This is a genomic window from Enterobacter cloacae complex sp. I2 (assembly GCF_014896205.1).
Lineage (GTDB): Bacteria > Pseudomonadota > Gammaproteobacteria > Enterobacterales > Enterobacteriaceae > Enterobacter > Enterobacter quasihormaechei.
Genome location: NZ_JADBRA010000025.1, coordinates 1 through 84,987, shown reverse-complemented (window position 1 = coordinate 84,987; position 84,987 = coordinate 1). Strand labels below are relative to the sequence as shown.

General features: G+C 55.2%; 88 protein-coding genes, 3 tRNA genes and 1 pseudogene. 52 read left to right on the top strand and 40 right to left on the bottom strand.

What is annotated here, in order from left to right:
* The first annotated feature begins 169 nt into the window (after window positions 1–169).
* The 3 genes from IM300_RS19875 to IM300_RS19865 are packed head-to-tail and all read left to right on the top strand — an operon-like array spanning window position 170 to window position 2,820.
* A complete protein-coding gene (locus IM300_RS19875) occupies window positions 170–871 on the top strand; it encodes a phosphohydrolase (RefSeq protein ID WP_193037981.1) in 702 nt (233 codons plus the stop codon).
* A 43-nt stretch (window positions 872–914) separates the two neighbouring features.
* Window positions 915–2,348, top strand: coding sequence for a DNA cytosine methyltransferase (locus IM300_RS19870; protein WP_131636856.1), 1,434 nt, complete (start codon window positions 915–917; stop codon window positions 2,346–2,348).
* Complete coding sequence (locus tag IM300_RS19865) at window positions 2,329–2,820, top strand: very short patch repair endonuclease (protein WP_193037979.1); 492 nt, start codon at window positions 2,329–2,331, stop codon at window positions 2,818–2,820. The genes IM300_RS19870 and IM300_RS19865 overlap by 20 nt, the downstream gene beginning before the upstream one ends.
* On the opposite strand, the gene yedA is transcribed toward IM300_RS19865, so the two are convergent.
* Window positions 2,792–3,706, bottom strand: coding sequence for a drug/metabolite exporter YedA (yedA, locus tag IM300_RS19860; RefSeq protein WP_107533307.1), 915 nt, complete (start codon window positions 3,704–3,706; stop codon window positions 2,792–2,794). The genes IM300_RS19865 and yedA overlap by 29 nt on opposite strands.
* A 175-nt stretch (window positions 3,707–3,881) precedes the next feature.
* Between yedA and IM300_RS19855 the strand changes: the two genes are divergently transcribed.
* From IM300_RS19855 to dgcQ, 3 genes are all read left to right on the top strand, one after another.
* Window positions 3,882–4,796 carry a DUF808 domain-containing protein gene (locus IM300_RS19855; protein ID WP_353887284.1) on the top strand — a complete coding sequence of 305 codons (915 nt, stop codon included), beginning with the start codon at window positions 3,882–3,884 and terminating at the stop codon, window positions 4,794–4,796.
* A 78-nt stretch (window positions 4,797–4,874) separates the two neighbouring features.
* The gene (locus IM300_RS19850; RefSeq protein WP_063450184.1) at window positions 4,875–5,057 is read left to right on the top strand and encodes a YodC family protein; all 183 of its coding nucleotides are present in this window, start codon (window positions 4,875–4,877) and stop codon (window positions 5,055–5,057) included.
* Between the two features lie 83 nt (window positions 5,058–5,140).
* Complete coding sequence (gene dgcQ / locus IM300_RS19845) at window positions 5,141–6,841, top strand: cellulose biosynthesis regulator diguanylate cyclase DgcQ (RefSeq protein WP_193037977.1); 1,701 nt, start codon at window positions 5,141–5,143, stop codon at window positions 6,839–6,841.
* On the opposite strand, the gene IM300_RS19840 is transcribed toward dgcQ, so the two are convergent.
* Window positions 6,826–7,626, bottom strand: a complete 801-nt coding sequence (locus tag IM300_RS19840) for a mannosyl-3-phosphoglycerate phosphatase-related protein (protein ID WP_193037975.1) — start codon at window positions 7,624–7,626, stop codon at window positions 6,826–6,828. The genes dgcQ and IM300_RS19840 overlap by 16 nt on opposite strands.
* A 297-nt stretch (window positions 7,627–7,923) precedes the next feature.
* Window positions 7,924–8,151 carry a YodD family peroxide/acid resistance protein gene (gene yodD, locus IM300_RS19835; protein WP_017383339.1) on the bottom strand — a complete coding sequence of 76 codons (228 nt, stop codon included), beginning with the start codon at window positions 8,149–8,151 and terminating at the stop codon, window positions 7,924–7,926.
* 128 nt (window positions 8,152–8,279) lie between these two features.
* Between yodD and dsrB the strand changes: the two genes are divergently transcribed.
* Window positions 8,280–8,468 (top strand): protein DsrB, encoded by a 189-nt coding sequence (dsrB, locus tag IM300_RS19830; protein ID WP_003859583.1) that lies wholly within the window; start codon window positions 8,280–8,282, stop codon window positions 8,466–8,468.
* Between the two features lie 99 nt (window positions 8,469–8,567).
* Here the strand turns inward: dsrB and rcsA are convergent, their stop codons facing one another.
* From rcsA to fliF, 14 genes and pseudogenes are all read right to left on the bottom strand, one after another.
* Window positions 8,568–9,191, bottom strand: coding sequence for a transcriptional regulator RcsA (gene rcsA / locus IM300_RS19825; RefSeq protein WP_006811161.1), 624 nt, complete (start codon window positions 9,189–9,191; stop codon window positions 8,568–8,570).
* A 287-nt stretch (window positions 9,192–9,478) separates the two neighbouring features.
* A pseudogene (fliR, locus tag IM300_RS19820) lies at window positions 9,479–10,274 on the bottom strand (flagellar biosynthetic protein FliR).
* Window positions 10,275–10,280: 6 nt separating this feature from the next.
* A complete protein-coding gene (gene fliQ, locus IM300_RS19815; RefSeq protein ID WP_003859587.1) occupies window positions 10,281–10,550 on the bottom strand; it encodes a flagellar biosynthesis protein FliQ in 270 nt (89 codons plus the stop codon).
* Window positions 10,551–10,560: 10 nt separating this feature from the next.
* The gene (gene fliP / locus IM300_RS19810) at window positions 10,561–11,298 is read right to left on the bottom strand and encodes a flagellar type III secretion system pore protein FliP (RefSeq protein WP_193037971.1); all 738 of its coding nucleotides are present in this window, start codon (window positions 11,296–11,298) and stop codon (window positions 10,561–10,563) included.
* Window positions 11,298–11,672, bottom strand: a complete 375-nt coding sequence (fliO, locus tag IM300_RS19805; protein WP_063868410.1) for a flagellar biosynthetic protein FliO — start codon at window positions 11,670–11,672, stop codon at window positions 11,298–11,300. Before fliO ends, fliP begins: the two co-directional genes overlap by 1 nt.
* 2 nt (window positions 11,673–11,674) lie before the next feature.
* Window positions 11,675–12,088, bottom strand: a complete 414-nt coding sequence (fliN, locus tag IM300_RS19800) for a flagellar motor switch protein FliN (RefSeq protein WP_003859592.1) — start codon at window positions 12,086–12,088, stop codon at window positions 11,675–11,677.
* On the bottom strand, window positions 12,085–13,089 hold the full coding sequence (fliM, locus tag IM300_RS19795) for a flagellar motor switch protein FliM (protein ID WP_063450179.1): 1,005 nt from the start codon (window positions 13,087–13,089) through the stop codon (window positions 12,085–12,087). The genes fliN and fliM overlap by 4 nt, the downstream gene beginning before the upstream one ends.
* 4 nt (window positions 13,090–13,093) lie before the next feature.
* On the bottom strand, window positions 13,094–13,564 hold the full coding sequence (gene fliL / locus IM300_RS19790; protein WP_032103821.1) for a flagellar basal body-associated protein FliL: 471 nt from the start codon (window positions 13,562–13,564) through the stop codon (window positions 13,094–13,096).
* 106 nt (window positions 13,565–13,670) lie between these two features.
* Window positions 13,671–14,885 (bottom strand): flagellar hook length control protein FliK, encoded by a 1,215-nt coding sequence (gene fliK / locus IM300_RS19785; RefSeq protein ID WP_193037969.1) that lies wholly within the window; start codon window positions 14,883–14,885, stop codon window positions 13,671–13,673.
* On the bottom strand, window positions 14,882–15,325 hold the full coding sequence (fliJ, locus tag IM300_RS19780) for a flagellar export protein FliJ (protein ID WP_006811155.1): 444 nt from the start codon (window positions 15,323–15,325) through the stop codon (window positions 14,882–14,884). Before fliJ ends, fliK begins: the two co-directional genes overlap by 4 nt.
* 21 nt (window positions 15,326–15,346) lie before the next feature.
* Window positions 15,347–16,717 (bottom strand): flagellar protein export ATPase FliI, encoded by a 1,371-nt coding sequence (gene fliI / locus IM300_RS19775; RefSeq protein WP_063868413.1) that lies wholly within the window; start codon window positions 16,715–16,717, stop codon window positions 15,347–15,349.
* Window positions 16,717–17,424 carry a flagellar assembly protein FliH gene (fliH, locus tag IM300_RS19770; RefSeq protein ID WP_064910403.1) on the bottom strand — a complete coding sequence of 236 codons (708 nt, stop codon included), beginning with the start codon at window positions 17,422–17,424 and terminating at the stop codon, window positions 16,717–16,719. Before fliH ends, fliI begins: the two co-directional genes overlap by 1 nt.
* Window positions 17,417–18,415, bottom strand: coding sequence for a flagellar motor switch protein FliG (gene fliG / locus IM300_RS19765; protein ID WP_003859608.1), 999 nt, complete (start codon window positions 18,413–18,415; stop codon window positions 17,417–17,419). The genes fliH and fliG overlap by 8 nt, the downstream gene beginning before the upstream one ends.
* A complete protein-coding gene (gene fliF, locus IM300_RS19760) occupies window positions 18,408–20,090 on the bottom strand; it encodes a flagellar basal-body MS-ring/collar protein FliF (RefSeq protein WP_063868414.1) in 1,683 nt (560 codons plus the stop codon). Before fliF ends, fliG begins: the two co-directional genes overlap by 8 nt.
* A gap of 228 nt (window positions 20,091–20,318) precedes the next feature.
* Here fliF and fliE point away from each other — a divergent pair, with 228 nt between their 5' ends.
* Together fliE and yedD are read left to right on the top strand one after the other, a co-directional pair.
* Window positions 20,319–20,633 carry a flagellar hook-basal body complex protein FliE gene (gene fliE, locus IM300_RS19755; RefSeq protein WP_064910407.1) on the top strand — a complete coding sequence of 105 codons (315 nt, stop codon included), beginning with the start codon at window positions 20,319–20,321 and terminating at the stop codon, window positions 20,631–20,633.
* A gap of 75 nt (window positions 20,634–20,708) precedes the next feature.
* The gene (yedD, locus tag IM300_RS19750) at window positions 20,709–21,122 is read left to right on the top strand and encodes a lipoprotein YedD (protein ID WP_193037967.1); all 414 of its coding nucleotides are present in this window, start codon (window positions 20,709–20,711) and stop codon (window positions 21,120–21,122) included.
* Window positions 21,123–21,230: 108 nt separating this feature from the next.
* Here the strand turns inward: yedD and amyA are convergent, their stop codons facing one another.
* The 4 genes from amyA to fliD form a co-directional block, all read right to left on the bottom strand.
* A complete protein-coding gene (amyA, locus tag IM300_RS19745) occupies window positions 21,231–22,718 on the bottom strand; it encodes an alpha-amylase (RefSeq protein ID WP_063868417.1) in 1,488 nt (495 codons plus the stop codon).
* A gap of 98 nt (window positions 22,719–22,816) precedes the next feature.
* On the bottom strand, window positions 22,817–23,188 hold the full coding sequence (gene fliT, locus IM300_RS19740; protein ID WP_006811148.1) for a flagella biosynthesis regulatory protein FliT: 372 nt from the start codon (window positions 23,186–23,188) through the stop codon (window positions 22,817–22,819).
* Window positions 23,188–23,598 carry a flagellar export chaperone FliS gene (gene fliS, locus IM300_RS19735; RefSeq protein ID WP_063868419.1) on the bottom strand — a complete coding sequence of 137 codons (411 nt, stop codon included), beginning with the start codon at window positions 23,596–23,598 and terminating at the stop codon, window positions 23,188–23,190. The genes fliT and fliS overlap by 1 nt, the downstream gene beginning before the upstream one ends.
* 30 nt (window positions 23,599–23,628) lie before the next feature.
* Window positions 23,629–25,041: a flagellar filament capping protein FliD gene (fliD, locus tag IM300_RS19730; protein WP_112793143.1), complete on the bottom strand. Its 1,413-nt coding sequence runs from the start codon at window positions 25,039–25,041 to the stop codon at window positions 23,629–23,631.
* Window positions 25,042–25,310: 269 nt separating this feature from the next.
* Here fliD and IM300_RS19725 point away from each other — a divergent pair, with 269 nt between their 5' ends.
* The 8 genes from IM300_RS19725 to sdiA all read left to right on the top strand — a co-directional run bounded on the left by IM300_RS19725 (window position 25,311) and on the right by sdiA (window position 32,421).
* Complete coding sequence (locus IM300_RS19725; protein WP_193037965.1) at window positions 25,311–26,570, top strand: FliC/FljB family flagellin; 1,260 nt, start codon at window positions 25,311–25,313, stop codon at window positions 26,568–26,570.
* Between the two features lie 163 nt (window positions 26,571–26,733).
* A complete protein-coding gene (locus IM300_RS19720) occupies window positions 26,734–27,453 on the top strand; it encodes an RNA polymerase sigma factor FliA (protein ID WP_003859623.1) in 720 nt (239 codons plus the stop codon).
* 54 nt (window positions 27,454–27,507) lie between these two features.
* Complete coding sequence (fliZ, locus tag IM300_RS19715; RefSeq protein ID WP_193037963.1) at window positions 27,508–28,059, top strand: flagella biosynthesis regulatory protein FliZ; 552 nt, start codon at window positions 27,508–27,510, stop codon at window positions 28,057–28,059.
* Between the two features lie 86 nt (window positions 28,060–28,145).
* Window positions 28,146–28,946 (top strand): cystine ABC transporter substrate-binding protein, encoded by an 801-nt coding sequence (gene tcyJ, locus IM300_RS19710; RefSeq protein WP_063450167.1) that lies wholly within the window; start codon window positions 28,146–28,148, stop codon window positions 28,944–28,946.
* A 103-nt stretch (window positions 28,947–29,049) separates the two neighbouring features.
* Window positions 29,050–30,036: a D-cysteine desulfhydrase gene (dcyD, locus tag IM300_RS19705; protein WP_193037954.1), complete on the top strand. Its 987-nt coding sequence runs from the start codon at window positions 29,050–29,052 to the stop codon at window positions 30,034–30,036.
* Between the two features lie 21 nt (window positions 30,037–30,057).
* A complete protein-coding gene (gene tcyL / locus IM300_RS19700) occupies window positions 30,058–30,726 on the top strand; it encodes a cystine ABC transporter permease (protein ID WP_003859632.1) in 669 nt (222 codons plus the stop codon).
* Window positions 30,723–31,475: an L-cystine ABC transporter ATP-binding protein TcyN gene (gene tcyN / locus IM300_RS19695; protein WP_063450165.1), complete on the top strand. Its 753-nt coding sequence runs from the start codon at window positions 30,723–30,725 to the stop codon at window positions 31,473–31,475. The genes tcyL and tcyN overlap by 4 nt, the downstream gene beginning before the upstream one ends.
* A gap of 223 nt (window positions 31,476–31,698) precedes the next feature.
* Window positions 31,699–32,421, top strand: coding sequence for a transcriptional regulator SdiA (gene sdiA, locus IM300_RS19690; protein WP_193037952.1), 723 nt, complete (start codon window positions 31,699–31,701; stop codon window positions 32,419–32,421).
* A 64-nt stretch (window positions 32,422–32,485) separates the two neighbouring features.
* On the opposite strand, the gene IM300_RS19685 is transcribed toward sdiA, so the two are convergent.
* Window positions 32,486–32,710 (bottom strand): DUF2594 family protein, encoded by a 225-nt coding sequence (locus IM300_RS19685; protein ID WP_003859644.1) that lies wholly within the window; start codon window positions 32,708–32,710, stop codon window positions 32,486–32,488.
* Between the two features lie 464 nt (window positions 32,711–33,174).
* Between IM300_RS19685 and uvrY the strand changes: the two genes are divergently transcribed.
* The 7 genes from uvrY (at window position 33,175) to IM300_RS19650 (ending at window position 37,893) form a co-directional block, all read left to right on the top strand.
* Window positions 33,175–33,831, top strand: a complete 657-nt coding sequence (gene uvrY / locus IM300_RS19680; protein ID WP_102751015.1) for a UvrY/SirA/GacA family response regulator transcription factor — start codon at window positions 33,175–33,177, stop codon at window positions 33,829–33,831.
* On the top strand, window positions 33,828–35,660 hold the full coding sequence (gene uvrC, locus IM300_RS19675) for an excinuclease ABC subunit UvrC (RefSeq protein WP_107533295.1): 1,833 nt from the start codon (window positions 33,828–33,830) through the stop codon (window positions 35,658–35,660). Before uvrY ends, uvrC begins: the two co-directional genes overlap by 4 nt.
* 56 nt (window positions 35,661–35,716) lie before the next feature.
* The gene (pgsA, locus tag IM300_RS19670) at window positions 35,717–36,265 is read left to right on the top strand and encodes a CDP-diacylglycerol--glycerol-3-phosphate 3-phosphatidyltransferase (RefSeq protein WP_003859652.1); all 549 of its coding nucleotides are present in this window, start codon (window positions 35,717–35,719) and stop codon (window positions 36,263–36,265) included.
* Between the two features lie 153 nt (window positions 36,266–36,418).
* Window positions 36,419–36,494, top strand: a tRNA-Gly gene (locus IM300_RS19665).
* A 51-nt stretch (window positions 36,495–36,545) separates the two neighbouring features.
* Window positions 36,546–36,619, top strand: a tRNA-Cys gene (locus IM300_RS19660).
* 11 nt (window positions 36,620–36,630) lie between these two features.
* Window positions 36,631–36,717: transfer RNA gene (locus tag IM300_RS19655), tRNA-Leu, on the top strand.
* Window positions 36,718–36,966: 249 nt separating this feature from the next.
* On the top strand, window positions 36,967–37,893 hold the full coding sequence (locus IM300_RS19650) for a LysR substrate-binding domain-containing protein (protein WP_193037950.1): 927 nt from the start codon (window positions 36,967–36,969) through the stop codon (window positions 37,891–37,893).
* A 5-nt stretch (window positions 37,894–37,898) separates the two neighbouring features.
* Here IM300_RS19650 and IM300_RS19645 read toward each other — a convergent pair whose 3' ends face one another.
* From IM300_RS19645 to IM300_RS19620, 6 genes are all read right to left on the bottom strand, one after another.
* A complete protein-coding gene (locus IM300_RS19645) occupies window positions 37,899–38,369 on the bottom strand; it encodes a hypothetical protein (protein ID WP_193037948.1) in 471 nt (156 codons plus the stop codon).
* A 162-nt stretch (window positions 38,370–38,531) separates the two neighbouring features.
* Window positions 38,532–39,248, bottom strand: a complete 717-nt coding sequence (locus IM300_RS19640; RefSeq protein WP_063450159.1) for an ABC transporter ATP-binding protein — start codon at window positions 39,246–39,248, stop codon at window positions 38,532–38,534.
* Complete coding sequence (locus IM300_RS19635; protein ID WP_063868429.1) at window positions 39,245–40,120, bottom strand: ATP-binding cassette domain-containing protein; 876 nt, start codon at window positions 40,118–40,120, stop codon at window positions 39,245–39,247. Before IM300_RS19635 ends, IM300_RS19640 begins: the two co-directional genes overlap by 4 nt.
* On the bottom strand, window positions 40,117–41,391 hold the full coding sequence (gene livM / locus IM300_RS19630; RefSeq protein WP_112793133.1) for a high-affinity branched-chain amino acid ABC transporter permease LivM: 1,275 nt from the start codon (window positions 41,389–41,391) through the stop codon (window positions 40,117–40,119). The genes IM300_RS19635 and livM overlap by 4 nt, the downstream gene beginning before the upstream one ends.
* A gap of 11 nt (window positions 41,392–41,402) precedes the next feature.
* Window positions 41,403–42,317, bottom strand: coding sequence for a branched-chain amino acid ABC transporter permease LivH (locus IM300_RS19625; RefSeq protein ID WP_063450156.1), 915 nt, complete (start codon window positions 42,315–42,317; stop codon window positions 41,403–41,405).
* A 68-nt stretch (window positions 42,318–42,385) separates the two neighbouring features.
* Window positions 42,386–43,507 (bottom strand): branched-chain amino acid ABC transporter substrate-binding protein, encoded by a 1,122-nt coding sequence (locus IM300_RS19620; RefSeq protein WP_063868432.1) that lies wholly within the window; start codon window positions 43,505–43,507, stop codon window positions 42,386–42,388.
* 411 nt (window positions 43,508–43,918) lie between these two features.
* On the opposite strand from IM300_RS19620, the gene IM300_RS19615 reads away from it, so the two are divergent.
* Window positions 43,919–44,587, top strand: a complete 669-nt coding sequence (locus IM300_RS19615) for a YecA family protein (RefSeq protein ID WP_063868433.1) — start codon at window positions 43,919–43,921, stop codon at window positions 44,585–44,587.
* A 28-nt stretch (window positions 44,588–44,615) separates the two neighbouring features.
* Here IM300_RS19615 and tyrP read toward each other — a convergent pair whose 3' ends face one another.
* Window positions 44,616–45,827 carry a tyrosine transporter TyrP gene (gene tyrP / locus IM300_RS19610; RefSeq protein WP_112793132.1) on the bottom strand — a complete coding sequence of 404 codons (1,212 nt, stop codon included), beginning with the start codon at window positions 45,825–45,827 and terminating at the stop codon, window positions 44,616–44,618.
* A gap of 191 nt (window positions 45,828–46,018) precedes the next feature.
* Here tyrP and IM300_RS19605 point away from each other — a divergent pair, with 191 nt between their 5' ends.
* Window positions 46,019–46,255 (top strand): YecH family metal-binding protein, encoded by a 237-nt coding sequence (locus tag IM300_RS19605; RefSeq protein ID WP_107533287.1) that lies wholly within the window; start codon window positions 46,019–46,021, stop codon window positions 46,253–46,255.
* A gap of 37 nt (window positions 46,256–46,292) precedes the next feature.
* Here IM300_RS19605 and ftnA read toward each other — a convergent pair whose 3' ends face one another.
* On the bottom strand, window positions 46,293–46,790 hold the full coding sequence (gene ftnA / locus IM300_RS19600) for a non-heme ferritin (protein WP_003859676.1): 498 nt from the start codon (window positions 46,788–46,790) through the stop codon (window positions 46,293–46,295).
* A 200-nt stretch (window positions 46,791–46,990) separates the two neighbouring features.
* A complete protein-coding gene (gene yecR / locus IM300_RS19595; protein WP_063450150.1) occupies window positions 46,991–47,329 on the bottom strand; it encodes a YecR family lipoprotein in 339 nt (112 codons plus the stop codon).
* Between the two features lie 245 nt (window positions 47,330–47,574).
* Here yecR and IM300_RS19590 point away from each other — a divergent pair, with 245 nt between their 5' ends.
* Entirely contained in the window at window positions 47,575–48,213 is a 639-nt protein-coding gene (locus IM300_RS19590) for an RpiB/LacA/LacB family sugar-phosphate isomerase (protein ID WP_193037946.1), read from the top strand.
* Between the two features lie 43 nt (window positions 48,214–48,256).
* Here the strand turns inward: IM300_RS19590 and IM300_RS19585 are convergent, their stop codons facing one another.
* The gene (locus IM300_RS19585; RefSeq protein ID WP_193037938.1) at window positions 48,257–49,675 is read right to left on the bottom strand and encodes an MFS transporter; all 1,419 of its coding nucleotides are present in this window, start codon (window positions 49,673–49,675) and stop codon (window positions 48,257–48,259) included.
* Between the two features lie 214 nt (window positions 49,676–49,889).
* On the opposite strand from IM300_RS19585, the gene azuC reads away from it, so the two are divergent.
* Both azuC and IM300_RS19575 read left to right on the top strand, forming a co-directional pair.
* Window positions 49,890–49,973 carry a stress response protein AzuC gene (azuC, locus tag IM300_RS19580; RefSeq protein WP_003859682.1) on the top strand — a complete coding sequence of 28 codons (84 nt, stop codon included), beginning with the start codon at window positions 49,890–49,892 and terminating at the stop codon, window positions 49,971–49,973.
* Between the two features lie 106 nt (window positions 49,974–50,079).
* On the top strand, window positions 50,080–50,331 hold the full coding sequence (locus tag IM300_RS19575) for a DUF2766 family protein (protein WP_003859683.1): 252 nt from the start codon (window positions 50,080–50,082) through the stop codon (window positions 50,329–50,331).
* Window positions 50,332–50,411: 80 nt separating this feature from the next.
* Here IM300_RS19575 and IM300_RS19570 read toward each other — a convergent pair whose 3' ends face one another.
* Window positions 50,412–51,755 (bottom strand): anaerobic C4-dicarboxylate transporter, encoded by a 1,344-nt coding sequence (locus tag IM300_RS19570; protein ID WP_112793130.1) that lies wholly within the window; start codon window positions 51,753–51,755, stop codon window positions 50,412–50,414.
* Window positions 51,756–51,896: 141 nt separating this feature from the next.
* On the bottom strand, window positions 51,897–52,400 hold the full coding sequence (locus IM300_RS19565) for a non-heme ferritin-like protein (protein ID WP_063868438.1): 504 nt from the start codon (window positions 52,398–52,400) through the stop codon (window positions 51,897–51,899).
* Between the two features lie 504 nt (window positions 52,401–52,904).
* Here IM300_RS19565 and IM300_RS19560 point away from each other — a divergent pair.
* The 6 genes from IM300_RS19560 to otsA all read left to right on the top strand — a co-directional run bounded on the left by IM300_RS19560 (window position 52,905) and on the right by otsA (window position 59,705).
* Complete coding sequence (locus tag IM300_RS19560) at window positions 52,905–53,462, top strand: DJ-1/PfpI family protein (RefSeq protein WP_193037983.1); 558 nt, start codon at window positions 52,905–52,907, stop codon at window positions 53,460–53,462.
* A 316-nt stretch (window positions 53,463–53,778) separates the two neighbouring features.
* Entirely contained in the window at window positions 53,779–54,768 is a 990-nt protein-coding gene (araF, locus tag IM300_RS19555; protein ID WP_193037936.1) for an arabinose ABC transporter substrate-binding protein AraF, read from the top strand.
* 71 nt (window positions 54,769–54,839) lie between these two features.
* Window positions 54,840–56,354, top strand: coding sequence for an L-arabinose ABC transporter ATP-binding protein AraG (gene araG / locus IM300_RS19550; RefSeq protein ID WP_107533282.1), 1,515 nt, complete (start codon window positions 54,840–54,842; stop codon window positions 56,352–56,354).
* Between the two features lie 14 nt (window positions 56,355–56,368).
* Window positions 56,369–57,349 carry an L-arabinose ABC transporter permease AraH gene (araH, locus tag IM300_RS19545; RefSeq protein WP_063450143.1) on the top strand — a complete coding sequence of 327 codons (981 nt, stop codon included), beginning with the start codon at window positions 56,369–56,371 and terminating at the stop codon, window positions 57,347–57,349.
* A gap of 153 nt (window positions 57,350–57,502) precedes the next feature.
* Window positions 57,503–58,306: a trehalose-phosphatase gene (gene otsB / locus IM300_RS19540; RefSeq protein WP_063868441.1), complete on the top strand. Its 804-nt coding sequence runs from the start codon at window positions 57,503–57,505 to the stop codon at window positions 58,304–58,306.
* Window positions 58,281–59,705, top strand: a complete 1,425-nt coding sequence (otsA, locus tag IM300_RS19535) for an alpha,alpha-trehalose-phosphate synthase (RefSeq protein ID WP_063868442.1) — start codon at window positions 58,281–58,283, stop codon at window positions 59,703–59,705. Before otsB ends, otsA begins: the two co-directional genes overlap by 26 nt.
* 15 nt (window positions 59,706–59,720) lie before the next feature.
* Here the strand turns inward: otsA and uspC are convergent, their stop codons facing one another.
* Window positions 59,721–60,149 (bottom strand): universal stress protein UspC, encoded by a 429-nt coding sequence (gene uspC / locus IM300_RS19530; protein WP_063868443.1) that lies wholly within the window; start codon window positions 60,147–60,149, stop codon window positions 59,721–59,723.
* 797 nt (window positions 60,150–60,946) lie between these two features.
* Here uspC and flhD point away from each other — a divergent pair.
* From flhD to cheW, 6 genes are all read left to right on the top strand, one after another.
* A complete protein-coding gene (gene flhD / locus IM300_RS19525) occupies window positions 60,947–61,297 on the top strand; it encodes a flagellar transcriptional regulator FlhD (protein WP_003859693.1) in 351 nt (116 codons plus the stop codon).
* A gap of 2 nt (window positions 61,298–61,299) precedes the next feature.
* Complete coding sequence (gene flhC, locus IM300_RS19520) at window positions 61,300–61,878, top strand: flagellar transcriptional regulator FlhC (protein WP_003859695.1); 579 nt, start codon at window positions 61,300–61,302, stop codon at window positions 61,876–61,878.
* Window positions 61,879–62,001: 123 nt separating this feature from the next.
* Window positions 62,002–62,889 (top strand): flagellar motor stator protein MotA, encoded by an 888-nt coding sequence (gene motA / locus IM300_RS19515; protein ID WP_003859696.1) that lies wholly within the window; start codon window positions 62,002–62,004, stop codon window positions 62,887–62,889.
* Window positions 62,886–63,815 (top strand): flagellar motor protein MotB, encoded by a 930-nt coding sequence (gene motB, locus IM300_RS19510; protein ID WP_022648511.1) that lies wholly within the window; start codon window positions 62,886–62,888, stop codon window positions 63,813–63,815. Before motA ends, motB begins: the two co-directional genes overlap by 4 nt.
* A 4-nt stretch (window positions 63,816–63,819) precedes the next feature.
* Complete coding sequence (cheA, locus tag IM300_RS19505; RefSeq protein WP_107533278.1) at window positions 63,820–65,829, top strand: chemotaxis protein CheA; 2,010 nt, start codon at window positions 63,820–63,822, stop codon at window positions 65,827–65,829.
* Window positions 65,830–65,848: 19 nt separating this feature from the next.
* Window positions 65,849–66,352, top strand: coding sequence for a chemotaxis protein CheW (gene cheW, locus IM300_RS19500; RefSeq protein WP_003859699.1), 504 nt, complete (start codon window positions 65,849–65,851; stop codon window positions 66,350–66,352).
* A 97-nt stretch (window positions 66,353–66,449) separates the two neighbouring features.
* On the opposite strand, the gene IM300_RS19495 is transcribed toward cheW, so the two are convergent.
* The gene (locus IM300_RS19495) at window positions 66,450–67,709 is read right to left on the bottom strand and encodes a dicarboxylate/amino acid:cation symporter (protein WP_193037934.1); all 1,260 of its coding nucleotides are present in this window, start codon (window positions 67,707–67,709) and stop codon (window positions 66,450–66,452) included.
* 426 nt (window positions 67,710–68,135) lie between these two features.
* Here IM300_RS19495 and IM300_RS19490 point away from each other — a divergent pair, with 426 nt between their 5' ends.
* The 11 genes from IM300_RS19490 to cheZ all read left to right on the top strand — a co-directional run bounded on the left by IM300_RS19490 (window position 68,136) and on the right by cheZ (window position 79,755).
* Complete coding sequence (locus IM300_RS19490) at window positions 68,136–68,708, top strand: spore coat protein U domain-containing protein (RefSeq protein ID WP_063450136.1); 573 nt, start codon at window positions 68,136–68,138, stop codon at window positions 68,706–68,708.
* Between the two features lie 7 nt (window positions 68,709–68,715).
* The gene (locus tag IM300_RS19485) at window positions 68,716–69,264 is read left to right on the top strand and encodes a spore coat U domain-containing protein (RefSeq protein WP_193037932.1); all 549 of its coding nucleotides are present in this window, start codon (window positions 68,716–68,718) and stop codon (window positions 69,262–69,264) included.
* Window positions 69,265–69,280: 16 nt separating this feature from the next.
* Complete coding sequence (locus IM300_RS19480; RefSeq protein ID WP_193037930.1) at window positions 69,281–70,042, top strand: molecular chaperone; 762 nt, start codon at window positions 69,281–69,283, stop codon at window positions 70,040–70,042.
* The gene (locus IM300_RS19475) at window positions 70,018–72,402 is read left to right on the top strand and encodes a fimbria/pilus outer membrane usher protein (protein ID WP_193037928.1); all 2,385 of its coding nucleotides are present in this window, start codon (window positions 70,018–70,020) and stop codon (window positions 72,400–72,402) included. The genes IM300_RS19480 and IM300_RS19475 overlap by 25 nt, the downstream gene beginning before the upstream one ends.
* Complete coding sequence (locus IM300_RS19470; RefSeq protein ID WP_193037925.1) at window positions 72,399–73,361, top strand: spore coat U domain-containing protein; 963 nt, start codon at window positions 72,399–72,401, stop codon at window positions 73,359–73,361. The genes IM300_RS19475 and IM300_RS19470 overlap by 4 nt, the downstream gene beginning before the upstream one ends.
* Before the next feature lie 86 nt (window positions 73,362–73,447).
* Window positions 73,448–75,115 carry a methyl-accepting chemotaxis protein II gene (gene tar / locus IM300_RS19465; protein WP_193037923.1) on the top strand — a complete coding sequence of 556 codons (1,668 nt, stop codon included), beginning with the start codon at window positions 73,448–73,450 and terminating at the stop codon, window positions 75,113–75,115.
* Between the two features lie 44 nt (window positions 75,116–75,159).
* A complete protein-coding gene (gene tap / locus IM300_RS19460) occupies window positions 75,160–76,761 on the top strand; it encodes a methyl-accepting chemotaxis protein IV (RefSeq protein ID WP_193037921.1) in 1,602 nt (533 codons plus the stop codon).
* A 19-nt stretch (window positions 76,762–76,780) separates the two neighbouring features.
* The gene (gene cheR, locus IM300_RS19455; protein WP_063868450.1) at window positions 76,781–77,647 is read left to right on the top strand and encodes a protein-glutamate O-methyltransferase CheR; all 867 of its coding nucleotides are present in this window, start codon (window positions 76,781–76,783) and stop codon (window positions 77,645–77,647) included.
* The gene (locus tag IM300_RS19450) at window positions 77,644–78,693 is read left to right on the top strand and encodes a chemotaxis response regulator protein-glutamate methylesterase (protein ID WP_003859716.1); all 1,050 of its coding nucleotides are present in this window, start codon (window positions 77,644–77,646) and stop codon (window positions 78,691–78,693) included. The genes cheR and IM300_RS19450 overlap by 4 nt, the downstream gene beginning before the upstream one ends.
* Before the next feature lie 17 nt (window positions 78,694–78,710).
* Window positions 78,711–79,100 carry a chemotaxis response regulator CheY gene (gene cheY / locus IM300_RS19445; RefSeq protein WP_000763862.1) on the top strand — a complete coding sequence of 130 codons (390 nt, stop codon included), beginning with the start codon at window positions 78,711–78,713 and terminating at the stop codon, window positions 79,098–79,100.
* Window positions 79,101–79,110: 10 nt separating this feature from the next.
* Entirely contained in the window at window positions 79,111–79,755 is a 645-nt protein-coding gene (gene cheZ, locus IM300_RS19440) for a protein phosphatase CheZ (RefSeq protein WP_063450128.1), read from the top strand.
* 48 nt (window positions 79,756–79,803) lie between these two features.
* Here the strand turns inward: cheZ and IM300_RS19435 are convergent, their stop codons facing one another.
* From IM300_RS19435 to IM300_RS19420, 4 genes are all read right to left on the bottom strand, one after another.
* Entirely contained in the window at window positions 79,804–80,958 is a 1,155-nt protein-coding gene (locus IM300_RS19435) for a fimbrial protein (protein WP_193037919.1), read from the bottom strand.
* Window positions 80,948–83,506, bottom strand: coding sequence for a fimbria/pilus outer membrane usher protein (locus IM300_RS19430; protein ID WP_193037917.1), 2,559 nt, complete (start codon window positions 83,504–83,506; stop codon window positions 80,948–80,950). Before IM300_RS19430 ends, IM300_RS19435 begins: the two co-directional genes overlap by 11 nt.
* Window positions 83,507–83,514: 8 nt before the next feature.
* Window positions 83,515–84,207, bottom strand: coding sequence for a molecular chaperone (locus tag IM300_RS19425; protein ID WP_193037915.1), 693 nt, complete (start codon window positions 84,205–84,207; stop codon window positions 83,515–83,517).
* A gap of 133 nt (window positions 84,208–84,340) precedes the next feature.
* A complete protein-coding gene (locus IM300_RS19420) occupies window positions 84,341–84,916 on the bottom strand; it encodes a fimbrial protein (RefSeq protein WP_063868454.1) in 576 nt (191 codons plus the stop codon).
* Window positions 84,917–84,987 lie beyond the last annotated feature (71 nt).

Here is an 84,987-nt window from a genome sequence, read left to right as displayed (position 1 = left end):
ATAGTAAAGATATTACAAAATATTTCTTTTTATCTCTTTATTTTTCACGTGAATTAATGCTTTGAATATATAGCGGGTAATTATTATTAAGTATTTCGCAATTCTATTTTTTAAAGTCTTTCATTTGGATATATTATAATTTCACGCTTTCGAACTACAGGACGTCATAATGGAACTTGCGCAGTGGCAGCACCGCTTTGAACGCTGGCTCAATGAAAATCATTCTACCGAGGACGCGGCGCATGATATTGCGCATTTTCGCCGCGTCTGGATGACCGCGCAGACCATCATGGCCGGGGAGCGCGCCGATCCGCTGGTCGTGCTGGCCGCCTGCTACTTCCACGACATTGTCAGCCTGCCGAAAAACCATCCCGAGCGGAGTCAGTCCTCGCGGCTGGCGGCGCGTAAAACGCGCGAAATCCTGAGCGGCGCGTTTCCGGACTTTCCGGCAGAGCGCTATGCAGCAGTTGAACACGCTATCGAGGCGCACAGCTTCAGTGCGGGCATTGCGCCGCAGAGTACAGAGGCGAAAGTCGTGCAGGACGCTGACCGGCTGGAGGCGCTGGGCGCCATTGGCCTGGCGCGCGTGTTTGCCGTGTCGGGGGCGCTGGGCGTCGCGCTGTTTGACGCCGACGACCCGTTTGCCGGGGCGCGAGCGCTGGATGATAAAACCTTCGCGCTCGACCACTTTCAGACCAAACTCCTGCGCCTGCCGGACACCATGCAAACCGCACGAGGCCGGGAGCTTGCGCGTCACAATGCTGATTTCCTGATCCAGTTTATGGCGAAGCTGAGTGCCGAATTACAGGGGGATTACCTCGGAACAGATAGCCAGGTGCTGAACCATTTCCGTCGCAGTCTGCGATCCTGAACTGTGGTACTCTGTTTTCTGTCTTTATTGCCCGGTTAAGAGAATGCAGGAAAATCGATCAGTGACTGTGCCCGCGCCCGAGCGGGTTGAGAAATCAACGGCAGCCGTGCAGGCACTCCTGCGTCAGCTGCTGGAAATGTACGATGCTAAAACGCTGGCAAACCAGCTGGAGGCCCATGGCGAGAGCCACTGGAGCCCGGCGATACTCAAACGGCTGCTGATAAGCGACAGGGCAGGACACCGCCTCAGCGACGGCGAGTTCCGCTACCTGCAAAATTTGCTGCCGCGTCCTCCTGCCGCGCATCCGAATTATGCTTTTCGCTTTATCGATCTCTTTGCCGGCATCGGCGGCATTCGCCATGGCTTTGAAGCCATTGGCGGGCAGTGCGTGTTCACCAGCGAATGGAACAAGCATGCCGTGCGCACCTATAAAGCGAACTGGTACTGCGACCCCGACGCGCACCAGTTCAATGCGGATATTCGTGACGTCACCCTGAGCCACAAAACCGGCGTCAGCGACGAAGAGGCCGCCGAACACATCCGTAACACCATTCCGGCGCACGATGTGCTGCTGGCCGGTTTCCCGTGCCAGCCGTTCTCGCTGGCTGGCGTATCGAAGAAGAACGCGCTGGGGCGCGCGCACGGCTTTGCCTGCGATACGCAAGGCACGCTGTTCTTTGATGTTGCCCGGATTATTGATGCCCGTCGCCCGGCGATTTTTGTGCTGGAGAACGTTAAGAATTTAAAGAGCCATGACGGGGGCAAAACCTTCCGCATTATTATGCAAACCCTGGATGAACTGGGCTACGACGTGGCGGATGCAGAGGATATGGGGCCGGACGATCCGAAAATTATCGACGGCAAACACTTCCTGCCACAGCACCGCGAACGCATCGTGCTGGTGGGTTTCCGCCGCGATCTCAATCTGAAAGGCGACTTTACGCTGCGTGATTTGCCCTCGCTCTATCCGGCGCGTCGTCCGACGGTGGCCGAGCTGCTGGAGCCCGCCGTCGATGCAAAATTTATTCTGACCCCGGTGCTGTGGAAATACCTCTATCGTTATGCCAAAAAGCATCAGGCAAAAGGCAACGGCTTTGGGTTTGGCATGGTTAATCCGCTTAATCCCGACAGCGTGACGCGCACGCTGTCGGCGCGCTACTACAAAGATGGCGCGGAAATTCTTATCGATCGCGGCTGGGATAAGGCGCTGGGTGAAAAAGATTTCGACGATCCGCAGAACCAACAACACCGGCCAAGACGCTTAACCCCGCGCGAGTGCGCCCGCTTAATGGGGTTTGAGACGCCGCAGGGCTACCGTTTTCGCATCCCGGTGTCGGACACCCAGGCCTACCGCCAGTTTGGCAACTCGGTGGTGGTGCCGGCTTTTGCCGCTGTCGCAAAACTGCTGGCCTCTCGCATCAGCAAGGCCGTTCAGCTTCGTCAGAGTGAGGCCGTCAATGGCGGACGTTCACAATAAGGCCACGCGCAGCAAGAACATGCGCGCCATCGGCACGCGTGATACCGCGATTGAAAAACGGATCGCTGGCCTCCTGACCGCCGTCGGGTTTGAATTCAGGGTTCAGGATGCCACGCTTGCGGGGCGTCCTGATTTCGTGATCGACGCGTACCAGTGCATCATCTTTACCCACGGCTGTTTCTGGCATCATCACGACTGCTATCTGTTTAAAGTCCCGGCGACGCGCACCGAGTTCTGGCTGGAGAAGATTGGCAGGAACGTCGAGCGGGATAAACGCGACGTTTCGCAGCTTTACGCCCAGGGCTGGCGGGTGCTGATTGTCTGGGAGTGCGCGCTGCGCGGAAAAATGAAGCTGAATGATGCGGAACTGACGGAACGGCTGGAAGAGTGGATCTGCGGCGGCGGTCAGGCCGCGCAGATCGACACCCAGGGCATTCACCCGATCACGGTTTCTCCACCCCACACGGCGTGACAACCGGCTTCGCGGGCAGCAGATATTTACCCAGCGTGACCAGCACCACGGCAAAAACAATCACACCCAGCGCCAGCCATTCAATTGGCGACAGCACTTCGCCAGCGAAACCGGTACCCAGCAGCACGGCAACCACCGGGTTAACGTAGGCGTAGCTGGTGGCAACCGCCGGGGAGACGTTGCGGATCAGGTACATATAGGCGTTGATGGCGATAATCGAGCCAAACAGCGCCAGATACCCGACGGCCAGGAAACCAGAGAGGCCTGGCATCGCCGTCAGTTTTTCACCCGCCAGGGTGGAGGCAATCAGCAGCACGATCCCTGCCGCGAGCATCTCAATGGCACCCGCCATCATCCCGGAAGGCAGCTCAATGCGGGAGCCGTAGACCGAGCCGAAGGCCCAGCTCATGGAGCCGATCATGATCATCACCGCAGCCCACGGATTCCCGCTCAGGTTACCGCCGCTGTTAAGCATGATGATGCCCGCAAGCCCAATCGCGATGCCCAGCCATTCGAGCTTGCGGGTGCGGATCCCGAACAGACGACTAAAGCAGAGCGTAAACAGCGGCACGGTCGCGACAACTACCGCGGCGATCCCCGACGGCACGTTCTGATGTTCGGCAACGGTTACCGCACCGTTGCCCACCGCCAGCAGCAGCAGGCCGATCAGGGCGGCGTTAAGCAGAGGGCGCAGCGGCGGAAGCTTATGGCCGCGCAGCAGCAGAAACGTCAGCAGCAGCACGCCGGCTGCAAGGAAGCGAACGCCTGCCATCATCAGCGGGGGCCAGCTCTCTACGCCAATGCGAATGACAAAATAGGTGGATCCCCAGATGATATACAGGGAGAAAAGCGCTCCAATGAGCGGTAATAAATGCCGGAAACGCATAGTCCCTCACGACGGAATAAAAAGGTCGCTCATAGTTAACGCCAAAACTATCTCGCTGGCGAGCGCTTTAATTGGGCTGGTTATGTGAAATTTTTGTTGACGCGAGGTGCCAGTTTCCGGGCGGTGAGTTTTGTTCCATACTATTCACTTAATTAGCAAAAAAAGAAGGATAGAGATTTTGGCAGGAAGTAGCTTATTAACATTACTGGACGATATCGCCACCTTGCTGGATGACATTTCGGTGATGGGAAAACTGGCGGCGAAAAAAACCGCCGGGGTACTGGGAGACGATCTGTCCCTGAACGCGCAACAGGTGACCGGCGTGCGGGCGAACCGTGAGCTGCCGGTGGTGTGGGGCGTAGCGAAAGGGTCCTTTATTAACAAGGTGATCCTCGTTCCGCTGGCGCTGCTCATCAGCGCCTTTATCCCCTGGGCCATTACGCCTCTGCTGATGATTGGCGGGGCGTTCCTGTGCTTCGAGGGCGCCGAAAAGGTGCTGCATATGCTTGCGGCGCGCAAAGAGAAAGACACCCCCGAGATGCGCCAGCAGCGTCTGGAAGCGCTGGCCGCGCAGGATCCAAAAACGTTCGAGCGCGATAAAATCAAAGGCGCGGTTCGTACCGATTTCATCCTCTCGGCCGAAATTGTGGCGATTACGCTTGGGATCGTCTCCGAAGCACCGCTGATGAATCAGGTTCTGGTGCTTTCGTTGATTGCCATTCTTGTCACGGTTGGGGTGTATGGCCTGGTCGGGCTGATCGTCAAGCTGGATGATATCGGCTTCTGGCTGGAAAAAAAATCCAGCGCCATTGCACGCGGTATCGGCAAAAGCCTGCTGGTACTGGCCCCGTGGCTGATGAAAAGTTTGTCGATAGTGGGAACCCTGGCGATGTTCCTGGTCGGCGGCGGTATTATCGTGCACGGCGTGGCCCCGCTGCATCATGCCATTGAACATCTGGCGTCAGGTTATGGTTCGGCAATCGCCGCCATTCTGCCGACGCTGCTTAACCTCGTGCTGGGCTTTATCGTCGGTGTCATTGTGGTGGCAGTGGTTAAGCTGATTGGAAAAGTACGCGGCACAGCGCATTAATTATTGATGCGCTGCGGGTGCAAAAAGGCTATTCCTCGTCTAAATTGAAAACGTTTCACCCTGATACAGGAGGCAGGTATGGTCTTTTTGGTCAGTGATGAAGTTAAGCCTAAAAGTGGTGGTCCAGGCATGATTGTTACCGGTTATTCCAGCGGAATGGTGGAGTGTCGGTGGCATGACGGATACGGCATTAAGCGTGAGGCTTTTCGAGAAGACGAGCTTCAGCCTGCGAATAACAGGCAAGAGCGCGACAAGGCTTAATCACACAACGCCCGGCCATGCCGGGCGTTTTACTGGCAGAAGACGTATCCTGTCGGATGGCGGGCGACAATCAGGGAGTGGGTGTGCAACACGATACCTTTGTTGAAAAACAATCTTTGTTGCAGTGGCTGCATAAGCGTAGCAATCCCGGTTTGATTGTTAATCTCTGTTTTATCGTTGTGCTGATCTTTTCCACCCTCCTGACCTGGCGCGAAGTCGTGGTGCTGGAGGAGGCCTACATCTCCAGCCAGCGTAACCATCTGGAAACGGTGGCCAGCGCGCTGGACAGACAGCTCCAGTTTAGCGTCAATAAAATGCTCTATTTTCGCCACAGCATGCTTGATGCGCTGGAGACGCCGCTGGCGTTTGGGGTTCTGCAAGAAGCGGTAAAGCGTTTTGAACGCGTGAGGCGCTCCCCCGTCTGGCAAATCGCGGTCGATCCAAAACGCACGTTACCGATTAACGGCGTTTCGGATGCGTTTGTTGAACAAACAACGCTGCTCAACCGCGATGACGATTACCTGGATAAGGAGATCTCCGCCGCCCTCGAAGTGGGCTATTTGCTGCGCCTTGCATCCACGAACTCACGTCACGAGGAGCGGATATTATACGTTTCTCGCGCGGGATTTTTTCTGGAAACGGATACGCCTCCCCATCACAGCGATATTGCACAGCGCTATTACCATCTGGTGACGCAGCCCTGGTTTACGCAGCAGACCGATCGTGAAAACCGGGCGCGGGCGGTTCGGTGGTTTATCTCTCCTCCCTCGGCCTTTGCCGGAAAAAAGCCGCTCATTACGGCCAGCGTGCCGGTTTACTACGATCATGTCTGGTATGGCGTGGTGGCGATGGATTTTACCTTTGCGACCATGCGTCAGCTGCTGGTGGAGGCAATGGACGATCATACGGAAGGGGAGTACCAGCTGTATGACAGCCGCCTCAACATGCTGGCGACCACCGAGAGGCCAGCGGACGAGGTGAATCATTTCAATGAGCTGGAATTAGCGCAAATCGCGCACACCATAGAACAGGACACCGAGGGCGGTATTCGCCTGGGAAGCCGTTTTATCAGCTGGGCGCGCCTCGATCATTTCGACGGCCTCGTCCTGCGGGTCCATACCCTGGATGAGGGCGTGCGCGGAGATTTCGGCAGCATCAGCATTGTTTTGGCCCTGCTTTGGGCGCTGTTTACCGCGATGCTGCTGATTTCATGGCTGGTGATCCGGCGCATGGTCAGTAATATGTATTCGATGCAGAACTCGCTGCAATGGCAGGCCTGGCACGATCCGCTGACCCGGCTGAATAATCGTGGGGCGTTGTTTGAGCAGGCGAAAAGGCTGGCGAAGCAGTGTGAACAGCAGTCGCTGCCGTTCTCGGTCATTCAGATCGATCTCGACTGCTTCAAGAGCATCAATGACCGGTATGGGCATCAGGCGGGTGATAAGGTGTTGACCCACGCCGCCGGGCTGATTGCCAGTACCCTGCGCGCGAATGATATTGCCGGACGCGTCGGTGGCGAAGAGTTCTGCGTCGTGCTGCCCGGCCTGACGATTGAAGAGGCGGCAGACGTCGCAGAACAGATCCGCGAGCGTATCAACAGCAAAGAGATCCTGATTAAGAAAAGTACGACCCTGCGCGTGAGCGCGTCGTTTGGCGTTTCCTGCGCCCAGGAGAAGGGCGACTACCACTTCGAAAATCTGCAATCCGCCGCCGATGCGCGGCTGTATGAGGCGAAACAGCGCGGGCGTAACCGGGTTGTCTGGCAGGCTCACGACAAAAAGTGATCGAGCCCTTCACGCCAGCCGGCCGGTCCGGTGTGCTGCGTATGGTATACCCGCGCGGGATCGTTGTTTTTAAGGCTGACACCCTCCCGGTTGAAGCCTTTCACCACCACGGCGAAGCCTACGCTGTCCAGCAGCGGCGCATCGTTGGGGCCGTCGCCCAGGCCCAGCGTCGTCGGCTCTTTTCCCTCGTGCAGGCGATACTGGTCCACAAGCCAGTGAACCGCCACGTCTTTGCCGCAGGCGTTGTCCAGAATGTGCCAGAAGCGTGCTCCCTGGACGATCTTCAGCCCCTGCCGGGCCAGTTCGGTTGCGAAGCGCGTCATTTGTTCATCACCGTCACGCCAGATAAGCGTCACGGACGCCTCATGTTTGCGTGCCAGCGCCGAACGTGGGCGGCTCAGCCCGGTCCATTCGGCGACCACGCGCTCATCCACATCATCAAAGGTGGTAAATTTCAGGTGCAGTTCCTGACGAACCCGGTCAATAAACTGCCGGATTTCGTCATGCTTTTTTTCTGAGATGAACCGGGCGGCGTTTTCCCACCGTACGTCAGGCTGGATCACCGCGCCGTTTTCCCCAATGTAAGGTAGCCCGACAAGCCCAAGCTCCTGCTGGATGTCCTGCATCTCAGACGCGGTTTTGCTGCTGCACAGAATGACCGGTATCTGCTCATCCTGTAGTCTCTCCAGCCAGGGGGCGGCAGGCTGCCAGTCAAACGTGTGAAAATCCAACAGCGTGCCGTCGAGGTCAGTAAAGACCAGCAGCGTCTCCTGAAGCGAAGGCATAAACTCTCCTGGAAGATGGCGCGTTTTATGAGAAAATTCTTAAAAAAGAGAGGCGTTGTCACCACGTTGAACCGGTAACGATCCCGACAAACCCACACCCGACGCAGGTTTATACTCATAACAAAAAATCACATGTATAAAATATTATATTCGCTCAGAGAATATATGCTTGTAAGAAAATTCCGTTGGGGATAATGTCTTACCTGCATCAGATTTCCTGGTGTAACGAATTTACAAGTGCTTCTTGCATAAGCAAGTTTGATCCCGGTCATCCCCATGACCGGGATTTTTTTCGCCTTAGCGGTTCGTCTCCGAGACGCTAAAGTCATGGATATCCAGCTCGAACGCTTCGGCCAGCTCGCGGTAGGTATGGTAATCCCGACCGTTGACCACGACGCGGTCTGAATTATCCTCCGCACGATGAACTTCGGACTCACTGATTTCATTAATGGCGGCAAGCAGGGCATCGACGTCCACCTCAACCTCACGCTTAATGGTGTCGCTGTACTCTTTGTCGGTCTTCATTTCGGGCTCCTCATTTAACCGTCTCCACAGCTAAGTATAGACCGCACACAAAAACGCCATTCGCGCCGGGCGGCGATGCCAGGGAAGGTAATTTGTTCTACACTGGCTCAAAACCACAGGAGAAATGTATGAAGGTCAACGATCGGGTAACCGTCAAAACGGACGGTGGGCCGCGCCGCCCGGGTGTGGTGCTGGCGATAGAAGAGTTTAATGAAGGCACAATGTATCTGGTGTCGCTGGAAGATTACCCGCTCGGCATCTGGTTCTTTAACGAACTGGGCCACCCGGATGGGATCTTTGTGGAAACGGCGGAATAGGGCGGCGTCGGGGGCGTTGCCTCCCCGGCTCCGGCTGCTGAAAAGCAAAATCTCTGGCCAGGCCAGAGATCAAGGTAGGGTACAACATGGCCGTGCAACTTAGCGCATATTAACGAAAATCCCATTCGTCACATTATCTGTCAGGCGTACGACATGGTAAATCACTTGCTTATTATGCGTTTTAATTTTCCTTTTAATATTTCCTTTGTGTGACGATACTGTTTTTGCCTTGATATTCATCTGGTCTGAGATCTGAATTGTCCCTTGTCCTGCCATCCACATTCTTAACATACTTGATTCAGTTCTGCTTAATGATAGGGTGGGTAAGTTAATCGCACCTACATTCTTTACTTCTTTATTCAAATAATCGCCCAGAATGTCGTCAAGCGACTCTGGTTTAATCGATTTCGAACTGATTAATAAGTTTTTACGCACCAGCAAATACTCATCGAAATGAATATTGGCGATTGCCATAAAAACAATAAACAAGGTCTTAGGATGCTGATTAATGATCTGCTTAATGTGCTGACTGTTAGCGGGGTCGTGAATGAAACAGTCCTCATTAATAAACACCACGCCGGGCTTGTGGACGTCACAAGCGGCTGCGAGTTCTTCAACGGTGTGCGCATCGTTGATGTCTCTCTTTCTTACCCCTCTGCTTGCTAAGTACCCGGTTAACCCTAGCCGGGTGTAGCTGCATAAATCCATAATGATCGTTGACATGGCATACCCTCACTCAATGCGTAACGATAATTCACCATCTGCCTGAGAGCTCATAAACAGCCATACGGGATGGAAAAAAGCTAATAAAACCTGTGAGCATGACAAAGACTTTCAGGCGAACTCACTATCCCGTAAAGTTACGTATAATTTGCCAGGAATCATCTTAAAGTAAAGTAAATATTAAGTATTGTGAGGTGGTTAGAAACATTTAAACCGCGTCAGATATATCCTGGTAGATGTTTTTCGAGATTATTTTTAGGAATATCCTCAGAAAGACATTGCAAACGCTACGGGTTATTATTTGCGTGGTAGTTCGCTGACAATATCCGCTAACAGATTGAATATCTCGCTGAATAAATGTTCGCAGAAGGGGGCGATAAGGGGCATCAATAATGACATTAATAAAAGGCCAACCGTCAATGTCACTGGAAAACCGATGACGAAAACCGACAGCTGCGGGGCCATTCGGTTGAGTAAACCCAGTGCGAGGTTAACCGTGAGCAGCAGGGTAATGATCGGCAGCGCCAGCATCAGCCCGTTGAGGAAAATCAGTCCGGCAGCCCGCACCAGCGCCAGAAAGGCGTTGCTGTTTATCGGGTTGTCGCCAATCGGCAGCGTATGGAAGGTATCCACCAGCATGGAGATCAGCCACAGGTGGCCGTTGAACGAGAGAAACAACAGCATTGCCAGCAGGTCGATAATGCGCGCCAGCACGGGCATATTCAGATGGCTGCCGGGATCAACGAACGTTGCGAAGGAGAGGCCCATTTGCAAGCCGATCAGTTCCCCCGCCGTTCGTACCGCGGCAAAGGCGAGCTGCATCGTAAACCCGACCGCCACGCCAATCATCACCTGTTGCAGGGCAATCCAGATCGCATTCGGGGAAAAAATGGGAATATCCACCGCCGGCAGGGATGGGGCAACGATAACGGTGATAACGATGCCCAGCCCAATTTTGACGCGTTTAGGCACCGACTTTTCACTGAGAATGGGGGCGGTGGAGATCAGCGCCATAATGCGCAGCATCGGCCAGAAATAGATCCCGAGCCACTGAACAAACTGATCGCTGGTGAAATGCAGCATCGTCCGTCAGCCGATGATGTAAGGCAGGTTGGTGAACAGGTTGCGCATATAGTCCAGCAGCAAATTCAGCATCCATGGCCCGGCGACGATAATCGCCACGAAGACGGCAATGATCTTAGGGATGAACGACAGGGTCATTTCGTTAATCTGCGTGGCGGCCTGGAGAATACTGATAATCAGACCGGTTACCAGCGCCACCAGCAGCAGGGGCGCGGCCACGGCAATCGCGACTTTCATCGCCTCCGTGCCCATCATCATGACCGATTCAGGCGTCATTGCGCGCTCCTCAACTGTAGAAACTCTGCGCCAGCGAGCTGACCAGCAGCTGCCAGCCGTCGACCAGCACAAACAGCATGATTTTAAAGGGCAGGGCAATGGTCGCGGGCGGAACCATCATCATCCCGAGCGCCATCAGGACGCTGGCGATCACCAGGTCGATGATCAGGAACGGAATGAAAATGGTGAAGCCAATCTGGAACGCCGTTTTCAGCTCGCTCGTGATATACGCCGGCAGCAGGATGCGCATCGGCACCGCTTCCGGCCCCTGTAGCTCCCCCGTGTTCGCGAGACGGGCAAACAGGGCTAAATCCGCTTCGCGCGTCTGGCGAAGCATAAATTCACGTAATGGCTGAGCCCCCTTTTCCAGGGCGACCTGCATGGAAATTTTATCTTCGCTGAACGGCTGATACGCCTCGGTGTAAATCTTGTCGATCACCGGCGACATAATGAAAAAGGTCAGGAACAGGGCTAAGCCCAGCAGCACCTGATTGGGCGGCGCGGACGGCGTGCCGAGCGCGTTGCGCAGCAGGCCAAACACGATGATGATGCGGGTAAAGCTGGTCATCATCAGCAGGATCGCCGGGATAAAGGTCAGCGAGGTGATGAACACCAGCGTCTGCACGGACAGGGACCAGCTTTGACCCCCGTTCGCCAGCGGTGTGGAAACCAGTCCCGGCAGCTGCGCATACACGGAGGGCGCGAACAGGCCCAGGCCTGCCAGCGTAAGGAATAACAGACGACGCATCAGGATCTCCCGGAACGCTTGAGCAAACTCTTCATAACGGACTGGAAATCCGCAGGGGCCGGGGCGTTTGCCTCTACCGCGGCAGGCGCAGGGGGCAGCGTGTGCAGGACGTTGATGCTGGAGGCGGTCACGCCCAGCACCAGTCGCGCATCTTCCACTTCCACAATAACCACGCGTTCGCGTGGACCGAGCGTGGTGCTGGCGCTGACCTTCAGCCCGCGCGTGCCGGCCGTTTTCCCCGCCAGACCGAAACGCTTCGCCAGCCAGGCGGCGAGAAGGATAAAGGCAATAATACCGAACAGCGCGCCGCTCACCTGAAGCAGCGGTGAGCCGGGTACGGCGGAGGGCGCGGACAGTGTTGCCTGGGTTTTCATGCTTAACGGCTCAGACGACGCATACGTTCGGAAGGAGTAATGATATCGGTGATACGTACGCCGTATTTATCGGCCACCACCACCACTTCGCCCTGGGCAATCAGGTAGCCGTTGATCAGAATATCCAGCGGCTCACCGGCTAAACCGTCCAGCGCCACCACGGACCCCTGCGTCAGGCGCAGCAGCTCTTTAATGGTCATGCGGGTGCGGCCCAGCTCAACGGTCAGCTTGACCGGAATGTCCATAATCAGGTCGATGTCCTGCAACGTGCCGCTGACGTCACCGCCGCCTAACTGCTGGAATACCGCGTCTGCCGCGCTTTTCGTCGGCGTCGTTTTTTGCTCGTTTAACGCGTCAGCCCACAGATCGTCCAGTGCTCCGCTGTTTTCATCGGACGGATTGTTCATGTCACTCATTTGGGCTGTTCCTCATTCAGCGAATTCAAAATCGGGTTGATCAAGTGCTCAACGCGTAACGCATACTGGCCGTTAATCGTGCCGTACTGGCTTGTCAGCACGGGTACGCCATCCACATGGGCAATAATGCGGTCGGGTTTATCTATCGGCAAAACGTCGCCGGGTTGTAATTTCAGGATCTGCGATAACCGCATAGAGATGTCGGCAAAGTTGGCCACCAGCTCCAGCTGCGAATGCTGTACCTGACGCACCAGGTTCTCACGCCAGTTCTGATCTTCATGGCGTGAGTTCTCCAGCGGCGGGTTCACCAGCAGTTCGCGCAGCGGTTCAATCATGCTGAACGGCAGGCAGATGTTGAACTCGCCCGTCAGGTTGCCGATCTCCACGTGGAACGGGGTGTTCACGACGATGTCGTTCGGGGAGGTGGTGATGTTGGTAAACTTCACCTGCATCTCGGAACGCACGTACTCCACTTCCAGCGGGTTAATCGCTTTCCACGCGTCGCTGTAGGATTCCAGCGCCAGCTTCAGCATGCGGTTAATCACCCGCTGTTCGGTATGGGTGAACTCGCGGCCTTCTACTTTGGTCGGGAAACGACCGTCGCCACCGAACAGGTTATCCACCGCGATGAACACCAGGCTTGGCGAGAACACGACGAGGCCGGTACCGCGCAGCGGTTTGAGATGGATCAGGTTAAGGTTGGTTGGCACCGGCAGGTTGCGGGCAAACTCATGGTACGGCTGAATGCGGATCGCCCCGACGGTTATATCCGGGCTACGACGCAGCAGATTAAACAGCCCCATACGGAACTGACGTGCAAAACGTTCGTTGATGATCTCCAGCGCCTGTAATCGCTCGCGCACCACGCGACGCTGGGTATTAGGATCGTAGGGACGAACATTATCATCGCCGGTTAAACTCGGCTTCGGATCGTCACTCTTATCGCTGTCGCCGTTGAGCAGCGCATCGATTTCTGCCTGAGAAAGAATACTGTCGCCCATGTCGTTACCGCAGAATGAAGGCTGTATACAGAACGTCAGTGACTTCCTGCTTAGGTTGGCCGTTGACCAGCGGGGTCGCCAGCGTCTGTTTGATGGCATCGACCAGCTTTTGCTTGCCTACATCGGTGGCGAGCGCGGAGGCGTCCTGACGAGAAAACAGCAGCAGCAGACGGCTACGCACTTCTGGCAGGTAGTCGTTCAGACGTGCACGGGTCGCTTCATCTTTCAGGCGCAGCGTAATGCCCACGTACAGCACGCGATCCGCATCGCCCAGGTTAACGGTGAACGTATCCAGCGGAAAGAAGACCGGCGCCGGCGGAGGCGGCACGTCAGCTTTGGCGGCCGCGCCGGAGGGCTCCTGCTGCATACGCCAGTAACTGTAGCCTGCGGTGGCGCAGGCCGCGAGGGTAATCAACACCAGCAGCGGGATCCAGATGGAACGCTTGCTTTTTTTGGTGATAGCGGAGTCTGTCATCTGATACGAGCTTCCTGTTTCGGTACAGCTTAATACGGTGATTATCCCGTGTCCGGCTTAGGTCAAAGCGTGGAAAAGACGGAGATAATCACGTTACCTCTGGCGTTTAGGCAAAGATGTCTACGGCACGGTTGCCGCGCGCGGCGGATTGCAGGGCGGCTGGGGTTGGCAATAACTCTTCGCTCTCATCGTTAAACCCGCCAGGCTGACCGGAGCGCGAAGCGTGCTGTTGCTGCCCGGATGAAGACTGCTGCTGCCCGGCAAAGCCCTCGCTGCTGACGCTGCCTTGTGCAAGCTGAATACCGTTTTCCGCAAGCTGCGTGCGCAGGATCGGCAGGGCCGCTTCCAGCGCCGCGCGAACGTGGCTGTGAGGCGAAACCATCTGCAACTGCGCCTGATTGTCATCCAGCTTAAGCGAAATTTGCACCTGACCCAGATCCTCCGGGTGCAGACGCAGCTCCGCGGTCTGCTGTCCCTGCTTTGTGAACAGGGTGATGTGCTGGCTCAGATTCTGCTGCCATTCGTGCGTGCCCAGCGGCTGGCTTAACACCGGTGCTGTCGCAACGGTAGCGGCAGGCTGGGGGGCAGGCAGATGACTGACGACCGGGGCCAGCGTCGCGGTTGGGCTGGAGGCTGGCGACGCCGTGCTCGCAACGTCCTGCTTTTCCGCGACGGCGGCGACAGCTGGCGTAACGGATGCCGTGGCGGGCAGCGACGTATCGCTATTCTGAACCGGCGTTTTATCCTGGCCCGGTAACGCGTGGCTAAGCGGCTGTTGCTGGCCGTTATCCGTCTGGGCTAGCGCAGAGGCGAGGGCGGCGCGGGGCGCGATCCCCGTCGTACTTGCAGGCGTCGTCACCACCGGGGTGGCGATCTGCTGGTGCGGTAACATTGCCATCAGCGCGCTTAACCCGGCCAGCTCTTCCTCTTCGGTTGCGGTGTCGCTGCTTGCCTTCGCGTCCGTCTGGGTCAGCACCTTCAGCGCGTCCGTATTCGCTGTGGGTTTCAGGCCGGAGACAAGGGTTTGCAGGGAGAGGGCGGTATCCTCTCCGGTCAGTGTCTCCTGGCGGGAGAGCAGCTCGGCGATTTTGGCCTGGAGCGTGGTATCACCGCTTTTTTCCCGTGCCGCTGTCGACAGCTTGCTGCCCGCTGCTTTCAGATCGGCCAGCGTCAGCGGGGCATCTTTACCTTTGCCGGTGGCCTCCGTCAGCGCGCCAGCCAGCAGAGAGAGAAAATCCTGCGCGCCCTCAGCGCCTTTTCCGGCCAGCGTGCCGCCGGACGGGTCGCTGTCGGTCATCAGCAGTTGTTGCAGTGTGATCATTCTGGTTTCCTCATTGATGCGCGCTGGGCAAACTCATCCATTTTTTTCTGATCCAGACGGTTTTCCGCCAGGGTCGAGGCTGCAATTTGCCGGTCCTGTAAGGTTTGCCAGGCCTGCAACCGCTGTTTTTTTTCGCGCCAGAAGTTCAGCGCGGTATCGACTTTTTGCGTCCACTGGTTAAGCTGCTGGCGATGCTGCTCAATCGCCTTTTCCAGCGTCTGGATAAACTGCTGATAGTTGATCCAGCGCTGGCTACCAATGCCCTGCGTCATGTCGGTGTTAAGGTTGGTGCGGTATTCATGCTGATAGTCGATTAACATCTTCAACTGTTCTTCAGCCTGCTGGCACCCGCGCCGCATTGCGCCAAGCTGCAATGCGGCATCATCAACTTCTTTTTCAGCCAGATCTTTTAGCGTTGATAACGCGCTGTTTTGCGCCATGACCTTCGCCCTCCACCTGTGTTACACCTGCGGGAAAATCAGCTCCAGTGCCTGGAGGGAATCTTCCCAGTCGGCGCGTTCAAAAATACCTTGTTGCAGAAACGCCTCCAGCTGCGGCCACAGGGCGATCGCTTTATCGAGCATCGGATCGCTGCCTTTGGCGTACGCCCCGACGCTCACCAGATCGCGGTTGCGCTGGAAGCTGGAGAGCAGTTGTTTGAAGTTACGCACGCGGGCGTAGTGCTTCTCGGTAATCAGCGCCGTCATTGCACGGCTGATCGAGGCTTCAATATCAATGGCCGGGTAGTGCCCGGCTTCGGCCAGACGGCGCGACAGCACGATATGGCCGTCGAGGATCGCTCGCGCGGAGTCGGCAATCGGATCCTGCTGGTCATCGCCTTCGGTCAGTACCGTATAGAACGCGGTGATGGAGCCCCCGCCGCTGATGCCGTTCCCCGCGCGTTCCACCAGCGCGGGCAGTTTTGCAAATACTGACGGCGGGTAACCTTTGGTGGCCGGCGGTTCGCCGATGGCGAGCGCAATTTCACGCTGCGCCATCGCGTAACGGGTCAGGGAGTCCATGATCAGCAGCACGTGCTGGCCCCGGTCGCGGAAATCTTCCGCGATCCGCGTGGCGTAGGCGGCACCCTGCATACGCAGCAGCGGCGACACGTCGGCAGGCGCGGCGATCACCACCGAGCGGGCGCGTCCCTCCGCACCCAGAATGTTTTCGATAAAATCTTTAACTTCGCGTCCACGCTCACCGATCAGGCCGACAACGATCACGTCCGCCTGGGTATAACGCGCCATCATGCCGAGCAGGACGGATTTACCCACGCCGGAGCCGGCAAACAGCCCCATACGCTGGCCGCGTCCCACGGTGAGCAGGGCGTTAATTGGCCGCACGCCGGTATCCAGCACGTGCTCTATTGGGGTACGTTGCAGCGGGTTGAAGGGCTGAGTGATGAGCGCGCCGGTTTCGGTGGTATCGGGGGAGGGCAGGCCATCGAGCGGTTTGCCGCTTCCGTCCAGCACGCGGCCCAGCAGCGCCGGACCGAGCGGCAGCTGTTTGCCGCTTTGCAGGCCGTCGCCGCTGATGTTTTTCGCGTAGACACGGGCGCCGGGCAAAATCCCTTCCACCTCTTCAAGGGGCATCAGGAACAGGCGATGACCGTTAAACCCGACCACTTCGCTTTCCACTTCGCGCGTGTCGCCCCCGTCCTGACGCTCAATCACGCAGGTGGCGCCGAGCGGAAGTTGCAGCCCCGTGGCTTCCAGCACCAGTCCGGTGGCGCGCGTCAGGCGTCCATAACGACGAACGGACGGCAGCTGCGCCATCTTCGTTTCAAAATTGTCGAGCGTAGTAAGCCAGCGCGTCAGGCGAGCGGTCATCAGACGACTCCCGGTGCCGCCAGACGGCACAGTTCCTGCCAGCGGGTCGCGACGCTGGCATCCAGATCGCCCTCATCCGCCGAGACCTTACAGCCCCCATGATGAAGTGACGGATCGCCGCGCAGCCGCCACCCGTGCAGGCTCAGCGTCGCGCCGAGGCTCTCCTCCACGCGCTGCAAGTCATCAGGATGAACGCGCAGCTGCGGTTTGCCGCTGAACAGCGGCTCCTGCTGGAGCAGGGCCTGGATCTGCTTAATCAGCGCGGCGTTATCCACCACCGGCGTCTGGCCGATCACCTGACGGGCCGCCTCCAGCGCCATCTGCATCAGGCGTGAGGCAATCACGCTGTCCAGTGCATCCAGGGTGTGCTGAAATTCGCTCACCAACTGCTGCATGCGGGCATGTAGCGGCGCCTGCTGCTGGCGCGCCTGCTCGATGCCCTGCTCTAAACCTTTCGCCAGCCCTTCCTGATAGCCCTGCGCGTGCCCGGTCTGACGGCCTTCGTTCATCCCGGCGTTGAAGCCCTGCTCGTGCGCCTGCATTTGCATCTGGGCCAGCAGCTGGGCGCGCTGTTCCTCTTCACTCAGTTCCGGCACGCCCGCATCGGTATCGCCCTCGTCGGACGACAGCGTGGCAGGGGTGAACTCTGCGGCAGGAGGGGAGAGGTCGTCAGGCGTCCAGCGCTTCCACGACAGTTCATCAGACATAGGTGTCGTCTCCGCTGCCAATCACCATCTCGCCGGTTTCCGCCAGACGACGAACGATAAGCAGGATGGCTTTCTGTTCGTTCTCCACCTGAGACAAACGCACCGGGCCGCGGTTGGCAAGGTCGTCGCGCAGGATATCTGCCGCACGCTGGGACATATTGCGCAGGAATTTCTCGCGCAGCGGCTGCTCGGCGCCTTTGAGGGCGATAAGCAGAGATTCCGAATCCACTTCCTGGAGCAGGCGCTGAATGCTGCGATCGTCCACTTCGACCAGGTTTTCGAACAGGAACATCTCGTCGATAATTTTCTGCGCCAGTTCGCCGTCGAACTCGCGTACCGCCGTAATAACCGCCTCTTCCTGCTGGGTTTTCATCAGGTTGATGATTTCCGCTGCCGTTCTCACGCCGCCCATTTTGCTGCGCTTGAGGTTCTGGCCGTCGAGCAGGTTGTTCAGCACTTCGGTCAGCTCCGCCAGCGCGGCAGGCTGGACGCCGCCGAAGGTAGCAATACGCAGCATCACGTCGTGGCGCAGACGCTCGTCGAACAGCGCCAGAATATCGGCCGCCTGGCCCCGTTTGAGGTGGACCAGAATGGTGGCGATAATCTGCGGGTGCTCGTCGCGAATAAGATCGGCGGCGCTTTGCGGCTCCATAAAGTTGAGCGTTTCGATCCCGCTGGCGGTATCGCGCGTTTCGAGAATGTCTTCCAGCAGGCTGGCGGCGCGCTCTTCGCCCAGCGCCTTAACCAGCACGGAACGCAGGTATTCGTTGGCGTTGACGTTGAGCGCAGCAAACTGTTCTGCTTCCTGTTCAAACTCCGCCAGCACTTCGGTCAGCTGCTTGTTGGAGATCTGGCGCACGTTGGCCATCGCCGCACTGAGGATCTGCACTTCTCTCTGGGAGAGGTGTTTAAACACCTCCGCCGCGCGGTCTTCGCCAATGGTCATCAGCAGGATGACGCTCTTATCGGTGCCTGTAAGCGTATTACTCATGTTCGTTACCCATCCAACCGCGGATGACCAGCGCGACGACGCGCGGATCGTTATCTGACATTTCGCGAATGCGCTGGCTCATCACCTCTGCGCCCATGCGCTGGTTAGCACGGCGCTGCTGCATCTGTTCATCTTTACTGAGACGAACCTCGACCGCTTCTTCCTCGTCCTGACGCGTGCTCTTCTGTTCCAGCGCGGCTTTCTCGGCTTCAGCACGACGCTGAAGCTGAGGACGGACGCCTTTACGCCACAGCAGCCACGCGACAATCAGCACCAGCAGCCAGCGGCCAGCGGACATCAGCTGATCGAAGAACGCCTGCTGTTGCCAGAACGGCAGTTCACCACCGGTTTCATCCACCGGGTTGAACGGTGAGTTCACGACGTTGAGGGTATCGCCACGTTTTTCAGAGAAGCCCATCGCTTCGCGGGTCAGGTTTTCGATCTGCTTCATCTGCTCCGCCGTGAGCGGCAGCGGTTTACCGTCCGGCAGCGTTTTGTAGTTCACTACAACGGCTACAGAAAGGCGCTCGATATCGCCCGTGTTCAGTTTGGTATGGCGGATGGTCCGGTCGACTTCGTAGTTGGTCGTTTCGTTACGGCTGCTGTTGCGCGGGCCGGCACTGTTCGCCGTCGAGGTCGTCTGCTGATTCGTTTGCTGACCGTTCTGCTGGTTTGCCGGCGGCGTGGAGATTGGCGCGGCGTTGGCAGGCGCAGGCTGGTTAGAGAGCGCACCCGGCACCCCGCCAGGATACTGGCCGCCGACCTGTTCCGTCTCATTGATCTGACGCGAGCGTAACACGGCGCGGGAGGCATCCCCGTTCGGAGCGTACTGCTCTTCGGTCTGTTCTTTATTCGAGAAATCAATCTGCGCGGTGACCTGCGCGTGCACGTTGCTGTTGCCAACCACCGGGCCCAGAATCGCTTCGATGCGACGCTGGAGACGGCCTTCCACATCGGCGGCATATTTCAGCTGGGCGTCGTTAAGATCGCGCCCGGCGGTGTTGGACTGCGTCAGCAAATGACCGCTCTGATCCACCAGCGTGACGTTACCCGGCGGCAGACCGGCTACCGCACTGGAGACCAGGTGCGTCACGGCGCTGATCTGCCCCTCATCCAGCGCGCGGCCAGGTTCGAGGTTAACGGTCACAGAGGCGGAAGGGGACTTTTGTTCGCGGACAAACAGGGACGGCTTAGGCATCGCCAGGTGCACGCGGGCACTTTTCACCGGGCCTAAGGTTTCAATCGTACGGGCCAGCTCGCCTTCCAGCGCGCGCTGGTAGTTAACCTGCTCGCTGAACTGGCTGATGCCGAATTTTTCCTGATCCAGCAGCTCAAACCCAACCGCGCCGCCTTTCGGCAGCCCCTGCTGGGCGAGACGCAGGCGAAGCTCGTGCACTTTATCTGCCGGTACTTCAAGCGCACCGCCGTTATCGGCAAAGCGATACGGGATGTTCATCTGGGTCAGCTGGGTGACGATGGCACCGCCATCCTGGTCGGAAAGGTTGCTGTAGAGCGTGCGGTAATCCGGGCTTTTTGCCCATAAGATCATCGCGACAATAATCGCAATGGCGGCAGCGCCTGCCACAATCAACGGGATCTTAGGGTTAGCGCGAAGGCGGTTCATCCACTCAAGTGATTTATTCTGCGGCGCTGTCGATGCTGCTGTCGCACTCATTGCGCACCTCTTAAATCCTGGTGGTTTACGTTATTCGTGTAGAGAAACAAAACTGACTCCCGGGTCGGCAAACACGACAAAAGTTCCATACTGATGGCCCAGCCATTATTTGATGATTCGGGATTTTCTATGCGTCAAATAACCTGGTTTTTTAACGCTATTTACCGCCTTTATCTTATTGACAAGCTGTTAGTCTTGACCCCGTAAAAAACCATCCAGGGGAGAGTCATGGCTATACAGGGCATTGAAGGGGTACTCAGTCAGTTACAGGCAACGGCGATGACGGCCCGCAGCCAGAGCGTGGCTGACCAGCCGCCGGGCATTAGCTTCGCCGGTCAGCTGCATGCGGCGCTGGACCGGATCAGCGACAAGCAAAACGCGGCCCGTACCCAGGCTGAGAAATTTACCCTCGGTGAACCCGGCGTGGCGCTCAACGATGTGATGGCCGATCTGCAAAAAGCGTCTGTATCGTTGCAGATGGGGTTGCAGGTGCGGAACAAGCTGGTGTCGGCGTATCAGGAAGTGATGGGGATGCAGGTTTAAACATTACCTATCTTACGCTGGCAGCCAGATGGCTTTAATGCCACAATATTTTTTTCTTCGCATGCAGGAAAGATGATGAAAAAAGTAGCAATTGTGGCTGCAATGCTGACGTTAGCGGGATGCGTTCAGGTCGAAAACTATCAGGAAGTGGTTAAGCATCCGGCACCTTCGCATCTGGCAGGTTACTGGCAGTCGAAAGGGCCGCAGAGCGCGATGGTGAGCCCAGAGGCGATTGCCACGCTGGTGGTGACGCAAGAGGGTGATACCCTGGACTGTCGTCAGTGGCAGCGCGTTATCGCGGTGCCGGGTAAGATCATGCTGCGTTCAGATGATTATTATAACGTGACCGAAAAACGGGACGTCTATCCGCTGGATCGCGATGGAACCACGCTTGAGTATGACGGCATGGAGCTGCAAAAGGTTGACCGTCCAACGATGGAGTGCGCAGATTATCTGAGCAAGAATCCGCTGGAGAGTAAGCTTCCGTAACCATGTTTAGCCGGGTGGCGGCTTCGCCTTACCCGGCCTACAAAAACTAACGGTAAAAGCAAAACGGCAATCGTATTGCCGTTTTTAGGATTTGCTCCCTTTCCCGTACTAGAGCGCGTCCTCAATCACCCAGACGCTGACGCTTCCCCCGTTACAGAAGAACGTCCCTTCGCCGTCCGCCGCCGTGGTTACGGTTTCCTCGCGATTGCCTAAAAAATCACGCCAGGTCTTATTGCCGTAATTCTCGCCGAGGCAGATTGTCTTCTCGCCGTCATCACCATTCGACAGCACCACCACGCAGCCCGGGTGATCCTCAGTCCCGCTGCGGCTAAACGCAATGCAGTTTGGATGATCGAAAAAGAGCGTCTGCACGCCGTGGGCAAAACGCTGACGGGCGAGTATCAGCTCGTGGAGCTGTTCAATCACCGGCATATCAATGTGATACGTCTCGCCGTCACCCCCGGTGTCGTCATAGCTGGCGCCAAAAAGATCCGGGTAGAACACGCTCGGCACGCCGTTTTCACGCAGCAGGATGAGCGCGTAGGCCAGCGGTTTAAACCAGGCTTCAACCGGGGCTTCCAGCGCCTGCAAGGGTTGGGTGTCATGGTTGGCCACCAGCGTCACGGCATGGAACGGATCGGCTTCCACCAGCGTACCGGTGAAAATCTGGCTCATGTCGTAGTCGCGGCCCTGGCGTGACGCCTCGTGAAATTTCATTTGCAGCGGCGCATCAAACAGCATGGTCTTGCCGTCTACCTGATCGATGTAGTGCTGCAATTTGTCCACTTCGTGAGACCAGTATTCCGCCACGATAAACAGCGGCTGCGGGGCCACCTCCTGGACGTGCTCAATCCACTCTTTATAGAACCAGGCCGGGATGTGCTTTACCGCGTCCAGGCGGAAGCCGTCGCAGTGGGTTTGCTCCATCACCCAGCGCGCCCAGTATTTAATCTCTTCCGTCACCGCATGGTTGCGAAAATCAATATTTTCGCCCATCAGGTAATCGAAATTGCCCATCTCGTCGTCGACCTGATCGTTCCAGCCTTCGCCGGTGTAGTCGTTCACGATTTTGAAGATACCGTCCTCATTGGGGTTTTCAATGTGGTCGATACCACTGAAGCATTTGTAATCCCAGACAAACTGTGAATACTGACCGGCACGAACGGGGAAGGTGTAGCGCGTCCAGGCTTCACATTCGATGATCTCATCGCTGATTTGGGTGCGATCCTGCGCATCCACGCGCTGTACGCGGACGGGTTCCTTTTCATCGGCACCCATTTTGTGGTTGACCACCACGTCCAGAAGCACCGCAATCTGGTTGCTTTTTAAAGCGTTGATGGCCTCCAGCAGCTGGGCTTTATCGCCGTATTTGGTGGCAACGCTGCCTTTCTGGTCAAACTCACCGAGGTCGAAAAGATCGTAGGAGTCATACCCGACGGAATAGCCTCCGGACGCGCCTTTGTACGCCGGCGGTAACCAGACCATATTGATGCCGATTTCGTTCAGGTTGGGGGCTAATGCCGTGACTTCTTGCCACAATTCACCGCCGGTGGGGTAGTACCAGTGAAAACATTGTAAAAGTGTTGGGTTGCGCATGCACCATCTCCATGAGGTCGCGAAACTCAAGTATGGAGCAGGTTTGGCAGAAATGCCTGGCGAACGAAACGGTTAACGCTTGCCCGCCAGTTAAATGGCTAATTAATATCGCTATTACTTTGCGGAACCAGGACATGACCGCCCTGATTACCGTAGGTGGAGAGCACGGTTTTCTGGATAGAGGATTGCCCAACCAGTTTCGCCAGCTCATCCATTCTGGCTTGCAGCAATGTTTTTACCTGGCCTTCGTTGTCCAGGATCACCCGCAGCGTCGGGCGAAGCTGTTCCTGAATCTGCATCGAAGGTTCACTTTCCTGAGTGAGACGAGCCAGTGAGTGCACCGCATTAACATAGTCGGTTTCACAGATGATCAGATCATCCCATAGTCCCTGCCGGGCCAGTCGCAACATCAACTGGCTCTGCTCAAGGAGTTGCTGATAAAGGGCATAAAGTTGCGGTGCGTTACTAATTAGACGGCGTCCTGCATCAGTTGTGGCGTACCGGCAACCTCCTTCCACCCGTCAGCGATATTGCGCAGCAGGTTTTCCACCTCTTCGATGGCGCTGGCGTCGTTATTCACGTTGGCGTGCAGGAGGCGACGTACCATATAGGCATAAAGGGCAATCAGGTTTTGCGTAAGCTCATCACCGTTATCTTCTACCAGGCCAACCTTCAGCCCGTTTTCGATAATGTTGATGGCTTTGGAGAGCGCCAGCCCTTTTGCCGGGATATTACCGTCTGCCAGGAACAGACGCGCGCGTACCAGCGCGCTGAGGGCTCCATCAAATAGCATGATAACCAGCTGCTGCTGGCTGGCGCTCATCACCGCGCTTTCAACTTCTATCTTTGCGTAGGCTTGCGTGCCTTTTGCGCCGTACATGTTATCCCCCTCGGGTCTGATTAGCGTTTACTACTTGTTGCTGGACGTGTTCTCGAACTGCTGAGTCAGGTAGCTACTGGTATTGTTCAGCGAGGTCATCAGTACGTCCAGCTGGGTAAACTGGGCTTTGTACTGCGCCACTCTCGCGTCGATACGTTCGCTCACGGCGTTGTATTGATCCGTTAACTTGTTCAGCGTTTTGCTGACGCCATCTTTGGCCGCCTGGATAATGCCTTTACTGGAAAGCCAGTCAGTCAGATGGGTGGCCATGGTGGTGGTGATCCCGGTGGTTTTACCGTCACCTACAACCAAATCTTTCACCGCAGACGGGTTCTCCGTCAGCGTTTTTTTCAGCTTGTCGCTGTCCAGCTCCAGCTTGCCCGTGCTTGGATCGGAGGTAATGCCCACCTGTGACAGCGTTTTATAGGCGGTTCCGCCGACGGTGTTGCTCAGCATGGTTTTCAGCTGCGTCTGGATAGTACGCAGCGTGCTGTCCCCAAGCAGGGCGCCGTTGCTGGAATCCTGCGCATCTGTGCCCGCATCAACCGCCGTATATTTGGTTAACGATGCAAAGCTATCCTGAAGGGTGTTGTAGGCATCCACCCAGGCTTTCATCGCCGTTTCCGCTTTTGACGTATCTTTCGTTATCGTCAGCGTCTGGTTACCGGTAGTGACGTCGTTCAGGTTCAGGGTGATATCTTCCAGCGCATCGCTGATGGTGTTACTGCTGTTTTCGATATCGACGTTATTCACCTTCAGCTTCGCGTTCTGCGCGGTGACGCTTTCCGTCATGCCGTTGCTGGCGTCGGTGCTGGTGCCGTTGTAACCCATAAAGGATTGCAGGGCGCTGTCGCCGCTCACGCTGATGCTGACCGCGTTGTCTGCCCCGGTTTCGGTGGAGGTGATGGACAGACGATACTGACCGTTACCGACGTTAATAATACTGGCGGTCACGCCGGCGTCTGCTTTGTTAATTGCATCGCGAATGCCGTTCAGCGAAGAGTTTGCCGCGCTGATATCGACGGTCACCGGATCTTTACCGTTACCGGCGGTAAACGTGATCTTGCTGTCAGCCGTGGCAATGGCCGTTTTTGCATCTGCCTGCGTATTTTTGGTCGTCAGGGTTTGCGCCTGCGCCAGCTGCGACACGCTGATGGTGTATTTTCCGGCAATTGCGCTGCCGGTAGTGGTGGCGCTGAATGCCGTGGTGCTGCTCGCTGTGCTGGTCGCCGTAAACAGGTCGGCTTTATTCAGCGCGGTGTTGGCGGTCTGAAACGCTTCCAGTGAACTCTTCAACGTGCCGTAAGCGCTCAGCTTGGCGGTATAAGATGACTGTTGTTTGGAAATCGGCGTCAGCTGCTCTTTTTCGGCCTTGGTCAGACTATCCAGAATGTCTGCTAACTTAAGACCCGATCCAATCCCCAATGATGAAATACTTGCCATATTTATTCCTTAATCTATCGACACGTAGAACGAATAGTGGGGTTATCGGCCTTAATGGGGGAAAGTTTACGGTTAATTTCTTTTTTTTAATGGCGGGAATAACGGTAATAGAGAAGAGCTTTTCCGTGGCTAAAAAAATTAACGCGATCCTGAAAAAATATCTAAAGGTTGGTTTGGACCAGACGATAACACCTTTGACGGCGATGAAGCCGAAGGGTGGAAACCCAAATCTAACCAAACAGATTTGATGAACAACAGGAATCGAAATCATGGCACAAGTCATTAATACCAACAGCCTCTCGCTGATCACTCAGAACAACATCAACAAGAACCAGTCCGCTCTGTCTTCTTCTATCGAGCGTCTGTCTTCTGGTCTGCGTATCAACAGCGCGAAAGATGACGCTGCGGGCCAGGCTATCGCTAACCGCTTCACCTCTAACATCAAAGGTCTGACTCAGGCTGCACGTAACGCTAACGACGGTATCTCTCTGGCGCAGACCACTGAAGGCGCACTGTCTGAAATCAACAACAACCTTCAGCGTGTTCGTGAACTGACCGTTCAGGCTTCGACTGGAACTAACTCTGAATCCGACCTGTCTTCAATCCAGGACGAAATCAAATCCCGTCTGTCTGAAATCGACCGCGTATCTGGTCAGACTCAGTTCAACGGCGTGAACGTGCTGGCAAAAGACGGCAAAATGAACATTCAGGTTGGCGCAAACGATGGTCAAACCATCACCATTGATCTGAAAAAAATTGACTCTTCAACTTTAAAACTTTCTTCTTTCGATGTTACAAACTTGGGCGCGAGCGTCGAAAATGGTAGCACTGTTAACAAGCAAGTTACCATCTCTGATGCAAACTTCACCGACACTAACGGTGGTGGAGCGACAGGTCTGGCACTGGTTAGCGAAAATGGTAAGAACTATGTAAAAGATGGTACTAATTACTATGATGCGTCCATCAATTCTAAAACTGGTACTATTACGTTTGATTCTACAGCAGTTTCTGGTGATACAGTCACTGCCGCTGCTACCCCCGTTACAACGGTAGGTAAAGATGTCACTCTAAATACGGCAGCACTTGCCGCTAATCAATCACTTATTCAGTATAAAGATGCTAACGGTGATGCTGCTTATCTGGTACAGACCAAAGATGCTACGACAAATGCTTTAAGCTATAACACCGCTACTATTGCTGATACTGGCGTTGTTACTGTTGGTGCGGCTACTACTGCCCCTACAAACTTAACTGCAAATCCATTGAAAGCTCTTGATGATGCTATTGCTCAGGTTGACCAGTTCCGTTCTTCACTGGGTGCGGTTCAGAACCGTCTGAGCTCTGCGGTGACCAACCTGAACAACACCACCACCAACCTGTCTGAAGCGCAGTCCCGTATTCAGGACGCCGACTATGCGACCGAAGTGTCCAACATGTCTAAAGCGCAGATCGTTCAGCAGGCCGGTAACTCCGTGCTGTCCAAAGCTAACCAGGTTCCTCAGCAGGTTCTGTCTCTGCTGCAAGGCTAATCGCCTGATTACGCTCAAACCCCGCTTCGGCGGGGTTTTTTCTATCTACGTACACGCGTAACCCCCCAAATAACCCCTCATTTCACCCACTATTCACCCGATTAAAACCCCTCCAGAATCGGATAATCATGCCGATAACTCAACTAACGCAGGGCTGTTTATCGTGAATTCACTCTATACCGCTGAAGGTGTAATGGATAAACACTCGCTGTGGCAGCGTTATGTTCCGCTGGTGCGTCACGAAGCATTGCGCCTCCAGGTGCGTTTGCCGGCGAGCGTGGAACTGGACGATCTGCTACAGGCGGGCGGTATCGGGTTATTGAATGCAGTTGACCGGTACGACGCTCTGCAAGGAACGGCATTTACGACTTACGCAGTGCAGCGTATTCGTGGTGCGATGCTGGACGAGCTGCGCAGCCGAGACTGGGTGCCGCGCAGCGTTCGCCGCAACGCGCGCGAAGTGGCGCATGCGATGGGGCAGCTGGAACAGGAACTGGGGCGCAACGCGACGGAAACCGAAGTGGCGGAACGTCTGGGTATTCCTGTTGAAGAGTATCGTCAGATGTTGCTCGATACCAATAACAGCCAACTCTTCTCATATGATGAGTGGCGCGAAGAGCATGGCGATAGCATCGAGCTGGTGACGGATGAACATCAGCAAGAAAACCCGTTACACCACTTACTGGAAGGGAATTTACGCCAGCGCGTGATGGAAGCCATTGAAGCTTTACCGGAACGTGAGCAGCTGGTGTTAACCCTCTACTACCAGGAAGAGCTCAATCTCAAAGAGATTGGCGCCGTACTGGAGGTGGGGGAGTCACGGGTAAGCCAGCTGCACAGCCAGGCCATTAAACGCCTGCGCACCAAACTGGGTAAGTTATAGGTGAGTGATTCGCCTTGGTAATGCCGCACAACGTATTGACAACCAGGAGTTATCATGACGGTGCAGCAATCTAAAAGACGGCCTTTAAGCCGCTACCTGAAAGACTTTAAACACAGTCAGACGCATTGCGCCCACTGTAAAAAATTACTCGACCGAATCACGCTGGTTCGTCGCGGTGAAATCGTGAATAAGATTGCGATTTCCCGCCTCGACACGCTGATGGATGAAGCCGCCTGGCTTGAAGAGCAAAAAGAGTGGGTAGCGCTTTGCCGTTTCTGTGGCGATCTCCACTGCAAAGAGCAAAGCGACTTCTTCGATATTATCGGCTTCAAGCAGTTCCTGTTTGAACAAACTGAGATGAGCCACGGCACCGTGCGTGAATACGTGGTTCGCCTGCGCCGCCTGGGTCAGCATCTGACCGTGCAAAATATCTCCCGCGATCTGCTGACGACCGGCTATCTGGATGAAAATCTTGAACCCTGGCTGCCCGCCACCAGTACCAACAATTACCGCATCGCGCTGCGTAAGTACGCGCAATACAAAGTCCAGATGCCGGGCGCCATAAAGCAGAAAGTCCACGCCGGAACAACTTCTGATATATATTAAAAAAGAATAAGATGTAGCGCAGCCGCCTTTGACGTTGCAGGCGATTTCTCTACACTACTCAAAAATTCCACTGTATCGGAGTACTTATGAAATTAGCACTTCTGGGTCGTCAGGCGCTGATGGGGATGATGGCCGTTGCGCTGGTCGCGGGGATGAGCGTAAAAACGTTCGCGGCAGATAATCTGCTCAATAAAGTCAAAGAGCGCGGCACGCTGCTGGTTGGGCTGGAAGGTACCTATCCTCCGTTCAGCTTCCAGGGCGACGACGGTAAGCTGACCGGTTTTGAAGTGGAGTTTGCGCAAGAGCTGGCAAAACACCTCGGCGTAAAAGCCTCTCTGAAACCGACCAAATGGGACGGTATGCTGGCGTCACTGGACTCCAAACGTATTGACGTGGTGATTAACCAGGTGACCATTTCTGACGAGCGTAAGAAGAAGTATGACTTCTCCACGCCGTACACCGTGTCCGGTATCCAGGCGCTGGTGAAGAAAGGTAACGAAGGCAGCATCAAATCCGCCGCGGATCTGAAAGGTAAGAAAGTCGGCGTCGGTCTGGGCACCAACTACGAAGAGTGGCTGCGCCAGAACGTGCAGGGCGTGGACATCCGCACCTATGATGATGATCCGACGAAATACCAGGATCTGCGCGTGGGCCGTATCGACGCCATTCTGGTTGACCGCCTGGCAGCGCTGGATCTGGTGAAGAAAACCAACAATACCCTGGCTGTCGCGGGCGATGCGTTCTCCCGTCAGGAATCCGGCGTGGCGGTGCGTAAAGGTAACGAAGATCTGCTGAAAGCCATTGACGGCGCCATTGCCGAAATGCAGAAAGACGGCAGCCTGAAGGCGCTTTCTGAGAAGTGGTTCGGCGCAGACGTGACGAAATAAGTCTCTGACCGACAAAAAAAGGCGCTTTTAAAAGCGCCTTTTTTATTTCTCGCGCGTCTGCGTGCATAATGAAATAACAATTGTTTGCGTGACCGGAGGAACCATGTCACTACAGAATTTAACGCGCTTTCCCCGTCTGGAGTTTATCGGCGCACCCACGCCGCTGGAGTATCTGCCGCGATTTTCTGACTATCTGGGGCGCGATATATTCATTAAGCGTGACGATGTGACGCCCATGGCGATGGGCGGAAATAAGCTGCGCAAGCTGGAATTTCTCGCCGCCGATGCCCTGCGCGAGGGCGCGGATACGCTGGTCACCGCCGGGGCCATTCAGTCTAACCACGTTCGCCAGACGGCGGCCGTGGCGGCAAAGCTGGGCCTTCATTGCGTAGCCCTGCTGGAAAACCCCATTGGCACGCAGGCTGAGAATTACCTGACTAACGGTAACCGCCTGCTGCTGGATCTGTTCAACGTGCAGATTGAAATGGTTGACGCGTTGACCGACCCGGCTGCCCAGCTTGATGAGCTGGCGACGCGCCTGGAAGCACAGGGCTTTCGTCCGTACGTCATTCCGGTTGGCGGCTCGAATGCGCTGGGTACCCTCGGCTATGTTGAGAGCGCGCTGGAAATCGCGCAGCAGTGCGAAGGCGCGGTAAGTTTGTCTTCGGTGGTGGTGGCGTCCGGCAGCGCGGGTACCCATGCCGGTTTAGCGGTCGGGCTTGAGCAACTGATGCCGGACGTTGAGCTGATTGGCGTAACGGTTTCCAGAAGCGTTGCGGACCAAAAGCCGAAAGTCGTCACGCTGCAACAGGCGGTGGCTGAACAGCTTGAGCTTAAGGCGAAGGCGGAAATTATGCTGTGGGATGACTACTTTGCACCCGGCTATGGCACCCCCAATGATGAAGGGATGGAGGCCGTTAAGCTGCTGGCGCGTCTCGAAGGCATTCTGCTTGACCCGGTCTATACCGGCAAAGCAATGGCGGGCCTTATCGACGGCATTGCCCGGAAGCGCTTTAAGGATGAAGGACCCATTTTGTTTGTTCATACTGGCGGGGCGCCTGCGCTGTTTGCCTATCATCCTCATGTCTAAAAATCAGGTCGAAAAATAATAATGCAAGAAAGTATTCAACTGGTTATTGATTCGCTGCCGTTCTTACTTAAGGGCGCGGTGTTTACGTTACAGCTCAGTATCGGCGGGATGTTCTTCGGGCTGGTGCTCGGGTTTGTGCTGGCACTGATGCGCATGTCAAACATCTGGCCGGTGCGGTGGCTGGCGCGGTTTTATATCTCCGTGTTCCGCGGAACGCCGCTTATCGCCCAGCTGTTCATGATCTACTACGGGCTGCCCCAGTTCGGTATCGAGCTGGATCCGATCCCGGCGGCGATGATTGGTCTGTCGCTGAATACGGCGGCGTACACCTCGGAAACGCTGCGTGCGGCGATCTCGTCCATCGATAAAGGGCAGTGGGAAGCGGCGGCCAGTATCGGGATGACCCCGTGGCAGACGCTGCGTCGGGCGATCCTGCCGCAGGCGGCGCGCGTGGCGCTGCCTCCGCTGAGCAACAGCTTTATCAGCCTCGTGAAAGACACCTCGCTTGCGGCAACCATTCAGGTGCCGGAGCTGTTCCGTCAGGCGCAGCTGATCACTTCGCGCACGCTGGAAGTGTTTACCATGTATCTGGCGGCCTCGCTGATTTACTGGGTGATGGCGACGGTGCTGTCGGCCCTGCAAAACTATTTTGAAAACCAGCTTAACCGCCAGGAGCGAGATCCAAAATGAGTGCAATTGACGTCAAAAACCTGGTGAAAAAATTCCACGGGCAAACGGTGCTGCACGGCATCGACCTTGAGGTTGAGCAGGGCGAAGTGGTGGCCATTATCGGCCCGAGTGGGTCAGGGAAAACCACGCTGTTGCGCAGCATCAATTTGCTGGAGCAGCCCGAAGGCGGGACGATCCGCGTGGGCGATATCACCATTGATACCGGGAAATCCATCAGCCAGCAAAAAGGGTTGATTCGCCGCCTGCGCCAGCATGTCGGCTTCGTATTCCAGAGCTTTAACCTCTTTCCACACCGTACGGTGCTGGAAAACATTATTGAAGGCCCGGTCATCGTCAAGGGTGAACCAAAGGAAGACGCGACGGCCCGCGCCCGCGAGCTGCTGGCGAAGGTTGGCCTGGCAGGGAAGGAGACAAGCTATCCGCGTCGCTTATCGGGCGGGCAGCAGCAGCGTGTCGCCATTGCGCGCGCGCTGGCGATGCGCCCGGACGTGATCCTGTTCGACGAACCCACCTCCGCGCTCGATCCGGAGCTGGTCGGGGAAGTCCTGAACACCATCCGCCAGCTGGCGCAGGAAAAACGCACGATGGTGATCGTGACGCATGAAATGAGCTTCGCCCGCGATGTGGCCGATCGGGCCATTTTCATGGATCAGGGGCGAATAGTAGAGCAGGGGCCGGCTAAAGCGCTGTTTGCCAATCCGCAGCAGCCCCGCACCCGTCAGTTCCTTGAAAAATTCTTAATGCAGTAGCATTTTCGCACTCAATTTGCTCCGGATGCCGCTTCTGGGGCAAATTATCCTCCCTTAAATTCGGTTCTGTTGCTTTTTTATTCCGGCTAATGTGGTTAAGCCTTCCTCAAATTAAAGATAATCTGCCCGTGGCCGATATTTTATATAAATAATCATGCTTTATGTGTTAGGTTATATTCACCATAATAATGATTATCTATTTCAGAGGCTTCATTCACTACGTATGAGGGATATAGACTTTTTCACCTGGCGACGGGAATGCTTCCTTCGGTTCCAGGAAATGACCTGTGCTGCCGAGGTATATCAGGAGCTTCAGCGACAAACGCAGGCGCTTGAATTCGATTATTATGCGCTTTGTGTTCGACACCCTGTGCCATTTACCCGCCCGCGAACCTCCGTCCATTCCAGTTATCCGCAACAATGGATGGCACAATATCAGTCCGAGAATTATTTCACCATCGATCCGGTACTGAAGCCGGAGAATTTCATACAGGGACATTTGCCCTGGACGGATGAATTATTCGCGGATGCCCAGCAATTATGGGACGGCGCCCGCGACCACGGTTTGCGCAAGGGAATAACGCAGTGTCTGATGCTGCCAAATCATGCGCTCGGCTTCCTCTCCGTGTCACGGACCAGCGTAGAAGCAAACACTATCACCAATGAAGAAGTTGAGCTGCGTTTGCAAATGCTGGTCCAGATGGCGCTCACAACGCTGTTGCGTTTTGAACATGAGACGGTGATGCCGCCGGAAATGAAATTCAGCAAGCGTGAACGGGAAATACTGAAGTGGACCGCAGAAGGGAAGACGTCGGCAGAAATTGCCATCATTCTCTCCATCTCGGAAAATACCGTGAACTTCCATCAGAAGAATATGCAGAAGAAATTCAACGCGCCGAATAAGATCCAGATAGCGTGTTATGCCGCCGCGACGGGACTTATCTGACTGCTCTCACGTTCTGCGTGTCAGACGAGGAAAAGGCTGAATGCACTGCATCCAGCCTTTTTTGTTACTGGCGGTAGGCTTGTTTAATTTGCTTAACCGTATTGGCAAAAACAGCGGATTCCGCCTGGTCTTCCATCTGCGCGATCTGTTTTTCCATTTTAATGATCACACGTCCAGCATCAGCCTGGCCCATCGCTTGTAGCATAAGCGTCAGCAGCGACTTCAGGCAGTTAACTTCCTGTGCCAGTTCCTGGTTATTCTCGGCAGTGGCAAATTCAGGTGTGCTCATTTATTTTCCTCATTATAAAACAGCGCATGAGCGCGACGATGAAAGTTAAGGCGGCGGAGTATACCACAAGCTGCGGCAAAAAATGCAGTGGTTGTTTTTTATACTTTTCCGCGGATTGATTATTGGCTGATGCGGATTATGAAGGTAATCTGTCCAATATGTTAGCGACAATTAAATGTTTATCGCCGGTACGTCATCCGTTAATTGTTGTTACAAAAAAATGAGAGCATTTTTTAGTTTACGTTAACAAATGTTTTGGTAGCTTTTTGAATGCTGGTGCCAAAAAATAGCGGTAAAGCCCAGCGTACATGGGTTTTCTTTCCACTTACTGTACAGCCTAATTTCCAAAAACGAGACCCGAATCGTATAGCCGATTTTTTAGCGTTTTAATCTTGCATGGAAAACCGTTAATATAAACACAATTAGCAGTCAGTAGCGTTATCCCTATTCTGGAGACATTTCCTTTGATCAACGTCCTTCTTGTTGATGACCACGAACTGGTGCGCGCAGGGATACGACGCATTCTTGAAGATATAAAGGGTATTAAAGTTGCCGGCGAGGCGTGCTGTGGTGAAGATGCCGTCAAATGGTGTCGTACTCACTCAGCAGACGTGGTGCTGATGGATATGAACATGCCCGGCATCGGCGGGCTTGAAGCCACGCGTAAAATCGCCCGCATGTTTGTTGATACCAAAGTCATCATGCTGACCGTACACACTGAAAATCCGCTGCCCGCCAGAGTTATGCAGGCAGGTGCCGCAGGATACCTGAGTAAAGGCGCCGCACCGCAGGAAGTCGTCAATGCGATCCGTTCCGTACACGCAGGGCAGCGCTACATTGCTTCTGATATTGCTCAACAGATGGCGTTGAGTCAGATTGAACCGGAAAAAACGGAATCGCCGTTTGCCAGTTTGTCTGAGCGCGAATTGCAGATTATGCTGATGATTACTAAAGGTCAGAAGGTGAATGAGATTTCAGAGCAGCTGAATCTCAGCCCGAAAACGGTCAACAGCTATCGCTATCGGATGTTCAGTAAACTGAACATTCACGGTGATGTCGAACTGACTCACCTGGCCATTCGCCATGGTTTGTGCAATGCGGAGTCGTTATTAAGTCAGTGAGTGAAGCGTTCGATTCAAAAGCATTTCTGAAAACCGTCACCAGCCAGCCGGGCGTCTACCGTATGTACGACGCTGGCGGTACGGTTATCTATGTCGGTAAGGCGAAAGATCTCAAAAAACGCCTTTCCAGCTATTTCCGCAGCAACCTTGCTTCCCGTAAAACCGAAGCGCTGGTCGCCCTCATACATAACATTGATGTCACCGTGACGCACACGGAAACGGAAGCGCTGCTCCTTGAGCACAACTACATAAAGTTGTATCAGCCGCGCTACAACGTTCTGCTGCGCGATGATAAGTCCTACCCGTTTATCTTCCTGAGCGGTGATACGCACCCGCGGCTGGCGATGCATCGTGGCGCTAAGCATGCGAAAGGGGAATATTTCGGCCCCTTCCCGAACGGTTATGCCGTACGGGAAACGCTGGCGCTATTGCAAAAAATCTTCCCCGTTCGCCAGTGCGAAAATAGCGTCTACCGCAACCGATCCCGACCGTGCCTGCAATATCAGATTGGCCGCTGTCTGGGGCCGTGCGTTGAAGGGCTGGTGAGCGAAGAAGAGTACGCGCAGCAGGTGGAGTATGTACGCCTGTTTTTAGCCGGGAAAGACGATCAGGTGCTCACGCAGCTGATTGCCCGCATGGAAAAAGCCAGCGCGGGGCTGGAGTTTGAGGAAGCCGCCCGCATCCGCGATCAGATCCAGGCGGTGCGCAGGGTGACCGAGAAGCAGTTTGTTTCCAATACCGGTGACGACCTCGATGTAATTGGCGTCGCTTTTGACGCCGGTCTCGCCTGCGTTCACGTGCTGTTTATTCGTCAGGGTAAAGTGCTCGGCAGCCGCAGCTACTTCCCGAAGGTGCCGGGCGGCACCGAGCTGGGTGAAGTGGTGGAGACTTTCGTCGGCCAGTTTTATTTGCAGGGCAGCCAGATGCGTACGCTGCCTTCGGAGATCCTGCTCGACTTTACGCTTGACGATAAAACACTGCTGGCGGATTCGCTTTCAGAGCTGGCAGGCCGCCGGGTGAATGTCCAGACGAAACCGCGCGGCGATCGCGCGCGCTATCTGAAGCTGGCGCGAACCAATGCCGCCACGGCGCTGACCACCAAACTTTCCCAACAGTCGACCGTCAGCCAGCGTTTAACCGCGCTTGCGACGCTGCTCAAGCTGCCGGAAGTGAAACGCATGGAATGTTTCGACATCAGCCATACGATGGGTGAGCAGACCGTGGCGTCGTGCGTGGTCTTTGATGCCAACGGTCCGCTGCGGGCAGAGTATCGACGCTATAACATCACCGGCATTACGCCCGGTGATGATTACGCCGCCATGAACCAGGTGCTGCGTCGTCGCTATGGTAAGGCGATAGAAGAGAGCAAAATTCCTGACGTTATCCTTATCGACGGCGGGAAAGGGCAGCTGGGCCAGGCGAAGGCGGTGTTTGAATCGCTCGACGTGGAGTGGGACAAAAACCATCCGCTGCTGTTAGGGGTGGCGAAAGGGGCGGATCGTAAAGCGGGCCTGGAAACGCTGTTCTTCGAGCCGGAGGGCGAGGGCTTTAGCCTGCCGCCAGATTCCCCGGCGCTGCACGTGATCCAGCACATCCGCGATGAGTCGCACGATCACGCCATCAGCGGGCATCGCAAAAAACGGGCGAAGGTGAAAAATACCAGTACCCTCGAGACTATCGAAGGCGTTGGGCCAAAACGTCGCCAGATGCTGTTGAAGTATATGGGCGGATTGCAAGGATTACTCAATGCCAGCATGGAGGAAATTGCAAAAGTGCCGGGTATTTCGCAAGGGCTGGCAGAAAAGATCTACTACTCGTTGAAACATTGAGGGCTCTGTAGCAACATAGAGCTAAATTTTACTGACAACAGACAGTTACCGTCATCATGCGATTTAATATCCCTACGTTGCTCACCCTTTTTCGCGTTGTGCTCATTCCGTTCTTTGTACTGGCATTTTACCTGCCGGTCGTCTGGGCGCCTTTTGCCTGTGCGCTGATTTTCCTGATTGCCGCCGTGACGGACTGGTTTGACGGGTATCTGGCACGCCGCTGGAATCAGAGCACCCGCTTTGGCGCGTTCCTCGATCCGGTCGCGGATAAGGTGATGGTGGCGATCGCGATGGTGCTGGTGGCGGAGCATTATCATACCTGGTGGGTCACGCTGCCCGCCGCGACCATGATTGGCCGTGAAATTATTATCTCTGCCCTGCGCGAGTGGATGGCGGAGCTGGGGAAACGCAGCAGCGTGGCGGTATCCTGGATCGGTAAAGTTAAAACCACCGCACAAATGGCGGCGCTGGTGTGGATGCTGTGGCGTCCGAATGCCTGGGTTGAATGGGCCGGCATTGGCCTGCTGTGGGTTGCGGCAGTGCTGACGCTGTGGTCAATGCTGCAATATTTGAACGCTGCGCGCGGTGATTTGCTTGAACAGTGATCGTTTCGGCTTAATTTTCAGCAAACGATCCTGAGATGCAAAAAATAACGTTGACTCAAAACGTCATATCAGTAGAATGCAACGCATCGAACGGCGGCACAGTTAGCCGGACGATAATGAAATCAAGTGGTTAGCATGTTAACTTGATAACATGCGGGAATAGCTCAGTTGGTAGAGCACGACCTTGCCAAGGTCGGGGTCGCGAGTTCGAGTCTCGTTTCCCGCTCCAAATTAAAGCATCGGCAGTTTGCGGGTGCGTGTCGAAAGACAAAAGATTTAAGGCGCGTTAGCAAAGCGGTTATGTAGCGGATTGCAAATCCGTCTAGTCCGGTTCGACTCCGGAACGCGCCTCCACTTTCTTCCCTGGCCGGATGGTGGAATCGGTAGACACAAGGGATTTAAAATCCCTCGGCGTTCGCGCTGTGTGGGTTCAAGTCCCACTCCGGCTACCATGGGAAACAAAGAATAATCAAAGCAATAAGCAGTGTCGTGAAACCACCGAAAGGTGGTTTTTTTGTGCCTGGTCTTCCGTTAATCATTCTCTTTCATCCCTGATCTTCACTTAATACACAGCGTTCCTTTCGTAACGGAATTAAACAGATACGCATTATGCTATCGTGTAGCGGGCGCGATATGCGGTTTGAACACGTGCACGTTTGCGACCCCGATTCCTCATCTCATCACGTTATGTAAGGGACGCTATGTCTTTACCGCCATTGTATGCACTGCGTGCGTTTGAGGTTGCTGCGCGGCTGAACTCCTTTAGTAAAGCCGCTGAAACGCTGAATATTACGCCGGGCGCGGTCAGTAGACATGTCCGTACCCTTGAACAATGGTTCGACTGCGAGCTTTTCAAAAGGCAAGGTCCTCGCGTGGAGGTCACTGAAGCCGGGCGGGTGCTTGCCGGACAGCTGAACGAAAGCTTCACGAGCATTGAATGGGCCTGCCGGGCATTTCGCAGTGAAAACCATCTGCTGCGGTTAAAAGCACCCAGCACCCTGACCATGAGATGGCTTCTCGACGTGCTGCGATCTTTTCGCAACACCCATGCAAAACCACAGGTGGAGATTGCCAGCGTCTGGATGGACATTGACACCGTTGATTTCAATCTTGAGCCATACGACTGCGCCATCCTTCTCGGTAATGGCCGTTTTGGTGAGACAACGGAAAGCCAGCTGCTTTTTCATGAATGGCTTATTCCGGTTTGCACACCATCGCTTATCGAACCGGCCCGGCAGCAGCTTTCGCAATGCGATCTGATCCATCCTTCACCGGACAGACGGGACTGGAGGCGCTGGCTGCGAAGGACGGGCTTGTTCCCGGGGCTCGATATGAGCAGCGGCATGGTGTTTGACACCCTTGAACAGGGAAGTATCGCCGCGATGAACGGGCACGGCATCGCCATCGCCGACCTGCATCTCACGCTTGATGCCCTGAAAAGCGGCCTGCTGGGCCTGCCGTTCAGGGAAGCTATCGCGACGGGAGATGGCTACTACCTCGTCTGGCCAAAAAATTCGCTCAAAAGAGAGAGCATCCAGCACCTTCTGGCCTGGCTGCAAAGCCATACCCCGGTCGTTCCGGCTCTGGATATTCTTTATCTGGAATACGATGAAAGCCGGGTTTATTAATACCGTTATGAGTAAGAGATGTTTGCCATCTTTTTATAGCGTTCTGGCAAAGCGCTGTTCAGGCTGAGCACCTTATCCAGAATATAAAAAGCAGGGGTATTTTTTTGCTGCTCGGCCTCGATGATTGCGTCGCGTAATATCGTGGCCGCAGACGAAATCTTGTGAAAATATGCCTCGGATTCGGGCGTCTGAAATTCACCCGACGTGGCGTAACGCACGTGCGGCCAGCCGGAGAAGTCGAGCAGAGGAAGGGGCTTTCCTGCTTCAGGATGACAGGCTGAAATCAGCGCAGCCGCTTGCTTAGGGTCGCGATGGGCAACGGACAGCATGTACACGCGCTGCGAAAACGGTGACAGAGCCTCTGAGTGATGTTTCGTCGCCATAAGCATGGCCATAAAATCCTGTAAATCATTGGCTGAATCGGTGTCAGGTGGTAATACAGTTTTCATTAACTGATATAACGCATCAAGTGTCATGTTTGCCCCGGATCCTCTTATCATTATTATTCAGTTTGCCGCTGAACGTTTATCGGCCCACGCAAAGGCGGGTCGTGAGGATGATATTTGAATACGGTCGCATCAGAAAAACGATTAATAATGGAAATCACTGTGAGTTTTTCTCACTATAGCCTCCAGGCTTCATACGCCACCCAGATACGCCTTTCTCACCTCCGGATCCCTCAGCAGCGCCTCGCCGCTGCCGCTCAACCGAATCTGCCCGTTAACCATCACATAGCCGCGATCGGACAACTTCAGGGCATGGTGCGCGTTCTGCTCTACCAGAAAAATCGTCATTCCGTTACGGGCAAGCTCGCGCAGCGTCTGGAAGATCTGTTTAACCACGATGGGCGCAAGGCCGAGACTGGGTTCATCCAGCAGCAGAAGTTTGGGGCGGCTCATCAACGCCCGGGCGATAGCCAGCATCTGCTGTTCGCCGCCGGAGAGCGTCATCGCCCGCTGGTTGCGTCGCTCCCTGAGGCGGGGAAACAGGTCAAACATGCTTTGCAGATCTGCCGCCGCATGGTGATTGCCGATGGGGATTGTCCCCATCAGCAGGTTCTCCTCTACAGACATATCCGGGAAAATGCGCCGCCCCTCCGGTGCCTGCGCGATGCCGCCGGTGGCCACGTAGTGGGTGGATTTTTGGCTGATATCCTCCCCGCAGAAGAGGATCTGCCCATTGCGGATCCGGGGCTGGCCAAAAACAGACATCAATAATGTGGATTTCCCCGCGCCGTTAGCGCCAATCAGGGCCACGGTTTCCCCTTTATTCACCTCCAGCGAAACCTGCTTCAACGCCTGGATCGCCCCGTAGAACACGTCCACATCATGAAACTGAAGCATCGGTTCGCTCACAGATTTACCTCGCTTTCGTCGGTGCCCAGGTACGCGGCAATCACCTTTTCGTTGTGCTGGATCTCGGCGGGTTTACCTCTGGCAATAACGTCGCCGTGATCGAGCACAATAATGTCGTCCGAAATGTCCATCACCATCCCCATATCATGCTCAATCAGCAATACCGTGATGTCGTGGTGGTCGCGCAGGAACCGAATGATATCGCTCAGCTTGTGCGTCTCTACCGGGTTCAGGCCGGCAGCGGGTTCATCAAGACAAATCATCTCCGGGCCGGTACACATGGCGCGGGCGATTTCGAGGCGTCGCTGCTGGCCATAGGACATTTCACCGGCCAGACGGTTCGCGCAATCCACCAGATCCACCACCTCCAGCCAGTAAAACGCCCGGTCCAGCGCATCGTTCTCTGCCCGACGATACGCAGGGGTGTTGAGTACCCCCGCCAGCAGGTTACGGTTGACGCGCATATGCTGTGCCACCAGCAGGTTTTCCACCACCGACATCTCGCGGAACAGGCGGATGTTCTGAAACGTGCGCGCAAGACCCGCGCGGTTCACCAGATGCGTGCCGCCAAACATCTTATAGAACAGGCGTTGACCAAGCTGCGCCGGGTTGAGCCAGTCGCCGGGCTGGAATTTCTGCCCGAGCACCTGAATGACGTTGGTGGTTTTATGCCGCGCATTGAACAGGATGTTGCCGCCGGAGGCCCGGTAGAAGCCGGTCAGGCAGTTAAAGACGGTCGTTTTCCCCGCGCCGTTAGGGCCTATCAGGGCGGTAATTGACCCGCGCTGCACCTCAAGATTGACGTCATTCAGGGCCTTGATCCCGCCGAAATGCATCATCAGATGTTCTACGCGCAAAATCGTTGCGTTCATGGCGCCACTCCTTTCCGTACGGCAAATCCGCTGCGGTTGATGCGGATCAGACCGCGAGGACGCCAGATCATCATCACCACCATCAGCATGCCAAAGAGCAACACGCGGTATTCCGCAAAGCTGCGCAGCAGTTCAGGCGTGACGGTCAGCACAAAGGCGGCCAGCACAACGCCCACGGTAGAACCCATCCCGCCCAGAACCACGATCGCGAGGATCAGGGCCGATTCAAAAAAGGTGAAAGAGGTGGGGTTAACAAATCCCTGATAGGTGGCAAAAAACACCCCGGCAATACCTGCCGTTGATGCGCCCAGGGTGAAGGCAGAAAGTTTGACCAGAACGTGGTTAAGCCCCATGGAACGGCAGGCAATCTCATCCTCACGGAGCGCTTCCCACGCCCGGCCAATGGGCATTCGGGTCAGCCGGTGTTTAATGTACAGGACCAGCATGACCACCAGAAAAAGCACGGCATAGATGAAGATAAACTTCATGTTGGGGTTATAGGTCAGGCCGAAAAACTCGTGGAAGGGTACGCCGCCTTCTTTGGCGCGTCGGCCAAACTCCAGGCCAAAAAAGGTCGGAGCAGGGGCCGAAACGCCGTTTGGCCCGCCGGTGAAGGTGAGCCAGTTGTTCAGCACCAGGCGGATGATCTCGCCGAACCCGAGCGTGACGATGGCGAGATAATCCCCGTGCATGCGCAGCACCGGAAAGCCGAGCAGGGCACCCGCGCCAGCGGCCATCAGCGCCGCCAGCGGCAGCATGCTCCAGAACCCGAGGCCCAGATACTGATACCCGAGCGCCAGGCCATAGGCGCCAATGGCGTAAAAGGCGACGTAACCCAGATCCAGCAGACCCGCGAGCCCGACGACGATGTTCAGCCCAAGGCCGAGCAGAACGTAGATCAGCCCGAGAATAGCGACCGTCAGCACGTATTTGGTGGCAACAAACGGGAAGCAGATCGCCAGCGCGATAATCAGCGGAAGGATCCAGCGCAGGCGGCTTTTATATTCCGGTGGCCGGACATACACCCCCGCATTGTCGGATTCAAACCGCGCCTGTAAACGCTTTCCGGCCGACGTGCCCGTGAAGGCGCTCAGCAAAAAGCGTCCCAGCATCACGGTGCCAACAATCCACGCCAGACGCTGGCCGTCAAAGTTAAAGCTGTAACCATCCAGTATGACGCCCGCAATCGGGCCGAAAATAATCAGGGCGATCATTCCGGAAAAAATTGCGTCCAGAATGCAGCGCTTCAGGGAAAAGCCGTCAGAGGTCATCGCGTTGTTCCTTACACTTTAGCCACGACAGGGCGGCCTAACAGCCCCTGAGGACGGAAGATCAGAATTAAGACCAGCAAACCAAACGAGAACACGTCTTTATAATCTGAGTTCACCATCCCGGAAAATTGCGCTTCTGCGACGCCCAGAATCAGCCCGCCGAGCATCGCCCCGGGCAGAGAGCCGATGCCGCCCAGCACCGCCGCCGTAAAGGCCTTAATGCCGATAACGAACCCGACGTAGAAATCAAAGGTGCCGTAATTCATGGTGATCAGCACGCCCGCTAGCCCGGCCATGGCTGCGCCGATAACAAACACCAGCGAAATAATTCTGTCGGTATTGATGCCCAGAATAGAGGCCATTTTGCGATCCTGCTGCACCGCACGACACATCCGCCCCAGGCGGGTACGGTTGATGATCCAGGTCAGCACCAGCATGCCCGCGAACGAGGCGATGAGAATAAAGACTTTGGTATAGGTTATCTGGACAAACCCTTCGCCCAGGTGGAAACGCAGCACGCCATCCAGCAGGGTGGGCACGCCCTGCTGACGCGGACCCTGACTGAGCTGGGCGTAGTTTTGCAGTATCAGCGACATCCCGATAGCCGAAATGAGCGGCGCCAGACGCGTCGAATTGCGTAGCGGCTTATAGGCGATGCGCTCGATCGTCCAGCCGTAAACCCCGGTGACCACGATGGTGAAAACCAGCGTCCCCAGGATCAGCAGCGGAAAGGACTGAAGTCCAAAAAACGCCAGCAGGGCCAGGCCAATGGCCGAGAGATAGGCGGAAATCATATACACTTCGCCGTGGGCGAAGTTAATCATACCGATGATGCCGTACACCATGGTATAGCCGATGGCGATAAGGCCGTAGACCGAACCCAGCGTTAAGCCATTGATTAACTGCTGTAGGAAGAATGTACTCATTGTCGCGCACCTGAATAAAGGGTTACGCCGACAGGCAGACCTGCCGGCGCAGAGCAGATTCCGTCCCGTTATGGCACTTCTTTATATTTGCCTTTGTCGTCCCACTGGTAGACCACGTAGTCAGACACCTTAAGGTCACCTTTGCTGTCCCAGGCTTTTTGACCCATGACCGTGTCGACAGGGTTGGCCTTCAGCCACTCGCTGGCTTTCGCTGAATCCGTGCCTTTTGTGGCCTTGAAAGCCGCCGCGATAGCCTGCACGGAAGCGTAGGCGTAGAGGGTATAGCCTTCTGGTTCAAATTTACCGGCGCGGAATTTATCAATCACGGCTTTTCCGTCGGGGATCATGCGCGGATCTTTACCGAACGTCATGTAAATACCGTTGGTGTATTGCGCTCCGCCGGCAGCGGTGACCATCTCTTCATTGACGATACAGTCTCCCGAGAAGAACTTCGCCTGCACGCCCTGCTCACGCATCTGGCGAACCAGCGGGCCCGCTTCCGGATGGCAGCCTCCGAAGAACACCACGTCCGGTTTTTGTGCGCCAATTTTGGTCACCAGGGCGTTAAAGTCTTTTTCCCCGCGCGATAATCCTTCGTACATCACATCCTTAACGCCGCGTTTCGCCAGTGCCGCCTTAGTGGCGTCCGCCAGCCCCTGACCGTAAGTGTCCTTATCGTGGATAATGACCACCCGTTTGGCCTTCAGCTTATCAAGAATAAAATCGCTGGCGACCTGGCCCTGCTGGTCGTCACGACCGCACATGCGGAACACATCGCTCATGCCGCGCTCGGTAATCAGCGGGTTCGTTGAGCCGGGAGTGATGGAGAGGATCCCGGCATCGCTATACACCTCGGAGGCGGGCATGGTCGACGAGGAGCAGAAGTGGCCGACGACCGCTTTCACCTTATCCTGATCGACTAAGCGGTTGGCGACGGCAACGGCCTGTTTGGGTTCGCAGGCGTCATCGCCCTGAACCAGTTTGATTTTCTCACCGTTGATCCCGCCTGCGGCGTTAATGTCTTCCGCCGCCTGCGTAGCGCCATGCCAGTACTGATCGCCGTAGGTTGCGTTCGGGCCGGTGAACGGCCCGGCCACGCCGATGACGATATCGGCCTGCGCGGAAAAGGCCGTTACCAGACAGCCGGCCAGCACCAGGGAGAGGGGAGTTTTGGTAAATTTCAGCGACATTATTATGTTCCTTAGCAAAGAGGTTTTTGCACCAGGTATAAACCCGAACGCCTGATGGCATTGTTAATCCAAAAACAAGAGCGAGAACAAAATGCACATTAGAAGCAATCTTCTGCTTAATACGGCGAGGATCCCACGCACCGTGAAGCGCGCAGAACATTAAGCAAAAAGGTTGCCAGAATGGTTAATCCCTTGACCGGGGCACAACATGATGAGTATAGAGTGCCGTTTTACGCCCCTTTGCGGGATAAGATGAATTTTCAGCGGAGATCACATCTCCTTAACATCAAAGCCCATAAGTTGTGCAACGGTCACGATTTGCACGTTTTTGCAGCAACAAAGACCTCAACTTCAGATAGGCACGGGCGGCGATATATGTCAGGATCGTTTTTTTTATCAGGAGTATCCGCAATGGCTGAAGGCCCATTAAATGAAAGCGAGATGGCGTGGCTGGAAGAGACGTTAATGTCTTACGGTCACGACGATGCATCCGTGATTGACGTGTCCGAACTGGACGGCATGCTTACCGCAGTACTTTCCGGTCCCGTTGTGGTGGAGCCCGACACCTGGCTGGTGGCGGTCTGGGGTGGTGAGAAGTATATTCCGCGCTGGAAAAACGATCGTGAGATGAACCGGTTTATCGATCTTTGCTTTAAGCACATGAACGATATTGCCGAGCGTCTGAGCGAATACCCGGATCAGTTTGAACCGCTGTTTGGCTATAACGATGTTGACGGTCAGAGCTACACCGTGGTGGAAGAGTGGTGCTATGGCTACATGCGCGGCGTGGCGCTGACGGACTGGTCATCCCTGCCGGAAGCGCTGGAAGCGGATCTGGCGGTGATTGCCCTGCACGGCACAGAAGAGAACAGCGAGAAGCTGGATGCACTGACCGAAGAGGAGTATATGGCCAGCATCGAGAGCATTCAGCCTGCGGCGCTGCGTTTGTATAACTACTGGGTCGCTAACCCGCAGCAGCCGGAAGCGAAAAAGCCAATAATCAACGGGGCGAAAGTGGGGCGTAACGACCCGTGCCCGTGCGGCAGCGGGAAGAAGTTTAAAAGCTGCTGCCTGCACTGAAAAAAGGGGCTATTCATAGCCCCTTTTTTTACCCCACTTCCGGCAGCATTCCCGCTGCAATCAGCACCTGCACCAGAATAATCACCACCCCACAACCAAACACCGCGCACAGCATTGGCGTACCGCCCGCCACTCGATACCCCTGCTGCGGATGCTGCTGGCGGCTTTTCCACGCCAGCAGGGAAGGCAACAGCAGGGCCAGAACCGATAACGCCACGCCGGCATACCCCAGCGCCATTACAAACCCGCGCGGGTAAAAGAGCGCGAAGGCCAGCGGCGGCAGGAAGGTCATCGCCCCCGTCTGTAAGCGTCCGGCAACGGTATTGCGACGCTGGAGCAGATCCGCCATATAGTCAAACAGGCCAAGCGCCACGCCGAGGAACGAGGTTGCCAGCGCCAGGTCTGCAAACAGATGTACCGCCAGCTCTACGTGTGAAGAGGCCACCACGTTACGCAGGGCAACCAGGAAACCATTCAGACCAGAATGCTCGGCCATCAGGCCAATAAAAGTGGTGGAATCGATGCTGCCCAGCGTCACCAGCTGCCAGAACAGATAGGCAATCAGCGGAATGGCGCTGCCGATGACAAAGACGCGGCGCAGCTTGCGTGTGTCGCCGTTCATATAGCTCACGATGCTCGGCACGCTGCCGTGAAAACCGAACGAGGTAAAAATCACCGGGATGGCCGAAAGCGCCAGGCCTTTTTCCATCGGCATCGTCAGCAGGTTGATCTTATGAACGTGCGGGGCCAGCAGCACCAGCATCACAACAAGGAAGAGAATTTTGGCGCTGAATAAAAAGCGGTTAAACAGATCGACCAGCGACGTGCCCGCACAAACCACGCCGCCACCGATTAGCGCAAAGACAATGGCGCCTGTTTCCGGTGAAACCGACGCCCCGAAGCCGTCATTGATACTTGACGCTATCAGTTCCCCGGCGCCGCTGATGTAAGCGGCAGTCAGCGCGTACATCAGGAACATCATGCTAAAACCGGTGATCCACTGCCCGTAGCGTCCAAGATAGCGTGCCGCCAGGGAGCCTAAGCCGGTATCGGCAGGGACGTGCTGATAAACCTCCAGCAACAGGAGCGCGGTGTAACACATCAGGGCCCACAACCCGCCCAGTAACAGTACCGTCACGCCAAATCCGACGCCGGCAGCCGCCAGCGGCATAGCCAACATTCCTGCGCCAATTGTCGTTCCGGCGACGATAAAAATACTTCCCAGAGTTCTGTTCTTCACGCTTTCCTCTACAACCCTTCGATACCGCGACTCATTCTGCGGCGCAGAGTAAGGGAAAAGCCCCATCTCGTCAAATCACCGTTACATAGGGTGTAATGATTAATTTACAAAAAGAAAAGGGGAACCTGCGCCAGCGCAAAGCGTGTCGTGGAGGGAGCGGTTAGTCTGCTTTTTATTTGCGAGAGGTAACCTTGTCAATTCACGGTCACGACGTGCTTAATATGATGATTGAGTCAGGTGAGCGCTATACTGAGCAGAGTCTGGTTGAGGCAATTCATGCCCGCTTTGGCGAAGCGGCGCGATTCCATACCTGTTCGGCTTCGGAGATGTCCGCCGCAGAGCTGGTGGCGTTTCTGGCGGCGCGCGGAAAATTCATTCCGGCAGAAGACGGCTTTTTTACGCACGAAAGTAAAATTTGCCGTCATTAAAATAAAACGGTGCTGAAAAGTCAGCACCGTTTTAATATTAATTCTGAGTATCGAGAGTCGACAGCTCTTTATCGATGAAGTACAGGCCTTCCCCGGATTTCCCCGCCAGCGATAATTTATCCAGCACGGATTTAAACAGCTTCTCTTCTTCGTGCTGTTCAGCCACATACCACTGAAGGAAATTAAAGGTTGGATAATCCTGGCTGGTCATAGCGGCATGAGCCAGTTCATTTATTTTCTGGGTGATCAGTTGTTCATGCTCGTACGTGGCGCGGAACAATTCATCCAGAGAGCCGTACTCGGCGAAAGGCGACGCCACGTTATCGATGCGCGGCAGGCTGCCGGTATCCGTCAGATAATCAAACAGACGCTGCATGTGCGTCATCTCTTCCTGAGCATGACGACGCAGGAAGGCGGCGGCCCCTTCAAAGCTGTGATAGCTGCACCAGGCGCTCATCTGCTGATAAAGCAGGGAAGAAAAAAGCTCAAGATTCATTTGCGCATTGAGCTTGTCGATCATTTCAGTTTTTAGCATGGTGCAGCTCCGGTTTATTATTTCTGGTTCACGATGAGCGACACTATAATTTGTTATTTAATTATTTGCAAAAAGTAAAATAAATATCTCTTTATTAAAAATACGAATGGGAATAAAACGCATTGCCGCTATTTATTTTTATTAATGCGAATTGTTTTTGTTCTTATTAAATAAACTGCCAGCGTGACTGGCAGTACCGGTTAATACCACGGATTCTGGCTGCCGGCGGTTACGGCATAACCCTGACATTTATACTGAATGGTCACGCTTTCATTCAGACAAAGCGAGCCGCTGATGAGCGTACAGGTTTTAATGGGCTGTCCGTAGGCTGACGCGGTGGCATAGCCCATGTTTTGACAGGCTTTTGTTGCCGTACCGTTATTGACATAGTCGTCAGACCAGGCGTTTTGCAGCATGGCCTGGCCATAGTCGAGGCGCACAATCCCGTTAGGGGCATCGGTGCTGCTTACTTCTGCCTCACGGTTGATGCTGCACCCGGCGAGCAGCAGGATCGTTCCGGCGATGATTACACTTTTCATGGTTCACTCTGCGTGACGGGAAATATGCCATTGTAACCAATGCGATGGGGCGCAATGGCTGGAATAGCCGGAGGATCTGACCCTTCACCGTGCAACGAGCCGGCCCCGCCTGCGAAATTGTGAGCGCATCTTTGTTTTTTAAAACAAGTTTTCACTTAATTTGAAAGTGCGTTTGTTTGATAGTAAGGTTAAGTGGAAAAGGTATCCACAGCGGGATCGCCCGCCATGCATTCAGGAGAGACGAGATGAAAATTGCACTGATGATGGAAAACAGCCAGGCCGCTAAAAATCCCATCATCCTTAATGAGCTGAAAGCCGTTGCTGATGAAAAAGGTTTCCCGGTCTATAACGTCGGTATGAGTGATGAGAACGATCATCATCTCACCTATATTCACCTGGGCATCATGGCGAGCATTCTGCTGAACGCGAAAGCCGTCGATTTTGTTGTTACCGGCTGCGGTACCGGGCAGGGCGCATTGATGTCCCTGAACATTCACCCGGGCGTCATTTGCGGCTACTGCATCGATCCTGCGGATGCTTTCCTGTTTGCACAAATCAACAACGGTAACGCGCTTTCTCTGCCATTTGCGAAGGGCTTTGGCTGGGGGGCAGAACTGAACGTCCGCTTTATCTTTGAAAAAGCCTTTACCGGACGCAATGGCGAAGGCTACCCGCCAGAGCGTAAAGATCCGCAGGTGCGGAACGCGGGGATCCTCAATCAGGTGAAAGCCGCCGTGGTGAAAGAAAACTATCTGGATACCCTGCGTGCAATCGATCCTGAGCTGGTTAAAACCGCCGTCTCGGGCCAGCGCTTCCAGCAGTGCTTCTTCGAAAACTGCCAGGACAAAGAGATCGAAGCCTTTGTGCGCGGTATTGTTGGCTAATTCCGTTGTGCCGGGCGGCGCATTGCCTGCCCGGCAAGAAGCCTTACTTTTTCGATGAGACCGCGCTGCCTGCATCTTTGGTCAGGCGCAGCGTGTCAAACATTCCCACCAGGCAGATTAGCGCGATCGCCACAAATGCCAGCCGGAAGCTCATTCCCGGCATGGCGGTAAGCCCCATCGCCTCGCTGACTGTTTCCCCGATACGAATACCAATTGCCCCGAGTGAGATCCCAAGCCCCACGGCAAGCTGCGTTGCGGTTGAAAATAACGTATTGGCGTAGCTCATCTGCGCCGGGGGCACATCCGCAAAGGCCAGCGTACTGACCGCCGTAAACTGAATTGAGCGGAAAACGCCGCCCAGATAGAGGATCAGCATCACGAGCCACACCGGGGTCTGCGGAGTGAGAAACGCGCAGGCCAGCAATGCCATCACATTCAGCGCACCGTTAATCAGCAAAAGCCGCTTAAACCCCAGGCCGCGGATCAGGGGCGTCGTCGCGGGTTTAATGGTGAGATTGCCAACGAAAACGGCCAGCACCAGCAGGCCCGAATGGAACGCATCCATGCCAAAGCCGACCTGAAACATCAGCGGTAGCAGGAACGGGACCGCGCTGATGGAGGCGCGAAACAGCGATCCGCCGTACAGGGTGACGCGAAACGTTGGCACCTGCATCGCATCGAGACCGATCATCGGCCAGGCTGCCCGTTTAAAATGACGCAGCGCCAGGCCCAACGCGACGAAACCGACGATGAATAGCGTGGCCGTTAATCCTGCCCGAAGAGGCTGTCTTCCCATCAACTCCATCGCGTACACCAGGCTTACCATGGCAAGGGTGGTGACAACAAAACCCGGCAAATCAAACGGCCGTCGCGTATCTTCATGCAGGTCAGGAATGATGCGCAGCGCCAGCAAAATGGCGATGAACCCCAGCGGCACGTTAATAAAGAAGATCCAGCGCCAGTCGGCATAGCTTGTGATGAACCCGCCCAGCGGCGGGCCGATGATTGGCGCAACCAGCGCAGGCCAGGTCAGGGTGGCAATTGCCGTGATGAGCTGGTGTTTTGGCGTTGTGCGTAACACGGCCAGGCGGCCAACGGGCACCATCAGCGCGCCGCCTATGCCCTGGAGCACGCGCATCGCCACGAACTGCTCAAGCGTGGTGGACAGGCCGCAAAATACCGAGGCCAGCGTGAAGATTGCCAGCGCGAGGGCGAACACTTTGCGTGCGCCGAAGCGGCCGGCAATCCAGCCGCTGGCGGGGATCAGCACGGCCAGGGTAATCAGATAGGCGCTGATACCAATATTCAGATCCACGGCCTGTACGCCAAAGCTCTTTGCCATATCCGGCAGCGCGGTGGCAATCACCGTCCCGTCCAGAAACTCCATAAAGAAAGCACCGGCCACCAGCAGCGCCGCAGGCGAGAGTCCACGGCCCTCTTTGCCGGTTAGGTTTTCACTCATTCTCTTCCTGCCCGTTCAAAAAATTTTATAAAAATTTACTGGAATTTATAAGTCTGTAAGATGCGGATTTATCATGGCTTTTTTTAACAAACCAGCAGCACTGTGGGGTTAGTAACCGTGATGTAGGTCACAAAACGGTTGATTTTTGTGATGATGGTCATATTATAAGCGTATTGACAATAACACCTGCATAACACGTTACTGGAGCAACATAATGAAACTGCGCAAAATCCTGAAAAGCATGTGGGCGAACTACTGCACGACGTTCAAAGACGTCCCACCGGGTGCGATGTTCTGATAAAAAAACCTGCTTCGGCAGGTTTTTTTATGTCTGCGAACGACGAGAGGAAGATAGAAGGGCGTCTGTTTTGCTACTATGGCGGCCTTTCAATAAGGAGAAACCCATGTCACAAAACCTGAGCGCCGATCAGGAACTGGTATCTGACGTCGTCGCCTGCCAGCTGGTTATCAAACAAATCCTTGATGTGATTGACGTTATCGCGCCGGTAGAAGTGCGCGAAAAGATGTCGACCCAACTGAAAAACATCGATTTCACCAACCATCCTGCCGCGGCGGATCCGGTTACGCTCCGCGCGATCCAGAAAGCGATCGCGCTGATTGAACTCCGCTTCACGCCGCAGGGTGAGTCACACTAAAATAAACCGATGTTTTAAAATTAGAAACTGTTTTCTGATTTTGCGTTGAAGGGCGACAGAGCCTGTCGCCCTCAGAAGGGTCAGAAGAACGTCTGCACCAGCAGATAGCTCACCACGCAGGCGCAGCTGACGCCAATCAGCCCCGGCAGAATAAAGCTGTGGTTAATGATGAATTTGCCGATGCGGGTGGTGCCGGAGCGATCGAATCCGATACAGGCCAGATCGCTCGGATAAGTGGGCAGCACAAAGTAGCCGTATGACGCCGGGAAGAAAGCAACCAGCATTTTCGGATCGATGCCCAGCATCAACCCCATCGGGGCGACGGCGGTCAAGGCTGCGGCCTGGCTGTTGACCAGTTTTGAGACCAGAAACAGCACGATGGCATACGTCCAGGGATGGCTCTTCACGACACCCTCCAGCGCCATTTTCAGCTCGTCGAGATGCGCCTGAAAAAAGGTATCGCTCATCCACGCCACGCCAAACACCGAGAAGATGGCGACCATCCCCGCCTTAAACACCGCCCCGTTTGAAATTGCCGATGCATTGACCTTGCAGGTCATCAGCATGACGGCCCCGGCGATCAACATCATCATTTGAATGACAAGATTCATCGACAGAGCCGTCATTTTACCTTTTATCTCAAAGGCCGGGCGTAGCGCTGGCACTGCCCCCAGCAGCACCACAACGGCAATACCGGCGAAGAAAATCCACGTTGACCAGTAGGCCTGTTTCGGGAAACGCTGATCCATCAGCGTCTCCGTTCCCCCGTAGATAAACTCCCGCTGTTTCGGATCTCTCAGCTTTTCCTGAAACTCAGGATCGTCTGCCAGGTTCTTCCCGCGGCGTAAACTCCACAGCGCGGCGATGGCAACGCCACACAGCGAGGCCGGTACGGAGACGGCCAGGATTTCGAGGATCCCCCACGCGTGGCCGATGCCGTGTTGCGCACCCAGAATGGACACCAGCGACACGACGGCCACGGAAACGGGGGAGGCGGTGATCGCCATCTGAGATGCTACCGAGGCCACTGCCATTGGTCGTTCCGGACGTATGCCTTTTTTCAGGGCAATATCCGCGATAATGGGAAACATGGTGTAAACGACGTGGCCGGTCCCGCAGAGAAAGGTCAACGTCCAGGTGGTAAATGGCGCGAGAAGGGTGATGTGCTGGGGATGTTTACGCAGCAGACGCTCCGCGAACTGCATCATCACGTTCAGGCCACCCGCAGTCTGTAGCGTGGCCGCGCAGCCGATGACCGCAAGGATCGTGAGCATCACGTCAACCGGGGGTTTACCGGGTTGCAGACCAAAGACAAAACTCAAAATAAACAGGCCGATGCCGCTTATCAGCCCCAGGCCCATACCGCCGAAGCGTGTGCCTATCAGCAGGCAGAGGATAATGACAATAAACTCAATGGTGATCATGATGCTCCCTCGTCAATGAATGTAATTAAACAAATCATTACACGATGTGTGGTTATTCATTGGGAGCGAGATCTGATTTGTTAAATGTCAGTAAAAGCAGGGAGTTGGTACCCGCTCCCTGACGGGAGCGGGTGAAAGGGATTAGTGGTGCTGAACGGTGGCAATGTCGAGAAGATGGCGGTCCGTCTGCTCCAGACAAATACCCGCGCGCTTCGCGTTGCGGATTTCATCTGCGAGCGTTTTCAGCAGCATGCCATCCTGCTGCTGCTCTCTGTCCATATCACGTAAAAACCTGAAGGTCGTGATGTCCTGTTGTGCTTTGGCTTCATCAGCCAGCTTGCTCAGTGTCGCACAGCGCTGCTCATACTCTTCGAGCGTTTTCTGGAACAGTTCTTCCAGAGAAGAGTAATTATCTTCAATCGTTTCAAGCTCTTTTACGGTGGGGTTTGCCCCGACGGCTTTTAAAAAGTTAAAGACACGCATCATGTGCGTGACGTTACTTTGCGCCTGAGTACGAAAGAAGGTGGCAGTGCCGTTGAGGCTTTTTCTGGAACACCACGCGCTCAAATGCAGATGCAGATTTGAAGCGTAAAACTCCAGGTTCATCTGGGCATTCAGTTTTTGCATCATCGTTTGGGTAGTCATACTCATATCCTTATTGACTGTGGGACTTGATGTCCGCTACTTAACCTGACCCGGCAGGTATTGACGATTGAATGGCAGAAAAAGATTTCTGCAAGGTAAAGAAACTCGAAAATTCACTTCCTGTGTTCGATTTAAATAAGCATACGCTTCTCTTTGAATTAAGAAAACTCTTAATTGGGCTGTGTTTACCATACATTACAAATTTAAATATAGCGCAGAATAGAAAACAGGCGATAAGTCGGATTGTTTTATAATTATATGATTTTATTGATTTAAAAAAGAATAAAGCTCATTTTTATCGTTTCAGGAAACCTTCTTTGGCGGGAAATTCTGCGAAAGTGTTAAATGAGAAATAATATCTGCAAATATATCCTGCTGTAGGAAATTTGAGCTAAATCAATTTTACCGCAATATACGGTTCTGTGATCGCGTCGCAAGATTGTCATCTGACATGGTGTAAAAATGAAACAATGTTTTATATCGTTTCATCCGTTGAGGTTTATGATGACTAAAGTTGCGGTGCTGTTGGCACCAGGTTTTGAAGAAGCAGAAGCGATTATCACTATTGATATTCTGCGCCGCTTGCAGATTGAGGTGGAAACGCTGGCCTGCACGGAGTCCCGTGCGGTAGTGAGTTACCACAACATTCCCATGGTGGCCGACAGTACGCTAACGGAGCGCAGTGAGACGCTTTATGACGCGGTGGTGTTACCCGGCGGGCCGCAGGGAAGCGCCAGCCTCGCGGCTAACCGCGAGGTGATACGCTTTATTTCCGCGCACGACGAGCGCGGCAAGCTTATCTGCCCCATCTGCTCTGCGGCAGCGCGGATTCTGGGCGGCAACGGGTTGCTCAAGGGGCGCCGCTACGTCTGTTCCGGCGATCTTTGGGAAACCGTTAATGACGGGGTTTATGTGGATGCGCCGGTCGTAGAAGATAACAACCTTATCAGCGGTAAGGGCCTGGGACACGCTTTTGACTTTGCGCTGACGCTCTCTGCTCGTCTGTTGGGCGACGATGCCCCCGTTCGCGATCATGCGGAACACATCTATTATCCCTGGTAATTTCTCTGCCGGGCGCTCAGGCGTCCGGATGACAGGGACGTCTTAGCTGACCTTATGGATAATTCTGCTTAATGCCTTCCCATTTGTAGGATAATTACGGCCTTTTTTATGTCATTTTTCGCTGAATTTATGTACGCAATTACTGTAATTCTGCGGTGTGATGGCGCTCTCTTATGGATGATTAATTTCCCGCTAAAACTATCTCCAGCAATAACGCTTATGACGAGGTAAGCGCTAATGCCTTGTTTTAAGTCCGATTAAATAAGCTGTTCGCCATTATTCCCTACAGATAAGAATACTTAAGCTGGAGTTTACCATGCACAAATTTACTAAAGCCCTGGCGGCCATCGGCCTGGCTGCCGTTATGTCACAATCCGCTATCGCTGAAAATTTAAAGCTCGGTTTTCTGGTCAAACAGCCTGAAGAACCGTGGTTCCAGACCGAATGGAAATTTGCTGATAAAGCCGGGAAAGATTTGGGATTTGAGGTGATTAAAATCGCCGTGCCTGACGGCGAGAAAACGCTGAACGCCATCGATAGCCTGGCGGCCAGCGGCGCGAAAGGGTTCGTTATCTGTACCCCGGACCCAAAACTGGGTTCGGCTATTGCCGCGAAAGCGCGCGGTTACGATATGAAAGTCATTGCCGTGGACGACCAGTTCGTGAATGCCAAAGGCAAACCGATGGATACCGTTCCGCTGGTGATGATGGCGGCCACCAAAATCGGTGAGCGTCAGGGTCAGGAGCTCTATAAAGAGATGCAAAAACGCGGCTGGGATGTGAAAGAGACCGCCGTAATGGCCATTACCGCTGACGAGCTGGATACCGCCCGTCGTCGTACCACGGGCTCCATGGACGCGCTGAAGGCGGCCGGCTTCCCGGAAAAACAGATCTACAAAGTGCCGACCAAATCCAATGATATCCCGGGCGCCTTTGATGCGGCGAACTCCATGCTCGTCCAGCATCCGGAGGTGAAACACTGGCTGGTGGTGGGCATGAACGACAACACCGTGCTGGGCGGCGTGCGTGCAACGGAAGGTCAGGGCTTTAAGGCACCGGACGTGATTGGGATCGGCATTAACGGCGTTGACGCCGTGAGCGAACTGTCTAAAGCGCAGGCAACCGGCTTCTACGGCTCCCTGCTGCCAAGCCCGGATGTCCACGGCTATAAATCCAGTGAAATGCTCTACAACTGGGTGACCAAAAGGGTTGAGCCGCCGAAATTCACCGAAGTAACCGACGTGGTGCTGATCACCCGCGATAACTTCAAAGAGGAGCTGGCGAAAAAAGGACTGGGCGGTAAGTAATACGCTGTGATTGCGCCCCTCACTCGCCGTGAGGGGCCAGACGTACACACTACAGGAATCACGGAGTCGTTATGCAACAGTCTGATCCGTATCTCTCTTTCCGCGGCATCGGGAAAACGTTCCCCGGCGTAAACGCGCTGACCGATATCAGCTTCGACTGCTATGCCGGCCAGGTTCACGCCCTGATGGGGGAGAACGGTGCGGGAAAATCTACGCTGCTAAAAATCCTCAGCGGCAACTACACGCCCACTACCGGTACGCTGGCCATTCGCGGCGAAGAGGTGGCCTTTGCCGACACCACGGCCGCGCTAAACGCGGGTGTCGCCATCATCTATCAGGAGCTGCATCTTATTCCTGAGATGACCGTGGCGGAGAACATCTATCTGGGCCAGCTTCCGCATAAAAGCGGCGTGGTCAACCGCTCGCTGCTCAACTATGAAGCGGGCTTACAGCTTAAGCACCTTGGGCTGGATGTCGATCCGCAAACACCCCTTAAGTATCTCTCCATCGGCCAGTGGCAGATGGTGGAAATTGCCAAAGCGCTGGCGCGTAACGCCAAAATCATCGCTTTCGATGAGCCAACCAGCTCGCTCTCTGCGCGCGAAATAGAAAATCTCTTTCGCGTGATCCGCGAACTGCGCAAAGAGGGCCGCATTATTCTGTACGTTTCTCACCGTATGGAAGAGATTTTTGCCTTAAGCGATGCCATCACGGTGTTTAAGGATGGCCGCTACGTGCGCACCTTTACCGATATGGAGCAGGTCAATCATGACCAGCTGGTGCAGGCGATGGTCGGACGCGATCTGGGTGATATCTACCACTGGAAACCGCGCGAATACGGCCCGGAGCGTCTGCGTCTGGATAACGTTAAAGCCCCCGGCGTTCGCACGCCCATCTCACTCTCGGTGCGCAGCGGTGAAATCGTCGGGCTGTTTGGCCTGGTGGGGGCAGGGCGCAGCGAGCTGATGAAAGGGCTGTTTGGCGGTACGCGCATCACTCAGGGCCAGGTCTTCGTCGACGGGAAAAAGGTGGATATTCAGAAGCCTGCCCAGGCGATTAATGCGGGCATCATGCTCTGCCCGGAGGATCGAAAGGCCGAAGGCATCATTCCGGTACATTCGGTGCGCGACAACATCAACATCTCTGCCCGGCGCAAGTTCATCCGTGCGGGGTGCCTGATTAACGATGGCTGGGAGGCGAGCAACGCGGATCACCATATCCGTTCGCTGAACATCAAAACCCCCGGTGCTGAACAGCTGATCATGAACCTGTCCGGCGGCAATCAGCAGAAAGCGATTCTGGGCCGCTGGCTGTCGGAAGACATGAAGGTCATTTTGCTCGACGAGCCGACGCGCGGCATCGACGTCGGGGCGAAACACGAAATTTATAACGTCATCTATGAGCTGGCAAAACGCGGCGTGGCGGTGCTGTTCGCCTCCAGCGATCTGCCCGAAGTGCTCGGCGTTGCCGACCGTATCGTTGTGATGCGCGAAGGCGAAATTGCCGGTGAATTGTTGCATGAACAGGCGAATGAACAACAGGCGTTGAGTCTCGCCATGCCTAAAGTTAGCCAGGCTGTCGCCTGAGTAAGGAGTCAATGATGTCCTCTGTTACTACATCCGGAGCGCCGAAGTCGGCCTTCAGCGTTGGCCGCATCTGGGACCAGTACGGCATGCTGGTGGTTTTTGCCGCCCTGTTCGTTGCGTGCGCGATTTTTGTGCCAAACTTCGCGACCTTCATCAACATGAAGGGGCTGGGGCTGGCGATCTCCATGTCCGGCATGGTGGCCTGCGGAATGCTGTTCTGTCTGGCCTCCGGCGATTTTGACCTGTCGGTCGCCTCGGTGATTGCCTGTGCCGGCGTCACCACCGCCGTGGTCATCAACATGACCGAAAGCCTGTGGATCGGCGTATTTGCCGGGCTGATGCTCGGCGTGCTGAGCGGCCTGGTGAACGGCTTCGTGATTGCGCGCCTGAAGATTAACGCCCTGATCACGACGCTGGCGACCATGCAAATCGTGCGCGGTCTGGCCTATATCATCTCTGACGGTAAGGCGGTAGGGATTGAAGACGAGCGCTTCTTCACGCTGGGCTATGCCAACTGGCTGGGCCTGCCCGCGCCTATCTGGCTGACGGTCGCCTGTCTGATCCTGTTCGGTTTCCTGCTTAACCGTACGACCTTTGGCCGTAATACCCTGGCAATTGGCGGTAATGAGGAAGCGGCGCGCCTGGCGGGGGTGCCGGTTGTGCGTACCAAGATCATTATCTTCGTGCTTTCCGGGCTGGTATCGGCGGCGGCGGGGATTATTCTGGCGTCGCGCATGACCAGCGGCCAGCCAATGACCTCTATCGGCTATGAGCTGATTGTCATTTCAGCCTGCGTTTTGGGGGGCGTTTCCCTCAAGGGCGGCATCGGAAAAATCTCATATGTGGTGGCGGGGATCCTGATTCTGGGGACCGTGGAGAACGCCATGAACCTGCTTAATATTTCTCCGTTCTCTCAGTACGTCGTGCGCGGCCTGATCCTGCTGGCAGCGGTGATATTCGACCGTTACAAGCAAAAAGCGAAGCGTACCGTCTGATTTATTTTTAGCCACCAATATGCTCAACTATTAACCATAGTTGACCCCCTGACCGGCCCGCCAGTTTTGCTGACGGGCCGGTTGCTAAATGGCGAGCAGCGTCACACTGTCTATACTTACATGGCTGTTTTGCTAACCGTAAGGAGGATTAGGGTGGCTGACTTGTTAACCGCACCGCCTGTACTGCCCGGAAAATTTGCTTTCTTTTTTGACCTCGACGGGACGCTCGCCGGGATTGAACCGCATCCTGATGACGTCGTTGTACCGGATACGGTGTTAGAGAATTTGCAGCAGCTCTCACGACAGAACGAGGGGGCACTGGCATTGATTTCAGGGCGCTCAATGGCCGAGCTGGACGTGCTCGCCAGTCCTTATCACTTTCCGCTGGCCGGTGTACACGGAGCGGAGCGCCGCGACATCCATGATCAACTGCACATAGTTTCACTCCCCGATACGCTGATTCAGGCGCTGCATGCGCAACTCTCTTCGGCACTGGAACTGCTTCCTGGTACGGAACTGGAAGCCAAAGGCATGGCCTTTGCGCTGCACTACCGTCAGGCACCCCACCATGAGTCGGCGATCTTTGCGCTGGCAAGAAGCGTGGCGGAAGCCCATCCGGAGCTGGCCTTACAGCCGGGTAAATGTGTGGTTGAGATTAAACCGGCAGGCATTAATAAAGGCGCTGCCATTGCAGCGTTTATGGCGGAAGCACCGTTCAAAGGGCGTACGCCTGTATTTTTTGGGGATGACCTGACCGATGAGGCCGGGTTCAGCGTGGTAAACCAGGCCGAGGGCATGTCTGTCAAGGTCGGGCCTGGTGAAACCGTTGCCGGATGGCGTCTGGAAAATGTCGCCAGCGTCTGGCAGTGGATATCTGACGTCGCTAACCAGCAACAACAACAAATAGCGCAAAACAACGGGAGAAATCATTATGGGTCGCTTAGTCGTCGTCTCTAATCGCATCGCACCGCCGGATGATAAAAAAGCCAGTGCTGGTGGACTGGCGGTCGGGGTATTAGGTGCCCTCAAAGCTGCGGGTGGTCTCTGGTTTGGCTGGAGCGGTGAAATCAGTAATGATGAAAAACCGCTAAACAAGGTGTCGCGGGGCAATATCACGTGGGCCTCTTTCGCCCTCAGCGAAAAGGACTACGATGAATATTATTCCGAGTTCTCGAACGCCGTGCTGTGGCCTGCGTTCCACTATCGTCTGGACCTGGTGAAGTTCCAGCGTGAATCGTATGAAGGCTATATGCGCGTCAACGCGCTGCTGGCAGATAAACTGCTGCCGCTGATCGAAGAAGACGATATTTTATGGATCCACGATTATCACCTGCTGCCCTTCGCCAGGGAGCTGCGTAAACGTGGCGTGAAGAACCGCATCGGCTTCTTCCTGCATATTCCCTTCCCGACTCCGGAGATTTTTACGGCGCTGCCGCAACATGAAGAGATCCTGGAGGCGCTGTCCGATTACGACCTGCTCGGGTTCCAGACGGAAAACGACAGGCTGGCCTTCCTCGACAGCGTGTCGGGTAAAACGCGGCTTGTCACTCACGGCGGAAAATCTCACACCGCGTGGGGGCGAAATTTCCATACCGAAGTCTACCCGATTGGTATTGAGCCTGACGAAATCGCCGAGCAGGCCTCCGGCCCGCTGCCGCCGAAGCTTGCGCAGCTTAAGAATGAACTTAAGCACGTTAAGAACATCTTCTCGGTCGAGCGCCTGGATTACTCCAAAGGGTTGCCGGAACGATTCCTTGCTTACGAAACCCTGCTGGATAAATTCCCGCAGCATCACGGCAAGATCCGCTATACACAGATAGCGCCAACCTCGCGCGGTGAGGTTCAGGCCTATCAGGATATTCGTCACCAGCTGGAGACCGAGGCAGGGCGCATCAACGGACGTTACGGCCAGCTCGGCTGGACACCGCTTTTCTATCTGAATCAGCACTTTGAGCGCAAAATCCTGATGAAGGTGTTCCGCTATGCTGACGTCGGCCTGGTCACGCCGCTGCGCGACGGGATGAATCTGGTGGCAAAAGAGTATGTTGCAGCACAAGATCCTGCTGACCCTGGGGTGCTGGTGCTGTCACAATTTGCCGGTGCGGCAAACGAGTTAACCTCAGCGTTGATTGTGAACCCTTACGATCGCGATGACGTGGCCAATGCCCTGAACCGCGCGTTAACCATGCCGCTTGCGGAGCGTATTTCGCGTCATTCGGAAATGATGGAGACCATCGTTAAGAATGATATCGACCGCTGGCAGGCGCGTTTTATTGACGATTTGCGCGCGATCCAGCCGCAGAGTCAGGAAGGTGACCTGCAAAAAAAGATCGCGACATTCCCTAAACTCGCCTGATTTTCTCCGGGGGCATTAATTGCCCCCGAGAGGCACCAGCAGTACATCAACACGGCTTGATGAAACAATGGATTTTGCCGAGCAAGCCGCACGAGAAAAAAAGCTCTGGTTATGATTCCCGCAAATCACCAGGTCAATATTCTCTTTCTGGCACATGTCGAGAATATGCGCGCTTAATTCACCCGTCGCGATGACGGTCTGATGAATCGGATAGTCTGCCTTCTGTGCCAGCTCTCGCAGAAATTGCTGCGTTTCCTCCTGCAACACCTCACGAATATCCTCCAGCATCGGCGCAGCCAGCTGATTATACATTTCGGGTTCGGCGGCCAGCGTGATCAGGCTGATGCGGGCGTTTGCGGGGCGGGCGATGGACACGGCTCGGGCGACAAGCTGATGGCTTTCGGGAGAAACAGCAACGGAAACAAGCAGATGGGAGTAACTCATCACGCACTCCTTTGATGTCAGAATGACAAGTTTCCCCAGCTTTACCGCGAAACTGACGTTACTGCAAGAGGTGAATGCGTCATTAGTGTGAAGCTTATCATAATTATTCATTAATTATTCTTATAAGAAGAATAACTGAAAAGTTGGGCTAAATGAAAATAATTAACAACTTAACGTAAATCACACATTTAAGCTTCCGGGCGGTTTACCCGGCTTAACGCAACGTCAACCCGACGAAGATCGTTACGCAACGAAACTGTTTTTTTGGTTGCCAACGTTAACTTGCTGTTTTTACTTTATTAATTAAATGTCGTTTCAGCGTGACGTTTTCCCCATAGCAGGTTATCGCGAATTTGCCCTGTTCTCGCCTATCCCAGGCCCAATTTTCCTGTCCGGATGCATGAGTATTCGTTGCTTAAGAATATAAACAAGCTTCGGTTGGGTGAAAAACACCCAAATTACAAGTCACGCTGATGGATTTATGGGTTACATTCGCGTAAATTATGTGACGTAGATCACATTTTTTTTAAATTCCAGGGGGGGCTGCATTGTATGTGTCAAAACTGACGAGTAGAGTTTGCGTCGAATTAGGAAAAATCTTAGTTATTTGTAAGAAAAGATAAAATGTGTAACCGACATTTTGGCCATGTTAGCCGGTCACGCGCTTTACGACGTACAAACCTAAATTCAACTATGCATTTGGCCTTTTCTTTTTTATACCGGGTGATTTCCCGGCGACATCACGGGGTGCGGTCTTTCCGCATAAAAATAATAGTTGGTTATTCGGGATGGGAAAAATGCATACATCCGAGTTGCTAAAACATATTTACGACATCAATTTGTCGTATTTATTGCTCGCGCAGCGTTTGATTAGTCAGGACAAACCGTCAGCGATGTTTCGTCTGGGTGTTAACGAAGAGATGGCAACCATGCTGGGTGGGTTAACGCTTCCGCAAATGGTCAAGCTGGCGGAAACTAACCAACTTGTCTGTCAGTTCCGTTTTGATAACCCCCAGACCATTACGCGTCTGACTCAGGAATCCCGCGTGGACGATCTGCAACAGATCCACACCGGTATTCTTCTCTCCACCCGCCTGCTCAACGAAATCAGCCAGCCTGATGACGTAGCCCGGAAGAAAAGGGCTTAACAATGAGCGAAAAAAGCATTGTTCAGGAAGCCCGTGACATACAGCTGGCGATGGAGCTGATCACGCTGGGCGCGCGTTTACAGATGCTGGAAAGCGAGACGCAGCTGAGCCGTGGACGTTTGATCAAGCTGTACAAAGAGTTACGTGGAAGCCCGCCGCCGAAAGGCATGCTGCCGTTTTCAACGGACTGGTTCATGACCTGGGAACAGAATATCCACGCTTCCATGTTCTGCAACGCCTGGCAGTACCTGCTGAAAACGGGCTTATGCAGCGGCGTTGACGCCGTGATCAAAGCCTACAAACTTTACCTTGAGCAATGCCCGCAGCAGGAAGAGGGTCCTCTGCTGGCGCTGACGCGCGCCTGGACGCTGGTGCGTTTTGTTGAAAGCGGAATGCTTGAATTGTCGCGCTGCAACTGCTGTGACGGCAATTTTATTACCCACGCGCACCAGCCTGCGGGCAGCTTCGCCTGTAGTTTGTGCCAGCCTCCATCCCGAGCCGTAAAAAGACGTAAACTTTCCCGGGATGCTGCCGATATTATTCCACAACTGCTGGATGAACAGATCGAACACGCTGTTTAACCCGAACCTGTGGGCAAGATTCCAGCAGCGGTAAGCCATTACCGCTGCTTTTTTTTACCCTGCGTTCCGGTCATGCGCTCGAGATGAACGTCCTGCCATAGTCACTAGCGGAAGGATGATGTCGTGCTTATCTTATTAGGTTACCTGGTAGTTCTCGGTACAGTTTTCGGCGGTTACATGATGACCGGCGGGCACCTTGGAGCACTCTATCAACCGGCTGAACTTGTCATCATCGGCGGTGCAGGGGTAGGGGCTTTTATCGTTGGGAACAACGGTAAATCGATCAAGGGCACGCTGAAGGCGATTCCGCTGCTGTTTCGTCGTTCGAAATACACCAAAAGCATGTATATGGATCTGCTGGCGCTGCTCTATCGTCTGATGGCGAAGTCACGTCAGCAGGGGATGTTCTCGCTGGAGCGGGACATCGAAAACCCGAAAGAGAGCGAAATTTTCGCCAGCTACCCGCGTATTCTGGCCGATGCGATGATGCTCGATTTTATCGTCGATTACCTGCGCCTGATCATCAGCGGCAACATGAATACCTTCGAAATTGAAGCCCTGATGGACGAAGAGATCGAAACCCACGAGAGCGAATCTGAAGTGCCGGCCAACAGCCTGGCGCTGGTGGGCGACTCGCTTCCGGCCTTCGGGATCGTGGCGGCGGTTATGGGCGTTGTTCATGCCCTGGCCTCGGCGGATCGCCCGGCGGCAGAGCTGGGGGCGCTGATTGCCCACGCGATGGTGGGAACCTTCCTCGGCATTTTACTGGCCTACGGCTTTATCTCCCCGCTGGCGAGCGTGCTGCGCCAGAAGAGCGCCGAAACCACCAAAATGATGCAGTGCGTGAAAATTACGCTGCTCTCAAACCTCAACGGCTATGCACCACCGATCGCCGTCGAATTTGGTCGTAAAACGCTCTACTCCAGCGAACGTCCGTCGTTTATCGAACTGGAAGAGCACGTGCGTGCGGTGAAAAACCCTAACCAACAGACGACCACCGAGGACGCATGAAAAACCAGTCCCACCCGATCGTCATCGTAAAAAAGCGCAAGCATAAGGGGCACGGGCACGGTTCTCACGGCTCCTGGAAAATCGCCTACGCCGACTTTATGACCGCCATGATGGCTTTCTTCCTGGTGATGTGGCTGATCTCCATCTCCAGCCCGAAAGAGCTTATCCAGATTGCGGAATATTTCAGAACGCCGCTGGCGACGGCGGTCACCGGCGGGCCGCGTATTTCGAACAGCGACAGCCCGATCCCCGGCGGCGGTGACGATTACACCCAGCAGCAGGGCGAAGTCAAAAAACAGCCTAACATCGACGAACTGAAAAAACGGATGGAGCAGGCGCGCCTGAAAAAACTGCGCGGCGACCTGGATCAGCTGATTGAAGCGGACCCCAAACTGCGCGCGCTGCGTCCGCATCTGAAGATCGACCTGGTACAGGAAGGGCTGCGCATTCAGATCATCGATAGCCAGAACCGGCCGATGTTCAAAACCGGCAGCGCCGACGTGGAGCCCTATATGCGCGATATTCTGCGCGCGATTGCACCGGTGCTGAACGGTATTCCTAACCGCGTTAGCCTGTCCGGTCACACGGATGATTTCCCGTACGCCACGGGCGAGAAGGGATACAGCAACTGGGAGCTTTCTGCCGATCGCGCCAACGCCTCGCGACGCGAGCTGGTGGCGGGTGGGCTTGATGATGGCAAGGTCCTGCGCGTGGTCGGCATGGCTGCAACCATGCGCCTTACCGACCGCGGACCGGATGACGCCATCAACCGTCGTATCAGTCTTTTAGTGCTGAACCAGCAGGCGGAGCAGGCCATCCTGCACGAAAACGCCGAAAGTCAGAATGAGTCACTGGACGATTTAAAACAGCCTGGGGCCGTCCCTTCGGCTGCCGTTCCAACATCGCCACCAGCCAATCCGAGGTGATAGCGTGAGCATGGATATTACCGATTTTTACCAGACATTTTTTGATGAAGCCGATGAACTGTTGGCCGATATGGAGCAACATTTGCTGGATCTGGTGCCCGAAGCACCGGATTCAGAACAGCTCAATGCCATCTTCCGTGCGGCGCACTCCATTAAAGGCGGAGCCGGCACGTTTGGATTTACCATTTTGCAGGAAACGACCCATTTAATGGAAAACCTGCTGGATGAAGCACGACGCGGTGAGATGCAGCTCAATACCGACATTATCAACCTGTTTTTGGAAACGAAAGATATTATGCAGGAACAGCTCGACGCCTATAAAAGTTCGGCAGAGCCTGATGCCGCCAGCTTTGAATACATCTGCAACGCGCTGCGTCAGCTCGCGCTGGAAGCCAAAGGTGAGGCGTCTGCGCCCGTTGTCCCTGCGGCAAAACTGAGCGTTGTTGACGCCGTTGCTGAGCCAGATACGGCTCCTGAAGCGCCCGCAGGGAAACTGCGCGTGGTGCTGTCACGCCTGAAAGAGAACGAGGTCAACCTGCTGGAAGAGGAGCTGGGTAACCTGGCGACGCTCAGCAACGTGGTGAAGGGCAAAGACAGTCTGGCCGCGACCCTCGACGACGGTATCGGCCAGGACGACATCGTGGCGGTGCTGTGCTTCGTTATTGAAGCGGATCAGATTGCTTTTGAAACCGACGCTGCGGCGGTTGAAGCGCCCGCTGCGGAAGAAAAGGCCCCTGCGATGGTCCCTGCTGCCCCTGCGCTGAAGGCCGTGCCTAAAGAGACGGCATCGCCGGCGCGCGGTGAAAAACCGGCGGCGCGTTCCAGCGAGTCCACGAGCATTCGCGTGGCGGTAGAAAAAGTGGATCAGCTGATCAACCTGGTCGGTGAACTGGTTATCACCCAGTCGATGCTGGCCCAGCGCTCCAACGAGCTGGACCCGGTGACCCACGGGGATCTCATCACCAGCATGGGCCAGTTACAACGTAACGCCCGCGATTTGCAGGAATCGGTGATGTCCATCCGCATGATGCCGATGGAATATGTCTTCAGCCGCTTCCCGCGCCTGGTGCGCGACCTGGCCGGCAAGCTCAACAAGCAAATCGAACTCACGCTGATGGGCAGCTCTACCGAGCTGGACAAAAGCCTGATCGAACGCATTATCGACCCGTTAACGCACCTGGTGCGTAACAGCCTCGACCACGGCATCGAGCTGCCGGAAAACCGCGTGGCCGCCGGAAAATCGCCGGTTGGCAACCTGATCCTCTCTGCGGAACATCAGGGCGGCAACATCTGCATCGAAGTGACCGATGACGGCGCGGGCCTGAACCGCGAGCGTATCCTGGCGAAGGCGATTTCGCAGGGGATGGCGGTCAACGAAAACATGACCGATGAAGAAGTGGGCATGCTGATTTTTGCCCCGGGCTTCTCAACCGCAGAGCAGGTCACCGATGTTTCCGGCCGTGGCGTGGGCATGGACGTGGTGAAACGTAACATTCAGGAGATGGGCGGTCACGTTGAGATCCAGTCTAAGCAGGGCGCGGGCACCACGATTCGTATCCTGCTGCCGCTGACGCTGGCCATTCTTGACGGTATGTCCGTTAAAGTGGCGGACGAAGTCTTTATTCTGCCGCTGAACGCGGTGATGGAATCCCTCCAGCCGCGTGAAGAAGATCTCCATCCGCTGGCGGGCGGCGAGCGCGTGCTTGAAGTGCGCGGCGAATACCTGCCGCTGGTGGAGTTGTGGAAAGTGTTCGAAGTGGACGGGGCAAAAACCGAGGCGACGCAGGGTATCGTTGTGATCCTGCAAAGCGCCGGGCGCCGCTACGCGCTGCTGGTCGATCAGCTGATTGGTCAGCATCAGGTGGTGGTTAAGAACCTGGAAAGTAACTACCGCAAAGTGCCGGGGATCTCTGCTGCCACCATCCTGGGTGATGGTAGCGTCGCGCTGATCGTCGATGTATCGGCACTTCAGGGATTAAATCGTGAACAACGTGTGGCGAACACAGCCGCCTGATTAAGTAAAAGGTAATAACATGACCGGTATGAGTAACGTAACGAAACTGGCGGGCGAGCCATCTGGGCAGGAATTCCTGGTTTTCACTTTAGGGGATGAAGAGTACGGGATCGACATTCTGAAAGTGCAGGAAATTCGCGGTTACGATCAGGTAACGCGCATTGCGAACACGCCAGCGTTTATCAAGGGTGTGACCAACCTGCGCGGTGTGATTGTGCCTATCGTGGATCTGCGCGTGAAGTTCAGCCAGGGCGACGTGGAGTACAACGACAACACGGTGGTGATTGTCCTGAATCTGGGGCAGCGCGTGGTAGGGATCGTCGTGGACGGCGTGTCTGACGTGCTGTCGCTGACCGCCGATCAAATCCGTCCTGCGCCGGAGTTTGCGGTCACGCTGTCGACGGAATACCTGACGGGTCTGGGTGCGCTCGGCGAGCGTATGCTGATTCTGGTCAATATTGAGAAGCTGCTGAACAGTGAAGAGATGGCGCTGTTGGATATCGCGGCGAATCACGTGGCATAAAATTAAAGCCGGGCGGCGGCGTCGCCTTACCCGGCCTACACATGGCTCGAACACGTATGCCGGGTAAGCGTCAGCTTCACCCGGCTCTTTTGTATCCTTACGCCTCCTGCTCCACCAGCTCTGCCTCCGCTTCCCGCGCCCCTTCATTCTGCGACAGCATCGCCGTCGCGATCCCGTTCCCCAGCACGTTAATGGCCGATCGGCCCATATCCAGGAAATGGTCAATTCCCATCAGCAGCAGGATCCCGGCGACCGGAATGTTAAAGCTCGGAATGGTTGCCGCCAGCACCACCAGCGACGAGCGCGGTACGCCCGCAATACCCTTCGAGGCCAGCATCAGCGTGAGCATCAGCACCGTCACCTCGGTCAAACTCAGGTGAATATTGTACGCCTGGGCGATAAACATCGAGGCGAACGAGCAGTACACCATGGAGCCGACCAGGTTAAACGAATAGCCGATTGGCAGGACGAAAGAGGCGATATTACGTGAACAGCCGAAGCGTGCTAGCTGCTCCAGCGTTTTAGGGTATGCCGCTTCTGAACTGCTGGTGGTAAACGCCACCAGCACCGGATCCTTCAGCATCGCCACCAGACGGAAAACCTCTTTTTTCAGCACCATATAACCGACCGCCAGCAACACCAGACAGGTCAGGAGGATCGCCACATAGTAACCACCAATAAACGAGGCATAGTTCAGCAAGATGCCCAGCCCCTGCGTGGCAATCACCGACGAAATCGCTGCAAAAATGGCGAGCGGCGCAACGTACATCACGTAGCCCGTCACTTTAAGCATAATGTGGGACACCACATCCAGCGCCGCGACCAGCGGGGCGTTGAATTTTTGGCCCAGCGACGCGCCGCCAATGCCGAAGAACATCGAGAAGACCACAATTTGCAGGATCTCATTGTTGGCCATCGCGCCGGCAATGCTGGTTGGAATGGTGTGTGACAGGAAGGCTTTCAGCGACATCCCGCTCACGGCCAGGCCGGTATCAACCGTCTCTGTAGGAATGCTCAGGTTCAGACCGCTGCCGGGTTGTTCAAGGGTAACGATAAACAGCCCCACCAGAATGGAAAGCACGGACGAGCTGATAAACCATACCATCGCTTTACCACCGACGCGTCCAATCGTCGACGTTTCACCCAGCCTCATAATGCCCACCGTCAGGGTGCTGAACACCAGCGGGGCGATCACCATTTTAATCAGCCGCAGGAAGATATCGGTCAGCAGCGTAATGTTCTCCGACCAGGCCTGTATCGCGTCGGGCGATGCATATTCATGGATCGCCGCACCTGAAAGAATACCCGCCAACATGAAAATCACGATGAAGAGCGTGAGTTTGTTTGCACTTGCCACAAAAAGATCCTCAATGCGCTAAAAGAGTTTCCTGCGTCAATGCATACAAAATTTTTATTTAAGCGCAGGAAAATATTCGGGGCATAAATTGAAGTAAAGCGGGGTGAGTTACAACTTGTTTTTAATTTTTATGAAATTCGTTGTTTTGCAGGTCACGATATATTGTGACTCAGATCACACTACAGGCGATATATCCTCAAGCTAAGCAAGAATAATGCCTCTTTTTTTTTGCTAACTCTTTGTAATGTTTGTTAATAGTCTGTTAATTCGGGCGAAGTTGACCGCTTTTTGATGAAAGTGGTTGAAGTGCTAACCATAAACTAAATTCTCAGTAACCGCGCCGGGGAATGTTTTAGCGGGGCTAACATATTGAACAGTATGAATAAAATATAGCAAGCGAACCTATAATCTTCTGGAGAGTGGTAAATGAAAAGAAAACTTCTTTTTATCTGCGCGGGCACGCTGCTGACGGCGACAACGGTCGGTCAGGCTCTCGCGGTCACCAGTAGCGGCACTATCGGCGCGACGCTGACGCTGACCAACGGCTGCTTGATCAACGGCTCGCCAACGCAAAACGGCATTAACTTCGGTACGCTCGATTTCGGCACCCATCCTGCTACGTTTTCCACGCTGACAACCCAGTTAACCGGTGCCAGCGGAGGAAACACCTTTACCATTCAATGTACCACCGCCAGCTATACGGTGGCGATCACCGGCAACACCAACGCTACCGCACCCGGAACCGTCGTCGGCACCCCAGGTACGCCTGGCCGCTATTTGGTGAACACCGCCAATGCGGCGCAGGGCGTTGCCTACAGCCTGTTCAGCGACAGCGGTTACAACAACGTGGTTGCGAACAATGCCGCGCTGCCGGTTGCCTCTACGGCGGGTGGGGTGGACAGCTACACCCTTTACGCACGCATCACGGGCGGCGGCAATAGCGTAACGGTCGTACCGGGAACCTATACCGACACGATTAACGTCAGCGTCACCTACTGATTCAGCCATGAAGGCACTGTGTTTATGTCTGCGCGTCAGCGCAGAGGGCCTCGTGCACCCTTTTTTGGCCCTGTTCGTCGGGCTGGTGCTGCTCCCCGACGCCAGGGCGGTGACGTCCCAGTCATTCAGGGTGAGCGCGACGGTGGTACCCGGATGCTCGGTAAGCACCGGCACCGGCGGGCGTTTCGGTACGCTAAATTTCGGGACCCGCAGCGGTGTGGAAAGCGCGCCGGTCAGCACCAGTTTTGTCGCCGACGGCGCGTTGTCCATCGCCTGTACGCCGGGCGTGGCGCTAAGCATGAGCATTAACGGCGGGCAGAACTACAGCTCGGTGCGGCGGATGACCCGTTCTGGCGGGACGGAGGTGGTTGGATACCGCCTTTACAGCAGCGGCTCTCTGGCCGCAAACAGTGAAATAGGGGTTAACCAGGCCATACCGATTACCTATACCAACAGCAATAACATCGCGCTGCCTCTTTTTGGCGTCGCGCTTCTGACCGGGTTTAGCCCGTCAGGAACTTATTCAGATCAACTCACCGTGACCTTGTCATGGTAGGAAAGGGAGAGCATCGATGAAGCCATTTTTCAGGCGGTCAGGCCTGATAAGTCTGTTGGGGGTAACGGCCCTCGCGGCGGTAAAGGCGCAAGCAGCGGCAACCATTCTTCTGTGGCCCATCGATCCGTGGCTTTCGGCAGAGGCCAAAGCCACTGAATTGTGGATCCAGAACCAGGGCAACAGCGCCACGACAATGCAGATACGCATTGTGCGCTGGAAACAGGAGGGCGGTTATGAACGTTACACTGCCCAGCAGGATGTGGTCGCCAGCCCGCCGATTGTGACCATCGCAAACGGCAGTAAACAGCTTATTCGCCTGATCAAGCAGGGGACAATCCCGTCGGGCGTCGAGCAAGCCTACCGCATTATCGTGGATGAAATTCCCCAGCCGGATGCTAAAGCGGAACCGTCCCTCGGCCTGAAACTGCAAATGCGCTACTCCATTCCTTTATTCGTCTACGGCCAGGGGATCCCCACCCTCAATGAAGGAGCGCATCACGCGCTGGCGAACACGCAACAACTCAGCTGGCGGGTCATTCAGGAGGGGGGAAAACCCGCGCTTCAGGTCCGCAATCAGGGGAACGTTCACGTCAGGCTCAGCCAGGTTGCGGTTGAGCAGGGCGGGCAAAAACGCACGGTTGCCGAGGGGCTACTGGGTTACGTGCTGCCAGGCAGCACCCGAAGCTGGCCGCTTCCGGCAGGGATTTATCAGCCGAATCGGATGAGCGCGCAAATTAATGCCAGGGATACGCAATGGCAATCGACGCCCGACAGCTGAAACCGGCGATGATGATCCTGCTTTGCGTCAGTACCAGCGCCTTTGGCGAAACCGGCGACGACAGTTTACCGCCGCCGCCGGACGCGCAGACGATGAACGGTGAAGCAGTATTCCAGCTCGCCCTGGTGCTGAACCACTATGACACGGGTCTGGTGGTGCCGGTGACGCAGCGCGAGGGCGCCTGGTTTATTTCAGGGGCAGATTTGCTTCGCGCCGGGCTGCCGCCGGAGCATGTGCCTGCCGGAGAGGTGAACCTTTCAACGCTTTCATCGGTACGCGTGGAGTATGACAGCAGCGCCCAGCGGCTAATGCTGACGGTCCCACGGGACTGGGTTGCGGCGCGGATCACCTCGTTTAACGGTCAGAGCGCGCAAAGCAAACCGCATTATGGCCGGGGTGCGCTGCTCAACTACGACGTTTATACAAACCATACCGAGCACACGGGCGGCCAGGCATCGCTGTGGCATGAGTTCCGCTATTTCAACGAAGACTATTCGTTTTCTTCAACAGGGTACGCCCGACAGAATTTCGCCGGAAGCAGCGGGCAGCAGGAAGGGTACGTGCGTTATGACTCGACCCTGCTGATCACCAACGAAGAGGATGCCACCACCTGGACCGTCGGGGACGTTATCAGCGATGCGCTGAGCTGGAGCACCAGCGTGCGCATGGGCGGGATCAGCTACGGGCGCGACTTCTCCCTGCGTCCGGATCTGGTGACCTGGCCGCTGCCGGAGTTTTCCGGTGAGGCGGCGGTGCCGACCTCGGTCGATCTGTTTATCAACGGCTACCGTTCCGGCTCCACCCGTCTTCAGCCGGGGCCGTTTACCCTCACTAATCTGCCGTATATCAACGGCGCGGGGGATGCGGTACTGGTTACCACCGACGCGCTGGGGCGTCAGGTGAGCACCACGCTGCCGTTTTATGTCAGCAGCGATGTGCTGAAGCAGGGATTGAGCGACGGCGCTTTGACGCTGGGCAGCCTGCGGCGCAACTACGGTATAGACAATTTCGACTATGGCCCGGCGGCGGGCAGCGGATCGTATCGCTACGGGTTCACCGACTGGCTCACGCTGGAAGGGCACGCGGAAGGGGCGGAATCGCTGGCGCTCGGCGGCGCGGGCACGGTGGTGAAGCTCGGGCGTTTTGGCGTGGTCAATACCGCTTATACCCAAAGCCGGATGCGCGGCGACGAAGGGGGACAGATGAACTGGGGCTATCAGTACAGCACCAGCGAGTTTAGCGTAGCGACCCAGCATACCCGACGCGATCGCGGCTTCGGCAACCTCGCCCTGTACGATCAACCCACCGTTTATGATGAATATGATAACCCCATTGCCAGCCTGAGCCGCAATACCGACCAGTACTCCTTAACCTTTAACCTCGGTGATTACGGCAATATCGGCGCGGCGTGGATCGGCGTTGAGAGTTTTGACAGCCGCAAAACCGAGCTGCTTAACCTCTCCTGGAGCCGCAATCTGTGGGGCTCAAGCAGTATTTATCTGGCTGCCAGCCGTGACCAGCAGCGAGGCGACTGGACGGTTGCGCTGTCGTTGCAGGTTCCCCTCGGCGAACGTGACAGCGCCGCCGTCACCTTTGAAAACACGCCTGACGCAGGCAGCACGCAACGCATTAACTATAACCACTCGATGCCGTCTGACGGCGGCTTTAGCTGGAACATGGCCTGGGCCAACCAGTCGCGGTCGAGTAACTATCAGCAGGCCACCCTCGGCTGGCGCAATAACAACGTTGAGCTTCAGGGCGGCGGCTACGGCGAGAAGGGCATGATGACCTGGTGGGGCGAGGCGATGGGATCCATTGTGCTGATGGACGGTGAACTGTTCGCGGCGAACAAAATCAACGACGCGTTTGTGGTGATCAGCACCGACGGACACCCGGACGTACCCGTCAGCTACGAGAACCAGCCGGTGGGTAAAACCAATAACAAAGGCTACCTGCTGGTGAGCGGCGTTTCCGCCTACTATCCGGCAAGCTACCGCATTGATACCCTGAACCTTCCGGCAGATACCCGGCTGAAGGAGACCGAGCGTCGGGTGGCGATTCGTCGGCATAACGGCTATCTGGTGGATTTCCCGATGGAGCAGGAACGGGTTGCGAGCGTGATCCTCCACGACGCGCAGGGCTATGCGATCCCGGTGGGAAGCCAGGTCAAACGCGCGTCCCGCAGCAGCGCGGTTGTCGGCTATGACGGCCTCGCCTGGCTGGAAAACCTCAACGATGTGAATCCACTGGAGGTCATTACCCCGGACGGTAAACGCTGTACCGCAACGCTGACCGTGGGCGCAAACCCCGAGCATAAGCTGCAAACCTACGGTCCGCTGACCTGCCGGGAGGCGCCATGAAACGCCTGATAATAGCCATACTGCTGCTGTTTTCGGGCAGCGGCTGGGCGGCCTGCACCATCAGTACGGTGAACGCCTCGTTTGGCAGCGTCACCTCGTTCGCCCTGAGCAGCACGGGGGAGGTGCAAACCACTGGCACGCTGGTGGTCTCCTGCGATACGGTCCTCAACCTCCTCACCAACGACTCGGTGACGCTGACCTACACCTCGGCATCGATAGCCGCCAACAGCCGCGCCACCATGAAACGAACCGATAACGCGGCTATCGCGGACGTTATCCCCACGCGCCTGTGCGGTGCCACTGGCTGTGGCGGAAACAGTGAAGTGCAAATCAGTAAATCCTATACCTGGAGCGGCAACACCCTGCTCGGGCTGCTGGGGTCAAGGCGCTACAACATTCCCCTTTATTTCCGTACCGTGCCGGGGCAGAACGTCACGGCCGGGCCATACCAGGTATTGCTAACGTTCAGCATCAACTACAACGTGTGCGCCGTTGGCGCAGCCGGGCTGTGCCTGACCCCGCAAACCGGCACGGCAACCACCTCTATCCTCCTCAATATGACCGTCACCAACGATTGCAGCACCATGACCACGCCGGACGTGAACTTCAACAGCGCGCCGCTGGTGCAAAATTTCCCCACCGTTTCGCAGTCGATCGCCGTCACCTGCACCAAAGGCAGCACCTACACCATAGGGATAAACAATGGCGCAAACGCCCTGAACAACGTTCGTCGTATGGTTAGCGGCAGTAACTTTATGAGTTACGACATCTATAAAGAGGCGACCAGCAACCGCTGGGGCGGCAGCGGCAGCGAGCGCTGGGCCAGCGCCAGCTCGTCCCAGGTCAGTACCGACGGGCTTTTACGCACCTACAACTACACCGCTAAAGTCCTGACCAGCCAGGCCACGCCGCCTGCCGGAACCTACAGCGACACGCTGATCGTTGACGTCGCGTTCTGATCCTCCGCGCTTTTCCCTTTCGCAAATGTAAAGTTCCCGTGGCCCGTGCCGATAACACCGTTAATCAATCGATGAGAAGGTGTTGTATGTTGAACCGTATCCGCGTTGTCACAATGCTAATGATGGTGCTGGTCATTTTCGCACTTCTTCAGCTTATTTCTGGCGGCCTCTTTTTCTCGTCTTTAAAACAGAACCAGGACAGTTTCGCGGCCTCGAACGATTTGCGCATGCAGCAAAGTGAACTGACCACGACCTGGGATCTGATGTTGCAGACGCGTATCAACCTGAGCCGCTCGTCCGCCCGCATGATGATGGACCCGAACAACCAGCAGAGCAGCGCCAAAACCGAACTGCTGAAGAACGCGCGCGCCACGCTGGCAGACGCGGCGAAACACTACGACGCCTTCAAAAAAATCGCCCCTCAGCCCGCAATGGCGCAGGCGAGCGCAAATATAGATGAAAAATATCAGGCCTACTTTGCCGGCCTGACGGAGCTGGTGCAGTTCCTGGAGAAGGGCAATATGGATGCCTATTTCGCCCAGCCGACCCAGGGCATGCAGAACGCCCTCGGCGCGGCGCTCGGCGAGTACGCCAAAGCCAGCGGCGAGCTTTATCACTCGGCGTTTACGCAAAGCCAGAGCGACTACCGTTTTGCAAAATGGCAGATGGCGGTTCTTGCCCTCGCGCTGGTCATCGTGCTGATGGCTGTCTGGTACGGCATTCGCCATATCCTGCTGAACCCGCTGGGCCGCGTCATTGCGCATATCCGTGACATTGGCCGGGGCGATCTCACTAAAACGCTGACCGTATCTGGCCGCAACGAGATCACCGAGCTGGCGACCAGCGTCGACTATATGCAGCGTTCGCTGATTGATACCGTCGCCAACGTGCGCGAGGGGGCGGATGCCATCTACACCGGCACGAGTGAAATCGCGATGGGTAACAACGATCTCTCGTCCCGTACCGAACAGCAGGCGTCTGCCCTGGAAGAGACGGCGGCCAGCATGGAGCAGCTCACCGCAACCGTGAAGCAGAACGCCGACAACGCCCGTCAGGCGTCTCAGCTTGCAGAAAGCGCGTCCGAAACCGCCCAGCGCGGCGGTCGTGTGGTCGACGGCGTGGTGAAAACCATGCACGACATTGCCGACAGCTCGAAGAAAATCGCTGACATCATCAGCGTTATCGACGGCATCGCCTTCCAGACCAACATTCTGGCGCTGAACGCGGCCGTTGAAGCGGCGCGAGCGGGCGAGCAGGGACGCGGATTTGCCGTGGTCGCCGGCGAAGTGCGCAACCTTGCCAGCCGCAGTGCCAACGCGGCGAAAGAGATCAAAGCCCTGATTGAAGACTCTGTTTCACGCGTGGATACCGGCTCGGTGCTGGTGGAAAGCGCGGGAGAAACCATGAATGACATCGTGAATGCCGTGACGCGCGTGACGGACATCATGGGTGAAATCGCCTCTGCATCGGACGAGCAGAGTCGTGGTATTGACCAGGTCGCCCTGGCGGTATCGGAAATGGATCGTGTGACGCAGCAAAACGCCGCCCTGGTGCAGGAGTCCGCTGCGGCGGCCGCTGCGCTGGAGGACCAGGCGAGCCGCCTGAAAATGGCCGTCTCGGCGTTCCGTCTTACTTCAAAAACAACAAATACGGTCAGCTCGCGGCAGGTGTACGGCGAAGCAGCCCCGGCGCCCGTGACAGCACGTACGCGCGCAGCGGTGACCGGACAAGATGAAAACTGGGAAACATTTTGACTGACAATTAAACCGCGGCTGCTTGCCGCTTGATGGGAGCGTGGATGTTAAATCGTATTCGTATCTCGACCACACTGTTTTTGATTCTGATCCTGTGTGGGGTTTTGCAGGTTGGCAGTAACGGGTTGTCTTTCTGGGCGTTTCGCGATGGCTATCAGAATTTGCAGGAAGTTGAGACGAGTAATCAGCAGCGCTCCGCACTGGCACAAACGCGTGCCGTGCTGTTGCAGGCAAGCACTGCGCTGAACAAAGCAGGGACCTTAACCGCGCTGAGCTATCCGCCGGATGATATTAAGACGCTGATGGTCGTGGCCCGCAGCAGCCTGAAGCAGGCCGACGCGCAGTTTAAGGCGTTTGCGGCGCAGGAGGCGGTGAGTGAGAAAGAGAAAGCGCTGAAGGTCGCTATGAAGAAGAACTTTGATGCGTGGTACGGCGATCTCGAGCATCAGGCGACGTGGCTGGAGAACAACCAACTTTCTGACTTCCTGACCGCGCCGGTACAGGCATCTCAGGCGGCGTTCGACGGCAGCTTTAACGCGTGGCAGCAGGATATTAACCAGTTTGTGGCGCGTGCCGGCGCGGACAGCCGTACCAGCTACCGCATGTCAGGGATGATTTTTCTGACCGTGATGATCCTGGCGGCCCTGCTGACCGGCGGCTCGCTGTGGTGGTCGCGCAAAACGATCGTGCAGCCGCTGGCCATCATCAGCAGCCACTTCGACAGTATCGCAAAAGGCGATCTGGCGCGTCCGGTTGCCGTGTATGGCAAGAATGAAATATCGGCGATTTTTGCCAGCCTGAAGGCGATGCAGGGATCGCTGCGGGAAACGGTAAGCAACGTACGTCAGGGCAGTTACGCCATGCACACCGGGATCTCAGAGATTGCGGCGGGCAATAACGATCTGTCGTCCCGCACCGAACAGCAGGCGGCATCGCTGGCGCAGACGGCGGCCAGTATGGAGCAACTGACCGCGACGGTAAGCCAGAACGCCGATAACGCGCGTCAGGCGTCCGACTTGTCCAGACAGGCGGCGATGACGGCGAAACGTGGGGGTGACCAGGCCTCGCACGTCGCCAGCACGATGCAGGAGATTGCCGCCAGTTCGCAGAAAATTGGCGACATTATTAGCGTCATCGACGGTATCGCGTTCCAGACCAATATTCTGGCGCTGAACGCTGCGGTGGAAGCGGCGCGTGCCGGGGAGCAGGGACGCGGGTTTGCGGTGGTTGCCGGTGAAGTCCGTAACCTCGCAAGCCGCAGCGCCAACGCGGCGAAAGAGATCAAAGGGCTGATTGAAGAATCGGTCTCCCGCGTCCAGCAGGGATCCGCGCTGGTGGATACCGCCGCGCAGACCATGCACGAGATTGTCACCTCCGTGACGCGGGTGAACGACATTATGGGCGAGATTGCCTCGGCGTCGGATGAACAGCGCCGCGGCATTGAGCAGGTGGCGCAGGCCGTCACGCAGATGGATCAGGTTACGCAGCAGAACGCCTCGCTGGTGGAAGAGGCGGCGTCGGCTGCCGATCAGCTGGCGAACCAGGCGGATCACCTTACCGGGTTAGTCGCCGTATTTAATGTGAAAGAGCACGTTGAAGCAGTAACAGAAGTCGGACGGTCACAGGCCGTGCCCGTTGTATCCTGAATGTGATTAAGAAGGCGCTATGACATCACCCATGCCCTCAGGGCAAACGTCATTATTGTTGCAGATGACACAGCGCCTCGCGCTGTCCGACGCGCATTTTCGTCGGATATGTCAGTTAATCTACCAGCGTGCGGGGATCGTGCTTGCTGACCATAAGCGAGACATGGTCTACAACCGGCTGGTGCGGCGCCTGCGCACGCTGGGGCTGGACGATTTTGGCCGCTATCTGAGCATGCTCGAAGCGAACCAGAACAGCGCCGAATGGCAGGCATTTATCAACTCATTAACCACCAACCTGACCGCGTTTTTCCGCGAGGCGCATCACTTCCCGGTGCTGGCGGAACACGCCCGTCGCCGTAGCGGAGAGTATCGCGTCTGGAGCGCGGCAGCCTCCACCGGTGAGGAGCCGTACTCGCTGGCCATCACCCTGGCGGACACCCTGGGCATGGCGCCGGGCCGCTGGAAAGTATACGCCAGCGACATCGACACCGAAGTGCTGGAAAAAGCCCGCAACGGCGTTTATCGCCAGGATGAGCTGAAAACGCTGTCGCCTCAGCAGCTACAGCGTTACTTCATGCGCGGTACAGGCCCGCACGAAGGACTGGTGCGCGTACGCCAGGAGCTGGCGAACTGCGTGGAATTTGCCCCCGTTAATTTACTGGACAAGCAGTACAACGTGCCGGGGCCATTCGACGCCATTTTTTGCCGTAACGTGATGATCTATTTTGATAAAACGACGCAACAGGACATTCTGCGTCGCTTTGTTCCGTTGCTCAAGTCTGACGGTTTACTGTTTGCCGGGCACTCGGAAAACTTTAGCAACCTCGTGCGTGAGTTTAGCCTGCGTGGGCAAACGGTATATGCGCTGAGTAAGGAAAAAGCATGAGTAAAATCAGGGTATTGTCTGTCGATGATTCGGCGCTGATGCGTCAGATCATGACCGAAATCATCAATAGCCACAGCGATATGGAGATGGTGGCGACAGCGCCCGATCCGCTGGTCGCGCGGGATTTAATCAAAAAATATAACCCCGACGTGCTGACGCTCGATGTCGAAATGCCGCGCATGGATGGCATCGATTTTCTGGAAAAATTAATGCGCCTGCGACCGATGCCGGTGGTGATGGTCTCCTCCCTGACCGGGAAAGGCTCGGAGATTACCCTGCGCGCGCTGGAGCTGGGGGCGGTGGATTTTGTCACCAAGCCGCAGCTCGGCATTCGCGAGGGGATGCTGGCGTACAGCGAGATGATCGCCGAGAAGATCCGCACCGCATCCCGGGCGAAGCTCGCCGCGCACAAGCCGACGGCGGCCCCGGCAACGCTGAAGGCGGGGCCATTACTCAGCTCGGAAAAACTGCTGGTGATTGGCGCGTCAACCGGAGGAACAGAGGCAATTCGCCATGTACTCCAGCCATTGCCCCTCTCAAGCCCGGGTATCCTGATTACGCAACATATGCCGCCAGGCTTTACCCGCTCGTTCGCGGAGCGCCTGAATAAGCTGTGCCAGATTAGTGTGAAAGAGGCGGAAGACGGCGAGCGCGTGCTGCCGGGACACGCGTATATCGCTCCGGGTGACAAACACATGGAGCTGGCGCGAAGCGGGGCGAACTATCAAATCAAAATTCATGACGGGCCGCCGGTTAACCGGCACCGTCCGTCGGTGGATGTGCTGTTTCATTCGGTGGCGAAACATGCGGGGCGCAACGCCGTAGGGGTGATCCTGACGGGGATGGGCAACGATGGCGCCGCCGGAATGCTTGCGATGCACCAGGCTGGCGCCTGGACCATCGCGCAGAATGAAGCAAGTTGTGTGGTGTTCGGCATGCCGCGCGAGGCCATCAATATGGGTGGCGTGAGCGAAGTGGTCGATCTTAGCCAGGTAAGCCAGCAGATGCTGGCGAAAATCAGTGCCGGACAGGCAATACGTATTTGACTCAGGAGTATTATTTTATGGCGGATAAAGAGCTTAAGTTTTTGGTTGTGGATGACTTTTCCACCATGCGTCGCATTGTGCGCAACCTGCTGAAAGAGTTGGGATTCAACAATGTTGAAGAAGCAGAAGACGGTGTGGATGCGCTGAACAAACTTCAGGCTGGCGGGTTTGGCTTTGTGATTTCCGACTGGAACATGCCAAACATGGACGGTCTCGAACTGCTGAAAACCATCCGCGCGGATGCAGGCATGGCCTCTCTGCCGGTGCTGATGGTGACCGCAGAAGCGAAAAAAGAGAACATTATTGCTGCCGCACAGGCGGGCGCAAGCGGCTACGTGGTGAAGCCTTTCACCGCGGCGACTCTGGAAGAGAAGCTCGGCAAGATCTTCGAGAAACTCGGCATGTGAGGTGGTGGTGATGATGCAACCTGCTATGAAACCCGTTGAAGAACATTCGCCGAGCGACATTATTGCCCGCATTGGTAGCCTGACGCGCATGCTGCGCGACAGCCTGCGTGAACTGGGGCTGGACCAGGCGATCGCCGAAGCGGCGGAAGCCATCCCTGACGCCCGTGACCGTCTGGACTACGTGGTGCAGATGACCGCGCAGGCAGCCGAGCGCGCGCTGAACAGTGTTGAAGCTTCGCAGCCGCACCAGGACGCGATGGAGAAGGGCGCAAAAGCCTTGACCCAACGCTGGGACGCGTGGTTTGAAAACCCAATCGAGCTGGCCGACGCGCGCGAGCTGGTCACCGATACCCGCCAGTTCCTGGGTGACGTGCCGGGACACACCAGCTTCACTAACGCCCAGCTGCTCGACATTATGATGGCGCAGGATTTCCAGGATCTTACCGGCCAGGTGATCAAGCGCATGATGGATGTGATTCAGGAGATTGAGCGTCAGTTGCTGATGGTGCTGCTGGAGAACATTCCGGAACCGGCCGCCCGTCCGAAACGCGAGAACGAAAGCCTGCTCAATGGGCCACAGCTCGACGCCAGCAAGGCGGGCGTGGTGGCAAGCCAGGATCAGGTGGACGATCTGCTGGACAGCCTCGGCTTCTGATAAATGCGTTTACCCTCAGGTTGTTTGAGCAGCCTGAGGGTGTTCTGGCTAGCGTAGATCCATTTTTACCGTCACGTTACCTTCGAAGCTGCCGGGTTTCGGAGGGGCATTTGTAGTGCTTACTGGGGTCGCTTTAATGCGAACCACGCCATTACCCTGTTCATCCATAGTGACCGGAAATTCAAAACTGCCGTCCAGCTCTACGTTTTTGCTACTCTCATCAAAAATTCTGACGCCTATATCATCCCGGCCGATCGTTTTGGCAATAACGGGATCGCTACCATCGACCACACCCTGATCGGCGCTGAGGGTAAGTTTGATCCGGTCGTTTTTGCCAACGGCGTTACTGTCGCAGTGATAAGAAATATCAACATCCTTAAGCGCAAAACCCTTCGGCTGTTGTCCTCTGGTGACGAACTGGCTGGATATCAGATCGCCAAAATCAACTTCTATCGTGCTGCCTTCGTTTATCGTACAGCTCAGAGGAGCTGAAATGTTGCCGCTTAGCCAGATATTAGAAACCAGCTGAGCGCTCGCTGGGCTGCAATCGCCATCGTAATAAAGGCAGGCATAGTTTTGAACAACCAGCGTAGGGGGAATCGTTGCCACGCCAAGGATCGGTTTTTTTACAAGAAAATCGGCTGCGATAACGTTCCATTTGAACCTTCTTTGCGCCGTAGCACCACTTTCCGGGCGCGTATCTTTATTACAGACGTTTGCGGTAGCCTCGGTGTATTTTATGCCCTCTACCTTTCTGTTCATTGCTGAAAGAGGGGTAGGGTATTGGTTTATTTCGAGCTTCGTCAGCCCCTTACCTTCAGGGGCGTTAATTGCGTCGCTGTAGCCAGAAACATCAATGTCCAGTGAGTCTGTAAGATAGCCAAAGCCGCTGGCGCCGGCATTTAACGGGCTCCCGGCGAAGGTCAGCTCCATAATCAGGTCTGAACCCTTCATGTCGCTGGGGCACGTGCAGCTGGCCTCCATCTCCGCTCCGCTTCCCAACAGATGGTCGTTTACAGGCACAACATTACCGGTAATATTTTCCGACGACGCCAGTTCACGGCTGTAGGAAATCTGGTAATCCTGAGGCCCGGGGAAACAGTTTGTTAATATTGTCACGGCATGCAGGTCAAAAGAGAGGGCCGCAGTGAGTATTGTCCCGGAGAGAAGAGGGACAAGGCATGAAGAAATGTTAGTTCGCATGTTTTGTTTCCTGCTGGCAAATGACGTTGGTGTAGCGGATCCCTGTTGGGCCAGATAAAACCGGGGCGTTAGCAAGCGTGACATGACCTTTACACTGCTGTTCGCTGGCTTTTCCCCACGCCACATTAAGCCGAGCGTTGTCCCCAATACCGGCCAAATAAACAGTACCTGTGTCGTCCACGATCCCATTGATAGTGGAATCGGTTACGTTAGCGACTGCGCCAAAAGGAACAGTTTTACCATCAGGGCGAATAAGCGTAATTAGCGCGCGATAACCCACATGCGCGTCGACATTTGCCATCACTGCTGCGCTGCGCGAAGGGATAAGGCTGATAGTCGTTTCACTTGTGTCAACGTCCTGCGGTAGGCTTGCGGTGTCGATACGAATACGGTTTTCCTGGTAAGGGGTGAGGGAAGGAATAACCGCATTGCCCTGCCAGTCAGTCTGGATCCCGCGTTGGTTTTTGAATCGGATACCCGGTGCCCCGTTGGCGCTAATAATGGCAAACTGATTGCCTAGCGGCTGGGCAAGCGTTATTCCGTGCGGGTGGGCAACGATTGCACCGCTCATGCCGTAGTTCAACTGCTGGCTATTGTCGGTGGAGTAGGTGTAGCCACCGTTAAGAATGGCGTAACGGGAGCGATAGGTGCCGTAGACGCTGCTGGTATCGTCACCATCGTGGTTGGCGTGGCTTTGTTGCAAAGAGTAACTGAGTCTTTCATCGTCCAATAGAGTGCCGTTGAGACCCAGGTTCTGGCGAGTATAGCCATGCTTTGTATTGCTAAGGGTATAGCTGCTCCACGCGCGAGGTAGCCATTTACTGAGGGGCATACTGATCCCGAAAGAGATCATTTTGTCAGTGCTGTCGTCGTTCATTTTACTGTAGGTATAGGCCATGTGCATGCTTATACCCTCAATAACGGTGTTGAAACCGGCTGAGAGGTTTCTCTCTTTGCGTGAGGTTCCCCAGTAATCCTGTTGATAGCCATTCAGATAGACGCTGCTTCCTAACACGTTTTGACTGAGGTTCACCTGAATGCGGTTGCGTTTGTTGTAACGGTAAAGCCAGTCATCCTCATTGCCGTCATATTTTTGGGTGGAGTCTGCAAAACTGTAGTAGCCACTGGTGGAATAGCGATAGCTGGCAAGGGTGAAATTGGTATCTGTTGCATCAATTTTGCCTGAATAGAGCAGGCGGTATGATTGACCGGTACTTTGATCATCGTTATCAAGACGCGTTTTAGCCACTGTCACGTCAGCAGAAATTGAGCCGAGGTATCCCAATGCGATCCCGGCACCGCCGTTAATGGCCTGATAATCTTTAGACGCAGTAACCCCCCCGAACAACGTGAAGGTGTTATCAAGGCCATAAATTACGCTGCCCTGTATAAATTCGGGTTCTTTTTGATCGTTGCCACTCTCTGAGCGGTAGCGTGCAGCAGTGAGTTCGTACTTTATGTGTCCGGGCCGTTGCATGACGGCAATGCTGGAAAAAGGTTGAGTAAAATGGTGCTCAGTGCCATCCGCCTCTTTAACGGTAACGTTCAGATCGCCGCTATTGGTCGTTGAGTAAAGATCGTTGATTTCGAACGCGCCCGGCGCAACAACTTGCTGATAGATTAGATAGCCATTTTGTCGAACCGACACTTCAGCATTGGAACTGGCAATACCGCGTATAACTGGCGCGAAACCTCGCTTATTGTATGGCAACATTTCTTCATCTGAAGCGACGTTTATCCCGAGATATTGCAGGCTATCAAAGATCTCGCCACGGGTACTGCTTTCCCCGGCGGTGAACTGTGCTCTCAGTAGATCAATGTCATGTTGAACATACGTGTTGATAGATTCCCAGTTTGAATCGTCTTCTGTTTCATTCCACGTAGAGTAATTACGAATTCGCCAGCCACCCAGATTGGCTCCACTGCGTAAGTTGAGGTAGCGAGTCGTTGACGTATTCCGCTCGCTATCCTCTTGCTGCGAGCCTGAGAAGGCGTAATCGGCAAACATAACCGGAACACCATCATTCCAGCGCGATGGATCAATGTCGTCCAGACGACCACCATTTAGCAATGCGGCTTGCGGAATGCTGAGCTCCAGCGTCATTTTGGAGAAATCAAGGGTGGATGAGGCAAACGGGATATAGTGATAAAGGGGTTCCGAAAGAGGAATCTGCCCCTCCAGACCCGCCAGTAAGGGAAACTTATCTACATCAATACCCCATTTTCGCAGCATGTCCGGTGTGATTTGCGCGACCAGTTCACCAGACCCGCTGTTCACGTATGAAATTTGTTCGTCCTCACGTCGCGACTTATTAAGAAGAACGTGTGATGAATAGCGACCCGGAAGCTGACCATTTTCTCTGGAGAAGAGAGAAAGATCGATATCCTGCTGTTGCAGCGCATCGCCTTCCAGGGACGAGGGAGAAAAGAGATATTCCCGTGCCAATACATTACTGGATGTGAGTAATAACGCGCCACTCAGGTAGGGTAACAGCGGAGACAATCCGGCGTTGCGTTTTCCTCGAGTAAGCCGTAATCCCTTAGTCATATATCGTATTAACCCTGAATCAAGTTGGACGTGTAAAGTTCCGAGGCGTTGCCATAATCAGTAATGCAGCGCCAGCTCACGCGGGATCCTGACGCCTTCTCAGGCAGGATGAATGAAGCCTGAGAGGCTGGGGCCACCATATCGGCTTTTGGTAGCGAGATACCGCCGACCTGTAGGCTGTCAAAAATGCTGTAATACGCCCCCTCATTGACAATCAGGAGATCGTTTTTCTGCCGTTTGAAACGCAGATTTTTACAGGTCTCGCCGGGGGTACCTTGCAGATTTACAGGACGCCAAAAAAGCTTGAGCCGGGTTTTGTAGACGAGGCGCAGAATGTTTTTGTTGCTATCCTCTTTTGCCGTAGCGGGGATGGTGCGAACATTCATGTAAAAAAGAGATTCACGATCGTCTGGAAGTGCGACTCCGTTCCAGGCAACACGGAGACTTTGTTCTTTCTGCGGATCAAGGCGAAAAAGTGGCGGAGTGATAATGAAAGGCCCGCGAGTTTTACCGTCACCCGTATCCGTCCATGATTGTATCAACCAGGGTAAAGTGCGATCTTTATTGATGAGAGGCAGTGCGATCTCTTTTTGGTCTGCATTGTAAATGATGCGAGTACGCCCAATTTGAATGCCTGCTGCATGGCTAAATGAAGTCAAAATTAGCGGAAGACATAAAAGTACTTGCGGGATTTTATGCATAAGATGCCTGCAAAAGGTAAATCACAAAAAAAGATAATAGTCCGACATTCATCGGGCTATTATCGGTGAATGTTATTTCGACGCAGCGTTGGCAAGATAAATATTGGTTAGCTAAATATTTATCAAATATATATTAACGATAAAGAATATTTACCGTTAAATCGGCATCAGCCGGGCCGGCTTCCACGTTGGCGTCAAATGACTTATATCGCGCTGAAAAATCAGCATGAATCTGATCGTCTTTAATCGTTGGAAGGGTAATTGATACCTGCTCTTCACTGCCATCAAATGCAATCAACTTTGTCGCATCGGCAACTGGACTCACCGCAATGCCTACGCCTTTAGCAGCAGTTTCGCCTTCAGTGGTGATTTTGCTGACATCCAGCAGCGTTGGCGAGCCCGTAAGCGCAGTCTGACCGTTGAAGGTTAACTGCACGGCAGGCAGACCATCGCTCTTGAGAGGGCAATCGGCAAGGGTAATGCTGAAATTCTTGAGTTCTGTTTCAGTGCCTGGCGCGGAAAAGTAAGACTTAGGATAGGTGCCAAGGGGAATAGTGCTGTCCGTTCCGTCGTCTCCCACTATTGTACAGCTTGGTTCGATAATCTGACCGGTGAAATGTATGGTTCCGGCATTCATTTCAGCAGCGAAAGCACTTGCGGAAGATAAAGCCAGAAAAAGGCTGACCACCGCTGACTGGGTATACTTCATAAGTAATTTTCCTTAACCTAATTATCCATTTGTCGAATATTTAAAACTGGGCGATAAATATAATATATTTA

Bases quoted from the DNA above. Each gene is read 5' to 3' on its own strand.
- IM300_RS19875 (WP_193037981.1), top strand. From the start codon at position 170: ATGGAACTTGCGCAGTGGCAGCACCGCTTTGAACGCTGGCTCAATGAA.
- IM300_RS19870 (WP_131636856.1), top strand. From the start codon at position 915: ATGCAGGAAAATCGATCAGTGACTGTGCCCGCGCCCGAGCGGGTTGAG.
- IM300_RS19865 (WP_193037979.1), top strand. From the start codon at position 2,329: ATGGCGGACGTTCACAATAAGGCCACGCGCAGCAAGAACATGCGCGCC.
- yedA (WP_107533307.1), bottom strand. From the start codon at position 3,706: ATGCGTTTCCGGCATTTATTACCGCTCATTGGAGCGCTTTTCTCCCTG.
- IM300_RS19850 (WP_063450184.1), top strand. From the start codon at position 4,875: ATGGTCTTTTTGGTCAGTGATGAAGTTAAGCCTAAAAGTGGTGGTCCA.
- IM300_RS19840 (WP_193037975.1), bottom strand. From the start codon at position 7,626: ATGCCTTCGCTTCAGGAGACGCTGCTGGTCTTTACTGACCTCGACGGC.
- yodD (WP_017383339.1), bottom strand. From the start codon at position 8,151: ATGAAGACCGACAAAGAGTACAGCGACACCATTAAGCGTGAGGTTGAG.
- dsrB (WP_003859583.1), top strand. From the start codon at position 8,280: ATGAAGGTCAACGATCGGGTAACCGTCAAAACGGACGGTGGGCCGCGC.
- rcsA (WP_006811161.1), bottom strand. From the start codon at position 9,191: ATGTCAACGATCATTATGGATTTATGCAGCTACACCCGGCTAGGGTTA.
- fliQ (WP_003859587.1), bottom strand. From the start codon at position 10,550: ATGACGCCTGAATCGGTCATGATGATGGGCACGGAGGCGATGAAAGTC.
- fliP (WP_193037971.1), bottom strand. From the start codon at position 11,298: ATGCGTCGTCTGTTATTCCTTACGCTGGCAGGCCTGGGCCTGTTCGCG.
- fliO (WP_063868410.1), bottom strand. From the start codon at position 11,672: ATGAAAACCCAGGCAACACTGTCCGCGCCCTCCGCCGTACCCGGCTCA.
- fliN (WP_003859592.1), bottom strand. From the start codon at position 12,088: ATGAGTGACATGAACAATCCGTCCGATGAAAACAGCGGAGCACTGGAC.
- fliM (WP_063450179.1), bottom strand. From the start codon at position 13,089: ATGGGCGACAGTATTCTTTCTCAGGCAGAAATCGATGCGCTGCTCAAC.
- fliL (WP_032103821.1), bottom strand. From the start codon at position 13,564: ATGACAGACTCCGCTATCACCAAAAAAAGCAAGCGTTCCATCTGGATC.
- fliK (WP_193037969.1), bottom strand. From the start codon at position 14,885: ATGATCACACTGCAACAACTGCTGATGACCGACAGCGACCCGTCCGGC.
- fliJ (WP_006811155.1), bottom strand. From the start codon at position 15,325: ATGGCGCAAAACAGCGCGTTATCAACGCTAAAAGATCTGGCTGAAAAA.
- fliI (WP_063868413.1), bottom strand. From the start codon at position 16,717: ATGACCGCTCGCCTGACGCGCTGGCTTACTACGCTCGACAATTTTGAA.
- fliH (WP_064910403.1), bottom strand. From the start codon at position 17,424: ATGTCTGATGAACTGTCGTGGAAGCGCTGGACGCCTGACGACCTCTCC.
- fliG (WP_003859608.1), bottom strand. From the start codon at position 18,415: ATGAGTAATACGCTTACAGGCACCGATAAGAGCGTCATCCTGCTGATG.
- fliF (WP_063868414.1), bottom strand. From the start codon at position 20,090: ATGAGTGCGACAGCAGCATCGACAGCGCCGCAGAATAAATCACTTGAG.
- fliE (WP_064910407.1), top strand. From the start codon at position 20,319: ATGGCTATACAGGGCATTGAAGGGGTACTCAGTCAGTTACAGGCAACG.
- yedD (WP_193037967.1), top strand. From the start codon at position 20,709: ATGAAAAAAGTAGCAATTGTGGCTGCAATGCTGACGTTAGCGGGATGC.
- amyA (WP_063868417.1), bottom strand. From the start codon at position 22,718: ATGCGCAACCCAACACTTTTACAATGTTTTCACTGGTACTACCCCACC.
- fliS (WP_063868419.1), bottom strand. From the start codon at position 23,598: ATGTACGGCGCAAAAGGCACGCAAGCCTACGCAAAGATAGAAGTTGAA.
- fliD (WP_112793143.1), bottom strand. From the start codon at position 25,041: ATGGCAAGTATTTCATCATTGGGGATTGGATCGGGTCTTAAGTTAGCA.
- IM300_RS19725 (WP_193037965.1), top strand. From the start codon at position 25,311: ATGGCACAAGTCATTAATACCAACAGCCTCTCGCTGATCACTCAGAAC.
- fliZ (WP_193037963.1), top strand. From the start codon at position 27,508: ATGACGGTGCAGCAATCTAAAAGACGGCCTTTAAGCCGCTACCTGAAA.
- tcyJ (WP_063450167.1), top strand. From the start codon at position 28,146: ATGAAATTAGCACTTCTGGGTCGTCAGGCGCTGATGGGGATGATGGCC.
- dcyD (WP_193037954.1), top strand. From the start codon at position 29,050: ATGTCACTACAGAATTTAACGCGCTTTCCCCGTCTGGAGTTTATCGGC.
- tcyL (WP_003859632.1), top strand. From the start codon at position 30,058: ATGCAAGAAAGTATTCAACTGGTTATTGATTCGCTGCCGTTCTTACTT.
- tcyN (WP_063450165.1), top strand. From the start codon at position 30,723: ATGAGTGCAATTGACGTCAAAAACCTGGTGAAAAAATTCCACGGGCAA.
- sdiA (WP_193037952.1), top strand. From the start codon at position 31,699: ATGAGGGATATAGACTTTTTCACCTGGCGACGGGAATGCTTCCTTCGG.
- IM300_RS19685 (WP_003859644.1), bottom strand. From the start codon at position 32,710: ATGAGCACACCTGAATTTGCCACTGCCGAGAATAACCAGGAACTGGCA.
- pgsA (WP_003859652.1), top strand. From the start codon at position 35,717: ATGCGATTTAATATCCCTACGTTGCTCACCCTTTTTCGCGTTGTGCTC.
- IM300_RS19650 (WP_193037950.1), top strand. From the start codon at position 36,967: ATGTCTTTACCGCCATTGTATGCACTGCGTGCGTTTGAGGTTGCTGCG.
- IM300_RS19645 (WP_193037948.1), bottom strand. From the start codon at position 38,369: ATGACACTTGATGCGTTATATCAGTTAATGAAAACTGTATTACCACCT.
- IM300_RS19635 (WP_063868429.1), bottom strand. From the start codon at position 40,120: ATGAACGCAACGATTTTGCGCGTAGAACATCTGATGATGCATTTCGGC.
- livM (WP_112793133.1), bottom strand. From the start codon at position 41,391: ATGACCTCTGACGGCTTTTCCCTGAAGCGCTGCATTCTGGACGCAATT.
- IM300_RS19625 (WP_063450156.1), bottom strand. From the start codon at position 42,317: ATGAGTACATTCTTCCTACAGCAGTTAATCAATGGCTTAACGCTGGGT.
- IM300_RS19620 (WP_063868432.1), bottom strand. From the start codon at position 43,507: ATGTCGCTGAAATTTACCAAAACTCCCCTCTCCCTGGTGCTGGCCGGC.
- IM300_RS19615 (WP_063868433.1), top strand. From the start codon at position 43,919: ATGGCTGAAGGCCCATTAAATGAAAGCGAGATGGCGTGGCTGGAAGAG.
- ftnA (WP_003859676.1), bottom strand. From the start codon at position 46,790: ATGCTAAAAACTGAAATGATCGACAAGCTCAATGCGCAAATGAATCTT.
- yecR (WP_063450150.1), bottom strand. From the start codon at position 47,329: ATGAAAAGTGTAATCATCGCCGGAACGATCCTGCTGCTCGCCGGGTGC.
- IM300_RS19590 (WP_193037946.1), top strand. From the start codon at position 47,575: ATGAAAATTGCACTGATGATGGAAAACAGCCAGGCCGCTAAAAATCCC.
- IM300_RS19585 (WP_193037938.1), bottom strand. From the start codon at position 49,675: ATGAGTGAAAACCTAACCGGCAAAGAGGGCCGTGGACTCTCGCCTGCG.
- azuC (WP_003859682.1), top strand. From the start codon at position 49,890: ATGAAACTGCGCAAAATCCTGAAAAGCATGTGGGCGAACTACTGCACG.
- IM300_RS19575 (WP_003859683.1), top strand. From the start codon at position 50,080: ATGTCACAAAACCTGAGCGCCGATCAGGAACTGGTATCTGACGTCGTC.
- IM300_RS19570 (WP_112793130.1), bottom strand. From the start codon at position 51,755: ATGATCACCATTGAGTTTATTGTCATTATCCTCTGCCTGCTGATAGGC.
- IM300_RS19565 (WP_063868438.1), bottom strand. From the start codon at position 52,400: ATGACTACCCAAACGATGATGCAAAAACTGAATGCCCAGATGAACCTG.
- IM300_RS19560 (WP_193037983.1), top strand. From the start codon at position 52,905: ATGACTAAAGTTGCGGTGCTGTTGGCACCAGGTTTTGAAGAAGCAGAA.
- araF (WP_193037936.1), top strand. From the start codon at position 53,779: ATGCACAAATTTACTAAAGCCCTGGCGGCCATCGGCCTGGCTGCCGTT.
- araG (WP_107533282.1), top strand. From the start codon at position 54,840: ATGCAACAGTCTGATCCGTATCTCTCTTTCCGCGGCATCGGGAAAACG.
- araH (WP_063450143.1), top strand. From the start codon at position 56,369: ATGTCCTCTGTTACTACATCCGGAGCGCCGAAGTCGGCCTTCAGCGTT.
- otsA (WP_063868442.1), top strand. From the start codon at position 58,281: ATGGGTCGCTTAGTCGTCGTCTCTAATCGCATCGCACCGCCGGATGAT.
- uspC (WP_063868443.1), bottom strand. From the start codon at position 60,149: ATGAGTTACTCCCATCTGCTTGTTTCCGTTGCTGTTTCTCCCGAAAGC.
- flhD (WP_003859693.1), top strand. From the start codon at position 60,947: ATGCATACATCCGAGTTGCTAAAACATATTTACGACATCAATTTGTCG.
- flhC (WP_003859695.1), top strand. From the start codon at position 61,300: ATGAGCGAAAAAAGCATTGTTCAGGAAGCCCGTGACATACAGCTGGCG.
- motB (WP_022648511.1), top strand. From the start codon at position 62,886: ATGAAAAACCAGTCCCACCCGATCGTCATCGTAAAAAAGCGCAAGCAT.
- cheW (WP_003859699.1), top strand. From the start codon at position 65,849: ATGACCGGTATGAGTAACGTAACGAAACTGGCGGGCGAGCCATCTGGG.
- IM300_RS19490 (WP_063450136.1), top strand. From the start codon at position 68,136: ATGAAAAGAAAACTTCTTTTTATCTGCGCGGGCACGCTGCTGACGGCG.
- IM300_RS19485 (WP_193037932.1), top strand. From the start codon at position 68,716: ATGAAGGCACTGTGTTTATGTCTGCGCGTCAGCGCAGAGGGCCTCGTG.
- IM300_RS19480 (WP_193037930.1), top strand. From the start codon at position 69,281: ATGAAGCCATTTTTCAGGCGGTCAGGCCTGATAAGTCTGTTGGGGGTA.
- IM300_RS19475 (WP_193037928.1), top strand. From the start codon at position 70,018: ATGGCAATCGACGCCCGACAGCTGAAACCGGCGATGATGATCCTGCTT.
- IM300_RS19470 (WP_193037925.1), top strand. From the start codon at position 72,399: ATGAAACGCCTGATAATAGCCATACTGCTGCTGTTTTCGGGCAGCGGC.
- tar (WP_193037923.1), top strand. From the start codon at position 73,448: ATGTTGAACCGTATCCGCGTTGTCACAATGCTAATGATGGTGCTGGTC.
- tap (WP_193037921.1), top strand. From the start codon at position 75,160: ATGTTAAATCGTATTCGTATCTCGACCACACTGTTTTTGATTCTGATC.
- cheR (WP_063868450.1), top strand. From the start codon at position 76,781: ATGACATCACCCATGCCCTCAGGGCAAACGTCATTATTGTTGCAGATG.
- IM300_RS19450 (WP_003859716.1), top strand. From the start codon at position 77,644: ATGAGTAAAATCAGGGTATTGTCTGTCGATGATTCGGCGCTGATGCGT.
- cheY (WP_000763862.1), top strand. From the start codon at position 78,711: ATGGCGGATAAAGAGCTTAAGTTTTTGGTTGTGGATGACTTTTCCACC.
- cheZ (WP_063450128.1), top strand. From the start codon at position 79,111: ATGATGCAACCTGCTATGAAACCCGTTGAAGAACATTCGCCGAGCGAC.
- IM300_RS19435 (WP_193037919.1), bottom strand. From the start codon at position 80,958: ATGCGAACTAACATTTCTTCATGCCTTGTCCCTCTTCTCTCCGGGACA.
- IM300_RS19430 (WP_193037917.1), bottom strand. From the start codon at position 83,506: ATGACTAAGGGATTACGGCTTACTCGAGGAAAACGCAACGCCGGATTG.
- IM300_RS19425 (WP_193037915.1), bottom strand. From the start codon at position 84,207: ATGCATAAAATCCCGCAAGTACTTTTATGTCTTCCGCTAATTTTGACT.
- IM300_RS19420 (WP_063868454.1), bottom strand. From the start codon at position 84,916: ATGAAGTATACCCAGTCAGCGGTGGTCAGCCTTTTTCTGGCTTTATCT.